The organism is Pseudomonas sp. RtIB026 (assembly GCF_016861355.2).
Taxonomy (GTDB): domain Bacteria; phylum Pseudomonadota; class Gammaproteobacteria; order Pseudomonadales; family Pseudomonadaceae; genus Aquipseudomonas; species Aquipseudomonas peradeniyensis.
Genome location: NZ_AP023348.2, coordinates 3,785,706 through 3,901,048, shown reverse-complemented (window position 1 = coordinate 3,901,048; position 115,343 = coordinate 3,785,706). Strand labels below are relative to the sequence as shown.

Annotated in this window: 84 protein-coding genes and 1 pseudogene (2 of these 85 cut by a window edge); 42 read left to right on the top strand and 43 right to left on the bottom strand. The window is 66.3% G+C overall.

The genetic code is table 11. The annotated features are described in order from the left end of the window. From PRtIB026_RS17405 to PRtIB026_RS17395, 3 genes are all read right to left on the bottom strand, one after another. On the bottom strand, positions 1–422 hold the start of the coding sequence (locus PRtIB026_RS17405) for a TonB-dependent siderophore receptor (RefSeq protein ID WP_203652534.1). Its footprint begins 2,062 nt before the window's first position; 422 of the gene's 2,484 nt are visible here — the first part of the coding sequence; it begins with the start codon at positions 420–422; the stop codon falls past the left edge of the window. A 103-nt stretch (positions 423–525) separates the two neighbouring features. Further along, positions 526–1,461, bottom strand: a complete 936-nt coding sequence (locus tag PRtIB026_RS17400; protein WP_203652535.1) for a FecR domain-containing protein — start codon at positions 1,459–1,461, stop codon at positions 526–528. A 10-nt stretch (positions 1,462–1,471) separates the two neighbouring features. Then, the gene (locus PRtIB026_RS17395) at positions 1,472–1,972 is read right to left on the bottom strand and encodes a sigma-70 family RNA polymerase sigma factor (protein WP_203652536.1); all 501 of its coding nucleotides are present in this window, start codon (positions 1,970–1,972) and stop codon (positions 1,472–1,474) included. Between the two features lie 185 nt (positions 1,973–2,157). Between PRtIB026_RS17395 and PRtIB026_RS17390 the strand changes: the two genes are divergently transcribed. Genes PRtIB026_RS17390 through PRtIB026_RS17375 form a run of 4 tightly spaced genes read left to right on the top strand, consistent with a single transcriptional unit; the run spans position 2,158 to position 7,760 of the window. Continuing rightward, positions 2,158–4,071 (top strand): sigma-54-dependent Fis family transcriptional regulator, encoded by a 1,914-nt coding sequence (locus PRtIB026_RS17390; protein WP_232857252.1) that lies wholly within the window; start codon positions 2,158–2,160, stop codon positions 4,069–4,071. A gap of 3 nt (positions 4,072–4,074) precedes the next feature. Beyond that, complete coding sequence (locus tag PRtIB026_RS17385; RefSeq protein WP_203652537.1) at positions 4,075–5,802, top strand: ABC transporter ATP-binding protein; 1,728 nt, start codon at positions 4,075–4,077, stop codon at positions 5,800–5,802. Beyond that, on the top strand, positions 5,792–6,469 hold the full coding sequence (locus PRtIB026_RS17380) for a S8 family serine peptidase (RefSeq protein ID WP_203652538.1): 678 nt from the start codon (positions 5,792–5,794) through the stop codon (positions 6,467–6,469). Before PRtIB026_RS17385 ends, PRtIB026_RS17380 begins: the two co-directional genes overlap by 11 nt. Further along, positions 6,462–7,760: an NAD(P)/FAD-dependent oxidoreductase gene (locus PRtIB026_RS17375; protein WP_203652539.1), complete on the top strand. Its 1,299-nt coding sequence runs from the start codon at positions 6,462–6,464 to the stop codon at positions 7,758–7,760. Before PRtIB026_RS17380 ends, PRtIB026_RS17375 begins: the two co-directional genes overlap by 8 nt. Positions 7,761–7,884: 124 nt before the next feature. Here the strand turns inward: PRtIB026_RS17375 and PRtIB026_RS17370 are convergent, their stop codons facing one another. Further along, positions 7,885–9,198 (bottom strand): hypothetical protein, encoded by a 1,314-nt coding sequence (locus PRtIB026_RS17370; protein WP_203652540.1) that lies wholly within the window; start codon positions 9,196–9,198, stop codon positions 7,885–7,887. A gap of 134 nt (positions 9,199–9,332) precedes the next feature. After that, positions 9,333–10,826: an aldehyde dehydrogenase family protein gene (locus PRtIB026_RS17365; RefSeq protein WP_203652541.1), complete on the bottom strand. Its 1,494-nt coding sequence runs from the start codon at positions 10,824–10,826 to the stop codon at positions 9,333–9,335. Between the two features lie 502 nt (positions 10,827–11,328). Here PRtIB026_RS17365 and peaA point away from each other — a divergent pair. From peaA to PRtIB026_RS17340, 5 genes are all read left to right on the top strand, one after another. Then, positions 11,329–12,894 (top strand): quinohemoprotein amine dehydrogenase subunit alpha, encoded by a 1,566-nt coding sequence (gene peaA, locus PRtIB026_RS17360; protein ID WP_203652542.1) that lies wholly within the window; start codon positions 11,329–11,331, stop codon positions 12,892–12,894. A gap of 35 nt (positions 12,895–12,929) precedes the next feature. Beyond that, positions 12,930–14,360: a quinohemoprotein amine dehydrogenase maturation protein gene (peaB, locus tag PRtIB026_RS17355; protein WP_203652543.1), complete on the top strand. Its 1,431-nt coding sequence runs from the start codon at positions 12,930–12,932 to the stop codon at positions 14,358–14,360. 1 nt (position 14,361) lies between these two features. Next, positions 14,362–14,685, top strand: coding sequence for a quinohemoprotein amine dehydrogenase subunit gamma (gene qhpC / locus PRtIB026_RS17350; protein ID WP_050705338.1), 324 nt, complete (start codon positions 14,362–14,364; stop codon positions 14,683–14,685). A gap of 19 nt (positions 14,686–14,704) precedes the next feature. After that, positions 14,705–15,826, top strand: coding sequence for a quinohemoprotein amine dehydrogenase subunit beta (gene peaD, locus PRtIB026_RS17345; RefSeq protein WP_203652544.1), 1,122 nt, complete (start codon positions 14,705–14,707; stop codon positions 15,824–15,826). Between the two features lie 164 nt (positions 15,827–15,990). Then, entirely contained in the window at positions 15,991–17,673 is a 1,683-nt protein-coding gene (locus tag PRtIB026_RS17340) for an AMP-binding protein (RefSeq protein WP_203652545.1), read from the top strand. Positions 17,674–17,676: 3 nt separating this feature from the next. Here the strand turns inward: PRtIB026_RS17340 and PRtIB026_RS17335 are convergent, their stop codons facing one another. The 3 genes from PRtIB026_RS17335 to PRtIB026_RS17325 all read right to left on the bottom strand — a co-directional run bounded on the left by PRtIB026_RS17335 (position 17,677) and on the right by PRtIB026_RS17325 (position 20,705). Next, positions 17,677–18,234, bottom strand: coding sequence for a TetR/AcrR family transcriptional regulator (locus tag PRtIB026_RS17335; protein ID WP_203652546.1), 558 nt, complete (start codon positions 18,232–18,234; stop codon positions 17,677–17,679). A gap of 232 nt (positions 18,235–18,466) precedes the next feature. Further along, on the bottom strand, positions 18,467–19,618 hold the full coding sequence (locus PRtIB026_RS17330) for an acyl-CoA dehydrogenase family protein (protein WP_203652547.1): 1,152 nt from the start codon (positions 19,616–19,618) through the stop codon (positions 18,467–18,469). Positions 19,619–19,634: 16 nt separating this feature from the next. Further along, complete coding sequence (locus tag PRtIB026_RS17325; protein WP_203652548.1) at positions 19,635–20,705, bottom strand: enoyl-CoA hydratase/isomerase family protein; 1,071 nt, start codon at positions 20,703–20,705, stop codon at positions 19,635–19,637. Positions 20,706–21,111: 406 nt separating this feature from the next. Here PRtIB026_RS17325 and PRtIB026_RS17320 point away from each other — a divergent pair, with 406 nt between their 5' ends. From PRtIB026_RS17320 to PRtIB026_RS17310, 3 genes are all read left to right on the top strand, one after another. Next, complete coding sequence (locus PRtIB026_RS17320; RefSeq protein WP_203652549.1) at positions 21,112–21,960, top strand: helix-turn-helix transcriptional regulator; 849 nt, start codon at positions 21,112–21,114, stop codon at positions 21,958–21,960. 68 nt (positions 21,961–22,028) lie between these two features. Next, on the top strand, positions 22,029–23,519 hold the full coding sequence (locus tag PRtIB026_RS17315; RefSeq protein ID WP_203652550.1) for an aldehyde dehydrogenase: 1,491 nt from the start codon (positions 22,029–22,031) through the stop codon (positions 23,517–23,519). A 22-nt stretch (positions 23,520–23,541) separates the two neighbouring features. Then, a complete protein-coding gene (locus PRtIB026_RS17310) occupies positions 23,542–24,924 on the top strand; it encodes an aspartate aminotransferase family protein (RefSeq protein ID WP_203652551.1) in 1,383 nt (460 codons plus the stop codon). 130 nt (positions 24,925–25,054) lie between these two features. Here the strand turns inward: PRtIB026_RS17310 and PRtIB026_RS17305 are convergent, their stop codons facing one another. The 8 genes from PRtIB026_RS17305 to PRtIB026_RS17270 all read right to left on the bottom strand — a co-directional run bounded on the left by PRtIB026_RS17305 (position 25,055) and on the right by PRtIB026_RS17270 (position 31,065). Next, positions 25,055–25,456 (bottom strand): ACT domain-containing protein, encoded by a 402-nt coding sequence (locus PRtIB026_RS17305; RefSeq protein WP_203652552.1) that lies wholly within the window; start codon positions 25,454–25,456, stop codon positions 25,055–25,057. A 102-nt stretch (positions 25,457–25,558) separates the two neighbouring features. Continuing rightward, positions 25,559–26,044, bottom strand: a complete 486-nt coding sequence (locus PRtIB026_RS17300; RefSeq protein WP_203652553.1) for a DUF2878 domain-containing protein — start codon at positions 26,042–26,044, stop codon at positions 25,559–25,561. Between the two features lie 3 nt (positions 26,045–26,047). Beyond that, a complete protein-coding gene (locus PRtIB026_RS17295; RefSeq protein WP_203652554.1) occupies positions 26,048–27,307 on the bottom strand; it encodes an SAM-dependent methyltransferase in 1,260 nt (419 codons plus the stop codon). Next, entirely contained in the window at positions 27,282–28,091 is an 810-nt protein-coding gene (locus PRtIB026_RS17290; protein ID WP_203652555.1) for a DUF1365 domain-containing protein, read from the bottom strand. The genes PRtIB026_RS17295 and PRtIB026_RS17290 overlap by 26 nt, the downstream gene beginning before the upstream one ends. After that, positions 28,088–29,335 carry an NAD(P)/FAD-dependent oxidoreductase gene (locus tag PRtIB026_RS17285; protein ID WP_203652556.1) on the bottom strand — a complete coding sequence of 416 codons (1,248 nt, stop codon included), beginning with the start codon at positions 29,333–29,335 and terminating at the stop codon, positions 28,088–28,090. The genes PRtIB026_RS17290 and PRtIB026_RS17285 overlap by 4 nt, the downstream gene beginning before the upstream one ends. A 6-nt stretch (positions 29,336–29,341) precedes the next feature. Continuing rightward, entirely contained in the window at positions 29,342–30,094 is a 753-nt protein-coding gene (locus tag PRtIB026_RS17280; RefSeq protein ID WP_203652557.1) for an SDR family NAD(P)-dependent oxidoreductase, read from the bottom strand. After that, positions 30,091–30,513, bottom strand: coding sequence for a nuclear transport factor 2 family protein (locus PRtIB026_RS17275; protein WP_203652558.1), 423 nt, complete (start codon positions 30,511–30,513; stop codon positions 30,091–30,093). The genes PRtIB026_RS17280 and PRtIB026_RS17275 overlap by 4 nt, the downstream gene beginning before the upstream one ends. Before the next feature lie 105 nt (positions 30,514–30,618). Continuing rightward, positions 30,619–31,065: a PAS domain-containing protein gene (locus tag PRtIB026_RS17270; RefSeq protein ID WP_203652559.1), complete on the bottom strand. Its 447-nt coding sequence runs from the start codon at positions 31,063–31,065 to the stop codon at positions 30,619–30,621. Between the two features lie 153 nt (positions 31,066–31,218). Here PRtIB026_RS17270 and PRtIB026_RS17265 point away from each other — a divergent pair, with 153 nt between their 5' ends. Further along, positions 31,219–32,106 (top strand): MerR family transcriptional regulator, encoded by an 888-nt coding sequence (locus PRtIB026_RS17265; protein ID WP_203652560.1) that lies wholly within the window; start codon positions 31,219–31,221, stop codon positions 32,104–32,106. A 7-nt stretch (positions 32,107–32,113) separates the two neighbouring features. Here the strand turns inward: PRtIB026_RS17265 and PRtIB026_RS17260 are convergent, their stop codons facing one another. The 4 genes from PRtIB026_RS17260 to PRtIB026_RS17245 all read right to left on the bottom strand — a co-directional run bounded on the left by PRtIB026_RS17260 (position 32,114) and on the right by PRtIB026_RS17245 (position 35,207). Continuing rightward, on the bottom strand, positions 32,114–33,043 hold the full coding sequence (locus PRtIB026_RS17260; RefSeq protein WP_203652561.1) for a malate dehydrogenase: 930 nt from the start codon (positions 33,041–33,043) through the stop codon (positions 32,114–32,116). A 298-nt stretch (positions 33,044–33,341) separates the two neighbouring features. Then, the gene (locus tag PRtIB026_RS17255) at positions 33,342–34,037 is read right to left on the bottom strand and encodes an anti-sigma factor (RefSeq protein WP_203652562.1); all 696 of its coding nucleotides are present in this window, start codon (positions 34,035–34,037) and stop codon (positions 33,342–33,344) included. Beyond that, positions 34,034–34,573 carry a sigma-70 family RNA polymerase sigma factor gene (locus tag PRtIB026_RS17250; RefSeq protein WP_203652563.1) on the bottom strand — a complete coding sequence of 180 codons (540 nt, stop codon included), beginning with the start codon at positions 34,571–34,573 and terminating at the stop codon, positions 34,034–34,036. The genes PRtIB026_RS17255 and PRtIB026_RS17250 overlap by 4 nt, the downstream gene beginning before the upstream one ends. 100 nt (positions 34,574–34,673) lie before the next feature. After that, a complete protein-coding gene (locus PRtIB026_RS17245) occupies positions 34,674–35,207 on the bottom strand; it encodes a DUF3455 domain-containing protein (protein ID WP_203652564.1) in 534 nt (177 codons plus the stop codon). Between the two features lie 291 nt (positions 35,208–35,498). On the opposite strand from PRtIB026_RS17245, the gene PRtIB026_RS17240 reads away from it, so the two are divergent. Further along, positions 35,499–37,400, top strand: a complete 1,902-nt coding sequence (locus PRtIB026_RS17240) for a potassium transporter Kup (RefSeq protein ID WP_203652565.1) — start codon at positions 35,499–35,501, stop codon at positions 37,398–37,400. A gap of 78 nt (positions 37,401–37,478) precedes the next feature. On the opposite strand, the pseudogene PRtIB026_RS17235 reads toward PRtIB026_RS17240, so the two are convergent. Further along, positions 37,479–37,853, bottom strand: a pseudogene (locus PRtIB026_RS17235) (LysR substrate-binding domain-containing protein); the annotation flags it as partial. A gap of 236 nt (positions 37,854–38,089) precedes the next feature. Between PRtIB026_RS17235 and PRtIB026_RS17230 the strand changes: the two are divergent. The 3 genes from PRtIB026_RS17230 to PRtIB026_RS17220 all read left to right on the top strand — a co-directional run bounded on the left by PRtIB026_RS17230 (position 38,090) and on the right by PRtIB026_RS17220 (position 40,726). Then, positions 38,090–39,073, top strand: a complete 984-nt coding sequence (locus PRtIB026_RS17230; protein WP_203652637.1) for a DUF1852 domain-containing protein — start codon at positions 38,090–38,092, stop codon at positions 39,071–39,073. A 27-nt stretch (positions 39,074–39,100) separates the two neighbouring features. Beyond that, positions 39,101–40,129: a methionine synthase gene (locus tag PRtIB026_RS17225; protein ID WP_203652566.1), complete on the top strand. Its 1,029-nt coding sequence runs from the start codon at positions 39,101–39,103 to the stop codon at positions 40,127–40,129. Between the two features lie 87 nt (positions 40,130–40,216). Continuing rightward, entirely contained in the window at positions 40,217–40,726 is a 510-nt protein-coding gene (locus tag PRtIB026_RS17220) for a flavin reductase family protein (RefSeq protein WP_203652567.1), read from the top strand. A gap of 179 nt (positions 40,727–40,905) precedes the next feature. On the opposite strand, the gene PRtIB026_RS17215 is transcribed toward PRtIB026_RS17220, so the two are convergent. Continuing rightward, entirely contained in the window at positions 40,906–41,820 is a 915-nt protein-coding gene (locus tag PRtIB026_RS17215) for a LysR family transcriptional regulator (RefSeq protein WP_232857215.1), read from the bottom strand. A gap of 207 nt (positions 41,821–42,027) precedes the next feature. Between PRtIB026_RS17215 and PRtIB026_RS17210 the strand changes: the two genes are divergently transcribed. From PRtIB026_RS17210 to PRtIB026_RS17185, 6 genes are all read left to right on the top strand, one after another. After that, positions 42,028–43,050, top strand: a complete 1,023-nt coding sequence (locus tag PRtIB026_RS17210) for a zinc-dependent alcohol dehydrogenase family protein (protein WP_110738667.1) — start codon at positions 42,028–42,030, stop codon at positions 43,048–43,050. Positions 43,051–43,309: 259 nt separating this feature from the next. After that, positions 43,310–44,710, top strand: a complete 1,401-nt coding sequence (locus PRtIB026_RS17205) for a hypothetical protein (RefSeq protein ID WP_203646221.1) — start codon at positions 43,310–43,312, stop codon at positions 44,708–44,710. A gap of 117 nt (positions 44,711–44,827) precedes the next feature. Then, complete coding sequence (locus PRtIB026_RS17200) at positions 44,828–46,480, top strand: VRR-NUC domain-containing protein (protein WP_267812582.1); 1,653 nt, start codon at positions 44,828–44,830, stop codon at positions 46,478–46,480. Next, positions 46,477–48,732, top strand: coding sequence for an ATP-dependent DNA helicase (locus tag PRtIB026_RS17195; RefSeq protein ID WP_267812581.1), 2,256 nt, complete (start codon positions 46,477–46,479; stop codon positions 48,730–48,732). Before PRtIB026_RS17200 ends, PRtIB026_RS17195 begins: the two co-directional genes overlap by 4 nt. A gap of 79 nt (positions 48,733–48,811) precedes the next feature. Further along, positions 48,812–50,449, top strand: coding sequence for a phosphoglucomutase (alpha-D-glucose-1,6-bisphosphate-dependent) (pgm, locus tag PRtIB026_RS17190; protein WP_267812580.1), 1,638 nt, complete (start codon positions 48,812–48,814; stop codon positions 50,447–50,449). Between the two features lie 223 nt (positions 50,450–50,672). Beyond that, entirely contained in the window at positions 50,673–51,548 is an 876-nt protein-coding gene (locus PRtIB026_RS17185; RefSeq protein WP_203646222.1) for a pirin family protein, read from the top strand. A 168-nt stretch (positions 51,549–51,716) separates the two neighbouring features. On the opposite strand, the gene PRtIB026_RS17180 is transcribed toward PRtIB026_RS17185, so the two are convergent. The 3 genes from PRtIB026_RS17180 to PRtIB026_RS17170 form a co-directional block, all read right to left on the bottom strand. Next, complete coding sequence (locus PRtIB026_RS17180) at positions 51,717–52,484, bottom strand: RHS repeat-associated core domain-containing protein (RefSeq protein ID WP_203646223.1); 768 nt, start codon at positions 52,482–52,484, stop codon at positions 51,717–51,719. Positions 52,485–52,634: 150 nt separating this feature from the next. Continuing rightward, entirely contained in the window at positions 52,635–53,051 is a 417-nt protein-coding gene (locus PRtIB026_RS17175; RefSeq protein ID WP_094011146.1) for a RidA family protein, read from the bottom strand. Further along, positions 53,051–54,367 carry a flavin-containing monooxygenase gene (locus PRtIB026_RS17170; RefSeq protein WP_267812578.1) on the bottom strand — a complete coding sequence of 439 codons (1,317 nt, stop codon included), beginning with the start codon at positions 54,365–54,367 and terminating at the stop codon, positions 53,051–53,053. The genes PRtIB026_RS17175 and PRtIB026_RS17170 overlap by 1 nt, the downstream gene beginning before the upstream one ends. Before the next feature lie 365 nt (positions 54,368–54,732). On the opposite strand from PRtIB026_RS17170, the gene PRtIB026_RS17165 reads away from it, so the two are divergent. After that, entirely contained in the window at positions 54,733–55,410 is a 678-nt protein-coding gene (locus PRtIB026_RS17165; protein WP_203646224.1) for a DUF1028 domain-containing protein, read from the top strand. Further along, complete coding sequence (gene argE, locus PRtIB026_RS17160) at positions 55,403–56,563, top strand: acetylornithine deacetylase (RefSeq protein WP_203646225.1); 1,161 nt, start codon at positions 55,403–55,405, stop codon at positions 56,561–56,563. The genes PRtIB026_RS17165 and argE overlap by 8 nt, the downstream gene beginning before the upstream one ends. Positions 56,564–56,634: 71 nt before the next feature. On the opposite strand, the gene PRtIB026_RS17155 is transcribed toward argE, so the two are convergent. From PRtIB026_RS17155 to PRtIB026_RS17140, 4 genes are all read right to left on the bottom strand, one after another. Then, positions 56,635–58,026 carry an APC family permease gene (locus PRtIB026_RS17155; RefSeq protein ID WP_267812575.1) on the bottom strand — a complete coding sequence of 464 codons (1,392 nt, stop codon included), beginning with the start codon at positions 58,024–58,026 and terminating at the stop codon, positions 56,635–56,637. Between the two features lie 257 nt (positions 58,027–58,283). Beyond that, a complete protein-coding gene (locus PRtIB026_RS17150) occupies positions 58,284–59,531 on the bottom strand; it encodes a carbohydrate porin (protein ID WP_267812574.1) in 1,248 nt (415 codons plus the stop codon). Positions 59,532–59,656: 125 nt separating this feature from the next. Continuing rightward, positions 59,657–62,062 carry a glucose/quinate/shikimate family membrane-bound PQQ-dependent dehydrogenase gene (locus tag PRtIB026_RS17145; RefSeq protein WP_203646227.1) on the bottom strand — a complete coding sequence of 802 codons (2,406 nt, stop codon included), beginning with the start codon at positions 62,060–62,062 and terminating at the stop codon, positions 59,657–59,659. A gap of 240 nt (positions 62,063–62,302) precedes the next feature. Beyond that, a complete protein-coding gene (locus PRtIB026_RS17140) occupies positions 62,303–62,896 on the bottom strand; it encodes a TetR/AcrR family transcriptional regulator (protein WP_203646229.1) in 594 nt (197 codons plus the stop codon). Between the two features lie 103 nt (positions 62,897–62,999). Between PRtIB026_RS17140 and PRtIB026_RS17135 the strand changes: the two genes are divergently transcribed. Beyond that, positions 63,000–64,367, top strand: coding sequence for an MATE family efflux transporter (locus PRtIB026_RS17135; RefSeq protein ID WP_203646231.1), 1,368 nt, complete (start codon positions 63,000–63,002; stop codon positions 64,365–64,367). Here the strand turns inward: PRtIB026_RS17135 and PRtIB026_RS17130 are convergent. Then, complete coding sequence (locus PRtIB026_RS17130) at positions 64,358–64,702, bottom strand: cupin domain-containing protein (RefSeq protein ID WP_232857602.1); 345 nt, start codon at positions 64,700–64,702, stop codon at positions 64,358–64,360. The two genes, PRtIB026_RS17135 and PRtIB026_RS17130, sit on opposite strands and share 10 nt — an antisense overlap. A 60-nt stretch (positions 64,703–64,762) precedes the next feature. Between PRtIB026_RS17130 and PRtIB026_RS17125 the strand changes: the two genes are divergently transcribed. Both PRtIB026_RS17125 and PRtIB026_RS17120 read left to right on the top strand, forming a co-directional pair. After that, entirely contained in the window at positions 64,763–65,662 is a 900-nt protein-coding gene (locus PRtIB026_RS17125) for a LysR family transcriptional regulator (protein ID WP_203646233.1), read from the top strand. 107 nt (positions 65,663–65,769) lie between these two features. Further along, positions 65,770–66,966: an MFS transporter gene (locus PRtIB026_RS17120; protein WP_203646235.1), complete on the top strand. Its 1,197-nt coding sequence runs from the start codon at positions 65,770–65,772 to the stop codon at positions 66,964–66,966. Between the two features lie 12 nt (positions 66,967–66,978). Here PRtIB026_RS17120 and PRtIB026_RS17115 read toward each other — a convergent pair whose 3' ends face one another. Next, positions 66,979–67,590, bottom strand: coding sequence for a LysE family translocator (locus tag PRtIB026_RS17115; protein WP_203646237.1), 612 nt, complete (start codon positions 67,588–67,590; stop codon positions 66,979–66,981). Between the two features lie 100 nt (positions 67,591–67,690). Here PRtIB026_RS17115 and PRtIB026_RS17110 point away from each other — a divergent pair, with 100 nt between their 5' ends. Further along, positions 67,691–68,671, top strand: coding sequence for a GlxA family transcriptional regulator (locus tag PRtIB026_RS17110; RefSeq protein WP_203646239.1), 981 nt, complete (start codon positions 67,691–67,693; stop codon positions 68,669–68,671). Positions 68,672–68,800: 129 nt separating this feature from the next. Here PRtIB026_RS17110 and PRtIB026_RS17105 read toward each other — a convergent pair whose 3' ends face one another. The 5 genes from PRtIB026_RS17105 to metH form a co-directional block, all read right to left on the bottom strand. Beyond that, complete coding sequence (locus PRtIB026_RS17105) at positions 68,801–69,658, bottom strand: CAP domain-containing protein (protein ID WP_203646240.1); 858 nt, start codon at positions 69,656–69,658, stop codon at positions 68,801–68,803. A 277-nt stretch (positions 69,659–69,935) separates the two neighbouring features. Further along, on the bottom strand, positions 69,936–71,090 hold the full coding sequence (locus PRtIB026_RS17100; RefSeq protein ID WP_203652640.1) for a cysteine desulfurase family protein: 1,155 nt from the start codon (positions 71,088–71,090) through the stop codon (positions 69,936–69,938). A gap of 164 nt (positions 71,091–71,254) precedes the next feature. Beyond that, entirely contained in the window at positions 71,255–71,734 is a 480-nt protein-coding gene (locus tag PRtIB026_RS17095; RefSeq protein WP_203646241.1) for a DUF2269 family protein, read from the bottom strand. A gap of 1 nt (position 71,735) precedes the next feature. Continuing rightward, positions 71,736–72,848 (bottom strand): saccharopine dehydrogenase family protein, encoded by a 1,113-nt coding sequence (locus PRtIB026_RS17090; RefSeq protein WP_203646242.1) that lies wholly within the window; start codon positions 72,846–72,848, stop codon positions 71,736–71,738. A 192-nt stretch (positions 72,849–73,040) separates the two neighbouring features. Next, the gene (metH, locus tag PRtIB026_RS17085; protein ID WP_203646243.1) at positions 73,041–76,748 is read right to left on the bottom strand and encodes a methionine synthase; all 3,708 of its coding nucleotides are present in this window, start codon (positions 76,746–76,748) and stop codon (positions 73,041–73,043) included. Between the two features lie 173 nt (positions 76,749–76,921). On the opposite strand from metH, the gene PRtIB026_RS17080 reads away from it, so the two are divergent. From PRtIB026_RS17080 to PRtIB026_RS17060, 5 genes are all read left to right on the top strand, one after another. Further along, a complete protein-coding gene (locus PRtIB026_RS17080; RefSeq protein WP_203646244.1) occupies positions 76,922–79,222 on the top strand; it encodes a fatty acid cis/trans isomerase in 2,301 nt (766 codons plus the stop codon). A 262-nt stretch (positions 79,223–79,484) separates the two neighbouring features. Continuing rightward, on the top strand, positions 79,485–80,519 hold the full coding sequence (locus PRtIB026_RS17075; protein WP_203646246.1) for an acyltransferase family protein: 1,035 nt from the start codon (positions 79,485–79,487) through the stop codon (positions 80,517–80,519). 57 nt (positions 80,520–80,576) lie between these two features. Then, a complete protein-coding gene (gene nfuA, locus PRtIB026_RS17070; RefSeq protein WP_023630602.1) occupies positions 80,577–81,161 on the top strand; it encodes a Fe-S biogenesis protein NfuA in 585 nt (194 codons plus the stop codon). A gap of 295 nt (positions 81,162–81,456) precedes the next feature. Next, positions 81,457–82,065 carry an SCO family protein gene (locus PRtIB026_RS17065; protein WP_203646248.1) on the top strand — a complete coding sequence of 203 codons (609 nt, stop codon included), beginning with the start codon at positions 81,457–81,459 and terminating at the stop codon, positions 82,063–82,065. Beyond that, positions 82,066–82,548 carry a copper chaperone PCu(A)C gene (locus PRtIB026_RS17060; protein WP_203646249.1) on the top strand — a complete coding sequence of 161 codons (483 nt, stop codon included), beginning with the start codon at positions 82,066–82,068 and terminating at the stop codon, positions 82,546–82,548. Between the two features lie 123 nt (positions 82,549–82,671). Here PRtIB026_RS17060 and PRtIB026_RS17055 read toward each other — a convergent pair whose 3' ends face one another. Beyond that, positions 82,672–82,899: a hypothetical protein gene (locus tag PRtIB026_RS17055; protein ID WP_023630605.1), complete on the bottom strand. Its 228-nt coding sequence runs from the start codon at positions 82,897–82,899 to the stop codon at positions 82,672–82,674. 15 nt (positions 82,900–82,914) lie between these two features. Beyond that, complete coding sequence (locus tag PRtIB026_RS17050; protein ID WP_203646250.1) at positions 82,915–84,066, bottom strand: MFS transporter; 1,152 nt, start codon at positions 84,064–84,066, stop codon at positions 82,915–82,917. Between the two features lie 108 nt (positions 84,067–84,174). Between PRtIB026_RS17050 and PRtIB026_RS17045 the strand changes: the two genes are divergently transcribed. Next, positions 84,175–84,984 (top strand): AraC family transcriptional regulator, encoded by an 810-nt coding sequence (locus PRtIB026_RS17045; protein WP_203646251.1) that lies wholly within the window; start codon positions 84,175–84,177, stop codon positions 84,982–84,984. On the opposite strand, the gene PRtIB026_RS17040 is transcribed toward PRtIB026_RS17045, so the two are convergent. The 5 genes from PRtIB026_RS17040 to PRtIB026_RS17020 all read right to left on the bottom strand — a co-directional run bounded on the left by PRtIB026_RS17040 (position 84,944) and on the right by PRtIB026_RS17020 (position 88,602). Then, complete coding sequence (locus PRtIB026_RS17040) at positions 84,944–85,777, bottom strand: AraC family transcriptional regulator (protein ID WP_203646252.1); 834 nt, start codon at positions 85,775–85,777, stop codon at positions 84,944–84,946. The two genes, PRtIB026_RS17045 and PRtIB026_RS17040, sit on opposite strands and share 41 nt — an antisense overlap. Then, the gene (locus PRtIB026_RS17035) at positions 85,774–86,088 is read right to left on the bottom strand and encodes an AzlD domain-containing protein (protein WP_062574311.1); all 315 of its coding nucleotides are present in this window, start codon (positions 86,086–86,088) and stop codon (positions 85,774–85,776) included. The genes PRtIB026_RS17040 and PRtIB026_RS17035 overlap by 4 nt, the downstream gene beginning before the upstream one ends. Continuing rightward, positions 86,085–86,783 (bottom strand): AzlC family ABC transporter permease, encoded by a 699-nt coding sequence (locus tag PRtIB026_RS17030; RefSeq protein ID WP_203646253.1) that lies wholly within the window; start codon positions 86,781–86,783, stop codon positions 86,085–86,087. The genes PRtIB026_RS17035 and PRtIB026_RS17030 overlap by 4 nt, the downstream gene beginning before the upstream one ends. A 104-nt stretch (positions 86,784–86,887) precedes the next feature. Beyond that, positions 86,888–87,709, bottom strand: a complete 822-nt coding sequence (locus tag PRtIB026_RS17025) for an aldo/keto reductase (RefSeq protein WP_203646255.1) — start codon at positions 87,707–87,709, stop codon at positions 86,888–86,890. After that, entirely contained in the window at positions 87,697–88,602 is a 906-nt protein-coding gene (locus tag PRtIB026_RS17020; protein WP_050705129.1) for a LysR family transcriptional regulator, read from the bottom strand. Before PRtIB026_RS17020 ends, PRtIB026_RS17025 begins: the two co-directional genes overlap by 13 nt. A 118-nt stretch (positions 88,603–88,720) precedes the next feature. Here PRtIB026_RS17020 and PRtIB026_RS17015 point away from each other — a divergent pair, with 118 nt between their 5' ends. The 7 genes from PRtIB026_RS17015 to PRtIB026_RS16985 all read left to right on the top strand — a co-directional run. After that, positions 88,721–89,419 carry a CoA transferase subunit A gene (locus tag PRtIB026_RS17015; RefSeq protein WP_050705130.1) on the top strand — a complete coding sequence of 233 codons (699 nt, stop codon included), beginning with the start codon at positions 88,721–88,723 and terminating at the stop codon, positions 89,417–89,419. A 35-nt stretch (positions 89,420–89,454) separates the two neighbouring features. Next, complete coding sequence (locus PRtIB026_RS17010; protein ID WP_050705131.1) at positions 89,455–90,111, top strand: CoA transferase subunit B; 657 nt, start codon at positions 89,455–89,457, stop codon at positions 90,109–90,111. 196 nt (positions 90,112–90,307) lie between these two features. Beyond that, positions 90,308–91,726: a short-chain fatty acid transporter gene (locus PRtIB026_RS17005; protein ID WP_062360297.1), complete on the top strand. Its 1,419-nt coding sequence runs from the start codon at positions 90,308–90,310 to the stop codon at positions 91,724–91,726. Between the two features lie 241 nt (positions 91,727–91,967). Further along, complete coding sequence (locus tag PRtIB026_RS17000) at positions 91,968–93,677, top strand: ShlB/FhaC/HecB family hemolysin secretion/activation protein (RefSeq protein ID WP_203646257.1); 1,710 nt, start codon at positions 91,968–91,970, stop codon at positions 93,675–93,677. A gap of 23 nt (positions 93,678–93,700) precedes the next feature. Next, a complete protein-coding gene (locus PRtIB026_RS16995; RefSeq protein WP_267812559.1) occupies positions 93,701–105,097 on the top strand; it encodes a DUF637 domain-containing protein in 11,397 nt (3,798 codons plus the stop codon). Continuing rightward, positions 105,097–105,555: a hypothetical protein gene (locus PRtIB026_RS16990; protein ID WP_203646265.1), complete on the top strand. Its 459-nt coding sequence runs from the start codon at positions 105,097–105,099 to the stop codon at positions 105,553–105,555. Before PRtIB026_RS16995 ends, PRtIB026_RS16990 begins: the two co-directional genes overlap by 1 nt. A 589-nt stretch (positions 105,556–106,144) precedes the next feature. Further along, on the top strand, positions 106,145–115,343 hold the 5' portion of the coding sequence (locus tag PRtIB026_RS16985) for a filamentous hemagglutinin N-terminal domain-containing protein (RefSeq protein WP_267812558.1). 5,753 nt of this gene lie beyond the right edge of the window; only the first 9,199 of its 14,952 coding nucleotides appear in the window; the start codon lies at positions 106,145–106,147; its stop codon lies beyond the right edge, outside the window.

Genomic DNA, 115,343 nt, shown 5'->3' with positions numbered 1-115,343 from the left:
TGGGTGCCCTCGCTGGTGGCATCGAGGCGGTTGGCGTCGATGGTCAACGGCCCCAGTTCCATCGCCGCGCCATTGTCGGCCGGCACCAGCACATAGCCGCCGTTGCCCTGGCGCTGGGCTTGCAGCCCGCTGCTGGCGAGCAGGCGCAGCAGGCCTTCCTCGACGCTGTAGCTGCCGTCGAGTCCGGCGGTGTTGAGGTGGCGGGTCTGCTCGGTGTCGAACGAGATGGTTACCCCCGCCTGCACGCCGAACTGGGTGATCGCATTGCCCAGGGGGCCGGCGGCGATATGGTAGGTGTTCTGGCTGCTGGCCATGGCATGGGCCGGCGCGAGCAGCGCGCAGGGCACGCTGGCGAGGGACAGGCCGAAGGCGAACCGGCGGATGGCCAGGTGCAGGCGGGCGGTGGGGTGGGGAGCGGGCATTGGGTGATCCTTGCGTGTCATGGCGGAAAGTCGCTGTCGTCGCGGCTTGTGTCATGGACGGACGAGAATCGAAATCAGCAAGATTGCGGAAAACTTTTTTCGCTCAGGCAGGCTCCACGCTGACCCAGTAGCGACTCAGGTAGCGCACCTTCACCGGCAGGGATTTGGGCAGGTTCGCCAGGGCGATATCGGTGTCGTCGATACGGAACGAGCCGGAAATGCTCATGCCGCGAATGGCCGGGGCGCAACGCAGCACCCCGCTTCGGTAGCGGCCCAGCTCGTCGATGAAGTCACCCAGGCGCCAGTCGTTGACGCTGAGCATGCCCTGGACCCAGGCCGTCGAGTCGGCGGGCAGGGGCTGGGCGCGGGCCAACGTGTCGCGGTCGAAGCCGGCCTGTTGCCCTGCGTCCAGGCGCAGCACCTGGTCGAGATGGTGCTTGGGCCGAATCTCGACGGCCGACTGCAACACACCGACCCGTGTCTGCTCCGCTAGCTGCCGCACACTGAACCGCGTACCCAGCGCCCGCACGCTGCCGTTGTCGGTGTGCACGATGAACGGGCGCCGGGCGGGGTCGCTGGCGGTGCTGACCAGGATCTCGCCGCGATAAAGTTGGATCGCCCGTACCTGCGTATCGAAACGCACATCCAGCGCGGTGTCGACGTTCAGCTCCAGCTGCGAGCCATCCTCCAGGCGCAGCGAGCGCCGTTCGCCGCTGCCGGTGCGCTGCTGGGCGAGGAGGGCGCTGTAGGGCACCTGTTCGCTGGCCAGCCAGCTGCCGCCGCCGACGGCCAGCAGCATGCCCAGTACTTTCAGCACCTCGCGGCGCTGCGCCTGGGCCGCGCCCAAACCCGACAGCGCGGCCTGGCGTGGCACCATTGCCCATTGTCGCTGAAGCTTCTCCACTCGCGTCCAGGCTTCGGCATGCGCCGGGCTTGCGGCCAGCCACGTCTGCCAGGCCTGGGTCCGTGCAGTGTCGGCATCACCGTCATTGAGCTGCACGTACCAGGTCGCGGCCGCTTCGAGTGTCTTCATATCCATTGACCAGCCCTCAGCTCTCGACCACCAGCAGGCAGCGGGTCATGGCCCGGATCAGGTGGTTTTTCACCGTGGTGATCGAGACGTCGAAGCGTTCGGCGACCGCCGCATAGGTCAGCCCTTCCAGTTGCACCGCGAGGAAGATGTCGCGGGTCCTGGGGCCGAGCTCGTCGAGCATTGCATCGACCGATACCAGCATCTCGATGATCGACAGGCGAATCTCCGGCGACACCTCGACCGGTTCGGGTCGCAGGGCCAGGGCCTGCAGGTAGGCCTGCTCGATGGCGCGGCGGCGAACCTTGTCGATCAGCAGTGCGCGGGCGATGGCGCTGAGGTAGCTGCGCGGCTCGCGGATGGGCGCCTGGTTGCGGGCGGTCATGACCCGCAGGAAAGTGTCGTGGGCCAGGTCGGACGCATCGGCGGTATTGCCCAGGCGCGCGCGCAACCAGCTTTTCAACCAGCCGTTGTTCTCGCTGTACAGCTGGTGCAGCGCCGAGCGGTCGAGCGTCGACATAGAGCGGGATCCATGATGTAAATGGTAATTGCTCGCATTGTCTCGGTGCGGCGGGGGGATTGCAAGGTCCACGGCTGCTGGCGTGGCTTGCGCGTACTAGATGACTGCCAACGAATTCTGACGCACACTGCCGAAAAAACCGATGCCCATTGCCCCGCCTGAGCGGGGCACCCCTGGAGCACGCAATGGCGCGACAACTTCCAACAACAAACGCCAACGACCCGCTGCAGCAATCCCGCCTGGTCCGCCTGAAGCTGGCCAGTGAAGGCGAGCTGCCCTCCGGCATGCTGCGTGACGAGATCGACGCCTCCTGGCGCCGCAGCCTCGGCCACGGCCTGGACTGCCTGCAGGGCGAGCAGGTAGGCCTGGGCATCCGCCATGGCCTGGACCTGCGTGCGCTGCTGGAGCACAACCGCCTGCTGATCGACGCGGTCACCCCCGAACTGGATTACCTGGTCAAGCGCCAGGGCAAGAGCGGCATCGTCATCCTCGGCGACGCCCAGGCCAATGTGCTGGCCATCGAGGGCCAGAAGCAGACACTCGAGCGCGAGGGCCTGCGCGACCTGCACCCGGGCAGCTGCTGGAGCGAGGCCCTGCGCGGCACCAACGCCATCGGCACGGCGGTGGTCGAGGGCCAGCCGACCCTGATCAACTGCGGCGAGCACTACCTGGACCGGCTCAGCCCGTTCTCCTGCACTTCGGTGCCCCTGCGCGATCCGCGTGGCGAAGTGATCGGTGTGCTTGATGTGACCCGTGAAGGCGTCATGGCCCAGCCCCAGGACAGCCTCTCCACGCTGCTGCTGGCCGCCGGCAATATCGAAAGCCGATTGTTCGGGCTGTATCACCCCGAGCACCTGGTGCTGGCCTTCCATAGTCGGCCGCAGTACCTGGCCAGTGCCTGGCAGGGCCTGCTGGCGCTGAGCCTGGAAGGCGAGGTGCTGGCGGCCAACGACAATGCTTGCCAACTGCTGCAGATGTCTCGCCAGACGCTGCTTGGGCGGCGCAGCAGCGACCTGCTGGGCGAGCGTTCGCCGGCATTCATTGCCCGCCTGTGGCAGGGCGGTGTCAGCAGCGTGCAGACCGCCAAGGGCGAATTCTTCTTCCGCGCCTTGCAGTTGCCACGGCATGGCCGCGTCAGTGGTCCGGCGTTCACCACCAAGCCGGCTGAGCCGGCCAAGGCCCAGGCCCTGGAGGCCCTGGCCGGCGGCGATGCCCGCCTGGCCCGAGCCTTGCGCATGGCCCGCCAGGGCCTGGCCAATGGCTTGCCGGTGCTGCTGTTGGGCGAAACCGGTACCGGCAAGGAAGTCGCCGCCCGTGCCCTGCACCAGGCCGGCCCGCGGGCCGACAAGCCGTTCGTGGCGGTCAACTGCGCGGCGATTCCCGAGGGCCTGATCGAGTCCGAGCTGTTCGGTTACCGCGAGGGCGCCTTCACCGGCTCGCGCCGTGGCGGCATGGTCGGGCGGCTGATGCAGGCCCATGGCGGCACGCTGTTCCTCGACGAGATCGGCGACATGCCCCTGGCCTTGCAGGCGCGCCTGTTGCGTGTCCTGCAGGAGCGCCGGGTGGCGCCGCTGGGGGCCGGCGAGGAGCAGGACATCGATGTGGCGCTGATCTGCGCCACCCACCGCGATCTCAAGCGCCTGGTCGCCGACCAGCAGTTCCGCGAAGACCTCTACTACCGGGTCAACGGTGTATCCCTGCGCCTGCCGGCACTGCGCGAGCGCGACGACCTGGCGACGCTCATCCAGGGCCTGCTGGACAAGTCCGGGGCCAGGGGCGTCAGCCTCGATGCACCATTGGTGGCGCTGCTGGAGAACTTCGACTGGCCGGGCAACATCCGCCAGCTGGAGATGGTGGTGCGTACCGCCCTGGCGATGCGCGAGGAGGGCGAGCAGGTGCTGACCCTCGACCATCTCACCGACTGCCTGCTCGATGAACTGGCCAGTGGCGCCGCGCCGTCCGGCAGCCTGCGCGACAACGAGCTGGAGCTGATCCGCGCCGCCCTGGCCCGCCATCAGGGCAATGTCTCGGCAGCGGCCGAGGCCCTGGGCATCAGTCGCGCGACGCTGTACCGCAAGCTCAAGCAGTTGCGTGGTTGAGCCATGGGCGGACTGTTTTCCCGGCTGATCGAATCCAGCGACCCGGCGCTGATGCGTCAGGCGCTGGCCTGGTTGTATGGCTTCGTGCGTCCACACCGTGGCGCCATCGGCGTGCTGCTGGCGCTGTCCCTGGGCGCCTCGCTGCTGGCCCTGGCGCAACCCTGGCTGGTCAAGACCCTGATCGACGAGGGGTTGCTGGCCAAGGACTACCAGACCCTCTGGCACATGGCGGCAATCATGATCGTCGCCGGCCTGCTCGGCACCGTGCTGGCCGGGGTCAACCGCTACCTGCATACACGGCTGTCCGGGCGCATCCTGTTCGCCCTGCGCGATGACCTGTACCGCCACCTGCAACGGCTGTCGCCGACCTTCTACGGCCTGCGGCGCACCGGCGACATCCTGTCGCGGCTGGACGGCGATGTCGCCGAGATCCAGCGGTTTGCCGTGGACTCGCTGTTCTCGGCGGTGTCGGCGCTGATCGGCCTGGTCGGCGCCGTGGCCCTGATGCTGATGCTGTCCTGGCAGCTGTCGCTGCTGCTGGCGCTGCTGATTCCGATCGAGGTGCTGTGGCTGCGCTGGATGCGGCGCAAGGTCGAGCGCGAGGTGCGCAGCCTGCGCGAGCGCTCGGCGGACGTGTCGTCGTTCCTGGTCGAGACGCTGCCGGCGATGAAGTTCATCCAGGCCGCCGGCCAACAGCAGCGCGAGGCCGAACGCCTCGACCGGCTGGGCCAGGGCTACATGGGGCAGTTGCTCAAGGTGCAGGTCACCGAGTTCTTCACCCAGGCGGTGCCCGGCACCCTGACCTCCTGGTGCCGGGCGTGCGCATTCCTGGTCGGCGGCTGGTGGGTGATCCAGGGGACCTGGCAGCTGGGTGCGCTGATCGCGTTCTCCACCTACATGGGCATGGCCGTCGGCCCGGTGCAGAGCCTGCTGGGCCTGTACGTGGCGGTGCAGCGGATGGCCGTGAGCCTGGGCCGGGTGATGGAGCTCAAGCAGGAGGCGGTCGCGGTGCGCGAGGCGGATGATCCCAGGCCCATGCCGCAGGGGCCCGGCGAGCTGCGCCTGGACGCGGTGTGCTTCGCCCACGACGGGCGCCAGGGCAAGGTGCTGGACAAGGTCGATGCCAGTCTGCCGGCCGGGGCCAAGGTCGCCATCAGTGGCGCCTCCGGCGTCGGCAAGTCGACGCTGATCGACCTGCTGCAACGCTTCTACGACCCCGATGGCGGGCGCATCCTGCTCGATGGCGTCGACCTGCGCGAGCTCGACCTGCAGGCCCTGCGGCGACGCATCGCCGTGGTCAGCCAGGACATCGTGCTGTTTCGCGGCACCCTGGCGCAGAACCTGGCCTACAGCACGCCCCAGGCCAGCCGTGACGACCTCGAGCGGGTGGTGCGCCTGACCCGTCTGGAGAGCCTGGTGCAGAGCCTGCCGCTGGGGCTCGACGGCTTGCTGGGCGAGCGTGGCCAGCAGCTGTCCGGTGGGCAGAAGCAACGCATCGCCATCGCCCGGGCGCTGCTGCAGCAACCGGCGATCCTGGTGCTGGACGAAGCCACCTCGGCGGTGGATGAAGCCACCGAGCGCGAGGTGATCGCCGCCATTGACCAGCTGTTCGCCGGGCGCACGCGGATTCTCATCAGCCACCGCGCCTCGACCCTCGCCGATGCCGACCTGCACCTAGAACTGCTGGACGGACAGTTGCGCAGCAAGGAGCCCGCCGACCATGGCCGCTGAACCGTGCATCGGCGTGATCGACAGCGGCTGCTCGCCGGAGCAGGCGGCCGGCCTGCTGGATGCGCGTCGCTTCTGGCTCGAAGAGGGCATGTTGCGCGAGGGTGACCCGCTGCCGGACGCCCTGGGCCATGGCAGCGCCGTGCTGGCGCGGCTGCGCGCCGAGTCCGGCGCCCAGCCCGTGCTGCTGGCCCAGGTGTTCGCCGGGCAGGGCAGCACCAGTGCCTTGCAGGTGGCGGCTGGTCTGTTGTGGCTGGTGGAGGCCGGCGCGAGCGTGGTCAACCTGAGCCTGGGCCTGCGCCAGGACCGCCCGGTGCTGCGCCAGGCCTGTGCCGAAGCCGTGGCCGCCGGGGTGCTGCTGTGCGCCTCCAGTCCGGCGCGGGGCGAGCCGGTGTACCCGGCCAGCTACCCCGGGGTCATCCGCGTGACCGGCGATGCCCGCTGCGCTGCCGGGCAGTGGTCGTGGCTGGACACGGCCCAGGCCGATTTCGGCGCGGCGGTCGGCAGCGATGGCGGGGCAGGAGCCAGCCTGGCCTGCGCCGCATTCAGCGGCCGGGTGGCGGCCCTGCTGCGCGAGGAGCCCGGCATGACCCGGGAGGCGCTGTTGCGGTGGCTGAAAACCCACGCGGCGTTCGCCGGCCCTGAGCGCAAGGGGCTGATCAATGTCTGAATCGAGCATCCTGATACTCGGTGCCGGACCTGCCGGCGCAGCCACGGCGCTGGGGCTGCGGCGGATGGGCTATGCCGTCACGGTGGTGTCCGACTGGCGCCGCTTCGCCGCGGTGGAAGGCGTGTCGCAGCGGGTGCTGGAGGGCCTGCGTCATGCCGGCCTGGGCGCCGCCCTGGCCGAGGCCACCACGCCGGCCGCGCGTCAGGTGCACTGGAACGGCGAGCGGCTGCAACCGAACCAGGAATGCCTGCTCGATCGCCAGCGTTTCGACCAGGCCCTGCGCGACGACCTGCGCCGCGCCGGTGTCGAGCTGGTCGAAGGGCGTGTGCGCGAGGTGGCGCGGGGGCAGGGGTACCGGTTACACCTGGACGACGGTCGCACCTTGCACGGTAACTTCCTGGTCGAGGCCCGTGGTCGCCAGGCGCCGTTGAGCGAAGGTCGCCTGCGCGGACCGGAGACCGTCAGCCTGCTCAACCTCTGGCAGGCAGCGCCCGGCACGCCGGCCTCGGCGGTGGAGAGCCTGGACGACGGCTGGGCCTGGATGGCGCGACTGGCCGATGGCCGCTGCTACTGGCAGGTGACGCTGGATGCGACGGCGGCACAGCTGCCGGGCAAGGCGGCCTTGCCCGAATACTGTGCCGAGCGTCGGCGTGGTTCGGCGCTGGTGGAGCAACTGTTCGGCGAGCAGGCCTTCGCCCCTGCGCAGGTGCATGCCCGTAGCAGCACCGCGATCCTGGCCGGCGCCTGCGCAGGCGATGATTGGCTGCGGGTGGGGGATGCGGCGATGGCGGTAGACCCGCTGTCGGGTAACGGGATCTTCCAGTCGTTGTCATCGGCCTTGCAGGCGCCGGTGGTGATCAACACCTTGTTGCAGCGGCCTGAGCACGCGGCCCAGGCGCTGCGCTTTCACCAGGAACGGATTGAGCAGCTGTTCCTGCGCTTTGCCCGTATTGGCCGGGATTTCCACGATCAGGAGCAGTCGCGGGCGACGGCCGCGTTCTGGGCTGCGCGCCGCGAATGGCCGGATACGCAGCCGATCCATGCCCAGGCCGCCTGGAGCGTTGTGACGGTGGAGCGTCGGCCGGTGTTGCGTAATGGCTTCGTGGAGGAGGCCGAGGTGGTGGTGACGGCAGACCAGCCGTTGGGGGTGTGGCACTTGCAAGGGGTTGAGTTGGCGCCCGTGGTCCGTGGGGTGCAGGCGGGGCTGTCGCTGCAGGCGTTGTTGCGTGATCGGCCTGCACAGCAGCAGATGATGGTGCGGCGGTGGTTGTTGGAGCAGGGGTGTCCTTGAGACTGTGGGGCTGCTGCGCAGCCCTTTCGCGGCACAAGGCCGCTCCTACAGAGGATCGCGGTCTCCTGTGTAGGAGCGGCCTTGTGCCGCGAAAAGGGCCGCGCAGCGGCCCCATAATCTGGAATCAGAAGAAGGTCCCGACCACCAGTTGCAGATAGGTCCCCCTCTCCCGGCCACCCAACTGCACGCCGCCATCCTGCGCACTGCGCTGCGGGGTATAGAACCCCACCAGCGGGCTGATCAGCCAGTGCTCGTTGACCATCCACTCCACATACAGGTCCACCTCGTGCCCACCCAGGTTACCCTGGTCGGTCTTGAGCGTGTCGAAGTCGAAGTACAGCGCCCCCACGGTCAGGCCCTCCCGCGGCGTGGCCTTGAGCGCCACATGGTGCACCTGGGTGTTGCTGTTGAAGGGCCCGGCGTAGTTGGCCGCCACTTCGCCCTGGAACCAGGTGCCGTAGCCTCGGCTCAGGCCATAGAACAGCGGGTCGAAATGCTCCGAGAAGCGGCTGTAGCGGTAGGTGGCGGTGGGCGCCCAGGGCAGTGCGGAGAACGTCCAGTTGCCCTCCAGGTACCAGGCGTTTTCGCGTCCGCCAGTGCGGTCCTGGGTGACGTATTCGGCGGCCAGCTCCAGGTCCTTCACCCCCAGGTTGCCGCGCCCGCGCAGGCTCACCGTATCCATGCCGTCGCGGTGTTCCAGGCCGAGGATCTCGGCGTAGCGGCGGTCGACATCCAGGCCGTGGATCCAGCTCAGGCCCACGGTGCCCGCATCGCTGACATGTTCGAGGTTGGCCACCGCCATGGCGGTGTCGGCCTGGAACGGGTTGTCTGATTTGAGCCACATCAGGTCGCCACGCCAGCCTTGCTTGCCGCCCAGGCGCAACACGGCGGTGCGGTCGAAGGCCTTGCGCGCCGCCAGGTAGTAGGCGCCGCCGCGGTCGAAATCGGCGCCCAGGTCGACATTGCCGGCATTGACCGGGTCGCCCTGGATCAGGAAGCCGTCGCCGAGGGTGATGACCTGACGGCCCCCAGAGACATCGATGCCATCCTCACCGAGGGCCGGGAACAGGTTGCCCGAGCGCCAGCCGAGGTAGGCGTCCTCGACGCCGGTGCGACGCTCGTTGCCGAGGGTGAAACCGGCGGCGTCGCCATCGCCCCAGGTGGCCGAGCTGAGCAGGCTGAAGGCACCGTACAGCGTGCCGCTGTCGGCCAGGGCCTGGCTGGCGCTCAGGCCGTACTTGACGTAGCCCTCGCGCCAATTGCTGCTGCCGGGGCGGCGGTTGCCGAACTGGTCGAAGCTTTCGTCGCTGTGGAATACCCCGAACAGGGCCTCGAGGTTGGCGTCCAGGGTGGTGCCGGCGTTGTTGTAGAGTTCATGGGCCTGGGTGAGGGGCGAGGCCAGCAGCAGGGCCAATGTGCAGGCGAGCTTGTGCGTCATGGTTGTGCTCCATGTTTTTATTGTGTGTTCTGTAGGGGCTGTTCCGGCCTCTTCGCGGGTAAACCCGCTCCCACAGGGATCGAGCGAATCCTGTGGGAGCGGGTTTACCCGCGAAGAGGCCAGTGCAGGAAGACTCAGAGCCTGATCAACACCGACTTCAGCTCGGTGTAGTGCTCGATCGCCGCCGCGCCCATCTCGCGGCCGACGCCGGAGAGCTTGTAGCCGCCAAACGGCAGCGCCGGGTCCAGTGCGCTGTGGCAGTTCACCCACACCGACCCGGACTTGATCCGCGGGATCATCCGGTGCACCGCGGCGAGGTCGTTGGACCAGATGCTCGCGCCCAGCCCGTAGGGGTTGTCGTTGGCCATGCGCACCACCTCGTCGAGGTCGTCGAACGGCATAGCCACCAGCACCGGGCCGAAGATCTCCTCCTGCACCAGGCGGTGGCGCTGGTCGACATCGACGATCACCGTCGGCTTGACGAAGTAGCCCGGGCCGAAGCCTTCGCCGCCGCAGGCGATGGTCGCGCCCAGCTCGCGGCCCAGGTCGATGTAGCCGGTGACCCGGTCCTGCTGCTTGGCCGAGATCAGCGGCCCCATCTGCACGGTCGGGTCCAGGCCGTTGCCCAGCTTCATGGCGTTGGCGATGCCGGCGATATCGGCCACCACGTTGTCGAAGTGCTTGCGGTGCACGTACAGCCGGGAACCGGCGCAGCACACCTGGCCCTGGTTGAAGAAGATCGCGGTGGCGGCGCCGGCGGCGGCTTCCTGCAGGTTGGCGTCGGGCAGGACGATGGTCGGCGACTTGCCGCCCAGCTCCAGGGTGACGCGGGTCATGTTGTCCATGGCGGCCTTGCCGATCAGCTTGCCGACCTCGGTGGAGCCGGTGAAGGTCAGCTTGTCCACGCCCGGGTGGCGGCTCAGGGCGGCGCCGGCGTTCAGCCCGGTGCCGGTGATCACATTGAACACGCCATCCGGGTAGCCGGCCTCGCTCACCAGTTCGGCGAGCTTCAGCGCGGTCAGCGGGGTTTCGTCGGCAGGCTTGAGGACCACGGTGCAGCCGGTGGCCAGGGCCGGACCGAGCTTCCAGCAGGCCAGCAGCAGCGGGAAGTTCCAGGCGACGATGGCACCGACCACGCCGACCGCTTCGCGGCGGATGAAGCCGTGGAACTCATCGTCGGGCATCAGCGGCAGCGAGGGCTCGACCGTGCTGCCTTCGAGCTTGGTGGCCCAACCGGCCATGTAGCGCAAAAAATCGATGGCCAGTTGCACGTCCATCACCTGGGCCACGGCGGCGCTCTTGCCGTTGTTCAGGCATTCCAGCTCGGCCAGCTCCCGGGCATCGCGCTGCATCAGATCGGCCAGGCGCCACAGCAGGTTCTGCCGTTCACGCGGGCGTGTGCGGCTCCAGGCCGAGTTGTCGAAGGCCTGGCGCGCGGCCTGCACGGCGCGGTCCACGTCCTGGGCCTCGGCCGCGGGCACCTCGCCGAGGACCTCGCCGGTGGCCGGGTTGCGCAAGGTCATGGTGCGACCGCTGGCGGCGTCCTGCCAGTCGGCGCCGATGCGCATCCTGAGCTTGCGTGCGAGGAAGTCGCGTGTGGCGGGGAGGATCGGCAGTTCGGAATGCATGGGGGCGGTGCCTCTTGTCATGGTTGTGACCAGGGCTGGGGCAATGGGCGTGCCAAAGGACTCGGATGGCGGGTAGGCCCAGCTAGTGGTGGCTTTTGCCGGATTGGGAGTGAATAGAATCAGGGTTGATCTGTTGCATATTGAGATCGGGTGAGACGTCGTGTGACACACATTCACGGGTGCTGGGGCCGCTGTGCGGCCCTTTCGCGGCACAAGGCCGCTCCTACAGGGGATCGCGGTCTCCTGTGTAGGAGCGGCCTTGTGCCGCGAAAGGGCTGCGAAGCAGCCCCGGCAACTGTCTCAAGGTGAAACACCCAGTCGCGAAATGGGACGTTCACCTACAATCCCAAACGCTGGCCCCTACCCGCAAAACCAAGGTAACTCACTGATCCAAAACATTTTTGCCGAAACTGGCACACTTCCTGTATCGCAACTGTCACATGCATACCGCTGTACCCAAGCGTGCGAATAACGATAAGAACAACACCGTGGAGGTCTGACCTTGAAGACGACTCGACTCCGGCGGCAGGCGGGCACACTGGCGCTGGTCGCCACCGCACTGCTGGCCGCCCAGGCCATGGCGGCCGAGCAGGGCCCGAGCCTGTTGCAGAACAAGTGCATGGGTTGCCATATCCCCGAAGGCAACGACAGCTACAGCCGCATCAGCCACCAGCGCAAGACCCCGGAAGGCTGGCTGATGAGCATCGCCCGCATGCAGGTGATGCATGGCCTTTCGATCAGCGACGACGACCGCCGCACCCTGGTCAAGTACCTGGCCGACAAGCAGGGCCTGGCGCCCAGCGAGACCGAGGGCGTGCGCTACGCCATGGAGCGGCGGCTGAACACCGTCGAGCACTTCGACGATCAGCTCAGCCAGATGTGCGGGCGCTGCCACTCCGGTGCCCGGGTCGCCCTGCAGCGGCGTCCGGCCAAGGAATGGGAACACCTGGTCAACTTCCACCTCGGCCAGTGGCCGTCCCTCGAGTACCAGGCCCAGGCCCGCGACCGCGACTGGCTGGACATCGCCCTCAAGCAGATGGTGCCGGACCTGGCCAAGCGCTTCCCCCTCGACAATCCGGCCTGGGCCGAGTGGCTCAAGGCGCGGCCCGAGTCCAAGGTCCTGGCCGGGCAATGGGCGTTCAGCGGCCACATGCTGGCCAAGGGCGACGTGCGCGGGGTGATGACGGTCAGCGCCGAGCAGGGCGACACCTTCAAGGTCGAACTCAAGGGCGCCTATGCCGATGGCACGCCGTTCAACGGCAGCGGCTCGGCGATCCTCTACAACGGCTATGAGTGGCGCGGCAACGTCAAGGTCGGCGAAGCCAACCTGCGCCAGGTGTTCGCCGCCATCGAAGGCCAGATGAAGGGCCGCATGTTCGAGGCCGAGCATGACGAGCGCGGCCTGGACTTCAGCGCCGCCAAGGCCGGCCAGGGCCGTCTGCTGGCGGTGCAGCCGGCGTTCATCAAGGCCGGCGGCGACAGCGAGATCAGCCTGGTGGGCAGCGACCTGTCCGGCAAGCCCGACCTGGGCGCGGGCGTCGAGGTGACCGAGGTGCTTGAGTCGACGCCGACGCTGATCCGGGTCAAGGCACGTGCCGCCAGGGACGCCGCCGCTGGCCAGCGCGAGGTCGCGGTGGGCGCGCTCAAGGGCGTGCAACTGGCGGTGTACGACAAGGTCGAGGAGGTCAAGGTGGTGCCGGCATTCTCCATTGCCCGCATCGGCGAGAACGGCGCCTCGGTGCCCAAGGTCCAGGGCCGCTTCGAGGCCGAGGCCTGGGGCAAGGACGCCAGCGGCCAGCCGCTGCGCATCGGCTATCTGCCGGCCACCTGGAAAGTCGAACCGTTCAACGAACGGGCGGTCGAGGACGAAGACGTCAAGTTCGCCGGGCAGATGCAGGCCGACGGCGTGTTCGTGCCGGGCGGGGCAGGGCCCAACCCGGCGCGCAAGATGATGACCAACAACGCCGGCAACCTGAAGGTGATCGCCACCCTCGCCGACGGTGGCCAGCAGGGCGAGGGGCACATGATCGTCACCGTGCAACGCTGGAACAATCCGCCACTGCCATAGGCATCAACTGACGCATCGAATCCCGGGAGGTCGCCATGGGCGCACTACTGAACCTGGTCGAACGCAACCTGCACGAAGTGCAGGTGGATGCCGACCGCATGCTGTTCCATATCCCCAGCAGTTCGCTGTTCGCCGCCGACGCGGTGACCGGCGGCATCATCGACGCCCTGCGCCGCCAGGGCTGCTCCGCCGAGGAGCTGATGCAACGCCTCGGCCAGCAGTTTTCCGGACAGGACATCGAGGAAACCCTGCGCGAGCTGATCGCCCTGGAAGTGGTCAGCGACGGCTCGCCGCTGACGCCGGAGATTGCCCTGAAACAGGTCGAGCGCACGGCGCTGAACACCGTGGTGCTCAACGTCAACACCGGCTGCAACCTGAGCTGCACCTACTGCTACAAGGAAGACCTCGACAAGCCTTCGGCCGGGCGCAAGATGAACACGGCCACCGCCGAGGCCTCGGTGGAGATGCTGCTCAAGGAGTCGCCCGACGAGCAGCGCTACAGCGTGGTGTTCTTCGGTGGCGAGCCGCTGTCCAACCGGGCGCTGATCGAGCACATGGTGGCTTACTGCGAGCGGCGCTTCGCCGAGGTGGGCAAGCAGGTCGAGTTCATCATGACCACCAACGCCACCTTGCTGACCGAGGAAGTCGTCGACTGGCTCGACGCTCACCGTTTCGGTTTGTCGGTCAGCATCGACGGGCCCAAGACCGTGCACGACCGCAACCGCATCACCGTGGGCGGGCAGGGCACTTACGACGTGGTGCGGCGCAAGGCCGACATGCTGCTGTCGCGCTACCGCAGCCGGCCGGTGGGCGCGCGGGTCACCCTGACCCGTGGCATCACCGACATCGAGACCATCTGGAACCACCTGTTCAACGAACTGGGTTTCGCCGAGGTCGGTTTCGCCCCGGTGACCTCCGGCGACATGGCCGACTACAACCTCACCGGCGACGAGCTGGTGCAGGTGTTCGCCAACATGAAGGCCCTGGGCCGGCGTTACCTGGAGGCGGCGCTGGAGCATCGCAACATCGGTTTCTCCAACCTGCACCAGCTGATCACCGATATCCACGAGGGCCACAAGAAGGCCCTGCCGTGCGGCGCCGGGCTGAAGATGCTGGCGGTCGATCACGAGGGCGAGCTGAACCTGTGCCACCGTTTTACCGGCTCCAGCCTGCCGACCTTCGGCAACGTGCACCAGGGCGTGAAACAGGCGCAGCTCAATGATTTTCTCTCGCAGCGCCTGGACCGCAGCGGCACCGGCTGCGACAGCTGCCGCATCCGCAACCTGTGCTCCGGTGGTTGCTACCACGAGAGCTACGCCCGCTATGGCGATCCGCAGCACCCGACCTACCACTACTGCGAGCTGATGCGCGACTGGGTCGACTTCGGCATCGAGGTCTACAGCCGCATCATGGCCGCCAACCCGGCCTTCATCGATCGCTACATCACTCCCAGGAAGGCGCATTGACATGAAGCACCTCAAACCGCTGAACAACAAGGCGCGCATCCTCGAACAGGCCGCCGCCGAAGACCGCGTCGACGAAGTGCTGGCCATGAGCGCCGTGGCCGGCTGCACCGCCACCACCGACCCGGGCTGGGAAGTGGACGCCTTCGGCGGCGTCAGCTCGCTGTGCCAGCCGATGGAGGCCGACCTCTACGGCTGCTCCGACCCTTGCTGGTGGCCGGCCCAGGTGCCGGACATGATGAGCACCTACCAGGACTGGAACGCCCAGGCGACCAACTCCGCCGAAGACTGGCGCAACCTCGGCACCGTATTCCCGAAAGACAAATAGAACGACAAGGGGAAACCGCATGAAAGCTGGATTCTGCGCGCAGCTCGCGCTCACCATTGCCGCCACGGCCTGCGCCTGGGCGGCCCAGGCAGATGATGCAGGCCCGGCCTTGAAGGCCGGCCATGAATACCTGATCGCCACCAACTACCCGAACAACCTGCATGTGGTCGAGGTGGCCAGCGACACCCTGTACAAGACCTGCCGCATGCCCGATTCGTTCGGCCCCGGCACGGCGATGATGGCGCCGGACAACCGCACCGCCTACGTGCTGAACAACCATTTCGCCGATATCTACGGCATCGACCTGGACAGCTGCAAGACCACTTTCCACGCCAACCTCTCCAGCGTGCCGGGCGAGGTCGGCAAGGCCATGTACTCCTTCGCCATCAGCCCCGACGGCAAGGAGGTCTACGCCACGGTCAACCCGAGCCAGCGCCTGAACGACCACTACGTGGTCAAGCCGCCGCGCCTGGAGGTGTTTCGCACCAGCGATGGCCTCGACGCCAAGCCCGTGCGCAGCTTCCCGATGCCGCGCCAGGTCTACCTGATGCGCGCCGCCGACGACGGCAGCCTGTACGTGGCCGGGCCGGACATCTACAAGCTCGACGTCAAGACCGGCAAGTACAGCATCGCGCTGCCACTGCGCAGTTGGAACCGCCCAGGCTACAGCGCCCCCGACGTGCTGTACTTCTGGCCGCACCAGAGTTCGTTGCATGAGTTCTCGATGCTCTACACCATTGCGAAGTTCAAGGATGCCAAGCAGGACCCGGCCACCGCCGAGCCGCTGTACGGCTACCTGAGCATCGACCTGAAGACCGGCAAGGCCCACACCCAGGAGTTCGCCGAACTGACCGAGCTGTACTTCACCGGCCTGCGCTCGCCCAAGGATCCGAACCAGATGTACGGCGTGCTCAACCGCCTGGCCCGCTATGACATCCAGCAGAAGAAACTGGTCAAGGCCGCCAACCTCGACCATACCTACTACTGCGTGACCTTCGACAAGGCCGGCGACAAGCTCTATCTGGGCGGCACCTTCAACGACCTGGCGGTGTTCGACCCGAACACGCTGGAGAAGGTGCGCAATATCAAGCTGCCTGGCGGCGACATGTCGACCACCACGCCGCAGGTGTTCGTTCGCTAGGGGACCGGGAAATACACATCCCCCTTGTAGGAGCGGCCTTGTGCCGCGAAAGGGGCGCGCAGCGCCCCCGGCGATTTCAGCGTCACAGCGAGATTGGGGCTGCTTTGCAGCCCTTTCGCGGCACAAGGCCGCTCCTACAGGGATCGCACAACAAGAGAGCCCCTATGCCCCAGCCCAGCCATACCCAAGGCTCAAAAGCCACTCCCTTGCTCACCCACTGCATCGGCGACGCTTTCGACGCCACCGTCGCCCGCTTCCCCGACCGCGAAGCCCTGGTGGTCCGCCATCAGCACCTGCGCTACACCTGGCGGCAACTGGCAGACGCTGTCGACCTGCACGCCCGCGCCCTGATGGCCCTGGGCCTGCAGGCCGGTGATCGCCTGGGCATCTGGGCACCCAACTGTGCCGAGTGGTGCATCACCCAGTTCGCCAGCGCCAAGATCGGCGCGATCCTGGTCAACATCAACCCGGCCTACCGCACCAGCGAGCTGGAGTACGCCCTGGGCCAGTCAGCCTGCCAATGGGTGATCTGCGCCGACGCCTTCAAGACCTCCGATTACCACGCCATGCTGCTGGACCTGGTGCCCGAGCTCGGTGCCTGCCGACCGGGCGAGCTGCAAAGCACCCGGCTGCCCGAACTGCGCGGGGTCGTCAGCCTGGCCGATACGCCACCCAGCGGCTTCCTGGCCTGGCCGGCGTTGCAGGCCCGGGCCGGCGAAACCGACGCCGGGCAACTGACCGCACGCCAGGCCAGCCTGCACCGGCACGAGCCGATCAATATCCAGTACACCTCCGGCACCACCGGTTTCCCCAAGGGCGCGACCCTCAGCCACCACAACATCCTCAACAACGGCTACATGGTCGGTGAAAGCCTCGGGCTGACCGAGCACGACCGGCTGGTGGTGCCGGTGCCGCTGTACCACTGCTTCGGCATGGTCATGGCCAACCTCGGCTGCATGACCCACGGCAGCACCCTGATCTACCCCAACGATGCCTTCGATCCACTGCTGACCCTGCAGGCCGTGGCCGAGGAGCGCGCCACCGCGCTGTACGGCGTGCCGACCATGTTCATCGCCGAGCTCGACCACCCGCGCCGCCACGAGTTCGACCTGGGCAGCCTGCGCACCGGCATCATGGCCGGCGCCACTTGCCCGATCGAGGTGATGCGCCGGGTGATCGACGAGATGCACATGAGCGAGGTGCAGATCGCCTACGGCATGACCGAGACCAGCCCGGTGTCGTTGCAGACCGGCGCCGCCGACGACCTGGAGCGCCGGGTGACCAGCGTCGGTCGTACCCAGCCGTGGCTGGAGAGCAAGGTGATCGACAGCGCAGGCTGCACCCTGGCACGCGGCGAGATCGGCGAGCTGTGCACCCGTGGCTACAGCGTGATGCTCGGCTACTGGAACAACCCCGAGGCCACCGCCGAGAGCGTCGATGCCGATGGCTGGATGCACACCGGCGACCTGGCGGTGATGGACGACGAAGGCTATTTGCGCATCGTCGGCCGCAGCAAGGACATGATCATCCGCGGCGGCGAGAACATCTACCCGCGGGAGCTGGAGGAGTTCTTCTTCACCCACCCGGCGGTGGCCGATGTGCAGGTGATCGGCATCCCCTGCAGTCGCTATGGCGAGGAGATCGTCGCCTGGGTCCGGTTGCATCCGGGGCAGGTGTTGGGCGCGGACGAGCTGCGCGACTGGGCGCGGGCGCGCATCGCGCATTTCAAGGTGCCGCGTCATTTCCGCTTCGTCGACGCATTCCCGATGACGGTGACCGGCAAGGTGCAGAAGTTCAGGATGCGCGAGATCAGCATCGAGGAGCTGGCTGGCGGCACCGATCGATAGTCGTCAGCCCTGTGGCCGGGCACCGTTGAGGAACAATTGCTCGACCGTCTGCGCAGTGTTGGCGCTGGCGGCGCGACCGCGGTGCTCGGCATCGACCATGCCGTAGATCATGGTCATGAATATCTCGGTGAACACTGCCGCGCTGATGTCGATGCGTAGCACGCCCAACTGCTGGGCACGCAGGAAGAACGCATCCATGGCCTGGATATAGACCTGCCAGCGCAGGTCCTCGGCGTCGTTGAGCAAGGTATCGGGGCGGTACTGGAACATCAGGAACATCAGCAGTTCGCGATGCTTGAGGTGTTCGGCGATCAGGTGTCGGATGCCGGCCAGCGGTTCGACGCGCTCAAGGTCGGCTTCAAGAATGACCTGGTTGAGCACCTGCTCGCCATGGTCCTCGAGCAGTTTCACCAGGTTGTCGCGGGTGCCGCAGAAGCGGTGCAGGGTGGCCTTGCTGACCCCGGCGGTTTCCGCCAGCTCCTTGAGGGTGGCGCGGGGGTGGACGACAATGGCCTGGGCCAGGGCCTTGAGCAGGCGCTCTTCCTGGAGGGTTCTACGCATGTGGGACCTCGAGTCGGGGTTCGGCGACGAAATATCCACAATTGTATCATATGAGACGAATAAATCTCATAAAGGGGCACGCCCCGTGTAGGAGCGGCCTTGTGCCGCGAAAGGGCTGCGCAGCAGCCCCGGGATTTCAGCGTAAATGCAAAGATTGCCGGGGCCGCTTTGCGGCCCTTTCGCGGCACAAGGCCGCTCCTACAGAGGGGCGCGTATAACCTGATGCCTTGCCTCAGACCGTATAGTGCTTCAACTCACGCGCAATCAGCATGCGCTGGATCTCGCTGGAGCCCTCGTAGATCTGGGTAATGCGCGCATCGCGATAATACTTCTCCACCGGGTAGTCTTCCAGGTAGCCGTACCCGCCATGCACCTGGATCGCCATCGAGCAGACCCGCTCGGCCATCTCCGAGGCGAACAGCTTGGCCTGGGAGGCTTCCGACAGGCAAGGCTTGCCGGCGCTGCGCAGGCGCGCGGCATGCAGGATCAGCAGGCGAGCAGCGTTGACCTGCACCTGCATGTCGGCCAGCAGGTTGGCGATGCTCTGGTGCTCGTTGATCGGCTTGCCGAACTGGATGCGCTCGCGGGAGTAGGTCAGCGCCGCCTCGAACGCCGCGCGGGCAATGCCCAGGGCCTGGGCGGCGATACCGATACGCCCGCCTTCGAGGTTGGACAGGGCGATGGCCAGGCCCTTGCCGCGCTCGCCCAGCAGGTTGGCGGCCGGGATGTGGCAGTCGTCCAGGGTCACCGCGCAGGTGTCGGAGGCACGAATGCCCATCTTGTGCTCGCTGCGGTCGACCTTGAAGCCTGGGTTGTCGGTCGGCACCAGGAAGGCCGAGAGGCCTTTCTTGCCCAGTTCCGGGTCGGTCACGGCAAAGACGATGGCCAGCTTGGCCCGGCGGGCGTTGCTGACGAACTGTTTGGCGCCGTTGATGACCCACTGGCCATCGACCAGCTCGGCGCGGGTGCGCAGGTTGTGGGCCTCGGAGCCGGCCTGGGGCTCGGTCAGGCAGAAGCAGCCGATCGCCTCGCCACTGGCCAGTCGCGGCAGCCAGGCCTGCTGCTGCTCGGGCGTGCCGTAGGCCAGCAGCGGGCCGCAGCCCACCGAGTTGTGGATGCTCATCATCGCCCCGGTGGCGCCATCGGCGGCGGAGATTTCCTCGACCGCCAGGGCGTAGGCGACATAGTCGGTGTAGCTGCCGCCGAACTGCTCCGGGGCGACCATGCCGAGCAGGCCCAGTTCGCCCATCTTGCGCACCACGTCATCGTCGATCCAGCCGGCCTTTTCCCAGGCCTGGGCATGGGGCGCGATCTCGCCGCGGGCGAAATCGCGGGCCATGTCGCGGATCATGATCTGCTCTTCGCTCAGTTCCAGGTCTTGCATCTGTGTACTCCCGGGCTCACAGGCCTTCGAAGAATTGGTCGACCCGCTGGGCGGTGAGACCGGCCAGGGTCGGCGGGTTCCAGCGGGGTTGCTTGTCCTTGTCGACGATCAGCGCGCGCACGCCTTCGATGATGTCGCCGTGGGCGAACCACTGGCGGTCGATGTGCAGTTCCATGGCGAAGCAGTCTTCCAGGGCCAGGTGGCGGCCACGGCGCAGCAGTTCCAGGGTGACCGCCATGGCCAACGGCGAGCGGGTTTCCAGCAGGTCGGCGGTGTCCAGCGCCCATTGGCGGCTGTCGCCGATGGTCACGGCGCGCAGTTGCTCGATGATGCTCGGCAGGTCGGGCAGGGCGAAGAAGTGGTCGATCACCGGGCGCAGTGTCGCCAGCGGCGCGTCCGCCAAGGTCTGTGTGCCCTGCTTGGCGAGCAAGCCTTGCAGGTCCTTGAGCGGGTTGGCGCCGAAGGTCAGGCGGTCGAGCCCGTCATCCAGGGCCGCGAGCTGCTCACTGTCGACGTACCAGTCGGCCAGGCCGCAGTAGAGGGCATCGGCAGCCTTGATCTGGCTGCCGCTGACGCCCAGGTAGATACCCAGTTCGCCCGGTACCCGGGGCAGGAAGTAGCTGCCGCCGACATCCGGGAAGTAGCCGATGCCCACCTCGGGCATGCCCAGGCGGCTGCGTTCGGTGACGATGCGCAGGTCGCAGCCCTGGGCCAGGCCCATGCCGCCGCCGAGGGTGAAGCCGTCCATCAGCACCAGCACCGGCTTGCGGTAGCGGTGGATGCACAGGTCCAGGGCGTATTCCTCGACGAAGAAGTCCTCGTGCAGCTTCTCGCCGGCCTTGTAGCTGTCGTGCAGCGAGCGGATATCGCCACCGGCGCAGAAGCCCTTGGGGCCCTCGCCACGCAGCATCACGGCGTGCACCTGCGGATCCTGGGCCCATTGGTCGAGGTGGCGCTGCAGGCTGCGTACCATGTCCAGGGTCAGGGCGTTGAGGCCGGTGGGGCGATTAAGGGTGAGGTGGCCAATGTGGTTGCGGACCTCGGCCAGTACCTGATCCGTTGCCGAGGGTTGAGCGTGCGCGGTCATCGCGGTCTCCCTGCTTTGTTATTGATTTTCCAAGTGAAGTCCTGGAATGCGCGGGCGGATCGAACGATCCTGTCATGCAAAATTACCCTGCACAATTGGCAAATCTGCAGGGTTACCCTGCATTTTTGTCGCCATGCGCATTCCAAGTCTGATGCAGCACTGTAGCAACTCCACGCCCCCTGTAGGAGCGGCCTTGTGCCGCGAAAGGGCCGCAAAGCGGCCCCAGGATTTCAATACTGATGCGAAGGTCGCCGGGGCCGCTTGCGGCCCTTTCGCGGCACAAGGCCGCTCCTACAGGGGGACGTGCAGCAATTGAGACTGGCTCCTCACCCCGAAGGGTGATAGCCGCCCCGTCCCCCCCATGAAACAATCCCGCCCAGCACTCACCCTGGCGGGGACAACAACAATGAGCAACGCCCAGCTGAATTCGCCCGACTGGTACGCGCAGATGGCCCGCGTGGTCGACGCCATTGGCACGCCCGGCTTCGTCGAGGCGTTGTTCGCTGCCCTCAACCAGCTGGCGCCGTGCCAGGCCATCACGGTGTTCCTGTACCCGCGCAAGGGCTTGCCGTCGGCGCTGTTCGCCAAGGACGACGAGGGGCCCTGGCTGCCCGAGGGCAATGTGCAGAAGTACCTCGAAGGCTACTACCTGCTGTGCCCGTTCTACCGCGCCTGCATGGACGGCATGCCCGCCGGCTGCTACCGCCTGAGTGATGTCGCGCCCGATCATTTCAAGCGCAGCGAGTACTACACCTCCTTCTACCAGCATGCCCACCTGGAGGACGAGCTCAACTACCTGGTGCCGCTGGACGCCCAGCTGTCCATCGCCGTGGCCCTGGGCAGCACCCGGCGCCTGGGCAGTCGCCAGGTGGCCGAGCTCAAGTGCATCGCCGCCTGGGTGGTGGCAGTGGTGCGCCGACACTGGGGGCAGCTGGATGCCGAGGCCCTGGGCGGACGCTTCGAGAGCGCGCTGGGGCGGCAGATCAACGCCGCGCTGAACAATTTCGGCTCATCCCTGCTCACCGAGCGTGAATGCCATATCGCCCAATACCTGCTGCGCGGCCATTCCACGCGCTCGCTGGCCGAGCGCCTGGGGATCAGTGAGGACACCGTCAAGACCCACCGCAAGAACCTCTACGCCAAGCTCGACATCGCCACCCAGGCCGAGCTGTTCTCGCTGTTCATCGCCTCGCTGGCCCAGGCCCAGGAAGGCCTGAGCAAGGACCCACTGGAAAGCTACCTGCGACGGCGCTGAACCACCGTTTCACCTCATCCAGACAACGACAATCACCGGCCCCGCGTGTGGCCGGAGGGGAGACCTGCGTGCATACGAAAAGCGATTGGCTGCAGCGCGCTGCACGGCAAAGCTTCATCACCACCGCGTTGATCGACGGCCGCCCGGTGGCGGCTCGTGACGGTGCCACCTTCGCCGCCATCAATCCGGCGACCGAGCAGTGCCTGGCCCAGGTCGCCGCCTGCGCCGACCACGAGATCGATCAGGCGGTGCGCGCCGCCCGTCGCGCCTTCGAGCACGGGCCCTGGGCACGCATGGCGCCGGCCGAGCGCAAGCGCGTGCTGCTGCGCCTGGCCGAGCTGATGCTGGCCCACCGCGAGGAACTGGCGCTGCTTGACTCGCTGAACATGGGCAAACCGGTGATGGACGCCTACAGCATCGACGTGCCCGGTGCTGCGCATGTGTTCGCCTGGTATGGCGAGGCGCTGGACAAGCTCTACGACCAGGTCGCGCCGACCGCCGCCAGCGCCGTGGCAATGATCAGCCGCGAGGCGCTGGGCGTCATCGGCGCGGTGGTGCCGTGGAACTTCCCGTTGGACATGGCCGCCTGGAAGGTCGCCCCGGCACTGGCCGCAGGCAACAGCGTGGTGCTCAAGCCCGCCGAGCAGTCGCCATTCTCGGCCCTGCGCCTGGCGGAGCTTGCATTGCAGGCGGGGTTGCCGGAAGGCGTGCTCAACGTGGTGCCGGGCCTGGGTGAAACCGCGGGCCGCGCCCTGGGGCTGCACCCGGACGTGGACTGCCTGGTGTTCACCGGCTCCACCCAGGTGGGCAAGTACTTCATGCAGTACTCGGCGCAGTCCAACCTCAAGCAGGTGTGGCTCGAATGCGGCGGCAAGAGCCCGAACCTGGTGTTCGACGACTGCCGCAACCTCGACCTGGCAGCGCAGAAAGCGGCGTTCGGCATCTTCTTCAACCAGGGCGAGGTGTGCTCGGCCAACTCGCGGCTGTATGTGCAGCGCTCGATCCATGACGAGTTCGTCGAGCGCCTGCTGCGCCAGGCCCGTGAGTGGCTGCCGGGCGACCCGCTGGATCCGGCCAGCCGCGCCGGCGCCATCGTCGATGCAGGGCAGGCCGCGCGCATCGAGGCGGCCATCGCCCAGGGCCGGGCCGAGGGCGCGCGCCTGCTGTGCGGCGGCGAGCGGCTGAGTGTCAACGGCTCGCAGAACTTCATCACGCCAACGATCTTCACCGATGTGCGCCAGGACATGGCCCTGGCCCGCGAGGAGATCTTCGGCCCGGTACTGGCGGTCAGCGCCTTCGATGACGAGGAGCAGGCCATCGCCTTGGCCAATGACAGCGTCTACGGCCTGGCCGCGTCGGTCTGGAGCGACGACCTCAACCGCGCCCACCGCGTGGCCCGGCGGCTCAAGGCCGGCACGGTGTCGGTCAACACCGTCGACGCTCTGGACGTGACCGTGCCGTTCGGCGGCGGGCGCCAGTCGGGCTTTGGCCGCGACCTCTCGCTGCATTCGTTCGACAAGTACACCCAGCTCAAGACCACCTGGATCCAGCTGCGCTGACATTCACCCGAGGAGAACAACAATGAACGCACCTTTTGCGCCCAAACGCGACACCCGCGACTACCAGGCCAGCGACGCCGCCCACCACATCCACGCCTTCCTCGACCAGAAGGCGCTCAACGCCGAGGGGCCACGGGTCATCACCCGGGGTGAAGGCCTGTACCTGTGGGACAACGACGGCCGCCGCTACCTGGACGGCATGTCCGGCCTGTGGTGCACCCAGCTCGGCTATGGCCGCAAGGACCTGACCGCCGCCGCCGCCGCGCAGATGGACCAGCTGGCGTACTACAACATGTTCTTCCACACCACCCACCCGGCGGTGATCGAACTGTCCGAGCTGCTGTTCAGCCTGCTGCCGGGCCACTACAGCCACGCCATCTACACCAACTCCGGCTCCGAGGCCAACGAGGTGCTGATCCGCACTGTGCGTCGCTATTGGCAGGTGGTCGGCCAGCCGAGCAAGAAGATCATGATCGGCCGCTGGAATGGCTACCACGGCTCGACCCTGGCGGCCACGGCGCTGGGCGGGATGAAGTTCATGCACGAGATGGGCGGGCTGATCCCGGACGTTGCGCATATCGACGAGCCGTACTGGTTCGCCGCGGGTGGCGAGCTGACCCCGGCCGAGTTCGGCCGACGCTGCGCCCTGCAACTGGAGGAGAAGATCCTCGAGCTGGGCGCCGAGAACGTTGCCGGTTTCATTGCCGAGCCGTTCCAGGGCGCCGGCGGCATGATCTTCCCGCCCGAGAGCTACTGGCCCCAAATCCAGCGCATCTGCCGCCAGTACGATGTGCTGCTGTGCGCCGACGAGGTGATCGGCGGTTTTGGTCGCACCGGCGAATGGTTTGCCCACCAGCACTTCGGTTTCGAGCCCGACACCCTGTCCATCGCCAAGGGCCTGACCAGTGGCTACGTGCCCATGGGCGGGCTGGTGCTGAGCAAGCGCATCGCCGAGGCGCTGGTGGAGCGGGGCGGGGTATTCGCCCACGGCCTGACCTATTCCGGTCACCCGGTGGCAGCAGCGGTGGCGGTGGCTAACCTCAAGGCCCTGCGCGACGAAGGCATTGTGCGCCAGGTCAAGGACGACACCGGGCCATACCTGCAGCGCATCCTGCGCGAGGTATTCGCTGATCATCCGCTGATCGGCGAGGTGCAGGGCGCCGGGTTGGTGGCGGCGTTGCAGTTCGTCGAGGACAAGGCCACGCGCAGGCGTTTCGCCAATGAGAACGACCTGGCCTGGCAGTGCCGCACGTTCGGCTTTGAAGAGGGGGTGATCATTCGCTCCACCCTGGGGCGCATGATCATGGCGCCGGCGCTGGTGGCCAGCCGAGGCGAGCTGGATGAGCTGGTGGAGAAGACCCGTATTGCGGTGGATCGGGTGGCGGGGATGGTTGGCAGACGCTGAGTCTGGCTTGAGATCCTGGGGCCGCGTTGCGGCCCTTTCCGGCCGGTCCGACGCCTCGGCTAGGCCGCTCCTACAGGGGTACGCGATCCGGGTAGGAGCGGCCTTGCGCCGCGAAAGGCCTGACTTATGATTATCCAGCGTTGTCTGACAGCGCCTTCAACACCGTCATGGCGCTCTGGGCGTCGTCGACACCGACAAAGATGTGGTCATGGTAATAGGCCGCCACTACGTTGCAGCTGATGCCCGCCTTGCCCAGCGCGGTGGCGAACGCCGCAGTCAGGCCCACGGCCTCGAGGGAAGAGTGGACGGTCAGCGTGATCCAGGCGCAGACATAGGTGTAGGGCAGCTGCATCGCGTCCGCGACCGTTCGCTCCAGGATGACCGTCCAGCCTTCGCGCTCCCTGAAGCTGCCTACAATGTTCAGGTCTTGCAGCTGCGAGGCGTCAGTGACCGTGGCAAAGACATATTCGCCATCATTGAGTTCGGGCCTCATGGACTGGAGAAGTTTTTCAATCGAGGTTTCGCCATGCATCGCCTGGGCTCCTTGAGTTGTGAGTCGGCAGTCTAGAGCGTTCACCGGGGGCGAATGAAATTAGCATTGCACGCAGGGCATTAGGACAATCGATTTCGCCGCTCAGCGCCACGCTGCCAGGCGTACCAGCGCGGGCAGCAGCGCCCAGATCGGCGCCAGCAGCAGGGCGGTGGTGACCGCGCCCAACGGCAGGTCGACCTGTGCCAACCGGGCACCGGCCAGATAGGCCAGCGGCCCGCCCAACGCACCCAGCACCGCCCCGCGCCAGAACGGCTGGCCGGCCCAGGCCAGGCTATGGCGCAGGCCGCTGGCCAACACCAGCCACATCAAAACCAGCCACACGGGTAGCGGACGGCTGTCGAAAGTAAACATGCCAATCGCGCCCAACAGGCTGTCCACCAGGCAGCCGGCCAGCGTCACGCGCAGTAGCGCCCAAGCCTCGCCAGGGCGGTCCTGACAGAGGTATACATGCACCGCCATGACCGGCGGCACCACCAGCAGCAACCCGGGCCATCGGGCGCCGAGCACGCACAGCCACCAACCGGCCTGCAGCCACAGGGCATTGGCGATCAGCCAGCCACGGCGCATGGGTCAGTGCCCGGGCAACGGAGCGCGCCGTGCCAGGGGAGCTGCCCAGAGCAACTGGGCGACGCCGATGGCGCGCTCCTCGAAACCGCCCTGGCAGTAGCACAGGTAGTACTCCCACAGGCGCTGGAACATTTCGTCGTAGCCGAGCGCCGTCAGCACACCGCGGGCCTGGCGCAGGTTGTCGCGCCAGTGCCGCAGGGTGCGGGCGTAGTCCAGGCCGAAGTCCTCCAGGTGCACGAGGTTCAGTCCTGTCTGGCGGCTGGCGGTGTCGAGCAGCACGCTCAGCGACGGCAGGGCGCCGCCGGGGAAGATGTAGCGCTGGATGAAGTCCACCGAGCGACAGGCCTGGGCATAGCGCTGGTCGCGGATGGTGATGGCCTGCAGGAGCATCAGCCCGTCGGGCTTGAGCAGCGTGGCGCACTGGCGAAAGTACACAGGTAGGTAACGGTGGCCGACGGCCTCTATCATCTCGATCGAGACCAGTTTGTCGAAGGTGCCCGCCAGGTCGCGATAGTCCTGGCGCAACACCGTCACACGGTGCTCCAGCCCCAGCGCCTGGACGCGCTGCAGGGTGAAGGCGTACTGGGCCTCGGAGAGCGTCGTGGTGGTGACCCGGCAGCCGTGCCGGGTCGCGGCGTGGATCGCCAGGCTGCCCCAGCCGCTGCCGATCTCCAGCAGGTGATCCTGCGCACGCAGTTCGAGCTTGCGGCAGATCTGCTCCAGCTTGTTCAGCTGGGCCTGCTCCAGGGGTTGCTCGGGGTGTTCGAACCGGGCCGCCGAGTACATCATGGTCGGGTCGAGCAGGTGTTCGAACAGGACGTTGCCCAGGTCGTAGTGGGCCAGGATATTGCGTTTGGCGCCGCGCCGGTTGTTGCGGTTCAGGCGATGCAGCAGGCGCAGCAGGGGGCGACCCAGACGCGCCAGGCCACCCTCCAGGGCGTCCAATACCTCCAGGTTGGCCACGAACAGCCGGGTCACGGCCGCCAGGTCCGGGCTGTGCCAGTAGCCATGGATGTAGGCTTCGCCGGCACCGATCGAGCCATTGCCGGCCACCAGGTTCCAGGCCGCGCCCTCAAGGATCTCCACTTCGGCCTGCAACGGGCTGTCGGTGTCGCCGAAGCTCCATTGCCGTCCCCGCTCGCGCAGCCGCAGGTGGCCGTGGCGTAGCTTGCCCAGTTGCGCCAGCACCGCGCTGCGGGCCAGTCCACCCAATAGCGGTGTGAGGCCTGCAGATTTGCTAACGCTCAGGGTGGGGTTCGACATGGTCGGGCTCCTCGCGGCGATGGCCGAGCGCCAGGGTGCCCTGGCTGGCGGTATGGTCGTGAACGGGGACACGCTTGAACAACAGGCGCAGTGCTTGCCAGTAGATGGCCGAGACGGTGCGCAGGCTCATCCAGGGGAAGGACAGCAGGTAGCGATGCAGCGCGGCGCGGTCCAGCGGCTGGCGGCGCACGGCGAGGTCGGCTTCGAAGACCTTCTGGCCGTCTTGCCAGTTCTCCATGTGCACGTGAATCCGCTGCGTATCGAGATGGAAGTGCAGGCGGTAGTCCATGGCCATCGGCAGGAAGGGCGATACGTGGAAGGCCTTGGCCATGGTGAACGGTTGCTCGAGGCCGTCCCGCACCGGCAGCACATAGTGGAAGCGCTCGCGCCACGGCGTGTTGCGCACTTCCAGCAGAATCGCCGCCAACTGCTCGTCGCGGTCATGGCAGAAGTACAGGCTCACCGGATTGAACGACAGCCCCCAACTGCGCAACTGTGTCAGCAGGCGCACCGGGCCTTCGGGAACCTGGCCGGTGGCCTGGCTGACCAGTCGGCGGGCGGCCTGGGCCAGCGGCTCGCCCTTGCCGGTCAGCGCCGGCAGGTAGTCGGTCTCGCGCCAGCTCAAGGGCGCCAGTCGCCAGCGCCCCACCCAGCGCGACAGGCCCAGCAGCCGGGCCTGCTCGTCGAGGTCCAGGTAGAACATGCCGATCTGGTAGCGGAAGGCATGCTGCCGGGGCCCCAGGCGCCGATGGCTGACCCAGCCCGGGCACAGGCTGCTGTTCACAATTGCTCTCCGAAGTGTTCGGCGACCTTGAGCGCACTGACCACGCCGTCTTCGTGAAAGCCGTTGCCCCAGTAGGCGCCGCAATAGTAGCTGTGGTGCTGGCCCTGCAGCTCGGCCTGGCGGGCCTGGGCGGCGGTGGCGGCGAGGCTGTATTGGGGGTGGGCGTACTGGTAGCGGGCGATGATCTGCGCCGGGTCTACACGTGAGGTCTGGTTGAGGCTGACGCAGAAGGTCACCGGGGCCTGGATGCCCTGCAGGATGTTCATGTTATAGGTCAGCGCGGCCGGGGCCTGTTCGGGGCCGCCCAGGCGGTAGTTCCAGCTGGCCCAGGCCTTGCGCCGGCGCGGCAGCAGGCGGGTGTCGGTGTGCAGCAGCACATCGTTGCTGGCGTAGGTGATCGCCCCGAGCACCGCGCGCTCCTGGGCGCTGGGTGCTTCCAGCAGGGCCAGGGCCTGGTCGCTGTGGCAGGCGAACACCACGTTGTCGAAGCGCTCACTACCGGCCTTGCCGTGCAGGGTGACGCCGCCTTCGTCGCGGCTCACCCGGTCGACCTTGCACGCCAGGCGAATGCGCTCGGCGAACGGTCGGCACAGCGGTGCGACATAGCTGCGCGAACCACCCTCGACGACCCGCCACTGCGGACGCCGGTTCACCGACAGCAGCCCATGGTTGCGACAGAAACGCACGAAGAACTGCAGGGGGAAATCGAGCATGTCCGCCCGTGACATCGACCAGATTGCCGAGCCCATCGGCACGACGTAGTGCTCGATAAAGCGCCGGCCATAGCCCTGTGCCTGGAGGTAACCGCCCAGGGTGGTGGACGGGTCGATGCGCTCGCGGTCCAGGTCGGCCAGGGCCTGGCGGTTGAAACGCAGGATGTCGCGCAGCATGCCCCAGAACCCCGGCGACACCAGGTTGCGCCGTTGCGCGAACAGGGTGTCGAGGTTGTGGCCGTTGTATTCGAGGCCGCTGTCCGGGTCATGCACCGAGAAGCTCATCTGGGTCGGACGCGAGGCGACCCCAAGCTGGTCGAGCAAGCGGATGAAGTTCGGGTAGGTCCAGTCGTTGAACACGATGAAGCCGGTGTCCACTGCGTGGCGCTCGCCGTGCCAGGGCACTTCGACGGTATGGGTGTGGCCACCGATCCAGTCCTCGGCCTCGAACACCGTGACTTCGTGGCGGCGCGACAGCAGGTGGGCGCAGGTCAGGCCGGCGATGCCGCTGCCTATGATCGCGATGCGCATGGCGGGCTATTCCTGTGGCCGTCTTGCCAGGCGTCGACCCAGCGCCAGGCGCCAACGCGGCGGCAGCGCGCCGAGCAGGCGCAGGACCAAGGTGAACGCAGCGGGGAAGTTGATTTCCAGCGGCCGCCCGGGCAGGCGCCGGGCGATATGGCGGGCGGCGCGCTGCGCCGTCCAGCGCTGGGGCATGGGGAAGTCGTTGCGCCGGGTCAGGGGCGTATCGACGAAGCCGGGGCTGACCAGGGTGACATCGATGCCTTCATTGGCCAGGTCGATGCGCAGCGATTCGATCAGGTAACGCACGGCGGCCTTGGATGCGCCATAGGCGCCGGCCCGGGGCAGGGCGAGCCAGGCCACCGAACTGCCCATCACCACCACATGCGGGCGCTCGCCACGGCGCAGCAAGGGCAGGGCGATGGCCAGGCAATGACACAGGCCCAGCAGGTTGGTGCGCACCACGCGCTCGACCAGGTCAGGGTCGAATCGACCCGGCTCCAGGTATTCACAGGTCCCGGCGTTGAGGATCACGCCATCGAGTGCGCCCCAGGCTTGCTGCAGTTCCCCGGCGATCAACGCCAGCCGTTCGCGGTCGTCGATATCGCCAAGGGCCGCCAGCGCCTGCCCGGGAAAACGTTCGACCAAGGGCGCCAGGCGCTCGGCGCAGCGGCCTCCCAAGGCTACCTGGTGCCCCTGTTCCAGCAGTTGCGCGGCCAGCGCCGCGCCGATGCCGCTGCTGGCGCCGGTCAGCCAGTAGCGGCTCATGCCAGCCGACCCTTGAGCCAGCGGATGGCGCCGCCCATGACCGGGACATGTTCATAGAGCAGGGCACCGGCGTCGAAGTAATCCTGGTGAACCTGTACCCGCTGCTGCCATTGCAGATGGCTGCAGCCCTGCAGGCTGATGGGCCGGCCACCGGCCAGACGTGGATGGCGAAAGTGCAGGGTCCAGCGCAGGTAACCCTGCCCGGGCCGGACCTCGTCGGCGCCGGTGAAGGCATAGCGGATGTCGTGGGCGTTGGAGTAGAGCTGGGCGAAGTACGCCTTCAGGGCCGGCAGGCCATCGACCCGGTGCAGCGGGTCGCGAAAGCTGACATCTTCGCTGTACAGGTTTTCCAGCGACTCCAGGTTGCCCCGGTGCAGGCGGGCGAAGCATTCGGCGAACTGCTGCAGGTAGTCTGACATGCGCGGCTCCGGGCAATCCTGTACAACGATGGCGAGTTGTACAGGTATGACTGAAGCCTAGGACTAAAATTGTACAAACACAATCTTCTTGTACAGATTTTGCCGTCAGCGTCCGGCTGCCGCCAGCGCCTCGCGCAAGCGCGCGACCTCCGCTTCCAGTTCACGCACTTTCTCCTCGGCGGCCACCTGGGCCGTGACATCGCGCTGGATACCAATGTAGTAGGTCAGTTGGTCGGCTTCGTTGCGCACCGGGGTAATCGACAGCTCGTTCCAGAACGGGCTGCCATCCTTGCGGTAGTTGCGCAGCACCTGGCGGCAGGGGCGGCCTGCGCGGATCGCCTGGCCGATGGCGGCGACGCCCGGCTGGTCATGGTCGGTGCCTTGGAGAAAGCGGCAGTCCTGGTAGAGGATGTCGTCCGTGGTGTAGCCGGTGAGCCGTTCGAAGGCCGGGTTTACGTAGATGAGAATGCTGTCGTTGCCCTCCTGTTCGGCGACGACGATGCCATCGTTGGACTGCTCGACCATCAGTTGCAGGAGTTTCGCGTTGATCATGGAGCTCACCTGTCGGATCGTGTGTGCGAATGCGCAGCGTAGCTTCCGTGCGAGAACCTCGGGCGCGTGTGCCGACCATGATGACCCAAGCAGGCTCGCCGCAACAGGTACCCATGGGGTTAGAATGTGTCTTCACCCATTCGAACCCTGGCCATGACCGACGCCCCTTCCTTCGACTTGCTGCCCATGCGCGACGTGGTCAGCCTGACCGGCATCAACCCCGTGACGTTGCGCGCCTGGGAGCGCCGCCATGGCCTGATCAGCCCGCAGCGCACCGAAGGCGGGCACCGGCTGTACACGGCCAGGGATGTCCAGCGCATTCGCGACATACTGCGCTGGACCGGCAATGGCGTGCCTATCAGCAAGGTTGGCGGGTTGCTCGCCGGCCAGCCCGAGGCGCCCCCCGCGCAGGACGATGCCTTTCACGACTGGCGCCTGGCCGTTGTCCGGGCGACCAAGGCGTTCGACGCGCAGGCTTTGGAAGGCATTCACGGGCAGTTGTTCACGCTGTTGCCCAAGGCCTCGGTGATGCACGAGGTGTTCATGCCGGTGTGGCGCGAGCTGGCCGAAGGTGAGGCTTTCGGCGAGCGCAGCCAGTGGCTGTTCCTGGACACTTTCCTGCGCGCCCGTCTGCTGCTGCGCCTGCACATGAACCAGGCCGATGCGCCACGGGTGCTGCTGGCCGGCGCCGAGGGCCTGGCCGAGCTGCAGTTGCTGTGTGCCGGCCTGCTGCTGAGTGATCGGCGCCAACGCATCGAGGTGCTGGGGTGTGGCCAGCCGCTGGAGGAGCTGGCGCTGGTGTGCAGGGCAATCCAGCCGGCGGTGCTGGTGGTTGCGGTGCGGGGGCCGGTAAGCGCGGCCTTGGCGAAACGACTGCGTTCGTTGCAGATGGAGATCGCTTGCCCGCTGGCGCTGGTGGGCGAGGGGCTGGGGGCTTCGCAGGCGATGCTGCAGGGGATTCCGGTGTGTCTGCTGGATGAGTGTGATCCTCAGGCGCCCGGCATGCTTGATGCGTTGATCAGGGGCGCCCTGGACCTGTGATGGCTACCTACAGCGCTTTCATCTCCGCAATATCCCGCGCCACCTGATCCGCGGAGCGGTCGAACATCGCCTGTTCCTGCGCATCCAGCGGCAGCTCGATCACCCGCGTGATGCCCGCGTCCGAGAGCACGCAGGGAACCCCCATGGCGATATCCGTGCGTCCATACTCGCCCTCGAGAATCGCGACCGCCGGCAGGATGCGGCTGCGCCCGTTGGCAATCGCATCCACCATCTGCGCGATCGCCACGCCCGGCGCATCGCAGGCGCTGCCGACCTTCTTCAGGGCAAGGATCTCGCCGCCACCTTTACGGGTACGCTCAACGATCTGCTCGATCTGCTCACTGGACAGCAAGTGCGCCAGCGGCACCGCACCGACCATGCAATAACGCATCAAAGGCACCATGCTGTCGCCGTGCCCACCCAGGACCAGCGCCGTGATATCCCGTGCCGAAAACCCGGTCTGCTCGGCGATGAAACATTTCATGCGCGCGGTATCCAGCACCCCCGCCTGGCCGAACACCTTGTCGCGGCCCAGTCCACTCAGGCTCCAGGCCCGGTAGGTGAGCACGTCGACCGGATTCGACACCACCAGCACCGTCGCGCTCGGCGCCTGCTGTTTCACATCGCGCATGATGCCGTCGAGTATCGGCAGGTTGATGGCCAGGACATCCTGGCGCGACTGGCCAGGCTTGCGCGGCACGCCCGCAGTGATCACCACCAGGTCGGAACCCTGCAGCAATTGCGCATCCGACCCGCCGTGCACCTTGGTATCGGACCCGGACTCCACCGCCGCCTGCCAGACATCCAGCGCCTTGCCCTGCGCCAGCTCACCCTGGACGTCGATCAGCGCCAGTTCACGGCAGAGCGCGTCCCGGGCGATGACCTGGGCCGCTGCCTCACCGACGATACCGGCACCCACGATTGATAGTTTGTTCACCTCGCACCTCCTCGTGGCTCGCGTTACCCGCAACACGCGCGCCTGTACAGGGAAGTATTGCCTGCCCGGGCGAAAAGGCTACCCGAGGTGGAGCCCTGTGGGCCCTTGGAGCCATCCCTTTCAAGGTTTTTGCGTTTTTTGGGATATGGCCGCTCTAATTCAAGATTGCCGGGGTCGCTTTGCGACCCTTTCGCGGCACAAGGCCGCTCCTACAGGCGACCGCGCCCCCCTGTAGGAGCGGCCTTGTGCCGCGAAAGGGCCGCAAAGCAGCCCCGGCGATTCGAAGCCGGACGCCAATTCAGAGCACTTTGACCGCCCGCCCGATGAACTGCACAGGCCCGTTCGGACGTCCGCTTGCAGAGCCACCCGCATTCTCCAGGGTCAGCTCGAACAACTGGTTGGGCTCAACCGCAGGCAGGCGCTCCAGCGGCACGGTGACCTGCTCCCCAGGTTTGATCAGCCCGAGCGAGATCGGTGCCGGCCACTGCTCACCCTTGGTCCAGAACTGCAGGACCTTGTCGCCCGGGACCTCGGACTTGCCCAAGGGAATCAGCTGGATCTGGTCAGCGCCACGGGCCTGGACCACCCAACCAGGTGCCTGGGTGGCAGGCGCCACCAGCACGACCATATAGGTGGTGGCAGGCGGCTGTACCGTCAGCAGTGCAAGACCCAGTAACAGACTGGCTGCAAGGCCGGCACCGGCCAGCCCTTGCCACAGCCCCAGGCGTCGCCACCATGAGGGCTGGGCAGGGCGGTCGCCCAGGCTACGGTTGATCCGTTGCCACAGTCGGGGACTGGGCGCAAGTGGCGTGGCCAGCGCGTTCAAGCCCAGCAGTCGCTGCTCCCAGGCGTCCACGGCGTCACGCAAGGCACGGTCCCTGTCCAGGCGCTTGAGCACGGTCTCCTGCTGTTCGGCCGACAACGTGCCTAGCACGTACTCCCCGGCCAGTTGCTCGAGGTCATCGGTGCTTTCGTTACCCGGCTCGTTGGTCATCCCATGCACTCCCGCAGCGCCTTGAGGCTGCGTTTTATCCACGACTTGACCGTGCCCAGCGGGGTGTCGAGCAGGCGGGCGATCTCGGCATGGCTGCAGCCGTCGACGTAGGCATGCAGGATGCACTTGCGCGGCGCGGCGTCGAGCTGGTCGAGGCAGCGGTGAATCCTCGGTGCATCGGCCTGCAAGGTCATGTCATCGTGATAGGGCGCGATATCGACGGTGGCAACATCGTCGATCACCACTTCTCGGCGGCTGTCGCGTATGAAATTCAGGGCCAGGTGCCGGGTCAGGCTGTACACCCAGCCACGCGCCGAGCCTCGGGCCGGATCGAAGCTGTCCGCGCGGGTCCAGATGCGGATGAAGGCGTCATGGACGATGTCCTCGGCGGTGGCGTGGTCGCGGGCGATGCGCCGGGCCACGCCGAGCAGCCGGGCACCCTCCTGGTCGTAAAGCGCCTGCAGGGCGCCGCGATCGCCCCTGGCACAGGCCTGGAGACAGCGCTCGTAGTCGAATGGCGTCGTGGGCAGGTTCAAGGTCGGGCCGATCCTCATGCTACCGGGAGCCCCGGCCGGTCGGCCGGGGACTGTCGATGAGCGTAGCTCAAGGGTGCTGGCGCGCCTTGCGCGCAGGCCCTCAGTTGGCGGCCCAGAAGATGTAGTCGGCCTGGTACTTGACGATCTGCTTCTCGCCCTTGTTCTGCGCCGTGCAGGCGGTCTGCGGGGCGACACCGCCACGGGTGGCCAGGCGCTGGACGAAGCTGACGCCGCTCATGGCGCCCTTGCCCTCGGCGGGATTGGCCTTGACCAGCTGGTACGGCAGGTCACCCTTGGCCGCCGGGGCGACGGCCAGCTGCGTGCCGGTGATCTTCGAGCCGTCCTTGGCCTGCCAGGTGGCGGGCGGGCCGAAGTAATCGCCCACGGCCTTGCCGTTCCGGTCCTTGAGCACGGCCTTGGGGCCGACGAAGGTCCATTCGGTCTGGCCGGGAGCGTCGGCCTTGTCGCGGCATTCGTAGGTGATTTCGCCGACACCGACGGTTTCCAGCGCTACCTTGTGGCCGTCCGGCACCTTGACGGCATCGGGGACCCCGGTCTGGGCGTGGGCGGTCGGCAGCAGCATGGCCAGGGCGAGGCCGCAGGCGGTCAGGAACGAAACGTGTGCGATGTTCATCGAGCGATCTCCTGGTGGGGGCATGGCAGGGCATTCAGCTGTTGCCCTGAGTTGAATACCCACCAGAACGGGATCTGGATGCACTCAAGCGTAAAAAGAGAGACCTGGCCGACGGAGCGCAAGGTGGCCAGCAGTCTTCCTCCGAAGTCGAGCGCTCATCGGGCAATGGCGTTTCTTTACGCTTTCTTTATGCCGGCCTTTGCAGCTTGAGAAGATACTGGCGCGGTTTTTCTGCCCCCCAGCCTGCCTGCCCGCATTCAGTGTTTACGCAATACTGACGAGACGTTACCTGTGAGCCAATCCGCAATCGTTGAAAGCCCGTCCCACGCCAACAAGAGCACGGGCATCGGCCTGCTGGTCGCCGCCGTCGGGGTCGTCTATGGCGACATCGGCACCAGTCCCCTGTACACGCTCAAGGAGGTGTTTTCCGGCCATTTCGGCGTGCAGGCCAACCTTGAGGGGGTGCTGGGCATCCTGTCGCTGGTGTTCTGGTCGCTGATCTGGGTGGTCTCTGTGAAGTACGTCCTGTTCATCCTGCGCGCCAGCAACCAGGGCGAGGGCGGAATCATGGCGCTGACCGCGCTGGCCAGGCGGGCGGCACGTCCCTATCCGCGGCTGAGCAAGGTGCTGGTGCTGCTGGGGCTGTTCGGCGCGGCGCTGTTCTACGGCGACAGCATGATCACCCCGGCCATCTCCGTGCTGTCGGCGGTGGAGGGCCTGCAGTTGGGCATCGACGGTATCGAGCACTGGGTCGTGCCCCTGGCGGTGGTGGTGTTGGTCGGGCTGTTCATTATCCAGAAGCATGGCACCGCGCGTATCGGCATCCTGTTCGGGCCGGTGATGGTGCTGTGGTTCGTGGTGCTGGGGGCGCTCGGCATCCATGGCATCGTGCAGCGGCCCGAGGTGCTGCAGGCGCTGAACCCGTCCTGGGCGGCGCACTTCTTCGTCGCCCATCCGGGCATCGGCGTGGCGATTTTGGGTGCCGTGGTGCTGGCCTTGACCGGTGCCGAGGCGCTTTATGCCGACATGGGGCACTTCGGCCGCAAGCCGATTTCCCGCGCGTGGTTCATCCTGGTGCTGCCGGGCCTGGTGCTCAACTACTTCGGCCAGGGTGCGCTGATCCTCGACAACCCGGCGGCGGTGCGCAACCCGTTCTACCTGCTGGCCCCCGAGTGGGCGCTGCTGCCGATGGTCGCGCTGGCCACCCTGGCTACCATCATCGCCTCGCAGGCGGTGATCTCCGGCGCCTTCTCGCTGACCCGCCAGGCCATCCAGCTGGGCTATGTGCCGCGCATGTTCATCCAGCACACCTCCAGCGAAGAGCAGGGGCAGATCTATATCGGCATGGTCAACTGGGCGCTGATGGTCGGCGTGGTGCTGCTGGTGGTCGGCTTCGAGTCGTCCAGCGCCCTGGCGGCGGCCTACGGCGTCGCGGTGACCGGCACCATGCTGATCACCACGCTGCTGGCCTCGGCGGTGGTGCTGTTGCTATGGAAGACCCCGCGCTGGCTGGCGATTCCCTTGCTGCTGGGCTTTCTGCTGGTGGACGGCCTGTACTTCACCGCCAACGCGCCGAAGATCCTGCAGGGCGGCGCCTTCCCGGTGATCGCCGGCCTGGCGCTGTTCGTGCTGATGACCACCTGGAAGCGCGGGCGCAGCATCATCGTCGAGCGCCTGGATGAAACCGCCTTGCCGCTGCCCTTGTTCATCGCCAGCGTGCAGGCGCAGCCGCCCCATCGCGTGCAGGGCACGGCGGTGTTTCTTACCGCCCGCTCCGATGCGGTGCCCCACGCGCTGTTGCACAACCTGCTGCACAACCAGGTGCTGCACGAGCAGGTGGTGCTGCTGACGGTGGTGTCGGAGGATTCGCCGCGGGTGACGCAGGACAAGCGCTTCGAGGTCGAGGCGTTCGGCCAGGGCTTCTTCAGGGTCAGCCTGCACTTCGGCTTCATGGAGGAGCCCGACGTGCCCCTTGCCCTCAGCCACAGCAGCACGACCGAGCTGGACTTCAGCCCCATGCGCACCACCTACTTCCTGAGCCGGGAAACCGTGGTGCCGACCAAGCGAATCGGCATGGCCAAGTGGCGCGAGCACTTGTTCGCCTTCCTGTTGAAGAATGCCAACAGCAACCTGCGGTACTTCAAGCTGCCGCTGAACCGGGTGATCGAACTGGGGACCCAGGTCGAGATGTGAGAGCGCTCAGGGGATGGACCGCCAGCCCAGGCCGGTTTCCATCCCCCGGCAGCGAACAATGGTCATGCCTCGGCACCCTCATGTCGCTATTCCCGACACGACATTCACCCCCTCCAGCGTTGCAAACGAAATGTCCTTGGCCGTCAGCAGGAAATCGCTGACATAGGGCACTTGCAGCATGTCGCTGCGGATCGCGGCGTACAGTCGGGCCTGCAACCCATTTTCGCCCAGGCGCTTGGCGGTCACATAACCACGCGAGCTGTACTCGTGCAGCGTCCAGTTGGGCAGGCAGCACACCCCGCGGCCCGAGGCGACCAACTGCATCATCATCACCGTCAGCTCCGAAGTCCGCACCTGCGCGGGCTCGATGTCCGCGGGCTCGAAAAAACGAGTGAAGATGTCCAGGCGGTGGCGCTCGATGGGGTAGGTGATCAGCGTCTGGCTGGCCAGGTCGCCGCGCTCCAGCGCGGGCAGCGGCATCGTGCAGGCTATCGGTATCGCGCAAGGCGTGCATCGTGCGCAGGTGCCTTGGATTGATCATGAGTGGAATTAAAGATCATCTCAAGAAAAATGAGTTTGTCTCATTGTGGCCGTTTATTGACAATCTCCCCATTGAATTTTTCCTTCGAAGCCGGGCAAGCAGGAAGACTTTTCAGGATCTATTTCGGGAATCAGGGTGCCGGGTCACAATGAATAAAACCTTCACGTTCGCCATTAAAAGTATTCGTTTCGACGAGGACTATCTGCCTGCGGACAACACCCGCATCACCACCAACTTTGCCAACCTGGCCAGGGGCGCGAGCCGCCAACAGAATCTGCGCAACACGCTGGCGATGATCGACAATCGCTTCAATGCCCTGGCGCATTGGGACAACCCCAAGGGTGACCGTTATTCGGTAGAGCTCGATATCGTTTCCGTCGAGATGAAGATCGCGGGTGAACAGGCAGGCGATGCCTTGCCGTTGATTGAGATCCTGAAAACCAGCATTGTCGACCACAAGACCAACGAGCGCATCGAAGGCATTGTCGGGAACAATTTCTCCTCTTACGTGCGGGACTATGACTTCAGCGTGCTGTTGCTGGAGCACAACAAGGGGCAGTCCGGTTTCAGTACGCCGGAGGCGTTTGGCGAGCTGCACGGGAAACTGTTCAAGCGCTTCGTGAATTCGAGCGCTTTCAAGGAACACTTCAACAAGCCGCCGGTCATCTGCCTGAGCGTTTCGAGCAGCAAGGCCTATCACCGCACTGAAAATCAGCACCCGGTCCTGGGTCATGAATACCAGCAGGATGAGTACTCATTGACCGATGAGTACTTCGCCAAGATGGGCCTGAAGGTGCGCTATTTCATGCCGCCGAACAGTGTCGCGCCCCTGGCGTTTTACTTTGCCGGCGACTTGCTGGGTGATTACAGCAATCTCGAGCTGATCAGCACCATCAGCACGATGGACACCTTCCAGAAGATCTACCGCCCCGAGATCTACAACGCGAACTCGGCGGCAGGCAAGTCCTATCAACCCAGCCTGAAACACCAGGACTACTCGTTGACTCGAATTGTCTACGATCGCGAAGAGCGCAGCCGTCTGGCCATAGAGCAAGGCAAGTATGCCGAAGAACAATTCATCAAGCCGTACCACGCCGTGCTGCAGCAGTGGTCCGCTCATCACGCTGTTTGAACGATCGAATACACAAGGCCTTGCGTCATGAAAAAACTACTCCCCACTTCGACTGCCGGCAGCCTGCCCAAACCGTCCTGGCTGGCCCAGCCGGAAACCCTCTGGTCGCCCTGGAAACTGCAAGACGAGGCGCTGGCCGAGGGCAAGCAGGATGCGTTGCGTCTGTCGTTGCACGAGCAACAACTCGCCGGTATCGATATCGTCAGTGACGGTGAGCAGACCCGTCAGCATTTCGTCACCACGTTCATCGAGCACCTCGACGGCGTCGACTTCGAGAAGCGTGAAACCGTCCGCATTCGTGACCGCTACGACGCGAGTGTTCCGACGGTCGTGGGCGCCGTGGCTCGTCAGAAGCCGGTGTTCGTGGAGGACGCCAAGTTCCTGCGTCAGCAAACCTCGCAGCCGATCAAATGGGCGCTGCCAGGCCCCATGACGATGATCGATACGCTGTATGACGCGCACTATAAAAGCCGCGAAAAGCTGGCCTGGGAATTCGCCAAGATCCTCAACGAGGAAGCCCGCGAGCTTGAGGCTGCCGGCGTTGACATCATCCAATTCGACGAACCCGCCTTCAACGTCTTCTTCGATGAAGTGAATGATTGGGGCGTTGCCACCTTGGAGCGGGCGATCGAAGGCCTGAAATGCGAAACGGCCGTGCACATCTGCTACGGCTATGGCATCAAGGCCAACACCGACTGGAAGAAGACCCTGGGTTCCGAGTGGCGCCAGTATGAGGAGGCGTTCCCCAAGCTGCAGAAATCCAAGATCGACATCGTCTCGCTGGAGTGCCACAACTCCCACGTTCCGATGGACCTGATCGAGCTGATCCGCGGCAAGAAGGTGATGGTCGGGGCCATCGACGTGGCCAACCATGCCATCGAAACCCCGGAAGAAGTAGCCAACACCCTGCGCAAGGCCCTTCAGTTCGTGGATGGCGACAAGCTCTATCCGTGCACCAACTGCGGCATGGCCCCGCTGCCGCGTGCCGTGGCACGCGGCAAGCTCAATGCATTGAGTGCAGGTGCAGAGATCGTTCGCCGGGAACTCTTGAAGTAAAACCGAGCGCGATGTGAGAGGGCAGGGGCGTGCAGCTTCAGCCCTTTCCCATTGTTGGCAGGTTGTATCTAACATTCAGGATTTACTATGTCGCTTCCCTGTACTGCTATCGAGCCGTTGCGCTTTCGCGAAGCGCTCGGGCATTACGCCTCCGGCATCACGGTGATCACCTCGCACAGTGATGGCGAACCGCTTGGCTTTACCTGCCAGTCGTTCTACAGCGTGTCGATGAATCCGCCGCTGGTGTCGTTCAGCGTCATGTCCAGTTCGGCCAGCTATCCCGGAATTCGCCAGGCCGGCCGTTTCGCGGTCAACATCCTGTCAGGCGAGCAGGTCGGGATTTCCAACCAGTTCGCCCGGCGAGGCACGGACAAGTGGCAAGGCATCGACTGGCAGACATCGCCGCTGGGCAATCCGATCATTGCCGGCAGCCTGCACTGGCTCGATTGTGAGATTCACGCCGAACACGCTGCCGGTGATCACCTGATCGTGATTGGCGAGGTGAAGGCGTTGAACGTGCAGGACGCCGACGCCGCGCAGCCACTGCTGTATTTCAAGGGACAGTATCGTAGTCTCGCCGCAGTGGATGCGGCTTGAGTCTTCATTCATCATGCGCGCGATCATATTACTGCGTCAGGTACAAAGGTTGCGCCTAGGGTGGTGTACAGCAGCCACAAAATGCTGCTCACCATCCACAGACTCGATAGCGTAAAAAGCGAGATCCATTGCACCGCGTTACCGAACCGGCGCTTGGGCACGCGAATGGGACTTTCGACCTACAGGCTGTCCGGATCGCCGAAGAACATCTGTATCCGCGACCGCAACCACTTCTCCGCCGGATCATTGTCCTGCGCCCCACGCCAGGCCATGTGCAGCTCGAAGGTGCGCACCTCCAGCGGCAGGTCCTCTGCCCGCAACCCACCCGCCGCGGTCAGCGCATCGGCCGTGTAGTCCGGCACCGTGGCGACGATATCGGTCCCCGCCAGCAAACTCCCCAATCCGTTGAACTGCGGCACCGCCAACACCACGTGGCGCTTGCGGCCGATCTCGTCCAGTGCCTCGTCGATGAACCCCGAGAGGTCGCCGGCGAACGACACCAGGGCATGGGGCCGGGCGCAGAAGTCATCCAGGGTGATGCTGCCGGGCATGCTGTCGGCGCGCAGCAGCTTGGGCATGCTGCGGCGCAGCACCTTGCGCTTGGCGTTGGCGGGGAGTTCGTTGGTGTAGCTCACGCCCACCGAGATTTCACCCGAGGCCAGCAGGGTGGGCATCAGCAGGTAGTTGACCCGGCGCACCACCAGGACAATGCCGGGGGCTTCGGCGCGGATGCGCTTGAGCAGCTGCGGCAGCAGGGCGAATTCGGCGTCGTCCGACAGGCCGATGCGGAACACCGCGTTGCTGGTGGCCGGGTCGAACTCGGCGGCGCGGCTGACGGCGGTGGAGATCGAGTCCAGCGCCGGTGACAGCAGGGCGAAGATCTCGTGGGCCCGCGCCGAGGGCTCCATGCTGCGGCCGGTGCGCACGAACAGCGGGTCGTCGAACAGGTTGCGCAGGCGCGACAGCGCGGCGCTGATCGCCGGCTGGCCGAGGAACAGTTTCTCGGCGGCGCGGGTCACGCTGCGTTCGTGCATGAGCGTTTCGAACACGATCAGCAGGTTGAGGTCTACGCGACGCAAGTCGTTACGATTCATTCGATGCGGCTCGCCTGAAGTGGGGCAGGGGTGAATCTTAAGGCCAAAGGCTGGTACCCTGCACCGATTTCCGGGTGCCAATGCACAGATTTGTCAGGGGCCCAATCAATGACAGGCATGTCGACTATTAACAGCCACTGATGGTCCAACCGTGAAAGCCCGGATAAAGTCCGTGGTAATACGAGATTCACACAGGCGAGGTATGCGATGTCCCGCATGATCCGTTTCCACAAGTTCGGCCAGGCCGATGTGCTCCGATGCGAGGAGCAGGCCGAACCGTCCCCGGCTACCGGCGAGGTGCAGATTCGCGTCGAGGCGATCGGCGTCAGCTGGTACGACGTGCTCTGGCGGCAGAACCTGGCGCCGTCCCAGGCGCGGCTGCCGGCCGGCATCGGCCACGAGATGGCCGGCGTGGTCACCGCCGTGGGCGAGGGTGTGGACGATATCGCGGTGGGCGACCGGGTCGCCAGCTTCCCGGCCACCAGCGCCAACGACCACCCGGTGTATGGCGATGTGATCGTCCTGCCGCGCAGCGCCATCACCCGTTACCCGGATGTGCTGACCCCGATCGAGGCCAGCGTGCACTACACGCCGCTGCTGATCGCCTATTTCGCCTTCGTCGACCTGGCGCGGGCCAAGGCCGGGCAGACCGCGCTGGTCACCGACGCCAGCCACTGCGCGGGGCCGGCCTTCGTGCAACTGGGCAAGGCCCTGGGGCTGAAGGTGTTCGCCGCCACCAAGGAACCCGAGCAGCGCGAGTACCTGCTGGGCCTTGGCGCCGACAAGGTGATCGTCACCGAGGAACAGGACCTGCTGATGCAGATCGGCAAGTACACCGATGGCCGTGGCGTGGACATGGTCCTCGACGGCATGGGCGGCCCGCAGATGTCGCTGCTCGGCGATGTCCTGGCGCCGCGTGGCAGCCTGGTGCTGTACGGCCTGCAGGGCGGCAACCAGACGCCGTTCCCGGCCTGCGCGGCGTTCCAGAAGAACATCCAGTTCCATGTGCACTGCATCGGCAACTTCACCGGCAAGCCGGAGCTGGGCATCGCCCAGGACCAGGTGGCCCTGCAGCGGGCGCTGCGCGACATCAACCAGTTCACCGCCGACCAGCTGCTGACGCCGCAGATCATCAAGGTGTATCCGTTCGAGCAGGTGGTCGAGGCGCACCGGCACATGGACGAGTGTCCGTGTGGCGGGCGGGTGGTGCTGGATATGGGTGTGCACTGAAGCCACGTGTGACCCCTGTAGGAGCGGCCTTGTGCCGCGAAAGGGCCGCAAAGCGGCCCCGGCGATTGATGCGTCAACGCTGTAACCGTGGGGCCGCTACGCAGCCCTTTCGCGGCACAAGGCCGCTCCTACAGGGACGTCAGGCAAATTTAGCTAAATGTCCTACTAGGCTTTAGGAAGTTTCCTTCAAGCTCGGTTTGCTATTCATCTGCCAGAATCGGACTTCAATTCGAAGCCGTCAGGGAGATGGAGCGATAGCATGACCGAGACCCACGACCAAGCCATGCATTATGTCTACCAGCAAGTCCTGCAGCGCCTGCTGGAGCACATGACCCAGGCCCAGCGCGCCTCGGTGCAGTTGCTGGTCCAGCGATTGCTGGTCATCGCCGGCGGCCAGGATTACGTCGGCAACGTCCGGGTGCTGGTGCTGCACGGTGTCGACCGGCGCAGCGCGCATCTGCTGGCTTGCCTGCGCGCCGCGCAGTTGAGCATCGCCCTGCGCCATGGCGCCACCTGCCGCCTGCGCGTGCTGGCGGCCCGCCTGCCGACCCTCGACGATACCGCCCTGGCCCTTCACGACCGTTGCTTCAGCGCGCTGTTCCTGCATGACGATCCGCGGGTGGAGCTGCTGCGAGCCGATGGCGGGCAGCTCGGTCCGTTCGGTGCCCGCCAGGCCTGCACGGCCGAGCAACTGGCCGATGCGGGCAACGCCTGGTTGCTGTTCGGCCATCTGGTCGGCGGGCAGCCGGACGCGATGCTCGGTGCCAGGGGCTACCTGGAGCTGGCCAACAGCCTGGGCCAGGCGCTGGCCGGGGAGGCCGGCGAGCAGATCCTGATCAGCGCCGTGCCGTTTTCACAGCGCCACCGCTTGCTGGCCTGGGGGCGGCGCTGCCTGCGCCATACCGTGGAGGTGGCCCACGCCCTGACGCCTCACAATGTGCTGGCGGCGGGTCTCGAGCAGTTGGGCGAGGTGCTGGCCGATCCCTGGCAACCACCGACTTCGCCCGTGCTGCGCCAGCCCGGCGGCGAGCCGCGCCTGGTGATGGTCGAGGACCTGTTGCGCCACCCGGACGACGGTGGAGCGCTGGACCGCATGCTCGGCCGGCAGGACGTCAAGGGCAGTCAGGCCCAGGGGCCGTCAGGGCTGTTCGATCCCTTGCCGCTGGCCCACCTGCATGGACTCAAGGCGCAGTACCTGGATCAGCGCAGCTATCGCGAGGGCACCCAGGCGTTCTTCCAGCGCTTGCGCCAGCCGTCGACCGCCTGGCCGCAGGGGCGGGCCTTGCGCGGCGAGGCACAGGCACGCCTGGCTGGCGCCTATGGTGTGAGCGAGGCGCAACTGGTCTGCCAGCTGTTCACCCCGTTCGAGGCGCAAGGGCACAACCTCGAGACCTTCGTGCTGCGCTGTCATCCGGGCATGCGCGTCGCGCTGCCGTACCTGCACCGCGCCTTGCAGGGGCGCCCCTGCCCGGAACCGGTCAGCCAGTGGCTGGTTGAAACCAGCGGCCTGCAGCTCGCGCAGTTGCGGGGGCTGTATGCCGGCACGCTCAGCCACCAGGCCCGGCGCCTGTTCCAGCTGCTGGGCCGGCGCGACCTGTGGCTGCGGCCTTTGCCGGCCAGTCCGGGTGGCGGCTATCCGCTGTGGCGCGCCGTCGAGTAGGCCTGCTTTCTGGGCGAGTGCTCTTAACGATCGTGTGACCGTCGATCCAGCGCGCTTGCCCAGGCATGTGATCTGTATGTATAACCAGTGCTTGTTCCTCAGCAACCGACTAGCACCGTGATCGCCCATTCCGTCGATGATCCCCTGTACTACCTGCACAACTTCCGCCAGGTCCTGCGCTGGGTCGGGCAGCGCTATGCCGACCTGCTGGACCGCGACGAGCACGGTTTCATCCAGGTCTTCAGCGAACTGCCGGTGCCCAGCCAGGCCCTGCTGGTACGCATGGTCATGCGCAAGGGTGAGCTGTTTCGCAGTGACAAGCTCGACTATGCCGAGATTGGCGACACCGAGGTGGCCCTGGCGCCGTTGCTGGCGTTGGGCTGGGTGGTCGACGACGCGCCGATGACGGTGGAGCAACTGTGGGCGTTGCTGCGCAAGGACGAGCTGGCGACGTGCTTCGCCGGGCGGCTTCCCCGGCCGCGGGCCGGCAAGGCCGGGTTGCTGGAGCAGTTGCAGGCTTTGGGTTTGCCGGCCGGCCCGCTGGCCCAGTGGTGCCCCGGTTTCCCGGTGCGGATCCTGCATTGGTGCCAGCAGCCGTTGTGCGACCGCCTGCGCCTGCTGTTCTTCGGCAACCTGTACCAGAGCTGGTCGGACTTCGTTCTTGCCGACCTCGGGGTGTTCCGCTACGAACAGGTGGCGTTCAGCGACGACTCGCGGGCCTTGCGCCAGCGTGCCGAGGTCGACCTGGCCATGACCCTGCACCAGTGCGCAGAGCACCTCGAGCAGGGCGCCCCGCCTGCCGAGCTGCTCGCGGCACTGGACGGGTTCGACGATAGCAACCCCTGGCTGGCCCGGCGCCGGGCGCGCCTGCTGTTCAGCATCGGCCAACAGTGCGAGCGCCTGGGGGACTGGGACCTGGCACTGCGGATCTACGCCGACTGCGCGCACCCCGAGGCACGTATTCGTCAGGTCCGGGTCCACGAGCGCAGCGAGCAATGGCCAGAGGCTCATGCCCTGGCTCGGCATATGGCCCAGGCACCTGCCAACGCTCTGGAACGCCAAGCCCTGGAACGCCTGCTGCCACGTCTGGCGCGCAAGCTTGGCGGTCCGGCACAGCCGCGCCGGCGCATTGAGGCAGTGACACTTATCGAACTGGAACTGCCGGCCGAAATGGCAGCACTGGGGGTGGAAGAGGCAGTGCGTCAGCATCTGGAGCAGGACAGCGGCAGCGTTCACTATGTCGAGAACACCCTGTTCAACAGCCTGTTCGGCCTGCTGTGCTGGGAGGCGATCTTCGCCCCGGTGCCGGGGGCGTTCTTCCACCCGTTCCAGAGCGGGCCGCAGGACCTGCACGACGTCGACTTCCAGCAGCGTCGCGCGGCACTGTTCGACGCCTGCCTCGGGCGCCTGGACGATGGCAGCCATCGCCAGGCCATCCGCGACTGCTTCCAGGCCAAGCAAGGCCTGCAGTCGCCTTTCGTGTTCTGGCAGATGCTCGACGAGCCGCTGCTCGAACAGGCACTCGAGCACTTGCCGCCCGCGCACCTGAAGGCCTGCTTCCTGCGCCTGCTGCAGGATATCCGCGCCAACCGCGCCGGCATGCCCGACCTGATCCAGTTCTGGCCGGGGCAGGGTGGTTATCGCATGATCGAGGTCAAGGGGCCGGGTGACCGCCTGCAGGACAACCAGCTGCGCTGGCTCGAGTTCTGCCATGCCCACGGGCTGCCGGTCGCGGTCTGCCATGTACGCTGGAGCGATGTGCCGGCATGAGCTACACCGTGGCCGTGCGTGCCCTGTGTGAATTCAGCGCCAAGGTTGGCGACCTCGACCTGCGCTTCACCCCGTCGCCCACCGCCCAGGAAGGTATTGCCGGGCATCGCCGGGTGGTGGCGCGGCGCGCCGCCGGCTATGAAGCGGAGGTGGCGCTGGAGGGCGAGTACCAGGGGCTGCGGGTCCGCGGTCGCGCCGATGGCTACGACCCGGCGTGCAATCGCCTGGAGGAGATCAAGACCCACCGCGGCGATCTGGCCAGGCAGCCCGACAATCACCGCCAACTGCACTGGGCCCAGGCCAAGGTCTATGCCTGGTTGCTGTGCCAGGCACGGCAGCTCTCGGTGATCGATGTGGCGCTGGTCTATCTCGATGTCGACAGCGACGGCCAGACCGTGATCAGCGAGCGTTACCAAGCCGATGAGCTGAAGCGCTTCTTCGAGACCCAGTGTGAGCGTTTTTTGGTCTGGGCGCAGGGCCAGGAACGACGGCTGAGCGAGCGGGACCGGGATCTTGGCGCGCTGACATTCCCCTATCCCGAATTCAGGCAGGGCCAGCGCCAACTGGCCGAGACGTTGTACAAGGCCGTGAGCACCGGCCGCTGCCTGATGGCCCAGGCCAGCACCGGCATCGGCAAGACCCTCGGTACCCTGTTCCCGCTGTTCAAGGCCGTGGTGCCGCAGCAGCTGGACAAGCTCTACTTCCTTACCGCCAAGACCCCAGGCCGGGCCTTGGCTCTTGATGCACTGCGCCAGATCACCCGGGCGTCGCCGCAACCAGCCCTGCGCAGCCTCGAGCTGATCGCCCGCGACAAGGCCTGCGAACACCCCGAGAACGCCTGCCATGGCGAATCCTGCCCCTTGGCGCGGGGCTTCTACGACCGCCTGCCGGCCGCCCGCGAAGCCGCCGCGCAGGTGTCGCTGCTCGACCGTGCCAGCCTGCGCGAGGTGGCCTTGGCGCACCAGGTCTGTCCTTATTACCTGAGCCAGGAGATGGCGCGCTGGGTCGACCTGCTGGTGGCCGACTACAACTACTACTTTGACGCCCATGCCTTGCTGTTCGGCCTGGCCCAGGCCAACCAGTGGCGCACGGCGGTACTGGTGGACGAGGCGCACAACCTGGTCGAGCGGGGGCGGCAGATGTACAGCGCCAGCCTCGACCAGGGGCAGTTGCTGGCGTTGCGCCAGAGCAAACCGGTCGGGCTGGGCAGTGCCCTCGACCGGCTGAACCGGCAGTGGAACGCGCTGTACAAGGCCCAGGTGGCGCCGTACCAGGTCAGCGAACAACTGCCGGACGCCTTCTTGCGTGCCCTGCAACAGTGCATCGGGCTGATCCAGGAGCGCATGAACCAGGCGCCCGCCGAGGTCGAGCCCAAGGTGCTGGAGTTCTTCTTCCAGGCCCTGCAGTTCAGCCGCATCGCCGAGCTGTTCGACGAGCACTTCCTGTTCGATATCAGCCCGCGCAACGGTCCACGGGGGCGGCGCCTGGCCACGCTGTGCCTGCGCAACGTGGTGCCGGCGCGGCTGCTGGGGCCGCGGATGAGCGCGGCGCGCAGCGTCACGCTGTTTTCTGCCACGCTGAACCCGCGGCACTTCTACAGCGACCTGCTGGGCATGCCCGCTGACACGGCCTGGCTGGAAGTTGCCGCGCCGTTCCGGGCCGAGCAGTTGCAGGTACGCATCGTCAGCGAGGTGTCCACCCGCTACCAGCAGCGCCAGGCGTCGCTGGCGCCGATTGTCGAGCTGATCGCCGCCCAGTTTGCCGGCCAGCCGGGCAACTACCTGGCCTTCTTCAGCAGCTTCGAATACCTCGAGCAGGTGGCGCGGTTGCTGGCCGAGCGCTATCCGGCACTGCCCATCTGGTGCCAGGCGCCGGGCATGGACGAGGCGGGGCGCGAGGCCTTCCTGGCGCGCTTCGTCGAGCACGGGCAGGGCGTGGGCTTCGCCGTGCTCGGCGGCGCCTTCGGCGAGGGCGTGGACCTGCCGGGCACGCGCCTGATCGGCGCCTTCGTCGCCACCCTCGGGCTGCCCCAGGTCAACCCGGTCAACGAGCAGTTCAAGCAGCGACTGGGCCGCCAGTTCGGCGCCGGTTTCGACTATGCCTACCTGTACCCGGGCGTGCGCAAGGTGATCCAGGCCGCCGGCCGGGTGATCCGCGGCGACCAGGACCGTGGCGTATTGATGCTGATCGACGAGCGCTTCGCCGAGCCCCGGGTGCGGCAGATGTTCCCCAGTTGGTGGCAGCTGGGGTGAACGCCGCCATCGCCTGGCGCTGAAACTCCCAGTACACTGCGCGTTCCAACACCTACTTCTGTTGATTTCGAGGTTCCGCATGACGCTCAGTCCTTTGGCAGGCAAGCCGGCTCCGGCCAGCGTGCTGGTCGATATCCCCCGCCTGTTGACCGCCTACTACACCGGCCGTCCCGACGCCGCGGTGGCGGCCCAGCGCGTGGCCTTCGGCACCTCGGGCCACCGCGGCACTTCGTTCGAGCTGAACTTCAACGAATACCACGTGCTGGCGATCACCCAGGCCATCTGCCTGTATCGCCAGGAAAAGGGCATCGACGGCCCGCTGTTCATCGGCGCCGACACCCACGCATTGTCCGCCCCGGCCGCCGCCAGCGCCCTGGAAGTGCTGGCCGCCAACGGCGTGCAGGTGATGCTGAGCCAGGATGACGAGTACACCCCGACCCCGGCGGTGTCCCACGCCATCCTCTGCTACAACCGTGGCCGCCAGCAGGGCCTGGCCGACGGTATCGTCATCACCCCGTCGCACAACCCGCCGCAGAGCGGCGGCTTCAAGTACAACCCGCCCAATGGCGGCCCGGCCGACAGCGACGTGACCAAGTGGATCGAGGCCAAGGCCAACGAACTGCTGGCGGCCAACCTGGCCGGCGTCAAGCGCATGGACTACAAGCAGGCGCTGGCGGCACCGACCACCCAGCGTCACGACTACGTCAGCAGCTACGTCGCCGACCTGGAAAACGTCATCGACTTCGAGGTGATCCGCGGCGCCAACCTGCGCCTGGGCGTCGACCCGCTGGGCGGTGCCGGGGTGCGCTACTGGTCGGCCATCGCCGAGCGCTACCAGCTGAACCTGGAAGTGGTGAACACCGAGGTCGACCCGACCTTCCGCTTCATGACCGTCGACTGGGACGGCCAGATCCGCATGGACCCGTCCTCGCCGTATGCCATGCAGGGCCTGATCGGCCTGCGCGAGCGCTTCGACGTGGCCTTCGCCTGCGACCCCGACCACGACCGCCACGGCATCGTCACCGCCGACGGCCTGCTGCAGCCGAACAACTACCTGGCCGTGGCCATCGACTACCTGTACCGCAACCGCCCGCAATGGCGCAGCGACGCGGCAGTGGGCAAGACCGTGGTCTCCAGCGGCCTGATCGACCGTGTCACCGCCGCGCTGGGCCGTGAGCTGTACGAAGTGCCGGTGGGCTTCAAGTTCTTCGCCCAGGGCCTGTTCGACGGCTCGCTGGGCTTTGGCGGCGAAGAGAGCGCCGGCGCCTCGTTCCTGCGCAAGGACGGCAGCGTCTGGGCCACCGACAAGGACGGCCTGATCCCGGCGTTGCTGGCGGCCGAGATGACCGCCCGCACCGGGCGCAACCCGAGCCAGATCTACGCCGACCTCACCGCCAAGCTGGGCAAGCCGTATGCCACCCGCGTCGAGGCCAAGGCCGATGCGCGGCAGAAGGCGCTGCTGAGCAAGCTGGCGCCGGAGCAGGTCAAGTCCACCGAACTGGCCGGCGAGCCGATCCAGCAGATCCTCAGCCACGCGCCGGGTAACAACCAGGCCATCGGCGGGCTGAAGGTGATGACTGCCAACGGCTGGTTCGCCGCGCGGCCGTCGGGCACCGAGGACATCTACAAGATCTACGCCGAGAGCTTCATCGACGAGGCGCACCTGGCGCGCCTGGTGGCCGAAGCCCAGGTGCTGGTGGACGCGGCGATCGCCTGATCTACGTCGTTGTACAAGGTCGGCGCGGTCCCTGTGGGAGCGGCTTCAGCCGCGAACACCGGCGCAGCCGGTGCCAGGCACCGCGTCGCCTGATTCGCGGCTGAAGCCGCTCCCACAGGATCGCGTAATTGTTCTGCCAGTAGAACGATCCATGCCATTTTCTCCGTCTACCGCTTAATTAGCCTCCTCGGTAAGGTTATACCTATCCAAGAGGAGGCTTCTCATGAAAAAGATCCAGGGTATCCACCGCAGCCCCCACGCCCACTGGGTGGGCGACGGCTTCCCGGTGCGCAGCCTGTTCACCTACGACCATCTGGCCCGGCACATCAGCCCGTTCCTGCTGCTGGACTACGCCGGCCCCCACGACTTCACCCCGACCACGGCCCGTCGCGGCGTCGGCCAGCATCCGCATCGCGGTTTCGAGACGGTGACCATCGTCTACCAGGGCGAGCTGGAGCACCGTGACTCCACCGGCGCCGGCGGCTTGATCGGGCCGGGTGACGTGCAATGGATGACCGCCGCGGGCGGCATCATCCACGAGGAGTTCCATTCCCCGGCCTTTGCCCGTAGTGGCGGTACCCTGGAAATGGTGCAGCTGTGGGTCAACCTGCCGGCCAAGGACAAGCGTGCCGCGGCGGGCTACCAGACGCTGCTGGCCAACGACATTCCCGTGGTGGCGCTGGCAGGCGAGGCGGGCAACCTGCGGGTGATCGCCGGACGTTACCTGGATCATCAGGGACCGGCGCGCACCTTCACCGAGATGGACGTCTGGGACCTGCGGCTGAAGGCCGGTGCCACGTTGCAACTGCCCTTGGCCGCCGGGCGCAATGCCGCGCTGGTGGTGCTGCGCGGCAACCTGCGGGTCAACGACGAGCGCGAGGCCGGCCCGGCCAGCCTGGTGCTGCTGGAGCGCGATGGCAGCGATGTGCGCCTCGAGGCGCTGGAAGAGGTCAGCGTGCTGCTGCTCAGCGGCGAGCCGATCGACGAGCCGATTGTTGGCTACGGGCCGTTCGTGATGAACAGTCAGGCGGAAATCGCCGAGTCGTTCGATGATTTCCAGGCCGGGCGGTTTGGGCAGGTTGGTGGCGTCGTTCGATAGTAGCCATCGCGGGGCAAGCCCGCTCCCACGCATTGAGTCCACAATGACTCAAAGCGTGGGAGCGGGCTTGCCCCGCGATTTTTTTGCGCGTCACTCCTGATCCGGCACCACCGCGATCACATCAAACTCTATCAGCCACTTGGCCTGGGCCAACCCTCTGGTAAAGGTTCAGAGTTGCGGACCGTAGATGGCTCTTTTGATTCCCTCGTTGACACGCTGCATCTCATCCTCTGAATCCGAACCGTAAGGTGTCGAATCGTTTGAAGAGATTGGCTCGTTCGAACGGGCCCATCTTGCATCTCGTATCTCTTTCAGCATTCTTTTGGCGCCACCAAGCCGTTCGATCCGCTTAATGTCGTTAAAGAAAGGGAGCGGAGGGATCTCAAGTTTTGCTTTTTGCGAAGCTGTTATGCCTGAAGCACCGCCAGTCTTGAACACTATATCTCTGGCGCGAGCTGGTAACTGCTTTATGTGTGCGGTGAGTCTGGGGGCAGTCAGCTGGGCTATCTCAGATGAGGTTTTCGAAAGAGCAAATAGGTCAGGGAATTCAAGATGATTGACGATTGATGTGAATATGTCTGGCTCCATACGAATCACTTTCAGGAAGCGATGGCCGGAAGGATCGACCTTGTTGACGGGGTCTCCGGTGCAATAGCTATAAGCATTCACTCCACCCGCCCCGAACGGACTCAGCGAGTCGGTTGAGAGAAAGCGCATTAGCACAGGGCTGAACACCCGGTAGCCATTACCGAGAAAGTAGAGTCCAGTCAATGAGTCGCAATGCTGGCCATTGAAACCGAGTGCAGCGCTTGATACGCCGACAGGCCCTGAATACCCATAAGCGGTGTAGGTGAATGCATGAGATTGCTGGTCTTCGCTGCACCACAGAATGGACCTTGGCCTATCTGCCGCCAATAAGATTGTAGCGGTCGGCATGGGGTTACCTGATTAGGGGCTGTGCAAGATAATTTAGGCGTCGAAGCTCGATACTGGAACTGGCAAAATTATCAGGTGCCATTTTCGGCCCTCTTCTTGCGGCTGGCAGGCTCAATGAGGCCGCAACGCGGCCTCATGTACTGCTCGTGATCAAGCCTGATCCGGCACCACCGCGATCACATCGATCTCCATCAACCACTCAGCCTGGGCCAACCCTGCCACCACCAGCCCGGTGGAAATCGGGAACACCCCCTTGAGCCATTTGCCCACTTCCTTGTACACCGGCTCGCGGAAGCGCGGGTCGGTGATGTAGGTGGTGGTCTTGACGATATGCGACAGGTCCGAGCCGGCTTCTTCGAGCAGTTGCTTGACGTTCTTCATCGCCTGCTCGGCCTGGGCCTGCGGATCGCCCAGCCCCACCAGCCGGCCTTCGAAGTCGGTGCCGACCTGCCCGCGCACATAGATGGTGTTGCCGGCGCGCACCGCCTGGCACAGGTCGTTGTCCAGGGTCTGGTTGGGGTAGGTGGCCTTGGTGTTGAACATGCGGATGCGAGTGTGGGTAGGCATCAGAGGGCTCCGAAAGTGCTGACGTTGCTGATCGAGGGTTGCTGCTCATCCGCCGCGCGCTGCTCGCGGTCGCGGTAAGCCAGGTAGGTGCGCTGGGTGGCGATATGGCCGGCAACGTGCTTGGCGTCGTGCCACACCCCCCAGATGAACGACGAGCCACGGCGCGATAGCCAGGGCAGGCCGAGGAAATACACGCCCGGCTCCCTCGACACGCCGCGCTGGTGCTGTGGCTTGCCGTTGGCGTCGAAGGTGTCCACCTGCAGCCAGCTGAAGTCCACGCCGTAGCCGGTGGCCCAGATGATGGTCCTGACGTTGGCCTGGGCCAGGTCCAGTTCCAGCAAGGGCTGGCTGACGCAGGCCGGGTCGGGCAGGCGCTTGCGTGCCTCGGGCTCTTCCGGCAGGTCCAGGCCGTTGCGTTCGATATAGGCGTCGGCGGCGTCCAGCAGGGCCAGGTAGTTCTCGTCGCCGCGGTTGATGTTCTCGGCCAGGTTGTCCTGGAAGCGGGCCACGCCGCCCTCGAACGACTGGGTCAGGCCGACCAGGGTCATGCCCTGGTGGGCGAGGGCGCGGAAGTCCACGGTGTGGCCGCCGCGGGCGCCGGACACGGCGATGGTCACGTGCTCGCGGCCGGGCTTGGCGATCTCCGCGTCCCACTCGCCAAGCACGCCCAGCCACCAGCAGAAATCGCGGTTGCGGTAGCTGCGCGGCGGACGGTCATGGGCGCCGACCGACAGGTACACCTGGCGCCCGGCGCGCATCAGTTCCTCGGCGATCTGCACCCCCGAGGAGCCTGCGCCGACCACCAGCACCGCGCCCTCTGGCAACTGCTCGGGGTTGTAGTAGGCGGCGGAGTGGATCTGGTGCAGGCTTTCGTCCTTGGGTGCGATGGCCGGGATCACCGGGCGCTGGAACGGACCGGTGGCAGCCACCACGCGGTTGGCGCGGATCACGCCCTGGTTGGTGTCGATGGTGAAGCCCGGGCGGTCGGCGTTGCGCACCACCTTCCTCACCTCGACCCCGGTGCGTACCGGCAGGTTGTACTTGCGCACGTACTGTTCGAAGTAGTCGGCGACCTGCTCCTTGCCGGCGAAGGCGTCGGCGTCGAGGTCGAATTCCAGGCCAGGGAAGCGGTCGTGCCAGACCGGTCCGTTGGCCACCAGCGAATCCCAGCGTCCGCTGCGCCAGGCCTCGGCGATGCGCTTGCGCTCCAGCACCAGGTGCGGCACGCCGAGCTTGCTCAGGTGTTCGCTCATGGCCACGCCGGCCTGGCCGGCGCCGACCACGAGGGTGTCGATTTCGATGTTGTTCAGTGTCATGTCCCAGCCCTTCTTCAGCGGCGTTCTTGTTCAGGTCGGTGGGGACCGCCTTTGCCTGGAGCCAGACTAGGGATGGGCGGGAAATCGCGAAAATAGTATTTAGCTGGGGGTTGCCGATAAATTGGCGAAGGGGGGAAGGGCTCGACCGGACTTTACCTGATACGTGGGAGCGGGCTTGCCCCGCGATAGCGCCCGCGAGGCCATCGAAGAGGGTTAGGCTGACCTCATCGCGGGGCAAGCCCGCTCCCACGAGTTCTACTTGGCGCCTCCATAGTTTTTTCCTGCCCAGTACCGAGGAAAATGTTGGTTTCGCAGCTCCCGGGGCCCACCGAGAATGCCGGTAACCTCAACACAGGAGCTGCACCATGACCTTCTCCATCATCGGCCGCTGCCAGGAAACCGGCCAGGTCGGCATCGCCATCAGTTCTTCGAGCATCGCCGTTGGCGCCCGCTGCCCGTGGGTACGTGCCGGGGTCGGGGCGGTGTCGACCCAGAACATTACCTTGCCGGCCCTCGGCCCGCAGATCCTCGACGCCCTCGAACAGGGCCAGTTGCCGCCCGCAGCGGCGCTGGACCGGGTGCTGAGCGCCAATGGCTGGAGCGAGTATCGCCAGGTCACGGTGATCGACAGCCAGGGCCAGGTGGCGCTGTTCACCGGCAAGGAGGCCCTGGGCGTGCACAACGCCGTGGCCGGCGAGCAATGCGCGGCGGCCGGCAACCTGTTGTCGTCGCGGGCGGTGATCGAGGCCATGGTGACGGCGTTCGAGCAGGCCGGCGGCCACCTGGCCGACCGCCTGCTGGCGGCGATGCACGCGGCCATGGCTGCCGGTGGCGAGGCGGGGCCGGTGCACTCGGCGGCGTTGAAGATCGCCGGAGAGCTGACCTGGCCCTTGGTGGACCTGCGCGTGGACTGGGCCGAGCACGATCCCATCGGTGAACTGGACAGCCTCTGGCAGGCCTACCGCCCGCAGATGCAGGACTATGTGACCCGCGCCCTGAACCCGACCGCCGCGCCGAGCTATGGAGTGCCGGGCGATGAATGAGGTTTCCAGCCGTGCGCTGCTGGAGCGCTTGGTCGGGTTCGCCACGGTCAGCCGCGATTCCAATCTCGAGCTGATCGCCTTCATCCGCGATTACCTGGCCGGACTTGGCGTTGCCAGCGAGCTGTTCCACAACGAGGCGGGCACCAAGGCCAATCTGTTCGCCACCATCGGCCCCGCCGACCGTGGCGGCGTGGTGCTCTCCGGGCACACTGACGTGGTACCGGTGGAGGGCCAGGCCTGGACCGTCGAACCGTTCCTGCTCACCGAGCGCGAAGGACGCCTGTACGGCCGTGGCACGGCCGACATGAAGGGCTTCATCGCCTCGGTGCTGGCGGCGGTGCCGGCGTTTCTCGCCCAGCCGCTGAAGCTGCCGGTGCACCTGGCTTTTTCCTATGACGAAGAAGTGGGTTGCCTGGGGGTTCGCTCGATGCTCGCCGCCCTGGCGCAGCGTCCGCACAAGCCGCGGCTGTGCCTGATCGGCGAACCCACCGAGCTCAAGCCGGTGCTCGGCCACAAGGGCAAGCTGGCCATGCGCTGCCAGGTGCATGGCGCCGCCTGCCACTCGGCCTATGCGCCCTACGGCGTCAATGCCATCGAGTACGCGGCGCGGCTGATCGGCAAGCTGGGCGAGATCGGTGACGAGCTGGCGCGCCCCGAGCATCACGACGAGCGCTTCGACCCGCCGTTCTCCACGGTGCAGACCGGGGTGATCAAGGGCGGCCGGGCGCTGAACATCGTCCCCGAGGAGTGCGAGTTCGACTTCGAAGTGCGCGCCTTGCCCGGCTTCGAGGCCCAGGCCGTGGCCGACCGTCTGCAGACCTACGCCGAGGCCGAGCTGCTGCCGCGCATGCGTGCCGTCAGTGGCGCCAGCGACATTCGCCTGCGCGCCCTGAGCGCCTACCCGGGCCTGGCCACGCCAGCCGAGAGCGAGGCCGCGCAGTGGGTGGCGTTGCTCAGTGGTTCGGACGATTTCGGTACCGTGGCCTTCGGTACCGAGGGCGGTCTGTTCGACCAGGCGGGTATCCCCACGGTGGTCTGCGGGCCTGGGAGCATGGACCAGGGCCACAAGCCCGACGAGTTTGTCAGTGTCGAGCAGTTGCAGGAATGCGATGCGATGTTGCGGCGGTTGGTGGATCATCTGAAGCAGGCATGACAATCGCGGGGCCAGCCCGCTCCCACAGGTTGCGCAGGCATCTGTGGGAGCGGGCTGGCCCCGCGACAAGGTTATAGCGGCTCAGGCCTGAACAACGGTTTCTTCATCACGCCCTTGATCCACACGACGGCAATCAGCGACACCACCGCCAGTACCACTCCCGCCGTACCGAAGACCTTCAGGTTCATTTCCGGGCTGGGCGAGGCATGCCAGATCGCGTACAGCATCCCGCCGATACCGAACAGCTGCGGCAGTGGGTAGAACGGTGTGCGAAATGGCCTCGCCAGATGTGGGTAGCGCAGCCGCAAGGCGATCACATCCAGGTGCACGATGATGTACGCCAGCAGCCAGGCCAGTGCAGCGGCCAGCAGCAACAGGTTGATTGCCGCGGCGTCCTGGCCCATCAGCAGGATCGGCAGGCCGGTGATCGCCGCGACGAACAGCACGGCCACCCAGGGCGTGCGCGCCCGCGGGCTGAGCTGCTTGAACTGGGGGAACGCCTGGCCGTTGCAGGCCATGCCGTAAAGCATGCGCGGAATGGCCGCGAGCGACGTGTTGAGGGTGCTGCAGGTGGCGGTCACCGCGGCGATCACCAGGAACACCTCGCCGGTCTTGCCGAACACCGTGGTGGCGAACAGATAGTGGGGCAGGGCGTCGCTGCTCAGCGCTTCGCGGGGTACCAGGAACAGCGCGCCCAGGCCGTACAGGCCGATGGTGGCGAAGATCACGGTCAGGCCGATGATCATCGAGCGCGGGATGTTGCGTTCGGGCTTGCGGGTTTCCTCCACCAGCGAGCAGACGAACTCGGCGCCGACGAAACCCCACACGGCCATGGCAGTCAGGGCCAGCACCCCGGCGCCCATGGGGTTCCAGTCGCCCTGCAGCAGGGTGGTGGTGACACCCTCGGCATGCCCTTCGCTGATCGCGGCCACGCCAAGAATCAGCAGCACGATCACCATGACCACGGCCATGGCGCTCTGCAGCTTGGCGAAGATGTCGATGCCCATCAGGTTGAGGCCGGTGAACAGGGCGAGCACGCCGAAGGCCACCGAGTACTGCGGGAACACCCCGGGGTAGACCTTGCCGATGATCAGGTCGAGCAACAGCAGCTCGGCCGACAGGGCGAACATGGCCACCACCACGTAGCCGGAAAAGGTCGCCAGGATCGCCGGGAAGTGCCCCAGCGCCACTTCGGTGTAGCTCGACAGGCTGCCGGCGCGGGGCACCAGCAGGGCCAGCTCGGAGAAGGAAAAGGCGTAGCTCAGGGCCAGCAGGTAGGCCAGCCCCAACGGCACGATGAAGCCCAGGCCGGCGGCGCCGACCCCCTGCAGCATCATCACCATCACCCCTTGCGACACCACCAGGCCCACGGCCACCGCCAGCAGCGACCCCAGCCCCAGGACCCGGCGAAAGCCGGCTTGATCGTGCTGCACGCTGGCAGGCACGGACGCACTTGCACTCATGACAGTTTCCCCGCTCTTTGTTGTTGTAGTTGCGCCAGATACTGGGACAGGGGGCGGGGCGGGGAAATTAGTAAATATGTGGTTGCTGGGCAGGAAAAAGCTATGCGCGCCAACGCCGACCTGTAGGAGCGGCCTTGCGCCGCGAACGGGCTGCATGGCAGCCCCGGCGATTGATGCTTTAACGCTAAAACCCAGGGGCTGCTGCGCAGCCCTTTCGCGGCACAAGGCCGCTCCTACAGGTCACGCCAGGCTTGGTTTCAGAACGTCGCCTTGACCTGCAAGCCGAATACCAGCGCGTTGTCGATGTCCTTCCCGGAAAACGCCCCCGGCTCGACGATGTACTGCACATCCGGCCGCAGGTTCAGCCACGCGGTGGCCTGGTAGCCATAGCTCAGCTCGACCAGCTGCTCGGCGCTGTCGAGGCTCGGCAAGGGCTGCCCGGCATCGACGGCCGCATCTTCCAGCACAGCGCGACTGCGCGGGTTCGGCACCGCGCGACCATACCCCAGCGCGACGGTATCCCGTGGCCGGCCTTCGAACGGTTTGTACAACACCACCCCCGCGCCATACCACTTGGTGAACGGCGAGGCGGCCTTGCTCGACGCCGAGTATTGGCCAAAGGCATGCAGGCTGCGCCCGGGCAATGCCGGGTCGTTCCACATGGCTTGGTCGACCAGCAGATAGTGCCCGCCACGACCGGCGACTTCCTCGCTGCTGCCGATGCGTTTCACGTTCGAGCTGTCGTAGTAGTAACCGAGCTTGTACTCGCCCGGCAGTTCGCCCCGCAGCTTGTACACCAGTTCCACCGGGACCACGGTGCCGGTGGTGTGCTTGGGCCCCAGGTGCCAGGCACGGCTGGCATTGCCGTTGCTCTCGGGGTCGACGTTGAACGCCGCCACCCGCAGTTGCCAGTCGGGCGTCAGGTCGTATTTCACCCGCACGCCGAGGTGGGCGTTGGGGTAGTTGGTCCAGCCGCTGCCGCCGGACATGTTCAGCGGGTGGCCGCAGAAGCCGGCGTTCATGAAGTTGCACAGGATGCCGCTGTCCAGGCCGCCGAGATCGTTGCCCATGGCCATGTAGCCGAGCTTGAGGTTAAGCGCGGGCGACAGGTTGCGTTCGTAGCTGAGTTCGGTGAGGCGGGTGTAGAGGCCGCCATAGTTTTCCTGGATCGGCAGGCGGTTGCCCACCAGGTCCTCCGAGGCGCTGTTACCGCGCCGGTCGTTGATGGTCAGCTGGACCTTGCCGCCGTTGTCCAGGCCGTACAGCTTCGACAGGTCGAACTGCACGCCCAGCTTGAGGTTCTGCGAGTAGCGGGCCGAGCGGTGCAGGCCGCCATGGGCGTTGTAGGCGGTCTCGCCGCTGTAGTCGCCGGTGAAGCTGATGCCGTCTGCCGCGAGCCGGTGGCGCAGGCCGCCCCAGTCGCCGGTCAGGGTGTTGTCGTCGGCGAGAGACGCGGTGCTGGTCAGCAAGAGAAAGAAGGGAGTGAAACGAAAAGCACGGGGCATTGCGTAATCTCGGGTTGTGTATAGGGCCCCTTCGCGGGTAAACCCGCTCCCACAGGGACCGCACAAGTTGCAGTCCAGTGAAAGTCCTGTGGGAGCGGGTTTACCCGCGAAGAGGGCGACGCGGTTCAGGGCAGGGCGTACGCCATCACGTAGTCGCCACGATCGGTCGACTGGCGTGCGCCGCCGGCGGTGATCACCACGTACTGCTTGCCGGTCTTCGGCGACACATAGGTCATCGGGCCGCCCTGGCTGCCGACCGGCAGGCGGGCCTTCCAGATCTCGTTGCCGTTGCCGCTGTCGTAGGCGCGCAGGTAGAAGTCCTGGGTGCCGGCGATGAACACCAGGCCGCCCTGGGTGGACAGGGTGCCGCCCAGGGTCGGCAGGCCGATCTTGATCGGCAGGTGCATGCGGATGCCCAGGGGGCCGGTGTCCTCGACAGTGCCGACCGGTACCTGCCAGGCGATCTGCCGGGTCTTCATGTCGATGGCGGTGAGGGTGCCGAATGGCGGCGCCTGGCACGGGATACCGGCCACCGACAGGAAGCGGTTCTTGTTCACCGCATACGGTGTGCCCTTGAGCGGCACTGCGCCCATGCCGGTGTTCAGCGCCTCGCCGCCGCCCGCTGCCGCACCCGTGTTCTGCGAAGGGATCATCTGGATCCACAGGCCCAGGCGCATGTCATTGACGAAGATGAATCCATGCACCGGGTCGGTGGAGAGGCTGCCCCAGTTCATGCCGCCCAGCGAACCCGGGAAGCTCAGCGACAGGTCGGTGCCCGGCGCGGTGTACAGGCCGTCATAGCGCATCTTCTTGAAGTCGATGCGGCACAGCAGCTGGTCGTACGGGGTGGCGCCCCACATGTCCGACTCGGTCAGGGTCTGCGCGCCGATCTGCGGCATGCCCACCGACTTCGGCTGGGTCGGCGAGTACGGCTCGTTGGGGATGTTGCCCGGCTTGACCGGTACTTCGTCGACCTGGGTCAGCGGCCTGCCGGTGGCGCGGTCGAGCACGTAGATCTGCCCGGCCTTGGTGCCGATCACCAGCGCGGGCACGGTATTGCCGTCATCCTTGGTGAAGTCGATCAGGCTTGGCTGCATCGGCAGGTCGAAGTCCCAGAGGTCGTTGTGCACGGTCTGGTACACCCACTTCTGGTTGCCCGTGGTGGCATCCAGGGCCAGCACCGAGGCACCGTAGGTATGATCCAGCTCGCTGCGTTCGACGCCGTAGATGTCGGTGGACGAGGAGCCCATCGGCAGGAACAGGGTGTTCATCGCCGGGTCGTACGACATCGGCGCCCAGCTGTTGGGGGTGCTGCGCACGTAGGTCTGGTCGCCTTGCGGGGCGTCGCGGTCCTGCGGGTTGCCCGGGTCGAAGGCCCAGCGCTGGGCACCGGTGATCACATCGAAGCCACGGATCACGCCGCCGGGCATGTCGGTCTGCACGTTGTCGGCGACGCGGCCGCCGACCACCACGGTGGTGCCGGCCATCAGCGGCGCCGAGGACAGCTGGTAGTAGGAGTCCGGCACGTTACCCAGGCCAGCCTTGAGGTCGACCTGGCCGTTGTCACCGAAGCCTTCGCAGAACGCGCCGGTGTCGGCATCGACCGCGATCAGGCGGGCATCGATGGTGTTGGTCAGCAGGCGGCGCTGGCAGTTGGCGCCGGCTGGCACGCGGGCCACGCTGACGGGTGTGCTGTCGGGTTGGGATGGCTGGGCGATCGGCGCGCCGGCGTCGAAGTAGGCCAGGCCACGGCAACGCTGCCAGACCTTGGACTGGGCGTTGATGGCGTTCTTCCACAGTTCCTTGCCGGTGTCGGCGTCGAGGGCGATCAGGTTGTTGTGCGGGGTGCAGATGAACACCTTGTCGCCCACCTGCAGCGGGGTGAGCTGGTCTTCGGCGCCGTTGCCGTCGCTGAGGGCGACGTCACCGGTGTGGTAGGTCCAGGCCACCTTGAGCTGGTCGACGTTGCCACGGTTGATCTGGTCCAGTGCGGCGAAGCGGCTGCCGCCCTCGGTGTTGCCGTAGTGGGCCCAGTCCTTCTGTTGCTGGCCGGGTTCCACTGGCGTCAGGCCCGGGCCCTTGCCGGTAGGAGCGACGCTGGGGTGGGCGACGAACATGTTGCCGGCGGCGATCGCCAGCGCCACGCCCAGCAGACCGGCGACGCCGTAGGCACCACGCGCCGGGCGCCGGACCAGTTGCGGATACACCAGCACTACCACCAGGCCGATGGCGGCGAACATGAACAGCCGCGAGAACAGCGGCCAGAACACCAGCCCGGCGTCGGCCACGGCCCAGATCGCGGTACCGGCGAGGAACAGCGCATAGAGCCAGGCGCCAGCGGGCTTGCGACGGGCGATGAGGATGCCGGCAATGGCCATGGCCAGGCCGCCGCCCAGGAAGTACCAGGAGCCGCCCAGGCCGGCCAGCTTGACGCCGCCGGCAGCCAGGAGCAGGCCGAGCAGGGCGATGACGACGCCCAGGCCGACCAGGATGAAGGTTGAGGCGCCGGAGGCGCGGGGTGAGTCTTTCATGCCAGGGATCTCGCAGGTGGAATGCGAGAAGTTTAAGCCCTTAGCAAGCTAATTAACAAGTTAGTACATTTTTCGGCGAGCAAAATTTCTATAGGCCGTAATCCTCCCGTGTAGGAGCGGCCTTGTGTCGCGAAAGGGCCGCAAAGCGGCCCCGGCGATCTTTGCTCAGTCCTGAAATCCTGGGGCCGCTGCGCAGCCCTTTCGCGGCACGAGGCCGCTCCTACAGGTGGGCGTAGCCATTCAGACCTGCAACCCCTCCATCAAACAGCGCAACGCCCCCTTCACCCGTTCCGCCGCCGCCTGCGGATCGTCCTGGGCGATCACCCACATGCCGCTGTCGCCCATCGCGCCGTTGATCAGGTGCGCCATGGCCACGGCGTCGAAGGCGCGCAGCCTGCCGGCCTGCTGCAACTCCACCAGCCCCTGGGCCATGGGCCCGATGTAGCTGGCTTCCTCCAGTTCGCGCAGGCGCGGGCCGAGTACCCCGGGGGCGTCCTGCAGCAGGATGCGCCGCAGGGCCGGCTCGTGCAGCAGGTCGTAGTAGTACAGGCAGGTGTCGATATAGCCGTCCCATGGGTCGTCGTGGGTGGCGTAGCGGGCGTCGAGCGCCTGGTTGATCTCCTCGAGCAGGTGCTCCACCACGGCGGTGAACAGCCCGGCCTTGCCGCCGAAATGGTGGTGCAGGGCGCCCCGGGTGAGGTCGGCTTCGGCGCACAGTTCGTCCATCACCACGGCGGCAAAGCCCTTTTCGGCGAACTGGCGGCGGGCGACGGCGATCAGCCGTTCGATGGTATCCGCGCTCATGGCGGCGCGGCTGCGGCGAGGGGTGGGCATGGAGGGCTCCGGGTGAAAAGCGATGGCTGCAAATTAGCATACGTTGCGTATGTCAATAAATGGCATTAGCATACGCGGCGTATGTCAATTGGAGGTTACTACCGTGACTGCCCTTGTTTCACGCAAGAACATTGCCTGGCTGGGTGAGCTGCCCGGCCTGTTGCGCCTGGCGCTGCCGCTGGTGCTGGGCCTGTCGGCGGCCGAGTTGATCAGCCTGACCGATACCGTGCTGCTGGCCTCGCTGGGCACCGTGGTGCTGGCCTGTGTCGCGCTGACCAGCAGCGCCGGGTTGATCTTCCATGCCGGGCTCTACGGCATGCTCGCCACCCTCAGCGTGCGCGTCGGCCATGCCTACGGCGCCGACGACCCCGGCACCGTGGCGCGCACCCTGCGCGCCGGGCTGGGCTACGGCCTGCTTGTGGGCATCCTCGGCTGCCTGGCGATGCTGGCCTGCCTGCCATTGGTGCAATGGCTGGGCGTGCCGCTGCCCGACGTGGCGCTGCTGACGCCGTACTGGCAGGCCATGGCGGTATTCCTGATCCCGTACTGCCTGGCGGTGGTGTTCAAGGATGTGCTGGAAGCCATCGGCCGGCCCTGGGTGGGCGTGCTGCTGGTGATGAGCGCGGTGCTGTTCAACATTCCGCTGAGCTACGGGTTGATCCACGGCCATTTCGGCCTGCCGACGCTGGGCCTGCTGGGCGCGGGTATCGCCGGGGTGATCGCCGAATCGCTGGCGGTGCTGCTGGCCCTGGCCTATTGGCGCCTGGCGCCCTCGCTGGCGCGTTACCGCCTGGCGCCACAGGGGGCGCGACTGAGCTGGCGCACGCTGCTGGGCGAAGGCTGGCCGCTGGGCCTGGGTTATCTCGCCGAAGCCGGCGCGGTGGTGATCGCCGCCTGGATGCTGGGCTGGCTGGGCAATGCCGCACTGGCGGCCAACCAGGTGGTGCAATCGATCGGCGCGTTGCTGTACATGCTGCCGCTGGGCATGGCCGCGGCGGTGAGCATCCGCATCAGCCAGGCCCAGGGCCGCGGCGAGACGGCGAGCATCCGTGCCATCGGCAGCGCCACCTTTGCCAGCGTGAGCGCCTGGATGCTGGTGGCCACCGTGCTGTTGGCGTTGTTCGGCCGCTCCATCGCCGAGGCCATGAGCGACGACCCGCAGGTGATCGCCATCGCCGTGCCGATGTTCGTGGTGGTCGCGGCCATGCAGGTGGCCGATGGCTTGCAGTCCACCGCGCTGGGCGCCTTGCGCGGCCTGCAGGACTACCGCTGGCCGGTGGGCGTGACCATGATCAGCTACTGGTTGCTGGCGTTGCCGCTGAGCTACTGGCTGGCCTTCCACTCCGCGCTGGGCGCGGTGGGTGTGTGGGTCGGGTTCGCCTGTGGCCTGGCCGTGGCGGCGGTGCTGCTGCCGTGGCGGTTCTATCGCCTGCAGGCGATGCCTGCCGCAGCGGCCTTGGCTCAGCCCTGATAGAACACCGCCAGCCATACCGTGGCCACGCCGGGTTCGGTCCACTCCACGCGGTGGCGGCAACCGGGCGGGATGTCCAGATGGTCGCCGGGGCGCAGCACGCGGGTGCGCGGCTCATGCTCCAGGCGCAGCCCGGCGCTGCCACTGAGCACGACCACCCATTCGCCCTCGGTCTGGTCGTACCAGAACCCTGGCGGGCTGGCCTGGCCGCTGGAGACGATGCGCTCGATGCGCAGACCCGGGCGCCGGAGCAGGTCGGTGAACTGCTCGTCGGCGTCGGGCGCGAGCGGGGGCAGGGCGGTAAACAGGTTGTCGGGCATGGGCGCCTCGCGCATGGTTGATTCCAGCCGGTGATTGTAGGAAGGTTTCGGCCTTTGCCCCATGGAAGATTGACGATGGACAAGCTGCTGGCGCTCAAGGTGTTCATGGCCACCGCCGAGGTCGGCGGCTTTTCCGCCGCTGCGCGCAGGCTGGGGGTGGCGACCTCCTCGGTGACCCGCCAGGTCGACGCCCTGGAACTGGAGCTGGGGGCCAGCCTGCTCAACCGCTCGACCCGCCAGGTCAGCCTGACCGAAGCCGGCGCCAGCTACTACCAGCGGGCCCGCGAGATCCTCGAGGCCCTGGCCGAGGCCGACGCCAGCGTCGCCGACCGCGGCGAGGAACCAGTCGGCGTGTTGCGCCTGTGCCTGCCGGTGGAATTCGGTCGCCGGGTCATCGCTCCGCACCTGGGCGCGTTCCTCGCCCGCCACCCGGCACTGGAACTGGACATCGACCTGAGCGACCGCTTCGACGACCTGCTCGATGGTCGCTACGACCTGAGCATCCGCCTCGGCGAGCCGGCGCCCAGCGACGAACTGGTGTGTCGCCCGCTGGGGCGTTTCGAGCGCTGGCTGGTGGCCAGCCCGGCATACCTGAGCCAGCAGCCAGTGCTTACCGAACCGCAGCAACTGGCCGCGTGCGCCTGCCTGCGCTTTCGCTACGGCCAGTCGGCACGGCCCTGGCGGCTGAGCCTGGGCGAGCAGCGCCTGGAACTGGACGTCAGCGGCCCGTTGCGCAGCGCCAACGCCGACCTGCTGCGCGAGGCGGCCATTGCCGGTAGCGGCGTGGCGCTGCTGGCCGACTGGCTGGTGCGCGAGGATGTCGAAGCCGGGCGCCTGCAAAGGTTGTTCGCCGACTGGACGGTGAGTCCGGGGGCGGCCAGCGCCAGCATCAACGCTCTGTACCTGCCCAACCACCGAGGCTCGCGCCGGGTCATGGCGTTCGTCGCCTTCTGCGAGGGGCTGCTGGCCGGCTGAGGTGTTGCGCGCCACGCAAAGGCCCGTTGCGCGGGCGATGGATTCTCGCCGGGGCGGTTGTCCGTCACCCTTCGCGCACATCCTTTCGCAAGCCGAGGTACCCTCGAATGAATCCCTCCCTCGCCGTCGCCCAGGCGTCGGCCCCAGGCCTGAGCCGCACCCTGGTGACGCTACTGGCGTTCTGCTGCGGCGCCATCGTCGCCAACATCTACTACGCCCAGCCCATCGTCGGCCTGATCGCGCCGGACCTGGGGCTGCCCGCCGAACGGGCCAGCCTGATCGTGTCCCTGACCCAGATCGGCTACGCCCTGGGCCTGTTGTTCCTGGTGCCGCTGGCCGACCTGCTGGAGAACCGCCGGCTGATGATCGCCACGGCGGTGCTGGCCACCGGCAGCTTGTTGCTGGCCGGCACCAGTGGCCACGGGCAGGGCGAGATGTTCCTGCTGTACGCGCTGCTGATCGGCTTCAGTTCGGTGGCGGTGCAGATGCTGATACCGCTGGCGGCGCACCTGGCGGCGGAGCGCGAGCGTGGCCGGGTGGTCGGCAACATCATGGGCGGGTTGCTGCTGGGCATCCTGCTGGCACGGCCGCTGGCGAGCCTGGTGGCGGATCACTTCGGCTGGCGCGCGGTGTTTGTCGGTGCCGCCGGGGTGATGGTGGCGATCATCCTGCTGCTGGCGTTGACCTTGCCGCGCCGGGTGCCTGAGCACAAGGCCAGCTATGCCGGGCTGATGGCTTCGTTGCTGGTGCTGCTGCGCCGTTATCCGGTGTTGCGCCAGCGGGCACTGTTCCAGGCACTGATGTTCGCGGCGTTCAGCCTGTACTGGACGGCGGTGCCACTGGCGCTGGCCGGCGAGCACGGCCTGTCGCAGAGCCAGATCGCGCTGTTTGCCCTGGTCGGGGCGGTGGGCGCGGTGGCGGCGCCGCTGGCCGGTCGGCTGGCCGATGCCGGCCATGCGCGACGCGCTTCGCTGCTGGCGATGGCCCTGGCGCCGCTGGCGTTGCTGCTGGGCCTGAGCGCGCCGGGCGCCAGCGTGATCGGCCTGGGGTTGACCGGGGTACTGCTGGATTTCGCCGTGCAGATGAACATGGTCATCGGCCAGCGTGAGGTGTATGCGCTGGATCCGGCCAGCCGTGGCCGGCTCAATGCCTTGTACATGACCAGCATCTTCCTCGGCGGGGCGCTGGGCTCGGCGCTGGCCAGTGGGGTGTATGCGCAGTATGGCTGGAGCGGCGTGGCGTTGCTGGGCGCGGGATTGCCGGCGCTGGCGCTGGTGGTGTTCCTGGTCGTTTCCCGGCGTTGATCCCTGGGGCTTCTATCGTCCCAGCGGCAGGGCCACGCCGATCAGCGCGAACAGGCTCCCGCAGCAGCGGTTGAACCCACGTCCGCCCTTGGCCAGCCACGGGCGGATGCGAAACGCCAGGCGGGCCAGCAGGTACTCCACCAGGCATTCGACACTGGCGAAGGTCGCCGCCATCACCACGAACTGCACCAGCAGGCCGCTCTGCGGATCGATGAACTGGGGCAGGAACGCGCCATAGAACAGCAGCACCTTGGGGTTGGCCAGCGCCGACAGGCAGCCCTGGCGGAACAGCCCGGCATTGCTCAGCGCCACGCTGCCGCGCGGTTGCTCCAGGTGCAGCGCCGGGGTGCGCCACAGCTGGATCCCCAGCCAGACCAGGTAGGCCCCGCCGACCCACTTGAGCACCTTCAGCACCGAGGCCGAGGCCTGCAACAGGGCGCTCAGGCCGAACATGGTCAGGGCGATCAGGAGACTGAAGCCCAGCACCCCGCCGAGGATGGTGAACAGCGTGCGGCGGGCGCCGTACAGCGCGCCATGGGTCAGGGCCAGCAGGCTGTTCGGACCTGGGGTCAGCGACAGGCCGATGCTGGCGAGCAGGTAGATGAGCCAGGTGTCGAGTGCCATGGGGGAGCCTTGTTTATGTGCAGGGCGTCAGTGTAGGGCAGGGCAGTGGGAATACAGGGTAGTATCTGGCCATTGAATGGTTATATCTGGACATACCTCAATGACACCCGACCTGCGCCTGCTGATCCTGCCGTTACCGGAGTTCGCCCTGCTGCCGTTCGGCGCGTTCCTCGACAAGCTGCGCTTTTCCGCCGACGACGAGGACTACAGCCGCCAGCGCTATTGCCGCTGGACCGTGCTCGGGCTGGACCGGGAGCCCGTGGTTTCAAGCAGCGCGGCGAGTGTTCAGGTCGAGGCGGCGCCTGCGGACATCCGCTGGGGCGACTACGACCACCTGGTGCTGTTCGGCGGGCGCAACGCCAGTGCCACGGCGGCTTTGGCGCCGCGCTACAGGGCTCTTTTGAAGCAGGCGACCAAGGCCGGGGTGAAGCTGGTGTGCGTTGACAACGCGGCTTTCCTGCTGGCCGCCTGTGGCCTGCTGGAGGGTCACCAGGTAGTGGTGCACTGGCGCCATGAGGCGGAGTTTCGCCTGGCCTTTCCCCGCGTGCGCCTGCTGAGCGGGCAGCTGTTCTGCTTCGACGGTGGCCGCATCACCTGTGCCGGCGGCACGGCAGCCATCGACCTGGCGGTGGAATTGATTGCCCGCGCCAGTGGTCGCACCCGGGCGCTCAAGGGCCTGGCCGACATGCTGGTGGACGAGAGCCGCGATAGCCTCCATGCCTTGCGTTCGCTGGAGGCCGGTGCCGGGCAGGGGCGCCAGGTGCGGCGGGCCACGGCGCTGATGCGCCACCACCTGGCGACGCAGATGCCAGTGGAGGCGTTGGCGGCAGAGCTGGGCATCAGCCGGCGCCAGCTCGACCGCCAGTTCCAGGCCTGCCATGGCATGAGCGCCAAGGCCTGGTGGCAGGAACTGCGCCTGCAGCAGGCGCGCTGGCGCTTGCTCAACTCCAGCCACAGCCTGGCACAGATCGCCGATGAGGTGGGGATGGCAGATGCCAGCTACCTGGGCAAGTGGGTACGGCGGCGGTTTGGTTGCACGGCGCTGGCGTTGCGCAACTCGGGCCATGCGCCGTCCCTGTAGGAGCGGCCTTGTGCCGCGAAAGGGCTGCGCAGCAGCCCCTGTCTCGGTGAAACGCTGAAATTGTCGGGGCCGCTTTGCGGCCCTTTCGCGGCACAAGGCCGCTCCTACAGGGACGGTGCCTGGCAGGGTTTACTGCGGCGTACCGAACAACCCCGTCCAGTAGATCCCGGCATCGCTCTTCGGGTCCACCGCATACGCCGCCCCCAGCTCGCGGAAGTCCGGGTTCATCAGCGTGGCGCAGTGCCCTGGGCTGGCCAGCCAGCCGTCGACCACCTTGCGCGCGGTGTCGCGCCCGGCGGCGATGTTCTCGCCGATCTGCCGGTACAGGTAGCCGGCCAGCTCCGCCCGATCACCTGGGGTGCGGCCCTCGCGGTCGAGATGGTCGAAGAAGTTCTGGTTGGCCATGGCCCGGGTGTGGTTGGCGGCGACGCCCGCCAGGGTGGTGCTCCAGGCCAGCGCCGGGGCGGCGGGGTAGGGCTGGCCGCCGCACTGGCGGGGCAGGTTGCGCGCGGCGTTGATCTCCTGCAGCAGCTTCTGCCCTTCGGCCTGCCAGTCACCCAGGCGAGCGCTGAGCAGCGGCCGGGCCAGGACAATGCGCCAGTCGCGGCCCTCCTGGCTGACGCCGATGTCGACGAACTGCGGGTCGAGCACCACCTGGCAGAAGCTCTCTTCGATGGCCTTCATCGCTGCCTGGGCGTCCCGTGGGCCGGACAGGCTGATGGCCTGGACGTTGACCATCGGGTAGGCGGCGCGGGTCATGGCCTGCTGCAGGTCGCGGGTGCCTTCGGGCGACAGCGCCAGGCGGGTGTCGCTGTTGAGCGGCGGCAATTCCAGCGAGGCTTCGCCACCACAGCGCTGGGCCTGACTGCGGTAGACGTTGATCGTATCGATCAGTTGCGCCTCTTCACCGGTGAAGGCCTGGGCGCTGGTAGCGGCGAGCAGGCCCAGCGTCAGGCCGACGAGGCAGGCAACGGATGGGACGCGCATGTGGATCTCCCTGTAACTGGCAGCGTCTGGATCTGCGCTGCCCATCCTACACAACGGCAAGGCTTTTGGCCCGGCCATGTGCAGTGTGAAAAGGCGGGCCTTGGCAGTCGAATGCGGTTGGCAAAAGAGGGAGTAGACCGCTGCTCGGCGAAAAAGTGCGATCGTTGTTGGCGCGCTATTGCTTCAAGGTACAGAAGAAGGTTGTGACCCTGCGGTCAACGTGGAGAACCGGCTGTATCACCGGCACCATTTTGACCTGCAGGGATTGCAGCGTGTCTTACCAGAGTGCCACCGCTGCTGCTCCGACAACCCGGCCGAATACCGCCAGCGCCGTGTCCACGTCCGCTTCGCTGGTGTAGCGCCCGAGGCTCAGACGCACGCTGTTGCGCGCCTGGTGCTCGTCGAGGCCAAGAGCCAGCAGCACATGGGACGCCGCGTTGCTCGCCGAGTTGCAGGCCGAGGTGGTGGACAGCGCCAGCTCGCCGGCCAGGGCCAGGCTGTTGAAACCCTTGGCGTCGATGCGCAGGTTGAGGGTGTGGGGAATACGCTGCATCGCGCAGCCATTGAGCGTCACTCCGGGCAAGGCCAGCAGGCCGTCGCGCAGGCGCCGGGCGAGCTGTTCCAGGCGCTGGTACTCCGTCTCGCCGGGCTGGCCGGCCAAGTCGAAGGCGCTGCCCATGCCGACGATCTGGTGGGTGGCCAGGGTGCCGGAACGCAGGCCGCGTTCATGGCCGCCACCGTGCATCTGCGCACGCATGACCGGGCGAGCGTGAGGGCCGACGTAGAGGGCGCCGATGCCCTTGGGGCCGTAGACCTTGTGCGCCGAGAACGACATCAGGTCGACGGCCTGGTGCGCCAGGTCGATGCGGACCTTGCCCACGGCCTGGGCCGCGTCCACATGCAGCAGCGCGCCATGCTCGCGGACCAGCTGGCCGATACGGGCGAAGTCAGTCACCGTGCCCAGTTCATTGTTCACCGCCATCAGCGACACCAGGCGCGTGTCCGGGCGCAAGGCGGCCTGCACGGCTTCGGCCTGGATCAGGCCATGGGCGTCGGGCGCCAGGCGGGTCACTGTCCAGCCCTGGCGCTCCAGTTCGGCGGCGGTGTCGAGGATGGCCTTGTGTTCGAGCTGGCTGGTCAGCAGGTGCCCCGGCTGCGCGAAGCCCTGGGCGACGCCCTTGAGCGCCAGGTTGTTGGATTCGGTGGCGCCGGAGGTCCAGACCAGATCGTCGGGCAGTGCGCCCACCTGCATGGCCACCTGCTGGCGGGCCTGTTCGACGGCCTCGCGGGCCGCCTGGCCGTGGGCGTGGCCACTGGAGGCGGGGTTGCCGAAGTTCGCCTCGCGTCCCAGGCAGGTGAGCATGGCGGCAATGACCCGGTCATCGACCGGAGTGGTGGCGGCGTAATCGAAGTAGAGCGGGGTGCTGGGCATGATCGCGGGCGGGTCCGTGCGTGGACGCCGCCTGTCGGCATCCATGGACATCATCCTAGGCAACTGCCGATATGAATGTTTTTTCTTTTTCCCGTTCCAGGGCGATTTTCGAAAAAAATTCTATTCTTTTTCGCTATGTATTTAGAATTTTTTTCTTCCCTGGGTCAGAGCCATTGCCACGGTGCCTGCTTGGTGATCATCACCAGCACGATCAGGAACATGCCGGCAAACCCCGCCACCCCCATCCACAGCCAGGGGCGGTACAGCCGCTGATAGTCCTCACCCAGCGCGGTGCCATGCTCGACCGCCTGGGCCGCGAGGCGCTGCATGCGCGTCTGCAACAGCAGCACCGGCAGCCACAGGGCGCCCACCGTGAAAAAGATCAGCAGTGCGCCACGCAGCCAGCCCGTGGACCACGGCATGCCGGTCATGCTGACCATGGCGTAGCCGGTCAGCAGTTGCAGGACGCCGGCGGGTGTGGTGATCCAGGCATCGAAGCGCACCACCATCCTGGCCACGGCGGCGATCACCCGTGGATCGCGGCTGCGGTTCGCGGCGATCAGGTACAGGTACGAGCCCATGCCGAAACCGAACAGGAATACGGCAGCGATCACATGCAGGTACTTGATCAGCAGGTAGCTCATCTCAGCCTCGCCCGTGCTGGAAGCTGACGCTGTAGCGCACCTTGTCCGGTTCGCCGATGGCCGCCAGGTACTGCTCGACACTGATCTCGCCGACGCAGGGGCGGGCGCCCGGGGCTGGGGTGTAGCCCTCGATGACCCTGGCCATCAGCGCCACCGCCGCGCAGCTGGGAATTTCCGGGCCCTTGTCGTCGCGGGCGCTGACCTGGGCCTGCAGGCGTAGTGGCTGGCCCTGCATGTCCAGGCCGCGGACATCGAGGTACATCGCACTCATGCCATCGCCAAAGCGCTCGAAATGGCCGCCCAGGCGATGCAGACGCCGCGCCCAGGGCAGCGGATCGCGCACCAGGCCGTACTTGACCAGCAATGCCAGCGCGGCATTGGCCAGGCCACCGGCCATGAGCCCGGAGCCGGCCTTGAACGCCAGGTCCCGGGCGCCGTAGCGCTCGGCGAAGATGTCCATGTCCGGCACATCGACGTTGTTCAGCAGGCGCCAGCCCAGGCCGGGCAGGTGGCGCAGCTGCAGGCCGAGCCAGCCGTCGACGGTGTGCGGGCGTCCGTCGCGCCACTGGCGAATCGGCCGGCCGGCGTAGGCCAGCACGCCCTCGATGGTGGACAGGCCGGGCATCTTCGCCGAGGAGGAAATGCCGTGCTCGATACGGTCTATGCGGCTGAAGTGATGGCGCTGCTCATCGAGGATCGCCGACGACAGGCTGGGCACCGAACTGCAGCCGCTGAGCAACGCGACATTGGCCTGGCGGGCGCGGGCGTCCAGGCGCTCGATGCCGTTGACGAACACCCGGCAGTCGGAGAGGTCGCAATAGCTGGCGCCGGCCTCGATGCAGGCTTCGGCCACGCTGTAGGGCTGGCCCTGGAAGGGGCCGCCGGTGTGGATCACCCAGTCGATGCGCAGCGTGCGCAGTGCCTCGGCGAAGCCGGGGGCCATGGCGTCGCCGCACCAGCTTTCGCTGCCGCTCAGCTGGGTGGCCAGTTGGGCGAGGCTGTTGGCGTTACGGCCGGCGATCACCAGTTGCACGGCGGGCATCTGCTGCAGGTGGCGGCAGATGATCCGGCCGAAGTTGCCGTAGGCGCCGATCACCAGGATTCTGCGGGACATGCGGGGGTCCTTGTGCATGTGTCGGGGAAGGAAAAGCTGACTTACATTTCCCTGTAGGAGCGGCCTTGCGCCGCGAAAGGGCCGCAGAGCGGCCCCAGCGATCGTTGCATCAACACTGAGATCCTGGGGCTGCTACGCAGCCCTTTCGCGGCGCAAGGCCGCTCCTACACAGAGGGGGCAGCGCAGGGCTGGTCAGCCCTCGTAGCCCAGGTTCGGCGCCAACCAGCGTTCGCTGACGCTGACATCCTGGCCCTTGCGCGCGCTGTATCGCTCGATCTGGTCCTTGTCCACCTTGCCCACGGCGAAGTACTGCGCCTGCGGGTGGGCGAAGTACCAGCCGCTGACTGCCGCCGCCGGGAACATGGCGAAGTGTTCGGTGAGGAACACGCCGCTCGGGCCGGTCTCGCCGATGGCGGTGCCATCGAGCAGGCGGAACAGGGTTTCCTTCTCGGTGTGGTCCGGGCAGGCCGGGTAGCCGGGGGCCGGGCGGATACCGCTGTACTGCTCCTTGATCAGCGCCTCGTTGTCCAGGTGCTCGTCCTTGGCGTAACCCCAGTGCTCCTTGCGCACCTGCTCGTGCAGCCACTCGGCGCAGGCCTCGGCCAGGCGGTCGGCCAGGGCCTTGACCATGATCGAGCTGTAGTCGTCGCCCTTGTCCTGGTAGGCTTTGGCCACTTCCTCGGCGCCGATGCCGGCGGTGGTGATGAAACCGCCGACATAGTCGGTCACGCCGCTGTCCTTCGGCGCGACGAAGTCGGCCAGCGACCAGTTCGGCTTGCCGTCGGGCTTGATAGTCTGCTGGCGCAGGTGGTGGAGGGTGGCCAGGGTGTCACCGTTGCCGCCATACACCTCGATGTCGTCGTGTTCGACCTGGTTGGCCGGCCAGAAACCGAACACCGCGCGGGCGCTGATCAGCTTCTCGTCGATCAGCTTGTCGAGCATTTCGCGGGCGTCCTTGTACAGCGCCGTGGCAGCCTCGCCGACCACTTCGTCGGTGAGGATGCGCGGGAACTTGCCGGCCAGGTCCCAGGAGATGAAGAACGGCGTCCAGTCGATGTACTCGGCCAGGGTGCGCAGGTCGATGTCTTCCAGCACCTTGACGCCGGTGAAGGAGGGTACCGCGGCCTGGTAGCCGGCCCAGTCGTACTGCGGCTTGGCGGCGATGGCCTGGGCGTAGCTCAGGCGTTCGGTGCGGGCGCTGCGGTTGGCGGTGCGCTCGCGCACCTCGACGTATTCCTGGCGGGTCTTCTCGACGAAGCCGCTCTTGAGCTCCTTGGACAGCAGCTGGGTGGCCACGCCCACCGCGCGTGAGGCGTCGGTGACATAGACCACGGCGTCGTTGGAATACTTGGGCTCGATCTTCACCGCGGTGTGGGCTTTCGAGGTGGTGGCGCCACCGATCATCAGCGGCAGGTGGAAGTCCTGGCGCTGCATCTCGCGGGCGACGTGGACCATCTCGTCCAGCGACGGGGTGATCAGGCCGGACAGGCCGATGATGTCGCACTTCTGCTCGCGAGCGGTCTGCAGGATCTTCTCGGCCGGGACCATCACGCCCATGTCGACGATGTCGTAGCCGTTGCAACCGAGCACCACGCCGACGATGTTCTTGCCGATGTCGTGCACGTCGCCCTTGACCGTGGCCATGAGGATCTTGCCCTTGGCCTCCGGCTTGTCGCCTTTCTCTTCCTCGATGAACGGAATGAGGTGGGCCACGGCCTGTTTCATCACGCGGGCGGACTTCACCACCTGCGGCAGGAACATCTTGCCGGCGCCGAACAGGTCGCCGACCACGTTCATGCCGCTCATCAGCGGGCCTTCGATGACTTCGATGGGGCGCGCCGACTGTTGGCGGCATTCTTCGGTGTCTTCGACGATGTAGGCGGTGATGCCCTTGACCAGCGCATGCTCGAGGCGCTTGTCCACCGGCATCGAGCGCCATTCTTCGTTCTCGACTTCCTTGGTGGCACCGCCGCCCTTGTAGTCGTCGGCAATCGCCAGCAGGGCGTCGGTACCGTGCGGGGTGCGGTTGAGCACCACGTCCTCGACCTTCTCACGCAATGCCGCCGGGATCTCGTCATAGATCTCCAGCTGGCCGGCGTTGACGATACCCATGGTCAGGCCGTTCTGGATCGCGTGGTAGAGGAACACAGAGTGGATCGCCTCGCGCACCGGGTTGTTGCCGCGGAACGAGAACGACACGTTGGACACGCCGCCGGAGCTCAGGGCATACGGCAGGTGATCGCGGATATAGGCGCAGGCCTCGATGAAATCTACCGCGTAGTTGTTGTGCTCCTCGATGCCGGTGGCGACGGCGAAGATGTTCGGGTCGAAAATGATGTCTTCCGGCGGGAAGCCCACCTCGTTGACCAGGATGTCGTAGCTGCGCTGGCAGATCTCGCGCTTGCGCGCGGCGGTGTCGGCCTGGCCGACCTCGTCGAAGGCCATCACCACCACGGCGGCGCCGTAGCGCTTGCACAGGCGGGCGTGGTGCTTGAACTGCTCGACGCCTTCCTTCATCGAGATCGAGTTGACGATGCCCTTGCCCTGGATGCACTTGAGGCCGGCCTCGATCACCTCCCACTTGGAGGAGTCGATCATGATCGGCACCCGGGAGATGTCCGGCTCGCCGGCGATCAGGTTGAGGAAGCGGACCATGGCGGCCTGGGAGTCGAGCATCCCTTCGTCCATGTTGATGTCGATCACCTGGGCGCCGGCCTCGACCTGCTGCAGGGCCACCTCGAGCGCCTCAGTGTAGTTCTCTTCGCGAATCAGCCGGGCGAACTTGGCGGAACCGGTGATGTTGGTGCGCTCGCCGACGTTGACGAACAGCGACTGGCGATCGATGGTGAACGGCTCCAGGCCCGACAGGCGGCAGGCCTTGGGGATGTCCGGAATCGCCCGCGGCTTGTACTTGGCGACCGCCTCGGCGATGGCCTGGATGTGCGGCGGGGTGGTGCCGCAGCAACCGCCGATGATGTTGAGGAAGCCGCTGGCGGCGAACTCCTCGACCACCGCGGCCATTTCCGCCGGGGTCTCGTCGTACTCGCCGAAGGCGTTGGGCAGGCCGGCGTTGGGGTGGGCGGACACATGGGTGTCGGCCTTGGTCGCCAGCTCTTCCAGATACGGACGCAGGTCCTTGGCGCCCAGGGCGCAGTTCAGGCCGACGGAGATCGGCTTGGCGTGGCGCACCGAGTTCCAGAAGGCTTCGGTGGTCTGGCCCGACAGGGTGCGGCCGGAGGCGTCGGTGATGGTGCCGGAGATCATGATCGGCAGTTCGACGTCGTCCTCCTCGAACACCTGCTGCACGGCGAAAATCGCCGCCTTGGCATTGAGGGTGTCAAAGATGGTCTCGATCAGGATCAGGTCGGCGCCGCCCTCGATCAGGCCACGGGTGGCCTCGATGTAGTTCTCCACCAGTTCATCGAAGGTGACGTTGCGATAGCCTGGGTCGTTGACGTCGGGGGAGATCGAGCAGGTGCGGCTGGTCGGGCCGAGCACGCCGGCGACGAAGCGCGGCTTGTCCGGGGTCTCGAGGGTCTTGGCGTCGGCCACCTGGCGGGCGACGCGCGCGCCCTCGACGTTGAGCTCGTACACCAGCGCTTCCATGCCGTAGTCGGCCTGGGAAATCTGCGTGGCGTTGAAGGTGTTGGTCTCGAGGATATCGGCGCCGGCGTCCAGGTAGGCTTTCTCGATCGCGGCGATGACATCCGGGCGGCTGAGCAGCAGCAGATCGTTGTTGCCTTTGACATCGCTTGGCCAATCGGCGAAGCGCGTGCCACGATAGTCGTGTTCCTCGAGGCGGTAACTCTGGATCATAGTACCCATGCCGCCGTCGAGGATCAGGATGCGCTCTTTGAGTGCTTTCTGGAGTGCTTGGTAACGAGCGCTGCGGTCGGACATAGGAACTACCTGGTCGGGCGAATATCAGAAGGTGCCGAATAATAACAAAGCTGCACGGATTTTAGGCGTACCGCCGATTTGCATGAATTTACTTCATGTTGGTGCGGCGCCCCAACACCTCAGGACCCGCCAGGCACATCGTGATGGCTTCAAGTAACCAGGACTTTCGGCACATGCTGCATCGCATATTTGCCAGCGCCTTCGCCTTGCTCATCAGTGGCGCGGCGTTCGGGCAGGCCCCCCAAGCGAGCCCGACGATTTCATACACCCGGGATATCCAACCGATCTTCACCGAGAAGTGCGTGGCCTGCCACGCCTGCAACGACGCTGCCTGCCAGCTCAACCTGGGCAGCGCCGAGGGCGCCGAGCGCGGTGCTTCCAAGGTGCCGGTCTACCAGGGCGAGCGCAGCCAGGCGGTGCCCACCACGCGGTTGTTCTACGATGCCCGTGACGAAGCCGGCTGGCGCAAGCAGGGCTTCTACTCGGTGCTGGACAAGCAGGGCAGCCAGGCCGCGCTGATGGCGCGCATGCTCGAGCTGGGCCACAAGACCCCGCTCACGCCCAATGCCAAGCTGCCCGAGGAGATCGTCCTGGGGCTCAACCGCAACAACATGTGCCCGTTGCCCCACGAGTTCGACGCCTACGCCGGCGCCCACCCCAAGGAGGGCATGCCGCTGGCGGTCACCGGCCTGACCGACCAGGAGTACCAGACCCTGCAGCGCTGGCTGGCGGCTGGCGCTCCGGTCGAGAAAACGCCGATCCAGCCCAGCGCGGTCGAGGCAAAGCAGATCGCCGACTGGGAAGAGCTGCTCAACCGCCCCGGTTCGACCGAGGCACTGGTCGGCCGCTGGCTGTACGAGCACCTGTTCCTCGCCCACATCCACTTCGTCGGCGGCGAGCCGGGCCACTTCTTCCAGTGGGTGCGTTCGCGCACGCCGAGCGGCCAGCCGGCAGACCTGATCGCCACCCGTCGCCCCAACGACCCGCCAGGCACCGATTTCTACTACCGGCTGATCCCGGTGCAGGGGGTGATCGTCCACAAGACCCACATCACCTACCCGATGGGGCCGCAGAAGCTCAAGCGGGTCAAGCAGCTGTTCTACAGCGGCGACTGGCATGCCTCGTCGCTGCCCGGCTACGGCCCGCGCCACCGCGCCAACCCGTTCGAGACCTTCGAGGCGATCCCGGCGGTGGCCCGCTACCAGTTCATGCTGGACAACGCCGAGTACTTCGTCCGCACCTTCATTCGCGGCCCGGTATGCCGTGGCCAGATCGCCACCGACGTGATCCGCGACAACTTCTGGGCGCTGTTCCAGGAGCCGGCCCACGACCTGTACATCACCGATGCCGAGTACCGGGGCGAGGCCACGCCGTTGCTGGCCATGCCCGGGCAGATCGACGATGTCGGCAGCGTGCTGAGCCTGTGGCACGCCTACCGCGACAAACGCAACGAGTACGAGGCGCTACGTCGCGAGGCCTATGCCGAGCAGCCGGCGCCGAGCTGGTCGACCCTGTGGGCCGGCAACGACAACGCGCTGCTGAGCATCTTCCGCCACTTCGACAGCGCCTCGGTGACCAAGGGCCTGATCGGTGACGTGCCGCTGACCATGTGGCTGTTCGACTACCCGCTGTTCGAGCGTACCTACTACCAGCTGGCGGTGAACTTCGACGTGTTCGGCAACGTTTCTCACCAGTTGCAGACACGCCTGTACTTCGACCTGATCCGCAATGGCGCCGAGGTCAACTTCCTGCGCCTGATGCCGGCCGGCAAGCGTAGCGAGATCCTCGGCAACTGGTACCAGAACAGTGGCAAGGTGAAGATGTGGATGGACTACGAGGACATCGACACCAGCACCCCGAGCGCGCTGAAGCTGGACAAGCACGATCCCAAGCGTGACTTCGGCCTGCAGCTGCTGCAGCGCACCGGCAGCCTGAACGTGGCGCCCGATCCGATCAACCGCTGCCAGGGCGCCTATTGCTCGCGACCCGGGCTGTCCCAGGAGTTTCGCGACGTCGAGCAGTCGTTGAGCCGCCTGGTGTCGCGCCCGGCCGCGGGCCTGAAGGTGATCGGCCAGCTGCCCGAGGCGACCATGCTGCGCATCGAAGGGCAGGGCGGTCAGCGCCAGGTCTACAGCCTGCTGCGCAACCGCGCCCACAGCAACGTGGCGTTCCTGCTCGGCGAGGCCTACCGCTACCAGCCGGGGCTGGACACCCTGACCCTGGTCCCGGGCGTGCTCAGCAGCTACCCCAACTTCATCTTCAACATCCCGGTGGCCGATGTGCCGGAGTTCGTCGAGGACATGGAAGCGGCGCGGGACGACACGGCGAAGTTCGAGCGCATCGTCATGCGCTGGGGCGTGCGTCGCAGCCATCCCGAGTTCTGGCGCTACTTCCATGACCTGAACAGCTACATCAAGCAGACCGAGCCGGTGGAGGCGGGGGTGCTGGACATGAACCGCTACGAGAACCTCTGATCGGTTGGCCGGGACTTTCCCGGCCTGTTGCGGTCGGAACTGCTGGATGGTTTCGGTTGAAATGGCTCTGCAGCCATCGCCGGGGTAGGAGCGGCCTTGTGCCGCGAAAGGGCTGCAAAGCAGCCCCAGGGGCCTCCAGCAACGCTGCAAAGATTGCTGGGGCCGCGCAGCGGCCCTTTCGCGGCACAAGGCCGCTCCTACCCCCGCGATGACATAGCCTGATTGCCGAAGCCTCAACGCACCGGTCAACGCAGGGTTTTTCATGCTGTATTCGCTTCAGGCTCTCCGGGCATTCGCCGCCTGGGTGGTGGTCTGCCACCACTTCATGCAGATCTTCTTCGACTTCAACGCCACCGGCCCTATCGGCCAACTGCTCGCCGACCGCGGCGCGGTGGGGGTGGACATCTTCTTCGTCATCAGTGGCCTGGTGATCTACCTCTCGACCCGCGACAAGGACATCGCGCCCGCACAGTTCCTGCTCAACCGCGCCCTGCGCATCGTGCCCGCCTACTGGTTCTATACCCTGCTGATGGCAGCGCTGATGCTGGTCGCCAGCCGCTGGATGCCGCACCAGGTGTTCGAATGGCAGCACCTGCTGCTGTCGCTGTTGTTCATCCCTGCGGAGAATCCGGGTGGCTACGGCTTGTATCCGACCCTCAATGTCGGCTGGACGCTGAACTTCGAGATGTTCTTCTACCTGTTGTTCGGCCTGGCGTTCCTGGTGCGCCAGCACCACCACCTGCTGTTGGTGACGGCGGCGCTGCTGCTGGTCAGCGAGGTACTGGGCCGCCTCGGCGTGCTCAGCCGCTTCTACAGCAACGACATCGTCTACGAGTTCCTGCTGGGCATTGGCCTGGGCGTGCTGTACCGCCGCGGGCTGATTCGCCAGGGCTTGTGGCTGCCGCTGGGGCTGCTCGGCGTGGCGGGGTATGCGCTGTATCACCTGGACGCCTCGCAGCGCCTCCTGCACTGGGGCCTGCCCAGCGCCCTGGTGGTGCTGGCGTTCATCGCCCTGGAGCCATTCTTCAAGGGTAACCGGGTGCTCAAGGCGCTGGGGGATTGCTCCTATTCGGTCTACCTGGTGCATGTGCTGGTGCTGTATGGCGGCCTGTTCGCCAGCGAACGCCTGCGCCTGAATCCGTACCTGGTGTTCGCCTTGTGCGTGCCGTCAATCGGACTAATGTCGTGGCTCAGCTACCACTGGCTGGAGCGTGGCCTATACGGGCGGCTCAAGGCCGGATTCGCGGGGCGTGGCGCCCAGGAGCCTGCGCTGGCGCTATCCCGAGTCAAATGCTAGGACTTTGTTCGAGGGCCGGGTTGGCGTACACTGCCGGCAAGTCTGTGAGGAACTTCCATGAGCGCTATAACCATTACCGACGCCGCCCATGATTACCTGGCCGATCTGCTCTCCAAGCAGAACACGCCTGGCATCGGCATCCGTATCTTCATCACCCAGCCGGGTACCACCTACGCCGAGACCTGCATCGCCTACTGCAAGCCTGGCGAGGAGAAACCCGACGACCAGCCGGTGGGCCTGAAGAGCTTCACCGCCTACCTCGACGCAGTCAGCGTGCCGTTCCTCGAGGACGCGCTGGTCGACTACGCCACCGACCGCATGGGCGGCCAGCTGACCATCAAGGCGCCGAACGCCAAGGTGCCGATGGTCAACGAAGACAGCCCGATCAACGAGCGTATCAACTACTACCTGCAGACCGAGATCAACCCGGGCCTGGCCAGCCACGGCGGCGCCGTGAGCCTGGTGGACGTGGTCGACGACGGCATCGCCGTGCTGCAGTTCGGCGGCGGCTGCCAGGGCTGCGGCCAGGCCGACGTGACGCTGAAGGAAGGCATCGAGCGCACCCTGCTCGAACGCATTCCGGAGCTCAAGGGCGTGCGTGACGTGACCGACCACAGCCAGAAGGAAAACGCGTACTACTGATCGCCAGTGGTGACGCCATCGCGGGGCAAGCCCGCTCCCACGCCTGGGCCATGCCTGGATCAATGCGTGGGAGCGGGCTTGCCCCGCGATGTTTTCAGGTGTTGTGCATTGATCCCTAGCAACAAAGTGTTACGGATTCAACCCCTGCGACAACCGGTCGCGCCCCGTAAACAAAGGGCTGCAGCCTGGTCGGCCGGATATCGGGTGGATGGTGCAGGGGTGGCGTGACAGAATGCCCCGGTTTTCTGGCCGGCCCATCCCAGGGGTCGGCACCTTCCCTGTAAAGGATGGTTCCATGAATGATCTGTTGACCCGGCGCGCGGTTGTCGCCGGGATGGGCGTACTGGGGCTTGGCCTGCTGGCGGGTTGCAACCCGGCCCGGGGCCTGGACTTCAAGTACGGCAAGAACATGAGCAACGAGATCCTCGGGCGCAAGTTCAAGCTCAAGGACACTCAAGGCAACGAGCGCACCCTGTCGAGTTTCTACGGCTCGATGCCGATGATCTTCTTCGGCTTCACCCAGTGCCCGGCCGTCTGCCCGACCGCCATGGCGCGCGTGGCGCAGATCCGCAAGATCCTGCGCGGCCGTGACCGTGACCTGTTCCAGCCGGTGTTCATCACCCTGGATCCGGAGCGCGACAGCCCCGAGATACTCGATGCCTACGTCAAGGCCTTCGACCCGTCGATCGTTGCCCTGACCGGTACCCCCGAGGAAATCGCCGAGGTGGCCCGGGAATTCAAGGTGTTCTACGAAAAGGTCCCGGCCGGCGACACCTACACTGTCTCTCACTCGTCCACCAGCTACGTCTACGACACACGTGGCACCCTGCGCCTGAGCCTGGGCCATTCCCTGAACGCCAAGGAATGTGCCGAGGACCTGGTCACCCTGATGGAGATCTGCTGAATGTCGATGCAACCGATCAAACGCGGTCTGGCCGCCCTGGCCCTGCTGGGCATGACCCTGCCGGCGTTCGCCCAGACCACCGTGAGCGACGCCTGGGTGCGCGCCAGCGTACCGCACCAGCAATCGACCGGCGCCTTCATGACCCTGACTGCCAGCAGCGACAGCAAGCTGGTGAGCGTCGCCTCACCCGTGGCCAAGGACGTGCAGGTGCATGAGATGGTCATGAACGGCGATGTGATGAAGATGGGGCCGGTCGATGCCATCGCGCTGCCGGCGGGCAAGCCCGTCAAGCTGGACCCCAATGGCTACCACGTGATGTTGATGGGCCTGAACCAGCAGGTGAAGGAAGGCGAGCAGGTACCGCTGACCCTGACCATCATCGATGCCAAGGGCGCGAAGGAAACCTTGCAGGTGCAGGCGCCGGTGCGTGCGCTCAACGCCGAGGCCAGCGGCGGGCATGACCATATGCATATGAACCACTGATCGTGGATCGGGGGCGCTTTGCGCCCGTTCGCGGCACAAGGCCGCTCCTACAGAGGAAATCGCAGTCCCCTGTAGGAGCGGCCTTGTGCCGCGAACGGGCTGCAAAGCAGCCCCAGCGGCCCGTCAGCTACGAAAACGTGGCAACGGCCGTTCGATGTTCAGCGAGGTCAGGGTCTTGCGCACCTGTGCATCCTCGGCCTCCAGCGCCTTCAGGCTGGCGCGGATCTTCCCGGCGGCGGGCACATCGCCCTGGCGGTCGATCCAGTCGGCGATCTCCTTGCAGGCGCTGCTCAGGCAGGCCTGGCGCTGGCTCATCAGCGACAGGAGCGTGGTGATTTCTCGTTCGGACATGACGCGATCCTCCATTCAGCCCCTTGAGTGTAGCAGCGCCCGGCCAGGCTGCTCGTAGCCGATGGCCAGTGCCCAGCCCGCCAGCGCACAGACAAACAGCGTCGCCCCCATAGCCTGGCAGGCACCCGCCAGCAGCAGTCCCGCGCCAATCTGCAGGTAGTAGAACAAGCCGAACAACGCGCCCGCCGTGCCACGGCAGTCGGCGTAGTCGACCAGCGCCGAGCCCAGCACCAGCGGAATCGCCATGGCGAAGGCGAACATCACCAGGGCCATGGCCAGCACCGTCCACAGGCTGTCGCCCAGCCCCAGCAGTGCCAGCGCCGCCAGCAGGTCGAGCAGGCACGCCAGGCGCAGCAGGCGCGCCGTGGCCACCCCGCGCTGCAACAGTCGTGCATTGAGTCGCGCGCCCAGCAGCGAGCCGAGCGCCAGCGCCGCGCCGGAGTAGCCCATCCACGGGCTGGCGCCGAGGCGCTCGAAAACAAACGGCGCCAGGCTGTACCAGCTGAACACGCTGATGTTGAACACTGCCACCAGGGCGCTGGCCAGCAGCACGCGACGGTCGCGCAGCAGGCGTCGCAGCACCTGGCCGAGCGCGGGCGTCGCCTGCGCGGCGGGGCGCGTCTCGGGCAGGCCGCGCCAGGTCCAGGCGAGCAGCAGCGCGGCCATCAGCAACTGGCCGGCGAGTACACCGTGATAGCCGAACAGCCGGTCCAGCCAGGCGCCGCTGATCAGCCCGAGCGCCGGGCTGAGCGCCAGGCATACGCCGATCAACGAGAACACCCGGGCCAGTTCAGGGCCGGCGTGGCGATCGCGCAGGATGGTCTGGGTGACCACGGAGCCCACCGCCGCCGCGAAGGCCGCCACGATCCGCGCCAGCAGCAGTTGGCTGAAGTCGACCGCCAGCAGCGCCGCCAGTGCTGCGGTGGTATAGAGCGACAGGCCGGCAAGCATGGCCGGGCGCCGCCCCCACAGGTCGCAGGCACGCCCCCAGGCCAGCACGCCGACGGCAAACGCGACGAAGTACAGCGACAGGGTCAGCGAAGCCTGGGCAGCGCTGACGGCGAATGCTTCGGCCAAGGAGACCAGGGCAGGGCTGTAGAGGGTTTCGGCGACTTGCGGAAACATCAGCAGGGCGGTGGCCAGGGCCAGCCAGGAACGGGAAAGCATGGGAGTGAACGCCTTGCAGCACAAACGGGCGCTCATGGTAGGGACGTTGTGCCGTGAGCTATTATCGCGATTCCGTTGCTCTATCGTTGAAATCGGACAATTACAGCCATGGCCTGGTTAGCCCCCGACACCCACTTCGACCCCGATGCTTTCGACGCGCCGGTACTGGGCATCTGCTCGGCTCTGGGCGACCACGACTCGGGGCGCCACCGCCATGGCCGCGGCCAGGTGCTGTTCACCCGCCAGGGCTGCGTGCGCATCCAGACGCCCGGACGCCTGTGCCTGCTGCCACCGACCCAGGCTGCGTGGATTCCGGCGGGGCTGGAGCATCGGGCGCGCATGCGCGAAACGGTAGACTACCGCTCGCTGTATTTCAGCGCCGTGCTCAACGTGGAGCTGCCCGACGACGTGACGATCATCAGCGTCAACCCGTTGCTGCGCGAACTGCTCGAACGCATTGCCCAGGCGCCGTTCGACACGGCCTGGGACCGAGGTGACCAGGTGCACCTGCTGGCGCTGTGTCTGGGCGAATTGCGCCTGGCGCCGCGCCAGCCGATGTTCCTGCCACTGCCAGGCGATCGCCGCCTGGTTGGGCTGGTCGAGCGGCTCGAGCGCCTGCCGCCAGCGCTGGGTGAACTGGCGCGGCAGGTTGGCGCCAGCGAGAAGACCATCAGCCGCCTGCTGCGCCGGGATACCGGCATGTCCTATCAGCAATGGCGCCAGCAGTGGCGGTTGTTGCGGGCAATGGAACAGCTGGCGTTGCAGCGGCCGCTGGGCGCCATCGCCGACGACCTGGGCTTCGCCAGCGACAGTGCCTTCATTGCGTTCTTTCGCGGCATGACCGGCATCACGCCAGGCGCCTGGAACCGGGGCGCAGCTACAGGCCCAGACAGGCCTGGCGATAGGCCCCCGGCGTAACCCCATAGGCCTGCTTGAACTGGCGGCTGAGGTGGCTCTGGTCGGCGAAGCCCAGGGTGACGGCGACCTCCAGTGCCGGCAGGCCGCTGCGCAACAGCTCGCGGGCGCGGGCCAGGCGGCGCTGCTTGAGCCAGGCGTGGGGCGGCAGGCCGGTGGCCTGGCGGAACACCCGGGCGAAGTGGAACGGCGACAGGTTCACCGCCGCCGCCAGGGTTTCCAGCGAGGGCGGCTCGACCAGCCGGCTCTCCAGCAGCTCGCGGGCACGGGCCACGGCCAGCGGCTCGTTGCCGGGGGCGGCGGGCTCGGCGCAGTGGCCGTGGCGCTGCACCAGCGCCAGCACCGCCTGGCGCCAGGCGGTCTGTTGCTCCAGGGCGCTGGCGCAGGACTCGGACAACTGGTGCAGATGGCTGAAAGCGGCGGCCAGGGCCGGGTCCTGGATCACGCTGTCCTTGAACCGGGGCAGGCCGTGGCGGCCCAGCTCCAGTTCGTCGAGCACGCCGGTGACCCGCTCGTGTTCGGGGTAGAAGCCACGGTAGCGCCAGCCGGCCTCGTGGGCGGTGGCACCGGTGTGCAGCTCGTCGGGATTGATCAGCACCATGCTGCCCACCGGCGCCAGGTGCTCGCTGCCGCGGTGCCAGAAACGCTGGGCGCCGGATTCGATCACGGTGAACACGTAGCCTTCGTGCACATGCGGGGCGAAGCGCTGCTGGATGTAGCGGGCGTGCAGCATCTCGACGTCGCCGAGGGCGGGCGCCTGCCACAGGTGGGCCTGTTCGCGCAGGGGCGTGGTCATGCCAGCCAGCTGCGCAGGAGGAAGAAGATCAGCATGCTCGCCAGCATGCTCAGCAACACGCTGCGGGTCAACAGCACCAGGGCGATCGCCACCAGCGAACCAAGCAGGTAAGGGTTCAGCGGGCTCAGCTCGAGCTGGTGGCCGGGCAGGAAGATGATCGGCCCGCAGATCGCGGTGAGCATGCCGGGCACGGCGAAGCCGAGGAACTGCCGCGCATTGGAGCTCAGGCGCAGCGGCAGGCGCGGTTCAAGGAAGGCGTAGCGGTTGAGGAACACCACCGCGCCCATGGCGACGATCAGCAGCCAGATCATGAGCGGCCTCCGGAGAATTTCTGGCAGATAAAGCCAGCGGCCATGCCCAGCAAGCCTGCCACCACCAGGGCAGTTTCCCAGTGCCAGTAGCTGAACAGCACCGAGCAGAACAGCGACACCGCCACGCACACCACGGTCGGCAGGTTGCGCACCAGCGGCGCGATCAGCGCGACGAAGGTGGCGACGATGGAGAAGTCCAGGCCCAGCTGGTCCAGGTGCGGGATGTTCTGGCCGAGGACGATGCCGGCCAGGGTGAACAGGTTCCAGGCCACATAGAAAGTCAGGCCGACGCCCAGGGCGTACCAGCGGTTGAACTGCTGCTGGTCGTGGTGGCTGGTCAGGGCGAAGAACTCGTCGGTGAGCAGAAAGCCCAGGCCCAGGCGCCAGCGGGTCGGCAAGCCGGACATCACCGGGCGCATGGACAACCCGTAGAGCAGGTGCTGCGAGGTCAGCAGCAGGGTGGTGAGCAGGATCGACAGCAGGTTGGCGCCGCCCTTGAGCATGCCGATGGCCACCAGCTGCGCGGCGCCGGCGAAGACGATGGCCGACAGGCCCTGGCCTTGCCAGGCGCTGAGGTTGGCCTCGATGGCCATGGAGCCTGCCAGCAGGCCCCAGGGCGCGACGGCCAGGGACAGCGGCAGGATGGCGATGGCACCGTGAAGGAAGGCATTGCGGGCGAGCGGTGGGCTGGACATGGGAACGACAACGAATCGACAGGGCAGGCCAGCATGACAGAGCGGCGCGGGGGCGGCTTGAACGATCTTGCTTTGTTGTCGATCATGCCGGCCCCTGTAGGGGTTCAGACCATTGCCAGGCGCTGCTTGCAGGTCGGCGCGGGGAAGGCCTGGTCGATGGCCCGCAGGTCTGCTTCGCTCAATATCAGCCCTGCCGCCGCCGCGTTCAGGCGCACATGCTCCGGGTCGGTGGCCTTGGGAATGGCGATCACGCCCTCCTGGCGCGTGACCCAGGCCAGGCTCACCTGGGCCGGCGTGGCGCCATGGCGTGCGGCGATATCGCCCAGCACGGGATGTCGCAGCAGGCGCCCGGCCTGGGCCAGCGGGCAGTAGGCCATGGTCGGCAGGCCCTGCTGCTGGCTCCAGGGCAGCAGGTCGAACTCGATGCCGCGCTCGGCCGGGTTGTACAGCACCTGGTTGGTGGCGCAGGCGGGGTTGTCGAGCTCGCGCAGGTCGTCGAGGTCGAAGTTGGACACGCCCCAGCGGCGGATCTTGCCCTGCTCGATGAGGCGCTCGAAGGCCTCGACGGTCTCCTCCAGCGGATACTGGCCGCGCCAGTGCAGCAGGTACAGGTCGATGCAGTCGGTGCCCAGGCGTTCGAGGCTGCGCTCGCAGGCGGCGGGCACGCCGCGCCGGCTGGCATTGTGCGGATAGACCTTGCTGACCAAAAACACCTGGTCGCGGCGCCCGGCGATGGCCTGGCCGACCACGCGCTCGGCACCGCCCTCGGCGTACATCTCGGCGGTGTCGATCAGACCCAGGCCCAGTTCGATACCCTGTTGCAGCGCCGCCACTTCAGCACTCCTGCACCCAGGATCCTCGCCCATGTACCAGGTGCCCTGGCCGATGGCCGGAACGCGGGAGCCCGCCAGATTCACGTAACGCATGTCACCTCCTGTGGATGGGTATGGGTCAGCAGTACATCGAGCAGCGCCTCGGCGGCCTTGGACAGCTTGTGATCGCTCAGGGCGATCACGCCGATGCGCCGCTCCACGGTCGGTTCGACCAACGGCACGCAGCGGGCGCCGAGCTCCTGCATCTGGCCGATGCACAGCGCCGGCACCGCGCTGACGCCCAGGCCGCTGGCGACCATGCGACCGATGGTCGACAGCTGGTGGCTCTCGAAGGCCACCGCCAGCTTGCCATGGTTGGCGGCCAGGTGCTGCTCCAGCAGCAGGCGCACCGCGGAAGGCCGTTGCAGAGCGATGAAATCCTCGGCCAGCAGCTGCGGCCAGCGCACCTGGGGCTGGCGGGCGAGGGGCGAGTCGGCGGGCACCACCGCGACGAAACGGTCCAGGTACAGCGGATGGAAGCGCAGCGCCTCGCTGCTCTCGGGCTCGAAGCCGATGCCCAGTTCGACGCGGCGGTGGCGCACCAGTTCCAGCACCTGCTCGTTGATCACATCGTGCACGGTGACGTTGACCTTGGGGTAGCGCTGGCGGAACACCTTGAGCGACTGCGGCAGCAGGTTGCCGGCAAAGGCCGGCATGGCCGCCACCGAGACCCGCCCCAGCTGCAGGGTAAAACGCTGGCGCAGCATCTCCTCGGTGTCGTCCCAGTCGGCCAGCAGGCGCCGGGCCAGGGGCAGCAGCACTTCGCCCTCGGGGGTCAGGCTGACGCTGCGGGTGGTGCGGGTGAGCAGGGCGCCGCCGAGGTTGTCCTCCAGCGCCTTGATGGTCAGGCTCAGGGCCGGTTGCGATACATGCAGGTGCTCGCCGGCCTGGGCGAAGCTCTGGTACTTGGCCACGGTGACGAAGGCGCGCAGCTGCTTGACGTTCATGGGGCGGGCCCTTTGTTTTGTAAAAGTTATCAATCGATGACGAAAACAAAATTAACAAATCAGTCGACTACAGTGAAGATGACCGTACGGTTCCAACAACTACAAAAGGCGACTGAGCATGGCCGGACTGGACAAGCGTGTAGCAACTTATGAAGAGGCCCTGGCGGGCCTGACCGACGACATGACCGTGCTGGCCGGCGGCTTTGGCCTGTGCGGCATCCCCGAGAACCTCATCGCCGAGATCAAGCGCCGCGGCGTCAAGGGCCTGACCGTGGTCTCGAACAACTGCGGCGTCGACGGCTTCGGCCTGGGCGTGCTGCTCGAAGACCGGCAGATCCGCAAGATGGTCGCCTCCTACGTCGGCGAAAATGCCGAGTTCGAACGCCAGCTGCTCAGCGGCGAACTGGAAGTGGAACTCACCCCGCAAGGCACCCTGGCCGAGAAGATGCGTGCCGGCGGCGCCGGTATCCCGGCCTTCTTCACCGCCACCGGCTACGGCACCCCGGTCGCCGAAGGCAAGGAAGTGCGCGAGTTCAACGGTCGCAAGTACATCCTCGAAGCGTCCATCACCGGCGACTTTGCCATCGTCAAGGGCTGGAAGGCCGACCACTACGGCAACGTGGTGTACCGCAACACTGCGCAGAACTTCAACCCGCTGGCCGCCACCGCCGGCAAGATCACTGTGGTCGAGGTCGAGGAGATCGTCGAGCCCGGCGTGCTGCTGCCCAGCGAGATCCACACCCCGGGCATCTATGTCGACCGGGTCATCGTCGGCACCTTCGAGAAGCGCATCGAAAAGCGCACCGTCAAGGCCTGAGCGCCGCCCTCAAGAACAACAAAGAGATCCTGACCATGGCATTGACCCGCGAACAAATGGCGCAACGCGTCGCCCGTGAACTGAAGGACGGCTACTACGTCAACCTCGGCATCGGCATCCCCACCCTGGTGGCCAACTACGTGCCCGAGGGCATGGAGGTGATGCTGCAGTCGGAGAACGGCCTGCTGGGCATGGGCGAGTTCCCCACCGAGGCCACCATCGACGCCGACATGATCAACGCCGGCAAGCAGACCGTCACCGCCCGCCGTGGCGCGTCGATCTTCGATTCGGCGCAATCCTTCGCCATGATCCGTGGCGGCCATGTCGACCTCACCGTGCTCGGCGCCTTCGAGGTGGATGTGCAGGGCAACATCGCCTCGTGGATGATCCCCGGCAAGCTGGTCAAGGGCATGGGCGGCGCCATGGACCTGGTGGCCGGTGCCGACAACATCATCGTCACCATGACCCACGCCTCCAAGGATGGCGAATCCAAGCTGCTGCCCAAGTGCAGCCTGCCGCTGACCGGTGCCGGCTGCATCCGCAAGGTGCTCACCGACCTGGCCTACCTGGAGATCGAAAACGGTGCCTTCATCCTGCGCGAGACCGCCCCGGGCGTGAGCGTCGAGGAGATCATCGAGAAGACCGCCGGCAAGCTGATCGTGGCGGACGATGTAAAGGAAATGACGTTCTAATCACCCGCACCGCACCGCCCCCCTGTAGGAGCGGCCTTGTGCCGCGAAAGGGCTGCAGAGCAGCCCCGCGATTTCGGCATCAGCGCTGAGATCGAGGGGCCGCTGCGCGGCCCTTTCGCGGCACAAGGCCGCTCCTACAGGGGTTTTGCAATACCTGTTGAAAAATCCACCAATAAAACCAAAAAAGGAAAACATCGTGGCCGCTGATATCCAAGACAGCCGCTCCGCCCGCTTTGCCCTGCGCTGCTCCAACTGGGCCGAACGCTGGTTCCCCGACTCCTGGGTGTTCGCCGCCCTGGCTGTGATGCTGGTGTCCCTCGGCGCCCTGGCCATGGGCGGCAAGCCCACCGACACCGCCAAGGCGTTCGGTGACGGCTTCTGGAGCCTGATCCCGTTCACCATGCAGATGGCCTTCGTGGTCATCGGCGGCTATGTGGTGGCCAGTTCGCCGCCCGCCGCCCGGCTGATCGACCGCCTGGCGCGGCTGCCGAAGAACGGCCGCTCGGCGGTGTGCTGGGTGGCGCTGATCTCGATGCTTGCCTCGTTGCTCAACTGGGGCCTGTCGCTGGTGTTCGGCGGCCTGCTGGTGCGCGCCCTGGCCCGGCGCAGCGACCTGAAGATGGACTACCGCGCCGCCGGCGCCGCTGCCTACCTGGGCCTGGGCGCGGTGTGGGCGCTGGGCCTGTCGTCGTCGGCCGCGCAGCTGCAGGCCAATCCGGCCAGCCTGCCGCCGTCGATCCTGTCGATCACCGGGGTGATCCCGTTCACCGAGACCATCTTCCTCTGGCAGTCCGGGGTGATGCTTGCCGCGCTGGTGGTCGTCTCGCTGGTCGTGGCCTACGCCACCGCCCCGGGGCCGAACAGCGCCCGCAGCGCCCAGGACTGCGGCGTCGACCCGAGCTTCAGCGCGCCGCCGTCTCCTCAGCGCACCCGCCCGGGCGAGTGGCTGGAATACAGCCCGATCCTGATCCTGCTGCTGGTGGCCCTGGCCGCTGGTTGGCTGTACCAGGAGTTCGCCACCAAACCTGCGATCACCGCGATCTCCGGGTTGAACACCTACAACCTGCTGTTCATCATGCTCGGCGCCTTGTTGCACTGGCGCCCGCGCAGCTTCCTCGACGCGGTGACCCGCGCCGTGCCGACCACCACCGGGGTGCTGATCCAGTTCCCGCTGTACGGCTCGATCGCCGCCATCCTCACCCAGGTCAAGGGCGCGGATGCCCAGACCCTGGCCCACCATATCTCGGTGTTCTTCACCCAGATCGCCACCCATGACACCTATGCGCTGCTGATGGGCGTGTACTCGGCGGTGCTCGGCTTCTTCATTCCATCCGGCGGCGGCAAGTGGATCATCGAGGCGCCATACGTGATGCTGGTGGCCAACGACCTGCAGTACCACCTGGGCTGGGCGGTGCAGATCTACAACGCCGCCGAGGCGCTGCCGAACCTGATCAACCCGTTCTACATGCTGCCGCTGCTGGGCGTGCTGGGGCTCAAGGCGCGTGACCTGATCGGCTTCTCGTTCGTGCAGTTGCTGGTGCATGTGCCGCTGGTGCTGGTGCTGCTGTGGGCGCTGGGCACGACTTTGCAGTATGTGCCGCCGGTGATGCCGTAGGGCTTGCGCAGTCGTGACATAAGGTCGCTCCTGCAGGAGAGTGCGCATTCCTGCAGGAGCGCGAGCGAGACGGGCACAGCAAAATGCACAGGAAGTTTTTTTGTGTGCCAACCGCTCTATCTCAGTGGTTCTGTGCGATATGGAGGGAGCCTTCCGCAAAAAACGCAGTGATGGCAAATTGACGTCAATATGATGGCCACATAGTATGCGCGCCTCTTTGCCTTAATCACCAAGGACAGGTATGGCAGTACGTCGTCTTTCCGCGCGCAAGTTGGCCCTTTCTGTCCTTGTCGCAGCGTCGTGCAGCACGTCTGCCTGGGCGGTGTCTCCCGGCGACCAGGACCTGATCCGCGAACGCCAGAACCGTCTGCTCGAAGAGCAGCAGCGCCGTCTCGAAGAGCTGCGCAACCTGCCGGGCGAAAGTGCCCGTCCTGCCGAACAGCCACGGCCTGAAGACACCCGTTGCTTCACCATCCACACCATCGAACTCAAGGGCGCCGACAGCCTGTCCGCCGCCGACCGCGACCGCCTGCTCAAGCCCTTTATCGACCAGTGCCTGGGCGTCACCCAGCTCAACGCCCTGCTCAAGGCCATCACCGACCATTACCTGGGCCGCGGCCTGGTCACCAGCCGCGCCTACCTGCCGCAGCAGGACCTGTCCTCGGGTCATCTGCAGGTACTGGTGGTGGAAGGGCGCCTGGAAGGGCTGCGCCCGGACCCGGCCAGCGGCTTGAGCGATCGCGAACTGGCCATGGCCTTCCCCGGCAGTCTCGACCAGCGCCTGAACCTGCGCGAGATCGAGCAGATGGTCGACCAGCTCAACCGCCTGCCGTCGAACAAGGCGCAGATGGAACTGACCCCGGGCAAGGCCGTCGGCGGCAGCGAAGTACTGGTGCGCAACACCCAGCAGAAACCCTGGCGTGCCTCGCTGTCGCGCAACAACGAAGGCCAGCGCAGCACCGGCGAGCAGATGCTCAACCTTGGCCTGGAATGGGACAGCCCGCTGGGCCTGGCCGACCAGCTGATGCTGCGCGGCGGTCATGACGTGGTCAGCGACCACACCCAGGGCTCGAAGAACGGCGTGCTGTTCTACAACCTGCCGTGGGGCTGGTGGAACTTCACCTACAGCTACAGCGAGAGCGAATACCGCTCCCTGGCCCAGGCCAACGGTTTTGCCTTCAAGCAGACCGGCGACAGCCAGAACCACCAGCTGCGCGCCGAGCGCGTGGTGCACCGCGACGCCACCAGCAAGACCTCGCTCAATGCCGGCATGGCCCACCTGCGCACCAACAACTACATCGAGGACAGCCGCCTGGCCGGCAGCAGCAACCGCCTGAGCGAGGCGCAGTTCGGCATCAACCATGGCCGGCGCCTGGGCAATGCCTTCGTCAACCTCGACCTGGGCACCCAGGAGGGCATCGGCGCCTTCGACGCCCAGGACAACGGCCATCCACGCCCGGGCCAGCCGGTGGCGCGCTACCGCAAGTACAGCGCCACGCTCAGCTACGTGCAGGGTTTCCAGCTCTTCGGCGAGCGCCTGAGCTTCAGCAGCCTGGCCACCGGCCAGCGCAGCGAGGACGTACTGTTCAGCCCGCAGCGCATCAGCCTGGGCGGGCTGTCGTCGGTGCGCGGCCTCAAGGACCAGTCACTGTCCGGCGACAGCGGCGGCTACTGGCGCAACGACCTGCGCTGGACCCGCCCGGTGAACTGGCCGCTGCTGCAACCGCTGGTGGCCGAGTACGGCCTGGGCCTGGGCTACGACCTCGGGGTGATCCGCAACGATCGCTACAACGGCGAGTACCACGGCCGTGCCAGCAGCCACTCGCTGGAGTTGTTCGCCCGCGGCCAGCACATGGCCGCCAGCGTGACCTTCGCCCACAGCCTGGAACGCCCCGACGTGCTGACCGACAAGGAACGCCCGGTGTATTTCCGCCTGGACTTCTTCATCTGACCGCCTGATTCACGAGACCTGACATGGACGTTCGCCTGTTTGCCTTCCTGGCCCGCCAACGCTCGGCCGAAATTCAGCCCCGTGAGCATTTCTGCGGGTTGCCCAAGCGTGGCCTGGCCTTCCTGCTGGCCAACGCGATGTTCTGGCAGCCATTCTGGGCGCAGGCCGCCGAAGGCGTGGTGGTCAGCGGGCCGGGCACCCGGCTGGACCAGGCGGGCAATGGCGTGCCGATCGTCAATATCGCCGCGCCCAATGGCAGCGGGCTGTCGCACAACCAGTTCAGCGACTACAACGTCGGCCAGCAGGGGCTGATCCTCAACAACGCCACCGAGCGTACCCAGGCCACCCAGCTGGGCGGGATCATTCTTGGCAACCCGAACCTGCAGGGCCAGGCGGCCAACGTCATCCTCAACGAGGTCAATGGCGCCAACGCCAGTCAGTTGCGCGGCTATACCGAAGTGGCCGGACATGCGGCCAAGGTCATCGTCGCCAACCCCCACGGCATCACCTGCGATGGCTGCGGTTTCATCAATACGCCGCAGGTGACACTAAGCACCGGCAAGCCGGTGCTCGACGGGCGTGGCGCGCTCAGCGGCTATCAGGTCGATGGCGGCAGCGTGGCGCTGGAAGGGGCGGGGCTTAACGCCGACAACGTCGAACGCTTCGACATCATCACCCGCTCGGCACGCCTGAACGCTCAGTTGCGGGCCCGTGAACTGAACGTCATCACCGGGCGCAACGATGTCGACGCCCAGACCCTGGCCGCGACGCCGCGTGTCGGCAACGCGGCCGATGCGCCGGCCCTGGCCATCGACTCCAGTGCCTTGGGTGGCATGTATGCGGGGGCCATTCGCCTGGTGGGTACCGAGGCGGGCGTCGGTGTGCGCCTGGCGGGGGACCTGATCGCCAGCGGGGGGGATATCCAGCTCGATGCCAATGGCCAGCTGAACCTGGCGCAGACACGCGCCACCGGCGCAGTGAACATCAAGGCTGCCAGCCTTGATGCACAAGGCCCGCTATACGGTGAGTCGACCCTCAAGGTGGTCACCAGCGGCAACCTGAGCAACCACGACAGCATCGCTGCCCGCTCCGGTGTGACCCTGGAGGTGGGTGGCCTGCTGAGCAACCAGGGTGTGATCGAAGCCGGGGTCAACCCGGATACCAGCCGCAACGCCCAGGGCGACCTGGCGATCAATGCGCAGAACCTCGACAACCATGGCAAGACCCTGGTCGCCAGCCGAGACCTGATCCTCACCACTCGCGAGTCCCTGGACAACCAGGGCGGTACCCTCAGTGCCGGGCGGGATGGCCAGATCAACGCCGCAACGCTGGATAACCGCAACCAGGGGCGTGTACTTGGTGCGGGAGCGCAAACGATCAACAGCAGCCAGTTGCTGGACAACCGGGGCGGATTGGTCGCAGCGCAGTCCCTGGAGATTGCGGCACCCCGGGTGGACAACCGGGGCGGTGAGTTGTCGAGCCGTGGCGATGCCAACCTGCGCGCGGATCATCTGGACAACAGTGAGGCCGGCAAGGTACTGGCGGCTCAGGCGTTGACCCTGCGTATCGCCGGCCTGCTGAACAACCAGGCCGGCCTGGTCGATGGCAACACGCTGGGGATAACCTCCGCCAGCCTGTTCAACCGGCAAGGCAGCCTGCACAGCGTCGCCGATCTCTCCCTGAATCAGTCGGGCCTGCTGGACAACCAGGCGGGCAAGATCGTCGCCGGGCAGCGGGCGACCCTGACGCTGGGCAAGCTGGACAATCAGAACAAGGGGCATCTCGAAGCCAAGGCCGGGATGCAACTGGCCACCGGGGAACTGCTCAACCAGCAGGGCGGGCGGGTATTCAGCGAGGCGGGGCTGACGCTCGACCTGGCCCGTGGGCGGTTGAACAACGACGGTGGTCTTGTCGCGGCGACGGGGCCACTGGTATTCGAACGACTGGCCGATGTCTTCAACCGCCAGGGTGAGATTTCCAGCGGCCAGTCATTCGTGCTGAGTGCGGACAACCTCGACAACACCCAGGGCAAGGTCCTCGGCGACCAGGCGGTGACACTGCTGATCACCCAGGCGCTGAACAATACCAAGGGTCGCATCGCCGCAGCCGGCATAGAGGTGCGCAGTGGCACGCTGGACAATCTGGACGGCACCGTTGCCAGCCGCGCGGGGCAGCAGGTTTACGTGCAGCAGGTGCTGAACAACCAGCAGGGTGAAATTTCGGCGGCAGGCACGCACCACCTGGAGGCGGGCAGCCTGCTCAACCAGAAGGGGCGCGTGCTCTCCGACACGCAACTGAGCGTCAAGCTGCGTGGGGCCTTGAACAACCAGGCCGGGGTGCTGGGCGCTGCCGACCTGCTCGACGTCAAGGCATTGAGCCTGGACAACCGCACAAAGGGTAGCCTGGCGTCTGATGGCCGGCTCGAGCTACGGCTCGATGACACCTTGGACAACCGCAACGGTTCCGTCGTCGCGTTGGGCAGCCTGGAGCTGCATGCCGCAAAGGCCGACAACCGCATTGGTGGTCTGATCGGCAGCGACCAGTCGAGCATCCTGCGGGTTGCCGAGGTGGACAACCGCGGCGGTGAGATCTCTGCCCAGGACGGCATCGACAGCGCCGGTCAGGTACTCGACAACAGTGATGGCAAGCTGCTGGGGGGTACCCGCCTGGCCCTTGTCCTGGAGCATCTGATCAACAACAGCGCAGGCCTGGTTTCCGCGCGGCAGATCAAGCTCGAAGGCGCACGCCTGGACAACAGCGCGGTGATTTCGGCGGGTGATCGGCTCGACATCCATTTGCACGACCGCGGCGTTGCAGGGCGTGACGGCGTGCTGGACAACCAGCAGGGGCATCTGGAAAGCGAAGGCGAGCTGCTGCTCGAAGTCGTTCGGCTCGATAACCGCAAAGGGGTCGTTTCGAGTACGCGAGAACTGACGGTGACCACGTCGACGGATGTCGATAACACCGAAGGCACGCTTGAAAGCGACGCCGGGCTGACACTCACCAGCGCCAAGCTGAACAACACCCAAGGGGTGATCAACAGTCGACTCGCAGCGACGGTAACCACCGGTCGCTTCGATAACCAGCAGGGCCGCTTGAGCAGCGCAGGGCGCCTGCAACTGGACGCCGGCCAGGTCGACAACAGCGCCAAGGGGCGGATTGCCGGTGGCCAGGCGCTGCAGGTCCGCGTCACCGGGCTGGACCAGCAAAACGGTGAGTTGTACAGCCTCGGCGACCTGAGCCTTGACGTGCAGCATGGCCAACTGAACAACCAGGGTGGCCTGATCCACAACGGCGGCAAGCTGACCCTCAAGCAGCTCAAGGATGTTGCCAACCAGGGCGGTGAGATTTCCAGCGACCAGGCCTTCGAAGTGGTGGCGCGACAGCTCGACACCAGCGAAGGCAAGGTGCTGAGCAAGCAGGCGCTGACCCTGACCCTCGAACAGGCACTGACCTCGCTCAAGGCGCAGATCCACGCTGCATCGCTGAACGTGACAGCCGCCAGCCTCGACAACGGCCAGGGTTTGCTCAGCAGCCGTGGGCAGATGACCATCGATCTCGGTGAGCAGGGGCAGTTGCGCAACAACGCCGGCACGCTGTTTGCCGATGGCAAGCTGTTGCTGCGCGGCAAGACCCTGGACAACGCCAAAGGGCATGTGGCCTCCCGGCAGGACCTGGAGGTGCATGGCACACAGATCGACAACCAGGCCGGTGAGTTGATCGCCGAGCGCGGCTTGACGCTGAACGGCCAGCGTCTGGACAACCGTGACAAAGGCCTGGTCAAGGCGGGGCTTGACGCCCAGCTGACCGTCGACGACCTGGACAACCGCGACGGCGAGATCGCCGGCAAAGGTGCACTCACGCTCACCGGCAAGACCCTGGACAACAGCGACGCTGGCCGGATCCACACCGACGCGGCCCTAAACCTAGGTTTCAACCGGCTGCTGAACCTGAACAAAGGCGAACTGTCGGCCAAGCAAGCTGTCACCTTGATTGGCAGCGGCCCGCTCAGTTCGTTGGACAACAGCGGCGGCAGGCTGTCCGGCGACGGGCCAGTGAAGCTGGCGTTGACCGGCGCGGTGCGCAACGTGGACGGTCGCATCAGCAGCGAGGACAGCCTGACCGTGGCGGGCGCAAGCCTGGACAACACTGGCGGCAGCTTGTCCAGCGCCCTTGACCTGATTCTGGAAAGCCAGGGCAAGATCGAGAACCAGCGCGGCAAACTGGTCGGCGATGGCGACCTGACGCTCACCAGCACCGGCCTGGACAACCGTGAAGACGGTGTGGTCACGGCCAAGGGCCAGGTGAAACTGACAACGGGTGAGCTGGACAACAGCCAGCGCGGACGGATCATCGCCGGCACCCTGCTGGAACTGAATGCCGCCCAGCTACGCAACAACGGTGCAGGCCAGATTGCCAGCAAGACCCTGTTGGCCAGTGTCACGGGCCTGGAGCAGAAGGGCGGCAAGCTGTTTGGCGCCGACAGCCTCACCCTGGACCTGAACAATGGCGACCTGGACAACCAGGGCGGCACGATCAACACCCCAGGCCTGCTGCTGATCAAGCAGTTGCGCGACCTGTACAACCGTGACGGCGAAATCTCCAGCAGCGAGCAGTTCAGCCTGCTTGCGCGCACCCTCGACAACAGCGGCGGCAGCCTGATCAGTCATCGCCAGTTGAACCTGGATGCCACGCAACTGATCAACGCCAAGGGCCTGGTCTCCGGTTGGCAGGGCGTACGCCTCGATGGCGGCAAGGTCGACAACCGCGACAGCGGGACAGTGTCCAGTCGTGATGGCGGCGTCATCGTCGATCTCGATGGCGAGTTGCTCAATGGCCAGGGCGGCGCCCTGGCCAGCCGGAAGGAACTGGCGATCCAGGCCACGGCGCTGGATAATCGCGGTGGCGTGCTGGCCAGTGGTGCCGGCCAACGTCTGACCCTGACCCAAGGCCGTTTCGACAACAGCCAGGGCGGGCTGCTGGACAGCGCCGCCGAGGTTTATCTGCAGGCTGCGGGCCTGAACAACAGCGATGCACGGCTGATTGCCAAGGGGCCCGTGACCCTGGTGCTGGACGGTGACTTGGACAACAGCCGCGGCAAGCTGCTGAGCGCCGCCGCGCTGCATGTGGCCAAAGCCGGGCAAGTGATCAACCAGGGCGGCGAGCTGGGTAGCCAGGCGGGGCTGACCGTGCACGCCCAGAGTATCGACAACAGTCATCGGGGCACCCTGGCCGCCGTGGCGGGCGTGGTCATCGACAGCCAAGGGCTGTTGAACAACAGCGACGAGGGCTTGCTGCACAGTGACACCGGTGCGCTGAACATCGTTGCCGGCAGCCTGGACAACACCAAGGGCAAGCTGCAAAGCCTTGCCGACATCACCGTTGTCACCAGTGCCAGCCTGGTCAACCAGAACGGTCAGGTGATCGCCCGGCAAGGCGATGTCGGCCTGACGGCTGGCAGCCTGAACAACCGCAACGGCGTGCTGGCCAGCCTCAAGGGAGCGTTGCAGGCTGAAACCAAGGGCGGCCTGCTGAGCAACCAGGGAGGGGTCATCCAGGCCCGGCAGTTGACCCTGACGGCCCTCGCTGGTTTGCACAACCAGGGCGGGCGCATGGCCGCCCAGGCCGGAACAACGACCATTCGTAGCAATGACTTCATCAACCAGGGCGGTGGCCTTTACGCCAATGGCTTGATCAGCGTGACCGGCGGCCGCCTGGACAACGGCGCCGGTGGGCAGATCGCCGGGCAGAGCCTGAACTTCGCCCTGGGCAATGCGCTGTACAACCGTGGCGGGGTCATCGAAAGCGATACTGTCTTGAGCATCGGCGCGGACAGCTTCGACAACCAGGGCGGGCAATTGCGCGCGCTGGGCAGCACAGGCAAGACCGATCTGCGCATTGCCGGCCTGCTCGACAACCGCTCGGGTGTGCTGGAAACCAGTAACCAGGACCTGGGCCTGAGTGCCGGCAGCTTCCTCAACAGCGGTGGCCGCTTGCTGCATGGTGGCCAGGGCGAGTTCGGCGTGAGCCTGGACAACCTGTCCACGGCCGGTGGCGAAATGGCCACCCTCGGTGGCTTGACCATCAATGCCGCCAACTGGACCACCAGCAGCGTGATCCAGGCAGGGCGGCTGACCGTCAATGTGGGGCAACTGACCCTGAACCAGGGCGGCCGGCTGCTGGCTTCGCGCAGCTTCGTCGGCAGCGGCGGCAACTGGGTCAACAATGGCCTGATCGCCAGTGACGGCGACTTCAGCCTCAACCTGGGCGGCAGCTACAGCGGCAGTGGCCGGGCCAGCAGCCTGGGTGATCTCAAGCTCGATGCCAACAGCATCGTGCTCGGCGCCAGCACCAGCATCGCCGGCGGTGGCAACACCACCATCGGCGGCCTGGGTACCCTGGCCAGCCTGACCAACTACGGGCGCCTGACCTCGGCCCAGGCGTTGGATGTACGCGCTTCGCGCCTGGACAACTACGGCACCCTGGCCAGCGCCACCACCCTGAAGATCAACAGCGCCGAAGCCCTGAACAATGCCAATGCGCTGATCTTCAGCGGCACCGACATGACCTGGTCGGTCGGCAGCCTGAGCAACACCCTCGGCGAGGTCTACAGCCTGGGCAACCTTACCGTCGAGGGCCGCTCGCCAGGCACCCGCGCCGCGGTGCTGAAGAACATCTCCGGCAAGATGGAGAGCGCCCGCGATTTCAACATCAAGGCCGAGCAGTTCATCAACGAGCGCAACAACTTCAAGGTGACCTCGGAGTTGTATTCGTCGGCCATCGGCCAGCGTTGCTACAGCTGTACCAACCTGCCTTACGGGGTTGACGACTCGAAGAAGTGGCCCTCCCACCTGGTATGGATTCAGCAATACAAGACCACCGTGTCGGGCGATCCAAGTTCGGTAGCCGCCAGCATCAATGCAGGCGGTAACCTGGACGTCCAGGGGACCAGCTTCAGCAACAGCAATTCGACCGTATCGGCCACGGGCAACATCACCGTCAATGTGGCGAACTTCCAGAACACCGGCACTGCGCTGGGCGACTACATCAGCGCCAAGTACCTGGACGTCCAGATCCAGAAAGGCTGGTGGGCGCTCGATGAAGTGATCCGCTACAACCAGTACAACGACGCTTCCTATAACAAGGACTGGTGGTTCATCAACCCGGCGGGCGAAGCGTCTCGGGCGCCGACGGTCACCTATCGCTGCTGCGCCACGCCGAGTGAAACATTCGTTGCCTACGGCTTGCTGGTCTACAAGCAGACCGACAAGTTCCTGGGCGCCAGGGCCATGGGCGAATCAATGTTCAGCACGGGCCAACGCATGGAGCTTCCGGCCTATATCGCCAATGCGCGGGTATCCGATGAGAAGGTGATCGAGACCGGTACCGTCAGCAGTTACGTGCCCGCCGTGATCCAGGCGGGTGGCAATGTCACCATCAATGCCGGCCAGCGGCTGGGCAACGGTGTGGAGAAACCGTTCAGCGCGCCCAATGGTTTTGGCGGGCGCGGGACCAACACCGCGGCCACCTCCGCCCAGCCGACGCTGATCAGTATCCACAAACAGCTGCCGCCGGAGCTGGCCCAGCAACAGGTCAATCCGCTGGAGCTGCCGGGCTTCAGCCTGCCCACCGGGCAGAACGGGCTGTTCCGCCTGAGTACCAGCGAAGGCGTGGTCAGCGTGCCGTCGTCGTCGGGCTGGACCCTGGGCGGCTCCAGCATCAGCCTGGCCGACCGTGACCGGCCACTGCCGATCACCCCGGGGCGCGACTCGCAGTTGGGCAGCCTGCCGCAGGTCGATGCAAGCATTCGTGCCGTGGACCCGACCCAACGCGAACGCCTGGATCTTGATACCCGTGCCACCTCGGTAGCCCTCGACAACAATGGCAACGGCAGTGGCCGGCTGCCGGGTCGCACTACCGAGGGCGCGGGCCTGACCGCGCTCGATCCGCTGGCACTGAGCCGGCCGGCGCCGTGGGGCCAGTCCAAGGTGGTACCGCCGACCAGCATTCGCCAGGTCCAGGGCTTGCCGGACAACAGCGGTCGCTCGCAGCCGCACAAGTACCTGATCGAAACCAACCCGGTGCTCACCGACCTCAAGTCGTTCATGAGCTCGGACTATCTGCTCGGCAACCTGGGCTATGACCCGGACAAGAGCTGGAAGCGCCTGGGTGACGGTTTCTATGAGCAGCGGCTGCTCCAGGATGCGGTGCTGGCGCGCACCGGCCAACGTTTCATCGATGGCAAGTCCAGCAATGAAGCGCTGTACCAGTACCTGATGGACAACGCCATCGCCAGCAAGCAGCAACTGAACCTGAGCGTGGGCGTGACCTTGACCGCCCAGCAGGTCGCAGCCCTGACCCACGACATCGTCTGGCTCGAAGAGCATGTGGTCAACGGCGAGAAGGTGCTGGTGCCGGTGCTCTACCTGGCCCAGGCGAACAATCGCCTGGCGCCCAACGGCGCGCTGATCGCGGGCAATGATGTAACCCTTATCGCCGGTGACAGCCTGACCAACGCCGGTACGCTCAAGGCCAACAACAACCTGTCGGCCAGCGCCGGCAAGAACCTGGTCAACGCCGGCCTGATCGAGGCGGGCAATCGTCTGGACCTGCTGGCCGGCGACAGCATCCTCAATGGCGCCGGTGGCATCCTCAAGGGTCGTGATGTCAGCCTCAACGCGCTGCTGGGCGATGTGGTCAACGAGCGTAGCGTTACCAGCTTCGAAGTCGGTGGTAGCCGCCGCGACTACGTCGACAGCGCCGCGCGCATCGAGGCCGGCAACGACCTGAGCATCGGTGCCGGGCGCGATGTGATGAACATGGGCGGTGTGATCAAGACCGGCCGTGATCTGGACATCAATGCCGGGCGCGACCTGGTGCTCAGCTCGGCGGAGCAGCAGGACAGCGACAACTGGGGCCGCTGGCACCAGAAAGAGTCGATCACCCAGCATGTCGGCACGATCGAGGCTGGCCGCGACATGACCCTGGCCGCCGGCCGCGACTTTGCCGCGATTGCCAGCGAGGTCGAGGCCAAGCGCAACATCGCGGTCAACGCCGGCCACGACCTGACGCTGACCTCAGCCGCCAACGAGGACCATTTCTACTCCAAGACCAAGAAGGTCACGCGCCAGGAGGATCATGTTCGCCAGGTCGCCACCAGCTTCAAGGCCGGCGGCAACATCGACCTGTCGGCCAGCAACGACCTGACCCTGATTGCCAGCCGGGTCCAGGCGGGCGACGAAGCCTACCTGGTGGCGGGCAACGACCTGGCGTTGCTGTCGGCCGAGGACCGTGACTACTCGCTGTACGACAAGAAGTCCAAGGGCAGCTGGGGCAGCAAGGCGACCAAGCGCGACGAGTCGACCCGTGTCACCCACGTGGGCAGCGAAATCAGCAGTGGCAGCCACCTGACCCTGGTCAGCAGTGGCGACCAGCGCTATCAGGCGGCCAAGCTCGACAGCGGCGGCGACCTGACCCTCGACAGCGGCGGTGATATCTACTTCCAGAGCGTCAAGGACCTCATCCAGGAGAGTCACGAGAAGAGCAAGAGCAGCCTGGCCTGGTTCAGCATGAAGGGCAAGGGCAGCACCGACGAGACCTTCCGCCAGAGTGAACTGACGGCCAAGGGCGACCTGGTGATCAAGGCCGCCGGCAAGATCCATGCAGACGTCCGGCAGGTCAGCCAGGAATCGGTGTCCGAGTCCATCGACGCGATGGTCGAGGCGGATCCGAGCCTGGGCTGGCTGAAGGAGCTCGAGGCTCAAGGCGGCGTCGACTGGCGCCAGGTGCAGGAGATCCATACCCGCTTCAAGTACGAGAACTCAGGGCTCGGTGCCGGGGCGCAGATGGTCATGGCCATTCTCCTGGCGGCGGTGCTTGGCCCGGCCGGCCTCGGCCTGGCAGGCGCCCAGCTGGCCGGTGCGGCGGCGCTGGCCAACACCGCGCTCAACAGTGCCATCAGCAACAAGGGTGACCTCGGCCAGGCACTCAAGGACACCCTGAGCAAGGACAGCCTGACCAACGCGGCGATCGCCGCGATCACCGCAGGCATTGCTGAAAGCTACTTCGGCGATATCGCCAAGACCAAGATCGTCGATGGCAAATCGGTGGTCGACCTCGGATCGTTGGAAGGTATCGGTCGCTTCGGTGCCCAGCAGCTGGCCATCGGTGCGGCTTCCGGCGCGGTAGGGCAAGCGTTCGGGCGTGACGCCGATGTGCGGGCGATCCTCCAGTCGGCGGTGTTCAACACGCTGGCGGCGACGGCCTTCAGCACGGTGGGGGACGCCAACCTGCGTACCGGCAGCCCGGAAAAGGTCGCCCTGCATGCGCTGGTCGGTGGTTTCGTCGCCCAGGCCGCCGGCGGCGACTTTGCCACCGGCGCGATCGCGGCGGGCGCCAACGAACTGCTGGCCAACCAGTTGCGCCGGATCGCCACGCAGATGGACCCGGTCAACCGTGATGCACTGATGCTGATCGCTTCGCAGCTGGTGGGTGTGGTGACGGCGTCGGCGCGGGATGAAGGTGATGGCAAGCGTCTGCAGGACGGTTCGTGGATCGCCAGTACCGCGACGCAGTACAACAACCTCAACCACAGTGACATGGGCGACTTTGTCGCCGACATGAACGATTGTGGCAACAACACCGCGTGCCAGGAGAAGTTCTGGATCGCCAATGGCCACAAGAAGCTCAGTGACGAGAACTACGAGCAGGCCCTGAAGACTGGCGGTGTGGCGTTCGCGCGCTCCCAGCAGTTGGATATCGAAGCTGGCCTGACCGTGCTTGAAGGGCTGAACTGCACCAACGCCACCTGCCAGGGCTACAAGGACCAACTGATCGAGCGTGCCGTGACCAGCATGCAGACACTGGCGGAGGTCACCGGCAGTTGGGAGCCGTTCCTGCAACTGATTGGCGAATTACCGGGTCGCAAGCTGGTGACAGAGCGGGTGCTTGGTGTCTCGGAAGGCGCGATGAAGTCGCCAGGGGTGCGCTCGGCAATAGAGCGGGCAAATGAGATCAAGGCGATTCGCAAGGCTGAGAGTGAAACGCTGGAGGCGGCAAAAGTCGCTGGAGCGAGTACCATTGTCGGCGGCAAGACCTGTGTCTATACCTGTGTGGTCGATGGTGTGACGCGCTACGTCGGTATTACCGATGATATTGCCCGACGCGGTCGTGAACATTTGAAAAAGAACAGGATCATCGAGGGTATTCCAGGTCTGGACAAGCTTTCACGCTCCGATGCCCGCGCCGTGGAGCAAGTACTCATTGAGCGCTACGGCAGGCTCAACGACCCCAAGCGGCCGGATGGAACACTTGAGAACCTCATCAACTCGATCTCGGCGAGGAAGAACCCGACCAAGTATGAGCGGGCGCTGGTACGCGGAGCGGAAATTCTTAAAAGTATCAAATTCAAAGGTTTCTAATGGCAAAGAGAGTAAAACTTGGCGACGTCCTGCAAATCCTGACAAACGCAGGAGTCGCCTATGCGCAGGTCACCCATAAGCACCCACGGTATGGACATCTGATACGAGCGTTTGCCGGTTACCACGAGCAGACACCCAAAGACTTTTCTGCCGTTGTCGATGCGCAACCTCAATTCACGGCCTTTTTCCCGGTTCAGGCTGCTGTCGATCAGGGGCTGCTGGCGGTGGTCGCCAACGTGCCAGTCAGCCCGGTGTTGCAGGCGTTTCCGACCATGCGCATGCAGGCAGGGGGCCCAGGCGGTTCACTGTGGTTGTGGGACGGGGAGCATGAACTTCTGCTGGATCGCGAGCTGACGGCAGAGGAAATGCTCTACCCGGTCAGGGGCATCATTACCGCGCCGTTGCTGGTGGAGCGTATCGAGAAGGGCTATCGGGCGCATACCCACGACGTGTGGTGATAGGTGAGCACGCCGCAAGCCGGTAGTCGGGGGGCTTCGCGTTCCCCTGTGGGAGCGGGTTTACCCGCGAAGCAAGCAGCGCGGTGGATGGCACCGGCTCTGCCGGTGTTCGCGGGTATACCCACTCCTACAGGGTACGCGCCGCTTTGACACCAAGAGCTGTAACTGTGGGGCGTAGCCTACGCAGGCAAGACAAGACATTTGCTCCCTCAGGTCCCTGCCAAGTCAAAAAGTTATGTGGAGTTCCATGAGCGCGGTTTGATCTCGCGAAAGGGCTGTGTCGTGCCCGTTTCGCGACACAGGGTCGCTGCTGCAGAGGTTGCGCATAGCCTGCCGCCTGACCCAAGAAAAATATTTTTTTGCTCGAACTGCTCTATTCCAATGCTTTCAAACAGGGTGCACGGACAAGTTACAAAAAACCGAATGATGGCAAATTGACGTCAATATGATGGCCACATAGTATCCGCGCCAGTTTGCAATGCTCGTGCAGCCACGCTCCAGACCCTGCCGACTTGCTGAAGCAGAACATTCGCCCGGCGCCTTCGCGCCTTGGCGCATGCATTTGACTGCCTGACCCTCGAGAACTGACATGGACGTCCGCCTGTTTGCCTTCCTGGCCCGCCAACGCTCGGCCGAAATTCAGCCCCGTGAGCAATTTTGCGGCCTGCCCAAGCGTGGCCTGGCGTTCCTGCTGGCCAACGCCATGTTCTGGCAGCCGCTGTGGGCGCAGGCCGCCGAGGGCGTGGTGGTCAGCGGGCCGGGCACCAGCCTCGGCCAGGCGGGCAACGGCGTGCCGATCGTCAACATCGCCGCGCCCAACGGCAGCGGCCTGTCGCACAACCAGTTCAGCGACTACAACGTCGGCCAGCAGGGGCTGATCCTCAACAACGCCACCGAGCGCACGCAATCCACCCAGCTGGGCGGGATCATCGTCGGCAACCCGAACCTGCAAGGGGCGGCGGCCAATGTCATCCTCAACGAGGTCAACGGTGCCAACGCCAGTCAGCTGCGCGGCTATACCGAAGTGGCCGGGCATGCGGCCAAGGTCATCGTCGCCAACCCTCACGGCATCACCTGCGATGGCTGCGGCTTCATCAACACGCCGCAAGTGACCCTGAGCACCGGCAAGCCGGTGCTCGATGGCCGTGGCGCGCTCAGTGGCTATCAGGTCGATGGCGGCAGCGTGGCGCTGGAGGGCGCGGGGCTCAACGCCGACAACGTCGAACGCTTCGACATCATCACCCGCTCGGCGCGCCTGAACGCCCAGTTGCGGGCCCGTGAACTGAACGTCATCACCGGGCGCAACGATGTCGACGCCCAGACCCTGGCCGCGACGCCGCGCGCCGGCAACGCGGCCGATGCGCCGGCCCTGGCCATCGACTCCAGTGCCTTGGGCGGCATGTACGCCGGGGCAATTCGCCTGGTGGGTACCGAGGCGGGCGTCGGTGTGCGCCTGGCAGGGGACGTGGCGGCCAGTGGCGGCGATATTCGTCTCGATGCCAACGGCCAGCTGAGCCTGTCCCAGGCCAGCGCCAGCGGTGCGGTCAGGCTCCAGGCCGCCGGTGTCGATCTGCAAGGGCCGGTGCACGGCGCCAGTCAGGTCGAGGTGCGCAGCAGTACCGACCTGACATCACGCCAGGCGATTACCGCCGGTAACCAGATCAACCTGCAGGCCACCGGCACCTTGACCAACCTCGGCGTGATCGAGGCCGGCGTGAGCGCCGATGGCAGCCGCAACGCCCAGGGGGACGTGAGCATTGCCAGCGGGCAACTGGTCAACAGCGGCAAGAGCATCGTCGCCAGCCGCGACCTGGACCTCGCGGTACAAGGGCAGCTGGACAACCGCAGCGGTACCCTCAGTGCCGGGCAGGACAGCCGGATCACCAGCGCCGCCCTGGACAATAGTGCCCAGGGCAGGGTGCTGGCCGGGCGCGACCAGACCGTGCAGGCGACACAGACCCTGGGCAACCAGAACGGCCTGATCAGCGCCGGGCAGGCCCAACGTGTCACCGCGCAGACCCTGGACAACCGCGGCGGCGAGCTGTCGGCGCAGCGCAACACGCTGGGCGCCAACCAGCTGGACAACCAAAGCGGCCGACTGAGCGCCGGGCAGGCGCTGGACATCACCGTCGCCGGGCGCCTGGACAACCGCGTCGGCGCCCTGGCCGCCGGGCAGGATCTGCAACTGCAGGCCGCCAGCGTCGACAACCGCAATGCCGGGCGCATCGCCAGCGATGGCCAGGCCACGGCGCGCCTCGGCCAGCTCGACCAGCGCGGCGGGGGCCAGTTGCACGGCGCCAAGGTGCTGACCCTGGACATGGCCGACGGCCACCTGGACAACAGCGAGGGCGGCCTGCTCACCACCCCGGGCCAACTGACCCTGCAACGCCTGGGGACCGTCGACAACCGCGGCGGCGAGATCTCCGCCGGCCAGGCCTATGCGCTGGTGGCGCGGCAACTGGACAATACCTCCGGCAAGCTGCTCGGCGGCAATGACCTGCGGGTGCAGATTGCCGGGCAACTGGCCAACAGCGCCGGTCTGATCGCCGGCCACCAGCTGACGCTGAGCGCCGCGACCCTGCTCGGCCAGGACGGCACCGTGCAGGCGCGTGGAGGTCTGCAACTGACAGTCGCCGGCCAGTTGGACAACAGCCGGGGCCGGTTGCTGGCTCAGCAGGCCTTGGTGTTGCAGGCCGGCAGCCTGGTCAACCTGGAGGGGCAGATCGCCGGCAACGGCAGCCTGCTGCTGACCAGCACCGGGCTGGACAATCGCCAGGGGCGCATCAGTGCCGCGCAGGGCCTGACCCTGGATCTTTCCCGTGGCCACTGGAACAACGAAGGCGGCACGCTGCAGAGCCCGGGCGTTTTGCTGCTGCGCAACCTGGCCACGGTTGGCAACCGCCGGGGTGAGATCTCCAGCCAGCAGGGCTTCAGCCTGGCTGCCGACAGCCTGGACAACCAGGACGGCAAGCTGCTTTCCGAGCAGGCACTGACCTTGCGGGTCGCGCAACTGCTGGACAACACCCGTGGGCTGGTCTCGGCCCAGGGCCTGGACCTGCAGGCGGGCAGTCTGCTCAATGCCGACGGCAAGCTGAAGGCGCGCGAGGCGTCCCGGCTGCGCCTGGACGGCGCGCTGGACAACCAGCGTGGCGAGATCAGCGCCGCCGACCTGACGTTGAGCGCGGGCAGCGTCGACAACCGTGCCGGGCGCCTGCAGGGTGACCGCCAGCTGACGGTTGCCAGCGTAGGGGCCATGGACAACCGCAGTGGTACCGTGGTGGCCGCCGAGCAGTTGCAACTGGACAGCGGTTCGCTGGCCAACGACCAAGGCCAGATCAGCAGCCAGGGCCAGGCAAAGGTCGGCACCGCGGGCCTGGTCAACGCCGGCGGGCAGATATACGCGGCACAGGGGCTTGAGTTGAACGCCGGCCAGGTGGACAACACCGACGCCGGGCGTATCCACGCCGGCCAGTCGCTGGTCGCCCGTATCAAAGGCCTGCGCCAGGCCAACGGCGGTCAGCTGTTCAGCGGCGCGGACCTGCTCCTTGACCTGAACCACGGTCTGCTCGACAACCAGGGCGGCCTGATCAATGCGCCGGGCCAGCTCTTGTTGCAGCAATTGGCACGGGTCGATAACCGCGCCGGTGAGATATCCAGCGATCTGACCTACACGTTTGCCGCCGAGGCACTCGACAACCAGGATGGCAAGCTGCTCTCGCAGCAGTCGCTGACCCTGCGCATCGCCCAGGCGCTGGACAACGCCAAGGGGCGCATCTCCGGGCAGGTACTCGACTTCCAGGCGGCGAGCCTGGGTAACCAAGGCGGTGTCATCGAGGCCCGTGAGAGCTTGGCGCTGACGCTCGGCGGCAATCTGGACAATCGCATGGGGCGTCTGGCCGCCCAGGGCGACATCGCCCTGCAAGCCCGTCAGCTGGACAATCGCGCCGGCGTGGTCAACGGCAGCCAGACCATCACTTTCACCGGCCAGCGCCTGGACAACAGCGACAAGGGCCTGCTCACCGGCAAGGGCCCGATACGCCTGACGGCCGACACCTTGGTCAACCGCCAGAAGGGCGTCGTGACCAGTGGCGACACGCTGACCCTCAAGGCCGGCGAGCTGGACAACAGCGAGCGTGGCCGCATCGGCGCCCACGGTGCCTCGGTGGTCGAGGTCGGGCGCCTCGACCAGCAGGGCGGCGGCAAGTTGACCAGCGACGGCGACCTTACCCTCGACCTTTCCGGCGGCCACCTGGACAGCCAGGGCGGATTGATCCGCAGCAACGGCCAGTTGCTGTTCAAGCGCCTGGACAGCGTTGACAACCGTGGCGGCGAAATCTCCAGCAGCCAAGCCTTCGAAATGATCGCGACGAGCCTGGACAACGGCGACGGCAGCGTGCGCAGCGACCAGGCGTTGGTGCTGCGGGTCGCCCAGGTCCTGCGCAACGTCAATGGCCTGATCATTGGCCACCGGCTCGAAGCTAGCGCTGCCAGCCTCGACAACCAGGATGCCACCTTGAGTGGCGAGCAAGGCCTGACGGTAACGGTCAGCGGCGCGCTGGCCAACGTCGGCGGTGAGCTGTCCAGTGGCGCGGTCACCCGTATCGAGGCCGGCAGCCTGGACAACCGTGACGGCGGCATCATCGGCGACCAGGCGGCCCTGCTCACCCTGCAGGGAGCGCTGGACAACCGCAGCGGCACGCTGCTGTCACAGAAGGACCTGCAGGTGACCGCCGCCAGCCTGGACAATCGCGTCGGCGGCAGCCTGGCCAGCGATGGCCGGATCAAGGCGCAGGTCGGCGGCCTGTTCGACAACCAGGGCGGTGAAGTGCGCGCCCTGGGCCTGATCGAGCTGCTGCTCGGTCGCCTGGACAACCGCAGCGGGGTGGTGTCCGGCAAGGACTTGCTGACCCTGCGTAGCGCCAGCACCGACAACCACAAAGGCGTGTTGCACGCCGATCGCCAACTGCAACTGTTCGTCGATGCCCTGGACAACCGCAACGGCGTGCTGCGCAGCAGCGCCATCCTGGTGTTCAAAGGCCGGCACCTGGACAACCGCGAAGGCCTGCTCAGCGCCACCGCGGCGGTGGACCTCGAGGCCGACGAAGTGGACAACGGCAAGGGGCGAATCGCCAGCCGCGCCAACCTCGATGCCCGCATCGGCACCCTGCGCCAGCAGGGCGGCGAACTGGTCGCCGAAGGCAGCCTGGCGCTGCGCGGTGCCGCCCTCGACAACCGCGTCGGTGGCATGGTGGTTGGCAATGCCGGTGTCGACCTGCAGGTGGGCGACATCGATAACAAAGGCGGCCGGGTGGCCAGCCAGGCGCAGGTGCTGGTGCAGGCCGAGCAACTGGACAACAGCGAAGGTGGCCGGCTGATCGCCGACAACCGCCTGGCCCTGACCGTGGCGCGCTTGGTCAACCAGAACAAGGGCCTGGTGTCGGGCCGCGACGTCGAGCTGCGTGGCGCGCGCCTGGACAACCAAGGTGGCAGCCTGGGCGCCGGGCGCTCGCTGCTGGTGGTACTTAAGGACCGTGGCCAGCCGCTGCGCGATGCCGTAGTCGACAACAACAAAGGCCTGATCGACAGCAGTGGCAGCCTGACTTTCGAAGGCGTCACGCTGCTCAACCAGGGCGGCAAGGTCACCAGCAAGGGCGATCTGCGCATCACCAGCACCACGGCACTGGACAACCAGGGCGGCACGCTGGAGACCGACGGCCAGCTGCAACTGAGCGCCGCCAGCCTGGACAACCGCAACAAGGGCCGTATCACCGCCGAAGGCAACAGCACGGTGCGCACCGGCGCCCTGGAGAACGGCCAGGGTGGCCTGCTCAGCAGCGGCCAGCGCCTGGACCTCGTCGCGACCACGGTGGGCAACCAGGCCGCCGGCAGCATCGCCGGGCGCCAGGTGCTGGCCAGCGTTTCCCGCCTCGACCAACAGGGCGGCGAACTGTTCAGCCTCGAGGATCTCAGCCTCGACCTCAACCATGGCCGGCTGGACAACAGCAATGGCCTGATCCGTGGCCCAGGCCAGTTGCTGCTGCGTAACCTCGGCGAAGTCATCAACCGTGGCGGCCAGATCAACAGCAACCAGGGCTACGAACTGGTTGCCGACAGCCTCGACAACAGCAGCGCCGGCAAGCTGCTTGGCAGCCAGGGCCTGACCCTGCGCATCGCCAGACAGCTGGACAACGTCGCCGGCATGATCAGCGCGCGCCACCTGCTGGTGCGCGCCAATGCCCTGAACAATGCCGAGGGCACGCTCAACAGCCTGAGCGATATCGACCTGAAAGTGCAGGGCCGGCTCGACAACCAGTTGGGCATCGTCTCGGCCGAGGCCCGCTTGCTGCTCGAGGCGGCCAATGTGCTCAACGGCAAGGGCAAGCTGTCGGCCAGGACCGACCTGCGCGCGCAACTGGGTGAGCTGGACAACCAGGCCGGCACAGTTGAGGCCAGCGGCGTGCTGGACCTGACCGCCGATAAAGTCGACAACCGCGCCAAGGGCCTGCTGGCCGCCACCGGCCTGCTCGACGTCAAGGCCGCCAGCCTGGACAACCGCAACGGCGAAATCTCCGGCCAGGGCGCCGTTCATCTCGCAGGCCTGACCCTGGACAACGGCGACAGCGGCCTGGTCAAGGCCAAGGGGGCACTGACGGTCGAGCACCAGACGCTGCTCAACCGCCTTGGCCTGATTGCCAGCGAAGACCGGCTCGCCCTGCGCGGGGTGCGCCTGGACAACGCCCAGGGCGAGGTACGCGCCGAGAAGGGCATCGATGCGCAACTGAGCGCCGCGCTGAACAACGACAAGGGCACGATTGCCAGCGAGGGCGCGCTGTCGATGGCGGCTGCCAGCATCAGCAATGCCGGTGGCGAAGTGTCCAGCGCCGGCGATCTCGTCGTGTCCAGCCAGGGCGCGTTGAGCAACCTGGGCGGCAAGCTTCTGGGCGATGGCAAGATCACCTTGAGCGGCACGCACCTGGACAACGGCCAGGCGGGCCTGGTCAGTGCCAAGGGCGACCTGCGCATCACCAGTGACAGCCTCGACAGCAAGGACGGCGCGCGGCTGACCAGCGCCGGTTTGCTGCGAATCGACACTGGCCTGCTGGACAACAGCGGCGGACGCATCACCGCCCGGCAGGCGCTGGTCGCCAACGTCAACGGCCTGCGCCAGCACGGCGGTACCCTGTACTCCGACGCGGGTGTGGAACTGGACCTGAACCACGGCCAGCTCGACAACCAGGGTGGCCTGATCAACACCCCCGGCCAATTGCTGCTCAAGCGCCTTGCCGAGGTCGACAACCGCGGCGGCGAGATCTCCAGCGCCAAGGCCTTCGCCCTGGCCGCCACGACCCTGGACAACAGCAACGGCAAGCTGCTCGGCCAGCAGGGGCTGACCCTGGTGGTCGAACGCGCCCTGACCAGCGTCAAGGGCCAGATCGCCGCCGCCAGCCTGTCGGTCCAGGCGCAACGCCTGGACAACAGCGGCGGGGCAGTGACCAGCCGTGGTGACCTGACCCTGGATATCGACGGTCAGTTGATCAACCGCGAGGGCGGGCAGATCAGCGCCAGCCGGCAGTTGAACGTTACCAGCAAAGGCCTGGACAACCAGGGCGGCAAGTTGCTCGCCGCCTCGCACCTGGCGCTGACCAGCGCCGGGACGCTGGACAATGGCGGTAATGGGCTGATCAACAGCCTCGACAGCCTGACCTTGGGCGCGGCCGCCTTGCGCAATGCCGGCGGTGAAATCTCCGCCAAGGGCGCCGCGCAGGTGAGCGCGGACAGCTTGAGCCAACAGGGCGGTCGTCTGCTCGGTGAGCGCAGCCTGGCGCTGCTGCTGGGCATCGCCGGCGGCGACGTGGACAACCGCGCTGGCCTGATCCACACCAAGGGCCAGCTGACCCTGAGCAACCTACGCGACCTCGACAACCGTCAGGGCGAGATCTCCAGTCCGTTGGGCTTCAGCCTCGCCGCGCGCACGCTGGACAACAGCAATGGCCGGCTGATCAGCAGCCAACAGTTGACCCTGGGCGCCACTTCCTTGATCAACCAGGGCGGCCTGGTCTCCGGCTGGCAGGGCCTGGCCGTCAATGCCGCGAGCCTGGACAACCGCAACAACGGCACGTTGTCCAGCCGCGACGGCGACCTGGGTATCACCCTGGCCGGAGCGCTGGACAACAGTGCCGGGGGGGCACTGGTCAGCCTGGGCCAGCTACGCATCAAGGCTGCTGGCCTGGACAACCGGGGCGGTTATCTCGCCAGCACCGGGGCGCAACAGCTCGACCTGCGCGGTGGCAGCCTGGACAACAGCCAGGGCGGGCGCGTGGACGCCGGTGCCGCGTTCAGCCTGCAAGCCAATGCGCTGAACAACCGCGGCGGCACCCTGGTCGGCCTGAACACGTTGACCCTCGACCTTGCCAGCCAGCTCGACAATGCCCAGGGCACGCTGCTGGCCAGCAGCGGCTTGCAGATTCGCGGCGGCGCGGCCATCGCCAACCAGGGCGGCAGCCTGATCAGCCGGACCTACCTCGATCTCAACGGTGCGAGCCTCGACAACAGCGACAAAGGCACCCTGGCCGCCAACCAGGCGCTGGGCCTGAACCTCACTGGCGCACTGCACAACGACCGCGACGGCCTGCTCTACAGCCAGGCCGGCGCCATCACCCTGAAAACCGCCAGCCTGAGCAATCAGGCCGGCATCGTGCAGGCCAAGGGCGCCGTCGACGTCACCAGCGGCGCTGTCGACAACCAGGGCGGCAAGCTGATCGCCCAGGACGGCAACCTGCTGCTCAAGGCGGCCAGCGTCGACAACCGTGGCGGCATCATCGCCAGCCTGCTGGGGCTGCTCGATGCCCAGGTCGGTGGGCTGCTGCGCAACGGCCAGGGCGGCACGCTGCAGGCGCGCCAGCTCAAGTTGATCGCCCTGGGCGGCCTGGACAACAGCGGCGGCCGCCTGGCCGCGCAAGCCGGCACGCTGCAAATCCATACCGGCAACCTGAACAACCGCGGTGGCGGCCTGTACGCCCTGGGCCAGGTCAACATCGACGCCGCCGACCTGGACAACGGCGCCGGTGGTCAACTGGCCGGCCAGGCGCTGGACTTCACCCTGCGTGGCGCCTTCGACAACGTCGGCGGCATCGTCGAGAGCGATACCCGCATCGGCCTCAGCGCCGTCAGCCTGAACAACCAGGGCGGCCAGTTGCGCAGCCTGGGCAGCGCTGGCACCACCACGCTGCAACTGGCTGGCGTGCTGGACAACCGCAATGGCGTGCTGGAAGTCGCCAGCCAGGACTTCACCCTGCAGGCCGCCAGTTTCCTCAACGGTGGCGGCCGCCTGCTGCATGGCGGGGCAGGGGAGTTGCAGATCGGCATGGCCAACCTGGGCAATGCCGGCGGCGATATCGTCACCCTGGGTGGCCTGACCCTGAACGCCGCCAGCTGGACCAACAGCAGCGCGGTCCAGGCCGCGCGCCTGACCGTCAACGTGGGTGAACTGAACCTGACCGGGAGCGGCCAGCTGCTGGCCAGCACCAGCCTGGTGGGCCGCGGCGGCAACTGGACCAACAACGGCCTGATCGCCAGTAACGGCACGCTCGACCTGGCCCTGAGCGGCCAGTACGCCGGCAGCGGGCAGGCCACCAGCCTGGGCAACCTCGGCCTCAGCGCCGCTGGCGTGCAGGTGCTGGGCGGCGGGCGCATTGCCGGTGCCGGCGATGTACAGGTCAGCAGTGGCGGTGCCTTCATCAACCAGGGGCGGATCACCTCGGGTCGCGACCTGACCCTGAATGCCGGCA

What these genes read in the sequence shown, in the direction of transcription:
- PRtIB026_RS17400 (WP_203652535.1), bottom strand. Translation starts at nt 1,461, where the DNA reads ATGGATATGAAGACACTCGAAGCGGCCGCGACCTGGTACGTGCAGCTC.
- PRtIB026_RS17395 (WP_203652536.1), bottom strand. Translation starts at nt 1,972, where the DNA reads ATGTCGACGCTCGACCGCTCGGCGCTGCACCAGCTGTACAGCGAGAAC.
- PRtIB026_RS17390 (WP_232857252.1), top strand. Translation starts at nt 2,158, where the DNA reads ATGGCGCGACAACTTCCAACAACAAACGCCAACGACCCGCTGCAGCAA.
- PRtIB026_RS17385 (WP_203652537.1), top strand. Translation starts at nt 4,075, where the DNA reads ATGGGCGGACTGTTTTCCCGGCTGATCGAATCCAGCGACCCGGCGCTG.
- PRtIB026_RS17380 (WP_203652538.1), top strand. Translation starts at nt 5,792, where the DNA reads ATGGCCGCTGAACCGTGCATCGGCGTGATCGACAGCGGCTGCTCGCCG.
- PRtIB026_RS17375 (WP_203652539.1), top strand. Translation starts at nt 6,462, where the DNA reads ATGTCTGAATCGAGCATCCTGATACTCGGTGCCGGACCTGCCGGCGCA.
- PRtIB026_RS17370 (WP_203652540.1), bottom strand. Translation starts at nt 9,198, where the DNA reads ATGACGCACAAGCTCGCCTGCACATTGGCCCTGCTGCTGGCCTCGCCC.
- PRtIB026_RS17365 (WP_203652541.1), bottom strand. Translation starts at nt 10,826, where the DNA reads ATGCATTCCGAACTGCCGATCCTCCCCGCCACACGCGACTTCCTCGCA.
- peaB (WP_203652543.1), top strand. Translation starts at nt 12,930, where the DNA reads ATGGGCGCACTACTGAACCTGGTCGAACGCAACCTGCACGAAGTGCAG.
- qhpC (WP_050705338.1), top strand. Translation starts at nt 14,362, where the DNA reads ATGAAGCACCTCAAACCGCTGAACAACAAGGCGCGCATCCTCGAACAG.
- peaD (WP_203652544.1), top strand. Translation starts at nt 14,705, where the DNA reads ATGAAAGCTGGATTCTGCGCGCAGCTCGCGCTCACCATTGCCGCCACG.
- PRtIB026_RS17340 (WP_203652545.1), top strand. Translation starts at nt 15,991, where the DNA reads ATGCCCCAGCCCAGCCATACCCAAGGCTCAAAAGCCACTCCCTTGCTC.
- PRtIB026_RS17335 (WP_203652546.1), bottom strand. Translation starts at nt 18,234, where the DNA reads ATGCGTAGAACCCTCCAGGAAGAGCGCCTGCTCAAGGCCCTGGCCCAG.
- PRtIB026_RS17330 (WP_203652547.1), bottom strand. Translation starts at nt 19,618, where the DNA reads ATGCAAGACCTGGAACTGAGCGAAGAGCAGATCATGATCCGCGACATG.
- PRtIB026_RS17325 (WP_203652548.1), bottom strand. Translation starts at nt 20,705, where the DNA reads ATGACCGCGCACGCTCAACCCTCGGCAACGGATCAGGTACTGGCCGAG.
- PRtIB026_RS17320 (WP_203652549.1), top strand. Translation starts at nt 21,112, where the DNA reads ATGAGCAACGCCCAGCTGAATTCGCCCGACTGGTACGCGCAGATGGCC.
- PRtIB026_RS17310 (WP_203652551.1), top strand. Translation starts at nt 23,542, where the DNA reads ATGAACGCACCTTTTGCGCCCAAACGCGACACCCGCGACTACCAGGCC.
- PRtIB026_RS17305 (WP_203652552.1), bottom strand. Translation starts at nt 25,456, where the DNA reads ATGCATGGCGAAACCTCGATTGAAAAACTTCTCCAGTCCATGAGGCCC.
- PRtIB026_RS17300 (WP_203652553.1), bottom strand. Translation starts at nt 26,044, where the DNA reads ATGCGCCGTGGCTGGCTGATCGCCAATGCCCTGTGGCTGCAGGCCGGT.
- PRtIB026_RS17295 (WP_203652554.1), bottom strand. Translation starts at nt 27,307, where the DNA reads ATGTCGAACCCCACCCTGAGCGTTAGCAAATCTGCAGGCCTCACACCG.
- PRtIB026_RS17285 (WP_203652556.1), bottom strand. Translation starts at nt 29,335, where the DNA reads ATGCGCATCGCGATCATAGGCAGCGGCATCGCCGGCCTGACCTGCGCC.
- PRtIB026_RS17280 (WP_203652557.1), bottom strand. Translation starts at nt 30,094, where the DNA reads ATGAGCCGCTACTGGCTGACCGGCGCCAGCAGCGGCATCGGCGCGGCG.
- PRtIB026_RS17275 (WP_203652558.1), bottom strand. Translation starts at nt 30,513, where the DNA reads ATGTCAGACTACCTGCAGCAGTTCGCCGAATGCTTCGCCCGCCTGCAC.
- PRtIB026_RS17270 (WP_203652559.1), bottom strand. Translation starts at nt 31,065, where the DNA reads ATGATCAACGCGAAACTCCTGCAACTGATGGTCGAGCAGTCCAACGAT.
- PRtIB026_RS17265 (WP_203652560.1), top strand. Translation starts at nt 31,219, where the DNA reads ATGACCGACGCCCCTTCCTTCGACTTGCTGCCCATGCGCGACGTGGTC.
- PRtIB026_RS17255 (WP_203652562.1), bottom strand. Translation starts at nt 34,037, where the DNA reads ATGACCAACGAGCCGGGTAACGAAAGCACCGATGACCTCGAGCAACTG.
- PRtIB026_RS17245 (WP_203652564.1), bottom strand. Translation starts at nt 35,207, where the DNA reads ATGAACATCGCACACGTTTCGTTCCTGACCGCCTGCGGCCTCGCCCTG.
- PRtIB026_RS17230 (WP_203652637.1), top strand. Translation starts at nt 38,090, where the DNA reads ATGAATAAAACCTTCACGTTCGCCATTAAAAGTATTCGTTTCGACGAG.
- PRtIB026_RS17225 (WP_203652566.1), top strand. Translation starts at nt 39,101, where the DNA reads ATGAAAAAACTACTCCCCACTTCGACTGCCGGCAGCCTGCCCAAACCG.
- PRtIB026_RS17220 (WP_203652567.1), top strand. Translation starts at nt 40,217, where the DNA reads ATGTCGCTTCCCTGTACTGCTATCGAGCCGTTGCGCTTTCGCGAAGCG.
- PRtIB026_RS17215 (WP_232857215.1), bottom strand. Translation starts at nt 41,820, where the DNA reads ATGAATCGTAACGACTTGCGTCGCGTAGACCTCAACCTGCTGATCGTG.
- PRtIB026_RS17210 (WP_110738667.1), top strand. Translation starts at nt 42,028, where the DNA reads ATGTCCCGCATGATCCGTTTCCACAAGTTCGGCCAGGCCGATGTGCTC.
- PRtIB026_RS17205 (WP_203646221.1), top strand. Translation starts at nt 43,310, where the DNA reads ATGACCGAGACCCACGACCAAGCCATGCATTATGTCTACCAGCAAGTC.
- PRtIB026_RS17195 (WP_267812581.1), top strand. Translation starts at nt 46,477, where the DNA reads ATGAGCTACACCGTGGCCGTGCGTGCCCTGTGTGAATTCAGCGCCAAG.
- pgm (WP_267812580.1), top strand. Translation starts at nt 48,812, where the DNA reads ATGACGCTCAGTCCTTTGGCAGGCAAGCCGGCTCCGGCCAGCGTGCTG.
- PRtIB026_RS17185 (WP_203646222.1), top strand. Translation starts at nt 50,673, where the DNA reads ATGAAAAAGATCCAGGGTATCCACCGCAGCCCCCACGCCCACTGGGTG.
- PRtIB026_RS17180 (WP_203646223.1), bottom strand. Translation starts at nt 52,484, where the DNA reads ATGCCGACCGCTACAATCTTATTGGCGGCAGATAGGCCAAGGTCCATT.
- PRtIB026_RS17175 (WP_094011146.1), bottom strand. Translation starts at nt 53,051, where the DNA reads ATGCCTACCCACACTCGCATCCGCATGTTCAACACCAAGGCCACCTAC.
- PRtIB026_RS17170 (WP_267812578.1), bottom strand. Translation starts at nt 54,367, where the DNA reads ATGACACTGAACAACATCGAAATCGACACCCTCGTGGTCGGCGCCGGC.
- PRtIB026_RS17165 (WP_203646224.1), top strand. Translation starts at nt 54,733, where the DNA reads ATGACCTTCTCCATCATCGGCCGCTGCCAGGAAACCGGCCAGGTCGGC.
- argE (WP_203646225.1), top strand. Translation starts at nt 55,403, where the DNA reads ATGAATGAGGTTTCCAGCCGTGCGCTGCTGGAGCGCTTGGTCGGGTTC.
- PRtIB026_RS17155 (WP_267812575.1), bottom strand. Translation starts at nt 58,026, where the DNA reads ATGAGTGCAAGTGCGTCCGTGCCTGCCAGCGTGCAGCACGATCAAGCC.
- PRtIB026_RS17150 (WP_267812574.1), bottom strand. Translation starts at nt 59,531, where the DNA reads ATGCCCCGTGCTTTTCGTTTCACTCCCTTCTTTCTCTTGCTGACCAGC.
- PRtIB026_RS17145 (WP_203646227.1), bottom strand. Translation starts at nt 62,062, where the DNA reads ATGAAAGACTCACCCCGCGCCTCCGGCGCCTCAACCTTCATCCTGGTC.
- PRtIB026_RS17140 (WP_203646229.1), bottom strand. Translation starts at nt 62,896, where the DNA reads ATGCCCACCCCTCGCCGCAGCCGCGCCGCCATGAGCGCGGATACCATC.
- PRtIB026_RS17130 (WP_232857602.1), bottom strand. Translation starts at nt 64,702, where the DNA reads ATGCGCGAGGCGCCCATGCCCGACAACCTGTTTACCGCCCTGCCCCCG.
- PRtIB026_RS17125 (WP_203646233.1), top strand. Translation starts at nt 64,763, where the DNA reads ATGGACAAGCTGCTGGCGCTCAAGGTGTTCATGGCCACCGCCGAGGTC.
- PRtIB026_RS17120 (WP_203646235.1), top strand. Translation starts at nt 65,770, where the DNA reads ATGAATCCCTCCCTCGCCGTCGCCCAGGCGTCGGCCCCAGGCCTGAGC.
- PRtIB026_RS17115 (WP_203646237.1), bottom strand. Translation starts at nt 67,590, where the DNA reads ATGGCACTCGACACCTGGCTCATCTACCTGCTCGCCAGCATCGGCCTG.
- PRtIB026_RS17110 (WP_203646239.1), top strand. Translation starts at nt 67,691, where the DNA reads ATGACACCCGACCTGCGCCTGCTGATCCTGCCGTTACCGGAGTTCGCC.
- PRtIB026_RS17105 (WP_203646240.1), bottom strand. Translation starts at nt 69,658, where the DNA reads ATGCGCGTCCCATCCGTTGCCTGCCTCGTCGGCCTGACGCTGGGCCTG.
- PRtIB026_RS17100 (WP_203652640.1), bottom strand. Translation starts at nt 71,090, where the DNA reads ATGCCCAGCACCCCGCTCTACTTCGATTACGCCGCCACCACTCCGGTC.
- PRtIB026_RS17095 (WP_203646241.1), bottom strand. Translation starts at nt 71,734, where the DNA reads ATGAGCTACCTGCTGATCAAGTACCTGCATGTGATCGCTGCCGTATTC.
- PRtIB026_RS17090 (WP_203646242.1), bottom strand. Translation starts at nt 72,848, where the DNA reads ATGTCCCGCAGAATCCTGGTGATCGGCGCCTACGGCAACTTCGGCCGG.
- metH (WP_203646243.1), bottom strand. Translation starts at nt 76,748, where the DNA reads ATGTCCGACCGCAGCGCTCGTTACCAAGCACTCCAGAAAGCACTCAAA.
- PRtIB026_RS17080 (WP_203646244.1), top strand. Translation starts at nt 76,922, where the DNA reads ATGCTGCATCGCATATTTGCCAGCGCCTTCGCCTTGCTCATCAGTGGC.
- PRtIB026_RS17075 (WP_203646246.1), top strand. Translation starts at nt 79,485, where the DNA reads ATGCTGTATTCGCTTCAGGCTCTCCGGGCATTCGCCGCCTGGGTGGTG.
- nfuA (WP_023630602.1), top strand. Translation starts at nt 80,577, where the DNA reads ATGAGCGCTATAACCATTACCGACGCCGCCCATGATTACCTGGCCGAT.
- PRtIB026_RS17065 (WP_203646248.1), top strand. Translation starts at nt 81,457, where the DNA reads ATGAATGATCTGTTGACCCGGCGCGCGGTTGTCGCCGGGATGGGCGTA.
- PRtIB026_RS17060 (WP_203646249.1), top strand. Translation starts at nt 82,066, where the DNA reads ATGTCGATGCAACCGATCAAACGCGGTCTGGCCGCCCTGGCCCTGCTG.
- PRtIB026_RS17055 (WP_023630605.1), bottom strand. Translation starts at nt 82,899, where the DNA reads ATGTCCGAACGAGAAATCACCACGCTCCTGTCGCTGATGAGCCAGCGC.
- PRtIB026_RS17050 (WP_203646250.1), bottom strand. Translation starts at nt 84,066, where the DNA reads ATGCTTTCCCGTTCCTGGCTGGCCCTGGCCACCGCCCTGCTGATGTTT.
- PRtIB026_RS17045 (WP_203646251.1), top strand. Translation starts at nt 84,175, where the DNA reads ATGGCCTGGTTAGCCCCCGACACCCACTTCGACCCCGATGCTTTCGAC.
- PRtIB026_RS17040 (WP_203646252.1), bottom strand. Translation starts at nt 85,777, where the DNA reads ATGACCACGCCCCTGCGCGAACAGGCCCACCTGTGGCAGGCGCCCGCC.
- PRtIB026_RS17035 (WP_062574311.1), bottom strand. Translation starts at nt 86,088, where the DNA reads ATGATCTGGCTGCTGATCGTCGCCATGGGCGCGGTGGTGTTCCTCAAC.
- PRtIB026_RS17030 (WP_203646253.1), bottom strand. Translation starts at nt 86,783, where the DNA reads ATGTCCAGCCCACCGCTCGCCCGCAATGCCTTCCTTCACGGTGCCATC.
- PRtIB026_RS17025 (WP_203646255.1), bottom strand. Translation starts at nt 87,709, where the DNA reads ATGCGTTACGTGAATCTGGCGGGCTCCCGCGTTCCGGCCATCGGCCAG.
- PRtIB026_RS17020 (WP_050705129.1), bottom strand. Translation starts at nt 88,602, where the DNA reads ATGAACGTCAAGCAGCTGCGCGCCTTCGTCACCGTGGCCAAGTACCAG.
- PRtIB026_RS17015 (WP_050705130.1), top strand. Translation starts at nt 88,721, where the DNA reads ATGGCCGGACTGGACAAGCGTGTAGCAACTTATGAAGAGGCCCTGGCG.
- PRtIB026_RS17010 (WP_050705131.1), top strand. Translation starts at nt 89,455, where the DNA reads ATGGCATTGACCCGCGAACAAATGGCGCAACGCGTCGCCCGTGAACTG.
- PRtIB026_RS17000 (WP_203646257.1), top strand. Translation starts at nt 91,968, where the DNA reads ATGGCAGTACGTCGTCTTTCCGCGCGCAAGTTGGCCCTTTCTGTCCTT.
- PRtIB026_RS16995 (WP_267812559.1), top strand. Translation starts at nt 93,701, where the DNA reads ATGGACGTTCGCCTGTTTGCCTTCCTGGCCCGCCAACGCTCGGCCGAA.
- PRtIB026_RS16990 (WP_203646265.1), top strand. Translation starts at nt 105,097, where the DNA reads ATGGCAAAGAGAGTAAAACTTGGCGACGTCCTGCAAATCCTGACAAAC.